Origin of the sequence: Sphingomonas oligophenolica (assembly GCF_039522915.1) — a bacterium.
GTDB classification, from domain to species: domain Bacteria; phylum Pseudomonadota; class Alphaproteobacteria; order Sphingomonadales; family Sphingomonadaceae; genus Sphingomonas; species Sphingomonas oligophenolica.
Map to the genome: position 1 here is coordinate 1 of NZ_BAAAEH010000028.1, position 115,343 is coordinate 115,343.

The 115,343-nt window shown below is 65.8% G+C and carries 96 protein-coding genes and 2 tRNA genes (1 of these 98 running past the window's edge); 58 read left to right on the plus strand and 40 right to left on the minus strand.

Annotation, left to right across the window (positions count from 1 at the left end; translation table 11 throughout):
• The 4 genes from bamA to rpmE all read left to right on the plus strand — a co-directional run.
• A partial coding sequence (gene bamA / locus ABD050_RS13730; RefSeq protein ID WP_343889952.1) for an outer membrane protein assembly factor BamA occupies nt 1–1,946 on the plus strand: 1,946 nt, incomplete at its 5' end.
• Nucleotides 1,946–2,680: an OmpH/Skp family outer membrane protein gene (locus ABD050_RS13735; RefSeq protein WP_343889953.1), complete on the plus strand. Its 735-nt coding sequence runs from the start codon at nt 1,946–1,948 to the stop codon at nt 2,678–2,680. The genes bamA and ABD050_RS13735, both read left to right, overlap by 1 nt.
• Entirely contained in the window at nt 2,677–3,153 is a 477-nt protein-coding gene (fabZ, locus tag ABD050_RS13740) for a 3-hydroxyacyl-ACP dehydratase FabZ (RefSeq protein ID WP_343889954.1), read from the plus strand. The genes ABD050_RS13735 and fabZ overlap by 4 nt, the downstream gene beginning before the upstream one ends.
• Nucleotides 3,154–3,237: 84 nt before the next feature.
• Nucleotides 3,238–3,468, plus strand: a complete 231-nt coding sequence (gene rpmE / locus ABD050_RS13745) for a 50S ribosomal protein L31 (protein WP_343889955.1) — start codon at nt 3,238–3,240, stop codon at nt 3,466–3,468.
• Between the two features lie 87 nt (nt 3,469–3,555).
• Here the strand turns inward: rpmE and ABD050_RS13750 are convergent, their stop codons facing one another.
• Complete coding sequence (locus ABD050_RS13750; protein ID WP_343889958.1) at nt 3,556–3,858, minus strand: plasmid stabilization protein; 303 nt, start codon at nt 3,856–3,858, stop codon at nt 3,556–3,558.
• A 143-nt stretch (nt 3,859–4,001) separates the two neighbouring features.
• On the opposite strand from ABD050_RS13750, the gene ABD050_RS13755 reads away from it, so the two are divergent.
• On the plus strand, nt 4,002–4,490 hold the full coding sequence (locus tag ABD050_RS13755) for a hypothetical protein (protein ID WP_343889959.1): 489 nt from the start codon (nt 4,002–4,004) through the stop codon (nt 4,488–4,490).
• An 8-nt stretch (nt 4,491–4,498) separates the two neighbouring features.
• Here ABD050_RS13755 and ABD050_RS13760 read toward each other — a convergent pair whose 3' ends face one another.
• On the minus strand, nt 4,499–5,233 hold the full coding sequence (locus ABD050_RS13760) for a hypothetical protein (RefSeq protein ID WP_343889960.1): 735 nt from the start codon (nt 5,231–5,233) through the stop codon (nt 4,499–4,501).
• A gap of 209 nt (nt 5,234–5,442) precedes the next feature.
• Nucleotides 5,443–5,532, minus strand: a tRNA-Ser gene (locus ABD050_RS13765).
• 93 nt (nt 5,533–5,625) lie between these two features.
• Between ABD050_RS13765 and ABD050_RS13770 the strand changes: the two genes are divergently transcribed.
• The 6 genes from ABD050_RS13770 (at nt 5,626) to ABD050_RS13795 (ending at nt 13,141) form a co-directional block, all read left to right on the plus strand.
• Entirely contained in the window at nt 5,626–6,672 is a 1,047-nt protein-coding gene (locus tag ABD050_RS13770) for a lytic murein transglycosylase (protein ID WP_343889961.1), read from the plus strand.
• Nucleotides 6,656–7,600 carry an SPOR domain-containing protein gene (locus ABD050_RS13775; protein ID WP_343889963.1) on the plus strand — a complete coding sequence of 315 codons (945 nt, stop codon included), beginning with the start codon at nt 6,656–6,658 and terminating at the stop codon, nt 7,598–7,600. Before ABD050_RS13770 ends, ABD050_RS13775 begins: the two co-directional genes overlap by 17 nt.
• A 24-nt stretch (nt 7,601–7,624) precedes the next feature.
• Complete coding sequence (locus tag ABD050_RS13780) at nt 7,625–8,794, plus strand: D-alanyl-D-alanine carboxypeptidase family protein (protein ID WP_343889964.1); 1,170 nt, start codon at nt 7,625–7,627, stop codon at nt 8,792–8,794.
• Nucleotides 8,791–9,417, plus strand: a complete 627-nt coding sequence (gene tmk / locus ABD050_RS13785; RefSeq protein WP_343889966.1) for a dTMP kinase — start codon at nt 8,791–8,793, stop codon at nt 9,415–9,417. The genes ABD050_RS13780 and tmk overlap by 4 nt, the downstream gene beginning before the upstream one ends.
• Nucleotides 9,414–10,406 (plus strand): DNA polymerase III subunit delta', encoded by a 993-nt coding sequence (locus tag ABD050_RS13790; RefSeq protein ID WP_343889967.1) that lies wholly within the window; start codon nt 9,414–9,416, stop codon nt 10,404–10,406. Before tmk ends, ABD050_RS13790 begins: the two co-directional genes overlap by 4 nt.
• Nucleotides 10,407–10,732: 326 nt before the next feature.
• Nucleotides 10,733–13,141 carry a TonB-dependent receptor gene (locus tag ABD050_RS13795; protein ID WP_343889968.1) on the plus strand — a complete coding sequence of 803 codons (2,409 nt, stop codon included), beginning with the start codon at nt 10,733–10,735 and terminating at the stop codon, nt 13,139–13,141.
• Nucleotides 13,142–13,539: 398 nt separating this feature from the next.
• Here ABD050_RS13795 and ABD050_RS13800 read toward each other — a convergent pair whose 3' ends face one another.
• Together ABD050_RS13800 and ABD050_RS13805 are read right to left on the minus strand one after the other, a co-directional pair.
• The gene (locus ABD050_RS13800; protein ID WP_343889969.1) at nt 13,540–15,030 is read right to left on the minus strand and encodes an ABC transporter permease; all 1,491 of its coding nucleotides are present in this window, start codon (nt 15,028–15,030) and stop codon (nt 13,540–13,542) included.
• Nucleotides 15,027–15,944 carry an ABC transporter ATP-binding protein gene (locus tag ABD050_RS13805; protein ID WP_343889970.1) on the minus strand — a complete coding sequence of 306 codons (918 nt, stop codon included), beginning with the start codon at nt 15,942–15,944 and terminating at the stop codon, nt 15,027–15,029. The genes ABD050_RS13800 and ABD050_RS13805 overlap by 4 nt, the downstream gene beginning before the upstream one ends.
• 235 nt (nt 15,945–16,179) lie before the next feature.
• Here ABD050_RS13805 and ABD050_RS13810 point away from each other — a divergent pair, with 235 nt between their 5' ends.
• The 8 genes from ABD050_RS13810 to ABD050_RS13845 all read left to right on the plus strand — a co-directional run bounded on the left by ABD050_RS13810 (nt 16,180) and on the right by ABD050_RS13845 (nt 26,010).
• Nucleotides 16,180–17,226 carry an efflux RND transporter periplasmic adaptor subunit gene (locus ABD050_RS13810; protein WP_343889971.1) on the plus strand — a complete coding sequence of 349 codons (1,047 nt, stop codon included), beginning with the start codon at nt 16,180–16,182 and terminating at the stop codon, nt 17,224–17,226.
• Nucleotides 17,223–18,473, plus strand: a complete 1,251-nt coding sequence (locus ABD050_RS13815; protein WP_343889972.1) for an ABC transporter permease — start codon at nt 17,223–17,225, stop codon at nt 18,471–18,473. Before ABD050_RS13810 ends, ABD050_RS13815 begins: the two co-directional genes overlap by 4 nt.
• On the plus strand, nt 18,470–19,183 hold the full coding sequence (locus ABD050_RS13820; protein ID WP_343889973.1) for an ABC transporter ATP-binding protein: 714 nt from the start codon (nt 18,470–18,472) through the stop codon (nt 19,181–19,183). Before ABD050_RS13815 ends, ABD050_RS13820 begins: the two co-directional genes overlap by 4 nt.
• A 95-nt stretch (nt 19,184–19,278) precedes the next feature.
• Nucleotides 19,279–20,004: a DUF6629 family protein gene (locus ABD050_RS13825; RefSeq protein WP_343889974.1), complete on the plus strand. Its 726-nt coding sequence runs from the start codon at nt 19,279–19,281 to the stop codon at nt 20,002–20,004.
• A 174-nt stretch (nt 20,005–20,178) separates the two neighbouring features.
• Entirely contained in the window at nt 20,179–21,351 is a 1,173-nt protein-coding gene (locus ABD050_RS13830) for an FAS1-like dehydratase domain-containing protein (protein WP_343889975.1), read from the plus strand.
• 241 nt (nt 21,352–21,592) lie between these two features.
• Nucleotides 21,593–22,261, plus strand: coding sequence for a hypothetical protein (locus ABD050_RS13835; protein WP_343889976.1), 669 nt, complete (start codon nt 21,593–21,595; stop codon nt 22,259–22,261).
• 123 nt (nt 22,262–22,384) lie between these two features.
• Entirely contained in the window at nt 22,385–23,869 is a 1,485-nt protein-coding gene (locus ABD050_RS13840) for a DUF4403 family protein (RefSeq protein WP_343889977.1), read from the plus strand.
• Between the two features lie 188 nt (nt 23,870–24,057).
• Nucleotides 24,058–26,010 (plus strand): sialate O-acetylesterase, encoded by a 1,953-nt coding sequence (locus ABD050_RS13845; protein WP_343889978.1) that lies wholly within the window; start codon nt 24,058–24,060, stop codon nt 26,008–26,010.
• Nucleotides 26,011–26,263: 253 nt separating this feature from the next.
• On the opposite strand, the gene ABD050_RS13850 is transcribed toward ABD050_RS13845, so the two are convergent.
• A complete protein-coding gene (locus ABD050_RS13850; RefSeq protein ID WP_343889979.1) occupies nt 26,264–26,482 on the minus strand; it encodes a hypothetical protein in 219 nt (72 codons plus the stop codon).
• Nucleotides 26,483–26,677: 195 nt separating this feature from the next.
• Here ABD050_RS13850 and ABD050_RS13855 point away from each other — a divergent pair, with 195 nt between their 5' ends.
• The 4 genes from ABD050_RS13855 (at nt 26,678) to ABD050_RS13870 (ending at nt 31,139) form a co-directional block, all read left to right on the plus strand.
• Entirely contained in the window at nt 26,678–27,784 is a 1,107-nt protein-coding gene (locus ABD050_RS13855; protein WP_343889980.1) for an AI-2E family transporter, read from the plus strand.
• Nucleotides 27,781–28,830: an oxidoreductase gene (locus ABD050_RS13860; protein WP_343889981.1), complete on the plus strand. Its 1,050-nt coding sequence runs from the start codon at nt 27,781–27,783 to the stop codon at nt 28,828–28,830. Before ABD050_RS13855 ends, ABD050_RS13860 begins: the two co-directional genes overlap by 4 nt.
• A 183-nt stretch (nt 28,831–29,013) precedes the next feature.
• On the plus strand, nt 29,014–30,714 hold the full coding sequence (locus ABD050_RS13865) for an ankyrin repeat domain-containing protein (protein WP_343889983.1): 1,701 nt from the start codon (nt 29,014–29,016) through the stop codon (nt 30,712–30,714).
• On the plus strand, nt 30,711–31,139 hold the full coding sequence (locus ABD050_RS13870) for a DUF5990 family protein (RefSeq protein ID WP_343889984.1): 429 nt from the start codon (nt 30,711–30,713) through the stop codon (nt 31,137–31,139). Before ABD050_RS13865 ends, ABD050_RS13870 begins: the two co-directional genes overlap by 4 nt.
• 12 nt (nt 31,140–31,151) lie before the next feature.
• On the opposite strand, the gene ABD050_RS13875 is transcribed toward ABD050_RS13870, so the two are convergent.
• Nucleotides 31,152–31,751, minus strand: a complete 600-nt coding sequence (locus ABD050_RS13875) for an MEKHLA domain-containing protein (protein WP_343889985.1) — start codon at nt 31,749–31,751, stop codon at nt 31,152–31,154.
• A gap of 83 nt (nt 31,752–31,834) precedes the next feature.
• Entirely contained in the window at nt 31,835–32,566 is a 732-nt protein-coding gene (locus tag ABD050_RS13880) for a carbonic anhydrase (protein ID WP_343889986.1), read from the minus strand.
• Nucleotides 32,567–32,744: 178 nt separating this feature from the next.
• Here ABD050_RS13880 and ABD050_RS13885 point away from each other — a divergent pair, with 178 nt between their 5' ends.
• Nucleotides 32,745–33,116 (plus strand): hypothetical protein, encoded by a 372-nt coding sequence (locus ABD050_RS13885; RefSeq protein ID WP_343889987.1) that lies wholly within the window; start codon nt 32,745–32,747, stop codon nt 33,114–33,116.
• A gap of 317 nt (nt 33,117–33,433) precedes the next feature.
• Nucleotides 33,434–34,510 carry an alcohol dehydrogenase AdhP gene (gene adhP, locus ABD050_RS13890; protein ID WP_343889989.1) on the plus strand — a complete coding sequence of 359 codons (1,077 nt, stop codon included), beginning with the start codon at nt 33,434–33,436 and terminating at the stop codon, nt 34,508–34,510.
• Nucleotides 34,511–34,613: 103 nt separating this feature from the next.
• Here the strand turns inward: adhP and ABD050_RS13895 are convergent, their stop codons facing one another.
• Genes ABD050_RS13895 through ABD050_RS13905 form a run of 3 tightly spaced genes read right to left on the minus strand, consistent with a single transcriptional unit; the run spans nt 34,614 to nt 38,747 of the window.
• Nucleotides 34,614–36,833, minus strand: a complete 2,220-nt coding sequence (locus tag ABD050_RS13895) for a glycoside hydrolase family 3 protein (RefSeq protein WP_343889990.1) — start codon at nt 36,831–36,833, stop codon at nt 34,614–34,616.
• A 34-nt stretch (nt 36,834–36,867) separates the two neighbouring features.
• A complete protein-coding gene (locus ABD050_RS13900) occupies nt 36,868–37,476 on the minus strand; it encodes a hypothetical protein (RefSeq protein ID WP_343889991.1) in 609 nt (202 codons plus the stop codon).
• A gap of 56 nt (nt 37,477–37,532) precedes the next feature.
• The gene (locus ABD050_RS13905; RefSeq protein WP_343889992.1) at nt 37,533–38,747 is read right to left on the minus strand and encodes an endo-1,4-beta-xylanase; all 1,215 of its coding nucleotides are present in this window, start codon (nt 38,745–38,747) and stop codon (nt 37,533–37,535) included.
• A gap of 272 nt (nt 38,748–39,019) precedes the next feature.
• On the opposite strand from ABD050_RS13905, the gene ABD050_RS13910 reads away from it, so the two are divergent.
• Complete coding sequence (locus ABD050_RS13910) at nt 39,020–40,099, plus strand: LacI family DNA-binding transcriptional regulator (protein ID WP_343889993.1); 1,080 nt, start codon at nt 39,020–39,022, stop codon at nt 40,097–40,099.
• 38 nt (nt 40,100–40,137) lie between these two features.
• Entirely contained in the window at nt 40,138–41,175 is a 1,038-nt protein-coding gene (locus ABD050_RS13915; protein ID WP_343889994.1) for a cupin-like domain-containing protein, read from the plus strand.
• A 7-nt stretch (nt 41,176–41,182) separates the two neighbouring features.
• Here the strand turns inward: ABD050_RS13915 and ABD050_RS13920 are convergent, their stop codons facing one another.
• From ABD050_RS13920 to ABD050_RS13940, 5 genes are read right to left on the minus strand one after another with little or no spacing between them, the layout of a single operon-like run.
• Nucleotides 41,183–43,012, minus strand: coding sequence for a glycoside hydrolase family 9 protein (locus ABD050_RS13920; protein ID WP_343889995.1), 1,830 nt, complete (start codon nt 43,010–43,012; stop codon nt 41,183–41,185).
• 23 nt (nt 43,013–43,035) lie between these two features.
• Nucleotides 43,036–44,544, minus strand: a complete 1,509-nt coding sequence (locus ABD050_RS13925; protein ID WP_343889996.1) for a tryptophan halogenase family protein — start codon at nt 44,542–44,544, stop codon at nt 43,036–43,038.
• On the minus strand, nt 44,541–46,079 hold the full coding sequence (locus ABD050_RS13930; protein WP_343889997.1) for a tryptophan halogenase family protein: 1,539 nt from the start codon (nt 46,077–46,079) through the stop codon (nt 44,541–44,543). The genes ABD050_RS13925 and ABD050_RS13930 overlap by 4 nt, the downstream gene beginning before the upstream one ends.
• Nucleotides 46,076–47,596, minus strand: coding sequence for a tryptophan halogenase family protein (locus ABD050_RS13935; protein WP_343889998.1), 1,521 nt, complete (start codon nt 47,594–47,596; stop codon nt 46,076–46,078). Before ABD050_RS13935 ends, ABD050_RS13930 begins: the two co-directional genes overlap by 4 nt.
• Nucleotides 47,593–49,128, minus strand: coding sequence for a tryptophan halogenase family protein (locus ABD050_RS13940; protein ID WP_343889999.1), 1,536 nt, complete (start codon nt 49,126–49,128; stop codon nt 47,593–47,595). The genes ABD050_RS13935 and ABD050_RS13940 overlap by 4 nt, the downstream gene beginning before the upstream one ends.
• 219 nt (nt 49,129–49,347) lie before the next feature.
• Here ABD050_RS13940 and ABD050_RS13945 point away from each other — a divergent pair, with 219 nt between their 5' ends.
• From ABD050_RS13945 to ABD050_RS13955, 3 genes are all read left to right on the plus strand, one after another.
• Nucleotides 49,348–52,605 carry a TonB-dependent receptor gene (locus tag ABD050_RS13945; protein ID WP_343890000.1) on the plus strand — a complete coding sequence of 1,086 codons (3,258 nt, stop codon included), beginning with the start codon at nt 49,348–49,350 and terminating at the stop codon, nt 52,603–52,605.
• Nucleotides 52,606–52,746: 141 nt separating this feature from the next.
• Nucleotides 52,747–53,481, plus strand: a complete 735-nt coding sequence (locus tag ABD050_RS13950; RefSeq protein ID WP_343890001.1) for a DUF6445 family protein — start codon at nt 52,747–52,749, stop codon at nt 53,479–53,481.
• 1 nt (nt 53,482) lies between these two features.
• Nucleotides 53,483–54,976 (plus strand): tryptophan halogenase family protein, encoded by a 1,494-nt coding sequence (locus ABD050_RS13955; protein WP_343890002.1) that lies wholly within the window; start codon nt 53,483–53,485, stop codon nt 54,974–54,976.
• Here the strand turns inward: ABD050_RS13955 and ABD050_RS13960 are convergent.
• A complete protein-coding gene (locus ABD050_RS13960) occupies nt 54,946–56,106 on the minus strand; it encodes an aldose epimerase family protein (protein WP_343890003.1) in 1,161 nt (386 codons plus the stop codon). The genes ABD050_RS13955 and ABD050_RS13960 overlap by 31 nt on opposite strands.
• A gap of 142 nt (nt 56,107–56,248) precedes the next feature.
• Between ABD050_RS13960 and ABD050_RS13965 the strand changes: the two genes are divergently transcribed.
• Together ABD050_RS13965 and mgrA are read left to right on the plus strand one after the other, a co-directional pair.
• Nucleotides 56,249–58,141: a glycoside hydrolase family 2 protein gene (locus ABD050_RS13965; RefSeq protein WP_343890004.1), complete on the plus strand. Its 1,893-nt coding sequence runs from the start codon at nt 56,249–56,251 to the stop codon at nt 58,139–58,141.
• A gap of 36 nt (nt 58,142–58,177) precedes the next feature.
• Nucleotides 58,178–59,239, plus strand: a complete 1,062-nt coding sequence (gene mgrA, locus ABD050_RS13970) for an L-glyceraldehyde 3-phosphate reductase (protein ID WP_343890005.1) — start codon at nt 58,178–58,180, stop codon at nt 59,237–59,239.
• A 250-nt stretch (nt 59,240–59,489) separates the two neighbouring features.
• Here the strand turns inward: mgrA and ABD050_RS13975 are convergent, their stop codons facing one another.
• On the minus strand, nt 59,490–59,741 hold the full coding sequence (locus ABD050_RS13975) for a hypothetical protein (RefSeq protein WP_343890006.1): 252 nt from the start codon (nt 59,739–59,741) through the stop codon (nt 59,490–59,492).
• Nucleotides 59,742–59,871: 130 nt separating this feature from the next.
• Nucleotides 59,872–61,257: a M20/M25/M40 family metallo-hydrolase gene (locus ABD050_RS13980; RefSeq protein ID WP_343890007.1), complete on the minus strand. Its 1,386-nt coding sequence runs from the start codon at nt 61,255–61,257 to the stop codon at nt 59,872–59,874.
• Between the two features lie 106 nt (nt 61,258–61,363).
• On the opposite strand from ABD050_RS13980, the gene ettA reads away from it, so the two are divergent.
• A complete protein-coding gene (gene ettA / locus ABD050_RS13985) occupies nt 61,364–63,043 on the plus strand; it encodes an energy-dependent translational throttle protein EttA (RefSeq protein ID WP_343890008.1) in 1,680 nt (559 codons plus the stop codon).
• Between the two features lie 381 nt (nt 63,044–63,424).
• Here ettA and ABD050_RS13990 read toward each other — a convergent pair whose 3' ends face one another.
• Entirely contained in the window at nt 63,425–63,997 is a 573-nt protein-coding gene (locus ABD050_RS13990; protein ID WP_343890009.1) for a Uma2 family endonuclease, read from the minus strand.
• Between the two features lie 13 nt (nt 63,998–64,010).
• Entirely contained in the window at nt 64,011–66,101 is a 2,091-nt protein-coding gene (locus ABD050_RS13995; protein ID WP_343890010.1) for an acyltransferase family protein, read from the minus strand.
• 101 nt (nt 66,102–66,202) lie between these two features.
• Here ABD050_RS13995 and ABD050_RS14000 point away from each other — a divergent pair, with 101 nt between their 5' ends.
• On the plus strand, nt 66,203–66,649 hold the full coding sequence (locus tag ABD050_RS14000) for a nucleoside deaminase (RefSeq protein ID WP_343890011.1): 447 nt from the start codon (nt 66,203–66,205) through the stop codon (nt 66,647–66,649).
• Nucleotides 66,650–66,736: 87 nt separating this feature from the next.
• Here the strand turns inward: ABD050_RS14000 and ABD050_RS14005 are convergent, their stop codons facing one another.
• The 5 genes from ABD050_RS14005 to ABD050_RS14025 all read right to left on the minus strand — a co-directional run bounded on the left by ABD050_RS14005 (nt 66,737) and on the right by ABD050_RS14025 (nt 70,865).
• Entirely contained in the window at nt 66,737–67,063 is a 327-nt protein-coding gene (locus tag ABD050_RS14005) for an acylphosphatase (protein WP_343890012.1), read from the minus strand.
• A 158-nt stretch (nt 67,064–67,221) separates the two neighbouring features.
• Nucleotides 67,222–67,947, minus strand: a complete 726-nt coding sequence (locus tag ABD050_RS14010; RefSeq protein ID WP_343890014.1) for an NYN domain-containing protein — start codon at nt 67,945–67,947, stop codon at nt 67,222–67,224.
• 83 nt (nt 67,948–68,030) lie between these two features.
• A complete protein-coding gene (locus ABD050_RS14015) occupies nt 68,031–68,258 on the minus strand; it encodes a hypothetical protein (RefSeq protein ID WP_343890015.1) in 228 nt (75 codons plus the stop codon).
• Nucleotides 68,259–68,296: 38 nt separating this feature from the next.
• Nucleotides 68,297–68,791, minus strand: a complete 495-nt coding sequence (locus ABD050_RS14020) for a GreA/GreB family elongation factor (protein WP_343890017.1) — start codon at nt 68,789–68,791, stop codon at nt 68,297–68,299.
• Nucleotides 68,792–68,873: 82 nt separating this feature from the next.
• Complete coding sequence (locus ABD050_RS14025; protein ID WP_343890018.1) at nt 68,874–70,865, minus strand: lytic transglycosylase domain-containing protein; 1,992 nt, start codon at nt 70,863–70,865, stop codon at nt 68,874–68,876.
• An 88-nt stretch (nt 70,866–70,953) separates the two neighbouring features.
• On the opposite strand from ABD050_RS14025, the gene dapA reads away from it, so the two are divergent.
• The 7 genes from dapA (at nt 70,954) to ABD050_RS14060 (ending at nt 80,126) form a co-directional block, all read left to right on the plus strand.
• The gene (dapA, locus tag ABD050_RS14030) at nt 70,954–71,835 is read left to right on the plus strand and encodes a 4-hydroxy-tetrahydrodipicolinate synthase (RefSeq protein ID WP_343890019.1); all 882 of its coding nucleotides are present in this window, start codon (nt 70,954–70,956) and stop codon (nt 71,833–71,835) included.
• A 50-nt stretch (nt 71,836–71,885) separates the two neighbouring features.
• Nucleotides 71,886–72,368 (plus strand): SsrA-binding protein SmpB, encoded by a 483-nt coding sequence (gene smpB / locus ABD050_RS14035; protein ID WP_343890020.1) that lies wholly within the window; start codon nt 71,886–71,888, stop codon nt 72,366–72,368.
• Nucleotides 72,355–72,921: a DUF2062 domain-containing protein gene (locus ABD050_RS14040; RefSeq protein ID WP_343890021.1), complete on the plus strand. Its 567-nt coding sequence runs from the start codon at nt 72,355–72,357 to the stop codon at nt 72,919–72,921. Before smpB ends, ABD050_RS14040 begins: the two co-directional genes overlap by 14 nt.
• Nucleotides 72,922–72,984: 63 nt before the next feature.
• Entirely contained in the window at nt 72,985–75,024 is a 2,040-nt protein-coding gene (locus ABD050_RS14045) for a M13 family metallopeptidase (RefSeq protein ID WP_343890022.1), read from the plus strand.
• Nucleotides 75,025–75,154: 130 nt separating this feature from the next.
• A complete protein-coding gene (locus ABD050_RS14050; RefSeq protein ID WP_343890023.1) occupies nt 75,155–77,215 on the plus strand; it encodes a M13 family metallopeptidase in 2,061 nt (686 codons plus the stop codon).
• A 96-nt stretch (nt 77,216–77,311) separates the two neighbouring features.
• A complete protein-coding gene (locus ABD050_RS14055; RefSeq protein WP_343890024.1) occupies nt 77,312–79,726 on the plus strand; it encodes a hybrid sensor histidine kinase/response regulator in 2,415 nt (804 codons plus the stop codon).
• A 37-nt stretch (nt 79,727–79,763) separates the two neighbouring features.
• Nucleotides 79,764–80,126 (plus strand): response regulator, encoded by a 363-nt coding sequence (locus ABD050_RS14060; RefSeq protein ID WP_343890025.1) that lies wholly within the window; start codon nt 79,764–79,766, stop codon nt 80,124–80,126.
• 18 nt (nt 80,127–80,144) lie between these two features.
• Here ABD050_RS14060 and ABD050_RS14065 read toward each other — a convergent pair whose 3' ends face one another.
• Nucleotides 80,145–80,660 (minus strand): phosphoribosyltransferase, encoded by a 516-nt coding sequence (locus ABD050_RS14065; RefSeq protein WP_343890026.1) that lies wholly within the window; start codon nt 80,658–80,660, stop codon nt 80,145–80,147.
• Nucleotides 80,657–81,670, minus strand: a complete 1,014-nt coding sequence (locus tag ABD050_RS14070; RefSeq protein WP_343890027.1) for an adenosine deaminase — start codon at nt 81,668–81,670, stop codon at nt 80,657–80,659. The genes ABD050_RS14065 and ABD050_RS14070 overlap by 4 nt, the downstream gene beginning before the upstream one ends.
• 112 nt (nt 81,671–81,782) lie before the next feature.
• Between ABD050_RS14070 and ABD050_RS14075 the strand changes: the two genes are divergently transcribed.
• From ABD050_RS14075 to ABD050_RS14090, 4 genes are all read left to right on the plus strand, one after another.
• Nucleotides 81,783–82,847, plus strand: coding sequence for a hypothetical protein (locus tag ABD050_RS14075; RefSeq protein ID WP_343890028.1), 1,065 nt, complete (start codon nt 81,783–81,785; stop codon nt 82,845–82,847).
• 117 nt (nt 82,848–82,964) lie between these two features.
• On the plus strand, nt 82,965–84,071 hold the full coding sequence (gene recA, locus ABD050_RS14080) for a recombinase RecA (protein WP_425542459.1): 1,107 nt from the start codon (nt 82,965–82,967) through the stop codon (nt 84,069–84,071).
• A 211-nt stretch (nt 84,072–84,282) separates the two neighbouring features.
• Nucleotides 84,283–85,134 carry a class I SAM-dependent methyltransferase gene (locus ABD050_RS14085; protein WP_343890029.1) on the plus strand — a complete coding sequence of 284 codons (852 nt, stop codon included), beginning with the start codon at nt 84,283–84,285 and terminating at the stop codon, nt 85,132–85,134.
• On the plus strand, nt 85,131–85,757 hold the full coding sequence (locus tag ABD050_RS14090; protein ID WP_343890030.1) for a glutathione S-transferase family protein: 627 nt from the start codon (nt 85,131–85,133) through the stop codon (nt 85,755–85,757). The genes ABD050_RS14085 and ABD050_RS14090 overlap by 4 nt, the downstream gene beginning before the upstream one ends.
• On the opposite strand, the gene ABD050_RS14095 is transcribed toward ABD050_RS14090, so the two are convergent.
• Nucleotides 85,748–87,049: a dicarboxylate/amino acid:cation symporter gene (locus ABD050_RS14095; protein ID WP_343890031.1), complete on the minus strand. Its 1,302-nt coding sequence runs from the start codon at nt 87,047–87,049 to the stop codon at nt 85,748–85,750. The genes ABD050_RS14090 and ABD050_RS14095 overlap by 10 nt on opposite strands.
• Before the next feature lie 185 nt (nt 87,050–87,234).
• Here ABD050_RS14095 and ABD050_RS14100 point away from each other — a divergent pair, with 185 nt between their 5' ends.
• Together ABD050_RS14100 and ABD050_RS14105 are read left to right on the plus strand one after the other, a co-directional pair.
• On the plus strand, nt 87,235–88,449 hold the full coding sequence (locus ABD050_RS14100) for a M24 family metallopeptidase (protein ID WP_343890095.1): 1,215 nt from the start codon (nt 87,235–87,237) through the stop codon (nt 88,447–88,449).
• The gene (locus tag ABD050_RS14105; protein WP_343890032.1) at nt 88,446–89,330 is read left to right on the plus strand and encodes a diacylglycerol/lipid kinase family protein; all 885 of its coding nucleotides are present in this window, start codon (nt 88,446–88,448) and stop codon (nt 89,328–89,330) included. Before ABD050_RS14100 ends, ABD050_RS14105 begins: the two co-directional genes overlap by 4 nt.
• Here ABD050_RS14105 and ABD050_RS14110 read toward each other — a convergent pair whose 3' ends face one another.
• Entirely contained in the window at nt 89,331–91,007 is a 1,677-nt protein-coding gene (locus tag ABD050_RS14110; RefSeq protein WP_343890033.1) for a hypothetical protein, read from the minus strand.
• Between the two features lie 102 nt (nt 91,008–91,109).
• On the opposite strand from ABD050_RS14110, the gene alaS reads away from it, so the two are divergent.
• Complete coding sequence (gene alaS, locus ABD050_RS14115) at nt 91,110–93,767, plus strand: alanine--tRNA ligase (protein WP_343890034.1); 2,658 nt, start codon at nt 91,110–91,112, stop codon at nt 93,765–93,767.
• A gap of 54 nt (nt 93,768–93,821) precedes the next feature.
• On the opposite strand, the gene ABD050_RS14120 is transcribed toward alaS, so the two are convergent.
• Both ABD050_RS14120 and ABD050_RS14125 read right to left on the minus strand, forming a co-directional pair.
• Nucleotides 93,822–95,810: a sialate O-acetylesterase gene (locus ABD050_RS14120; protein ID WP_343890035.1), complete on the minus strand. Its 1,989-nt coding sequence runs from the start codon at nt 95,808–95,810 to the stop codon at nt 93,822–93,824.
• 83 nt (nt 95,811–95,893) lie between these two features.
• Nucleotides 95,894–96,736, minus strand: a complete 843-nt coding sequence (locus tag ABD050_RS14125; RefSeq protein WP_343890036.1) for a LytTR family DNA-binding domain-containing protein — start codon at nt 96,734–96,736, stop codon at nt 95,894–95,896.
• A gap of 485 nt (nt 96,737–97,221) precedes the next feature.
• Here ABD050_RS14125 and ABD050_RS14130 point away from each other — a divergent pair, with 485 nt between their 5' ends.
• Nucleotides 97,222–97,500: a hypothetical protein gene (locus ABD050_RS14130; protein WP_343890037.1), complete on the plus strand. Its 279-nt coding sequence runs from the start codon at nt 97,222–97,224 to the stop codon at nt 97,498–97,500.
• Nucleotides 97,501–97,599: 99 nt separating this feature from the next.
• Nucleotides 97,600–100,335 (plus strand): preprotein translocase subunit SecA, encoded by a 2,736-nt coding sequence (secA, locus tag ABD050_RS14135; RefSeq protein ID WP_343890038.1) that lies wholly within the window; start codon nt 97,600–97,602, stop codon nt 100,333–100,335.
• A 44-nt stretch (nt 100,336–100,379) separates the two neighbouring features.
• On the opposite strand, the gene ABD050_RS14140 is transcribed toward secA, so the two are convergent.
• The 4 genes from ABD050_RS14140 to moaA form a co-directional block, all read right to left on the minus strand.
• Nucleotides 100,380–100,961 carry a CC0125/CC1285 family lipoprotein gene (locus ABD050_RS14140; RefSeq protein ID WP_343890039.1) on the minus strand — a complete coding sequence of 194 codons (582 nt, stop codon included), beginning with the start codon at nt 100,959–100,961 and terminating at the stop codon, nt 100,380–100,382.
• 139 nt (nt 100,962–101,100) lie between these two features.
• A tRNA-Asn gene (locus ABD050_RS14145) sits at nt 101,101–101,175 on the minus strand.
• Between the two features lie 52 nt (nt 101,176–101,227).
• Nucleotides 101,228–102,022, minus strand: a complete 795-nt coding sequence (locus ABD050_RS14150; protein WP_343890040.1) for an NAD kinase — start codon at nt 102,020–102,022, stop codon at nt 101,228–101,230.
• Nucleotides 102,019–103,014 (minus strand): GTP 3',8-cyclase MoaA, encoded by a 996-nt coding sequence (moaA, locus tag ABD050_RS14155; RefSeq protein ID WP_343890041.1) that lies wholly within the window; start codon nt 103,012–103,014, stop codon nt 102,019–102,021. The genes ABD050_RS14150 and moaA overlap by 4 nt, the downstream gene beginning before the upstream one ends.
• 318 nt (nt 103,015–103,332) lie before the next feature.
• Here moaA and ABD050_RS14160 point away from each other — a divergent pair, with 318 nt between their 5' ends.
• From ABD050_RS14160 to yegS, 6 genes are all read left to right on the plus strand, one after another.
• Entirely contained in the window at nt 103,333–105,309 is a 1,977-nt protein-coding gene (locus ABD050_RS14160) for a putative bifunctional diguanylate cyclase/phosphodiesterase (RefSeq protein ID WP_343890042.1), read from the plus strand.
• Nucleotides 105,306–105,704 carry a hypothetical protein gene (locus ABD050_RS14165; RefSeq protein WP_343890044.1) on the plus strand — a complete coding sequence of 133 codons (399 nt, stop codon included), beginning with the start codon at nt 105,306–105,308 and terminating at the stop codon, nt 105,702–105,704. Before ABD050_RS14160 ends, ABD050_RS14165 begins: the two co-directional genes overlap by 4 nt.
• A 30-nt stretch (nt 105,705–105,734) precedes the next feature.
• On the plus strand, nt 105,735–106,205 hold the full coding sequence (locus ABD050_RS14170; RefSeq protein ID WP_343890046.1) for a YybH family protein: 471 nt from the start codon (nt 105,735–105,737) through the stop codon (nt 106,203–106,205).
• Nucleotides 106,206–106,479: 274 nt separating this feature from the next.
• Entirely contained in the window at nt 106,480–107,001 is a 522-nt protein-coding gene (locus tag ABD050_RS14175; protein WP_343890048.1) for a DUF5681 domain-containing protein, read from the plus strand.
• A 151-nt stretch (nt 107,002–107,152) separates the two neighbouring features.
• Nucleotides 107,153–107,560 (plus strand): DUF2147 domain-containing protein, encoded by a 408-nt coding sequence (locus tag ABD050_RS14180; RefSeq protein ID WP_343890049.1) that lies wholly within the window; start codon nt 107,153–107,155, stop codon nt 107,558–107,560.
• Between the two features lie 39 nt (nt 107,561–107,599).
• The gene (gene yegS / locus ABD050_RS14185; RefSeq protein WP_343890050.1) at nt 107,600–108,538 is read left to right on the plus strand and encodes a lipid kinase YegS; all 939 of its coding nucleotides are present in this window, start codon (nt 107,600–107,602) and stop codon (nt 108,536–108,538) included.
• 287 nt (nt 108,539–108,825) lie between these two features.
• On the opposite strand, the gene ABD050_RS14190 is transcribed toward yegS, so the two are convergent.
• A complete protein-coding gene (locus tag ABD050_RS14190) occupies nt 108,826–109,509 on the minus strand; it encodes a transposase (RefSeq protein ID WP_343890051.1) in 684 nt (227 codons plus the stop codon).
• A gap of 86 nt (nt 109,510–109,595) precedes the next feature.
• Between ABD050_RS14190 and ABD050_RS14195 the strand changes: the two genes are divergently transcribed.
• Together ABD050_RS14195 and ABD050_RS14200 are read left to right on the plus strand one after the other, a co-directional pair.
• Nucleotides 109,596–109,940, plus strand: a complete 345-nt coding sequence (locus ABD050_RS14195) for a hypothetical protein (RefSeq protein WP_343890052.1) — start codon at nt 109,596–109,598, stop codon at nt 109,938–109,940.
• A 179-nt stretch (nt 109,941–110,119) separates the two neighbouring features.
• Entirely contained in the window at nt 110,120–110,335 is a 216-nt protein-coding gene (locus tag ABD050_RS14200) for a DUF5818 domain-containing protein (RefSeq protein WP_343890054.1), read from the plus strand.
• A gap of 110 nt (nt 110,336–110,445) precedes the next feature.
• Here ABD050_RS14200 and ABD050_RS14205 read toward each other — a convergent pair whose 3' ends face one another.
• The 3 genes from ABD050_RS14205 to mfd form a co-directional block, all read right to left on the minus strand.
• Nucleotides 110,446–112,368 (minus strand): TonB-dependent siderophore receptor, encoded by a 1,923-nt coding sequence (locus ABD050_RS14205; RefSeq protein ID WP_343890055.1) that lies wholly within the window; start codon nt 112,366–112,368, stop codon nt 110,446–110,448.
• 108 nt (nt 112,369–112,476) lie between these two features.
• Complete coding sequence (locus tag ABD050_RS14210; RefSeq protein WP_343890056.1) at nt 112,477–113,067, minus strand: carboxypeptidase-like regulatory domain-containing protein; 591 nt, start codon at nt 113,065–113,067, stop codon at nt 112,477–112,479.
• A gap of 95 nt (nt 113,068–113,162) precedes the next feature.
• Nucleotides 113,163–115,343, minus strand: the 3' portion of a protein-coding gene (mfd, locus tag ABD050_RS14215) for a transcription-repair coupling factor (protein WP_343890057.1). It continues 1,275 nt past the right edge of the window; the window shows 2,181 of its 3,456 coding nt (coding positions 1,276–3,456); the start codon falls outside the window, past its right edge — the gene reads right to left on this strand; it ends in the stop codon at nt 113,163–113,165.

Below are 115,343 nucleotides of genomic sequence, written 5' to 3' on the forward strand. Positions count from 1 at the left end.
CCGACAAGAAGGACTTCATCATCACTTATGTGGTGGAGGAAGGCCCGCGCTACAAATTCGGCGACGTCACCGTCGACAGCGACATCCGCGATTTCGACAACAAGCGCCTCGCCGCCACGCTGCCGATGCACAAGGGCGACTGGTACAATGCCAAGCAGGTCGAGGATTCGGTCGACTCGCTGAGCGAATCGACCGGGCTGTTCGGCTATGCCTTCACTGACGTGAATCCCGAATTCGACCGCGACAAGGACAAGCTGACGATGGGGATTAATTTCCACATCGCCCAGGCCCAGCGCACCTATGTCGAGCGGGTCGAGATCAACGGCAACACCCAGACCCAGGACAAGGTGATCCGCCGCGAGATCCGCCTGTCCGAGGGCGATGCGTTCAACAGCTTCCAGGTCAAGCGCTCGCAGGACCGGATCAACTCGCTCGGCTTCTTCCAGGAGAAGTTCGAGATCAAGAAGAACCAGGGCTCGGCGCCCGACCGGGTCGTGCTGACCGCCGACCTCGAAGAGAAGTCGACCGGCGAGCTCTCGCTGTCCGCCGGCTATTCGAGCCTCGAGAAGTTCATCATCCAGGCCTCGATCAAGCAGCGCAATTTCCGCGGCAAGGGCCAGGAGCTGCGCGCAAGCGTCAACTGGTCGAGCTATTCGAAATCGATCGAGCTCGGCTTTACCGAGCCCTATCTGTTCGACAAGAACATCGCGATTGGCGGCGACATCTTCCGCCGCGATTACAACGCGTTCAACTATATCGGCGACCAGCGCAACACGACCTATACCCAGGTGTCGACCGGATTCCAGATTCGCACGGGCGTGCCGCTGACTGAATATTGGTCGCTCTCGGGTCGTTACGGCTTGTCTTATGACGAGGTCGGGCTCGACAAGGCTACCTATTTCAATCAAGTCACCAACACCTGCGATCCGAATATCGCTGGCCGTTATCTGTGCGACGCGATCGGCAATCGCTGGACCTCGTCGGTCGGCTATTCGCTTGTCTATGACAGCCTCAACAACCGCCTGCGCCCGACGGGCGGGCACCGCTTCGCGTTCAGCCAGGATTTCGCCGGGCTTGGCGGCGATGTGCGCTATGTCCGTACCCGCTTCGAGGGCGCCAAATATTGGGGCCTTGGCCATAGCGGCTTCGTCCTGTCGGCGAATGCCGAGGGTGGTTTTATCAAGTCGCTCGAGAAGAGCCGCGGCGCCGGGGTCGACAACGTCCGCATCACTGATCGCTTCTATCTGGGCGAGCCCGACTTCCGCGGCTTCGATATTCGCGGCATCGGTCCCCGCGTCACGCGTATTCCGTACACGACTGACTCCGCGGGTAACCAGATCCTTCAAACCGATCGAACCCAGTATCTTGCTGATGATGCGCTGGGTGGCCGCGCTTATTATCTCGGGCGGCTCGAGCTCGAAATCCCGCTCGGCGCCGGCATACGCGAGCTGGGGCTGAGGCCATCGATCTACCTTCAGGCTGGTGCGCTGTTCGGCATTACGCGTCCGCTCATAAACACCACTCCGTTCCCGGTTCATGAGGATCCGGTCACGCACAAGATCACGATAGCGGCCTACACCACCCAGGCTTTGAGCACAGGCGGCCTCCCGCTCTACTCCACGCCCGCGACGGATGCGCTCACCGTCGCAAATAACGGTGTTCCGCTGGTGACCACCTGCTCGACCGGGTATTCGGCCACGATCGGCGCGGTCGTCGGCGCTGGCTGTTCGGGTACTTCGACCAACGACAAATATCTCACCCAACCGGTTCAGCCGTACAAGGAGTTCTTCGGCGGCAATTCGGCCAAGCCGCGGCTTTCGGTCGGTGCCGGCTTCAACTGGAATTCGCCCTTCGGGCCACTTCGCATCGATGTCGCCTATGCGCTGCTGAAGGACCCGAGCGACGATACGAAGCTTGTTACATTCAACGTAGGGACACAGTTCTGATGAAGACGTTCACGAAGATTCTACTCGCCTCGGCGCTGGTTGCGCCGGCGTTTCTTGCGGCGGGACCTGCCAATGCGCAGGTCGGCGGCATCGCCGTGGCTGACCCCGAGGCGGCAATCCTGAGCGCGAAGGCGCTCGACACAGCCAATAGCTCGATCAGCACGACCTACAAGGCCCAGCTCGATCAGGCGCGGGCGCGCCAGATGTCGCTCCAGGCCGAACTCGCAACGCTGATCGTTCCGATCGACACCGATCACGACAAGAAGCTTTCGGACGCCGAGATCATCGCCGCCCAGAATGCGAAGAGCCCGGTGCTCGAGAAGATCAAGACGGCGCAGACCAATGCGCAGAACGATATCGCGCGCGCCAACCAGCCGGCTACCCGGGCCCAGGCCTATGCGATCGAGCAGATCACCCAGAAGTACACCGCTGCGGTGAACGCAGTGGTCGCTGCAAAGAATATCAGCCTGTTGCTGTCGGCGAACACGGTTCAGTTCGCAAAGCCTGCCGTCGATGTCACGGATGACATCAAGAACGAGCTCGATCGCGCCCTGCCGACCGTGAGCATCGCGCCGCCGGCCGACTGGCAGCCTGCACAGCAGACGCTGCAGCTCCAGCAGCAATATCAGCAGATCATGTACGCACAGGCAGTACAGCGCGCCCAGGCTGGCCAGGGCGCTGCTCCGGCACCAGGCACTCCTGCCGCGCCGACGAAGAAGCCGACCGGTCGGTGAACGACACGGTAACGACGGGGTCGCTCGGCCCGCTCGATATCGGGCGGGTCATGGCGGCGCTCCCGCATCGTTACCCGATGTTGCTGGTCGACCGGGTCGAGGAGTTGATCCTCGACCGGTCGATCGCGGCCATCAAGGCGGTGACGATCAACGAGAATTTCTTCCAGGGGCATTTCCCGGGAAGGCCGATCATGCCCGGCGTGCTGATCGTCGAGGCGATGGCGCAGGCAGCGGGGATCCTCGCGGTCGAATCGCTCGGCCTCGCTGGCTCGGGCAAGCTCGTCTATTTCATGGCGATAGATGGTGCGAAGTTCCGCAAGCCGGTCGAGCCCGGCGTGCTGCTCCGCCTCGAGGTCGAGTTCGTTCAGAAGCGCTCGAGCGTCTGCAAATTCGCCGGTCGTGCGACGATCGACGGCCAGCTTGCCGCCGAGGCGAATTTCACCGCGATGATCGCCGATCCGCCGAAAGGTTGAACTACTTGCTCAATCGTGATGCGGCGTGTAGTGCGCCGCGCTTGTCCCGGCTGGTCGGAAACCAGCCAATGACGGAGTTTTGACGTGAAAAAAGACATTCATCCCGACTATCACACCATTAAGGTGCAGATGACCGACGGCACCCAGTTCGAGACTCGCTCGACCTGGGGCAAGGAAGGCGATCTGATGACGCTCGACATCGATCCACTCGCGCATCCGGCGTGGACCGGCGGCCGCGGCCAGATGCTCGATTCGGGCGGCCAGGTCGCGCGCTTCAACAAGCGTTTCGGCGGGTTGACCCTCAACAAGAAGTAAGGCGCGTGCCGCATTGGCGGCGCGTCAACCGCGGGCAGGCAAACGACACCGTCGCGGCTTTCGCCTGGCGGTGTCGTTTGGCGCGCGTCACGCGTGGCGCCGCCGCCGCGTCTCCCAGCCTTTCTTTGCCGCGGCCGAGCGATCAGCCGCGCTCCGGCTCGCCGAAGCGGCGCCGCCCTTGCGGCCGCCTTTGCGTGACGGTGCGTGGTTTTCCGGCCTGCCACGACCCGAGCCCGATTTCTTGCCGCCGCCGGTCTCCTTGTTGACGGTCGCCCAGGCGCGCCGTTCGGCCTCCTTTTCGGGCACGCCGCGATCCTCATAACCCTCTTCGATATGCTCGGCCTGACGCTTCTGCTTGTCGGTATAGCTGCTCTTGTCGCCGCGGGGCATGGATACTCTCCCAACATGGTGTGACCGACGCAATAACGATCGAGCGCGAGCCAGGTTCAGCGCGAGAGCTGCCCGGATCAGCCATGAATTGCCTTTGCCTCGAATAGCAGGCACCTTTCCGGGGTTCATTGGGGGCGATGATCATGGGGTGGATTGCGCGCGCAACGGGATTCCTGTTTCTGCTGAGCGCATCGCAGGCCGATGCCGGTGGCCGGATCGCCTATCCGTCGCCCGGCCAAATGTATGCGCTGCTTGCCATCGATGTTCAGGTGACTTTCAATACCGCAGTGCCGCCCGCGCATAGCTTCAGGGCGCGATCGCCTCTGTTCGAGTTGGCGCAGATGCGGAGGAGTTTCGTCCGGACCGTCAGCTTAGAGCCAAGCGTCAGGCGCTACGACATGCCGGTATCGGCTCGTTTGCCGATGATGGTGGATGTGGGGGCCGAAAGCTTCAGGCAGGATCTGTTCCCCGAGCAGCAACGCGCGCGCATGGTCTCGCCGATTGACGCAAGGCTCACCTTTTCGATCGGGGGATCCTACGGACCGAACGGCACCCTTTGCCTCGACGGCGGGGTGGCCGGCGCGCTATGGCGCATGAGCCACCCCCTGACGGTTACGTCCGCCGACCCCTGAACCCACCGTCAATAATGATGGTGGTGATAGCCGCCCGGATAAGGGCGGGGGCCTCGGCCGTAGCCATGGCGATAGCCGTAGTCGTAGCCATAGCCGCGATGGCCGTAATACCAGGTATGATAGGGATAGGGCCGGTAGGTCCAGCGGCCCTCATAGAAGATCCAGGGCCGGTACCAGACCGGCGCGGCGTAATAATAGGGATCGCCATAGCCCTGATAATAAAAGGGCGGCGCATCGTTGCGCACGACAAAGCCAGGCGGACAGCCGGGGCTGGTGTCGTTGCTGCTGGTGCTGCCGATCGCCGCGCCGCCGGCCGCGCCGGCGACGCCGCCGACGAACGCCCCGGCGCCGCGATCATGGCGCCCGGCGATGCTCGAGCCGAGCAGCGCGCCGAACAGGCCGCCGATTATCGCGCCGGCGCCGGCATTGCTCCGCGCCTTGACGCAGTAACGCTGTGCCCAATCCTCGGCATAGGCCTCGTAGCGCTGGTCCTCCGCCTGTTGCGCCGCATAGGCCTGATCGGGCTGGTAGCCCGGCGGGGGCGGAGGCGGCTGCGAACCGTCATAGCCCGGGGGCGGGGCATCGTAATCGCCTTGCTGGGGGTCGCCTTGATATGCCGATTGCGGCCCATCCTGATAATTGGGGGAAGGCGGCTGGTAGCCCTGCTGCGGTGGCGGCGGGTAGTCCTGGGCCGACGCGATCGATGCGGACAGCGGGGAGAGCGTGGTCGCCAGAGCAACCATGGCGCAGGAAACGCGACGAATTGACCGGGACATCAAGGCTTCCTTTCAACGCTGCCGCACAGGCGGTGCGCCATCATCCCTGAATGTTGCCTGACCGGACTCGAAACGATCGCCCCATATCGCGGTTTCCCGGCCGTGCCGCCGCTCCTCGCCAAGCAAGCCTGGCCTTGACGGTGCGAAAATGCGGCGGCCCCACGCTGGGTGCGGGATGGCGGAGAGGGTGGGATTCGAACCCACGGTGAGCGTGAACCCACGGCGGTTTTCAAGACCGCTGCCTTAAACCACTCGGCCACCTCTCCGCGCGCCTTGCGCTTAGAACGCGCACGATCATTTGTGCAAGCGTTGCGACTATTGGGGTTCATGTCGCCGGGGGCCTGTGCCAATGTCCCGTGATGCGAGCATCTTGGACAGCTTCTCTTCGAAAGACCGGCCTTGGCCTGGCGGTGGCCGCGTGCCTCGCGCTCGGCACTTCGGCGGGCGCGCAGGACGAGGCAGGCTTCCAATCCTATCTCGCGACGCTGCGCATGCAGGCCGAGGCGCGCGGCGTCTCGCGCACGACTCTCGATGCGGTAATGCCGACGCTCACGCTCAACACGCGCGTGATCGAGCTTGACCGCGCCCAGCCCGGCGCCGACCCCAACGCCCCGCCGCCGCCCTTCGCGCCGTATCGCATCGATCATGTCGACGCGGCGCGGATCAGCCGCGGGCGGCAGGCCTATCAGGCGCAGCGTTGGCGGCTGCAGACGATCGAGCGGCAGACCGGCGTGCCTGAATCGATCATGGTCGCGATCTGGGGCAACGAGACCAATTACGGCAAGGTCATGGGCGGCTTCGACCTGCCGCGCGCGCTGGCGACGCTTGCCTATGAGGGGCGGCGGCGCGATCTGTTCGCCGACGAGTTCATCGCCTCGCTCAAGATGATGGACCGCGGCGTTTCGAGGTCGCAACTGGTCGGCAGCTGGGCCGGCGCGACAGGCGGCCCGCAATTCCTGCCCTCCATCTACCTGCGTCTCGCGCGGGACGGCGATGGCGACGGCCGGGCCGATATCTGGTCGAGCGAGGCTGATACGCTTGCTTCGATCGGTGCCTATTTCGCCAATGCCGGCTGGCGGCCGGGCCAGCCCTGGGGGCTGGCGGTGAGCGTGCCGCCAGGATTCGACCGCAGCCAGATCGCCAATCGCACGCTCTCGCCGCGGTGCCCCAGGGTGTTCGCGCGGCACAGCGGCTGGAAGACGATGGCTGAGTGGCGTGCGCTGGGCCTGGCGCCGCAGTCGCGCGGCTGGCCCGGCGACTCAGTCCTCGCAACCCTGCTCGAGCCCGACGGCCCGGGCAGAACCGCCTATCTGCTGACCGGTAATTACCGGGTGATCCTCGATTATAATTGCTCCAATTTCTACGCGCTTTCCGTGGGATTGCTCGCTGATGCCGTTGAACAATAAGGTGTTGACGCTCGCTCTGCTCCTTGCCGGATGCGGCGGCGGCGATGGCCGGGAAGGCGCGCCCTATATCGCGGCGCCGCCAATGGACGGCCAGCCGGCTCAGTCGCACCCCGGGCCGATGGCGCCGAGGCATGAATCGCCGCGCGCGGAAATGCCGGTCTCCTCGATCGACCAGCCAGCGCCGGCCGATCTGCCGCAGGGACCCGGCCCGCGCGGCACCTCGGGCGAGCAACGCTACGATACGGTCGGCTATGCCGGTCTCCATGACGGCGCGGGCTCAGGCCCCTATTCGGCCGCGACGATCACCGTCGCGCAGAACACGCTGCCGGTCGGTTCCTATGTAGAGGTGACCGCGCTCGACAGCGGGCGGACGATCATCGCCCTTATCGTCGACCGCGCCTCGAGCGGGCGGATCGTCGAGCTCTCGCGTGGCGCGGCGCAATTGCTCGGCGTCGGGGATGGCGCCGCGGTGCGGGTGCGGCTCACCACCCCGTCATCGCCCGATCAGATGGCGCTGCGATCGGGCCGCGCCGCCTCGCCGCGGATCGACGCGCCCGAAGGCCTGCTCAAGGCGCTGCGCCGGCAATTGCCGGCCGGGATCGCCCCGTCGCCGCCGGTCCGCCGCGCGCCGCCGCCCGCGGCCCGGCCCGGCGCTCGCTATAACCAGCCCGCACCTGCGCCCACCCGCGCCCCGCCGCCGGCGGCGACGGCCGCGACGCGGGGCGGCTTCATCGTCCAGGTCGCCGCCTTTTCGACGCGTGACCGGGCGCAGATCGCGGCGCGGCAGGTCGGCGGCAGGATCGTGGTTGCGGGCACTGTCTTCCGCGTCCAGATCGGTCCTTTCGCAGATAGCACGAGCGCCAAGCGGGCACGTGACGAGGTCGCCCGGCATGGCTATGGCGATGCCCGCGTGGTGCATATCGAGTAACCCTTAAGCGTACGGACAAGTGACATGAAGAAACTGCTGACCGCCTCAGTCCTCGCGATCGTCTCGTCCTGGCCGGCCGTCGCCGCCGCGCCCGATTTCCAGACGAACGCCCCGATCGCCTATATGGTCGACATGTCCTCGGGCGCGGTGCTCTATTCGAAGGACCCCGATCGCCGCATCCCGCCGGCATCGCTGGCCAAGATGATGACGGTCTATGTCGCGTTCGGACTGCTCAAGAGCGGACAGATCAAGGCCGACCAGCTGTTCGACGTCCGCCCCGAGACCTGGCAGCAATGGCACGGCCCGAAGGCGGGTTCGACCATGTTCCTCTCGACCGGCGAGCGCGTCAGCGTCGACAATCTGCTCAAGGGCATCGTGACGCTGTCCGGCAACGACGCCTGTGTCGTGCTGGCCGAGGGCGTCTCCGGCACCGAGCAGGCCTTTACCAGCCTGATGAACCAGCAGGCAGCAAAGCTCGGGCTCACCAACAGCCATTTCGGCACCTCTAACGGATGGCCCGACAATGGCGTTACCTATGTGACGGCGCGCGACCTCGCCAAGCTCGCTGCGGCGACGATCCGTGACTATCCGGATCTCTACAAGCGCTATTACTCACTGCCCAATTTTACCTGGGGCAAGACGCTGGGCGCCGGCGCCGACATCACCCAGGCCAATCGCGATCCGATCCTCGGCCGCGTTGCCGGCGCCGACGGGCTCAAGACCGGCCATACCGACGAATCCGGCTACAGCTTCACTGGCTCGGCGATCCAGAATGGCCGCCGGCTCGTGATGGTGATGTCCGGCATGAAGAGCTTCAACGAGCGGATCGACGAGTCGGTCAAGTTCATGAACTGGGGCTTCCGCGCCTGGCAGGCCAAGCCGATCGTCTCCAAGGGCCGCAAGGTGGAGACGGCCGAAGTCCAGCTCGGCAGCGCCAACAAGGTCGGGCTGGTCGCGCCGAGCGACCTGACCGCGACCCTGCCCGCCGGCGCGGCGCCCGACATCCAGCTTCGCGTGGTCTATGACGGGCCGATCAAGGCGCCGATCAAGGCAGGCCAGCATATCGCCGATCTCGAGGTGATCAGCCCGGACATGCCCAAGCAGATCCTGCCGCTCGTCGCCGAAACCGACGTGGCCGAGGCCGGCTTCTTCGGCCGCGCCTGGGCCGGGCTCAAGGGCCTGTTCGGCGGGTGACAGGGCGCTTCATCTCGCTCGAGGGCGGGGAAGGGGCCGGCAAATCGACTCAGGCGGCCCGGCTTGCGGCGGCGCTTGCCGCGCGCGGGATCGATGCGCTGGTGACGCGCGAGCCGGGTGGCAGCGAGGGCGCCGAAGCGATCCGCGCGCTGCTCATGCAAGGGTCGGTCACACGCTGGAGCCCGCATAGCGAGGCGTTGCTGTTCGCCGCCGCCCGCGCCGACCATGTCGAGAAGCGAATCCGCCCGGCGATCGGCGCGGGGACCTGGGTGATCTGCGACCGCTTCATCGACTCGAGCCGCGCCTATCAGGGCGTGGCGGGCGGGATAGACGACGCCGCGGTGCTTGCACTGCACGCCTTCGGCTCGCGCGGACTGCTGCCTGACCGGACCTTCGTGCTCGAAGTCCCCGCCGATCAGGGGCGCGCCCGGGCCGAGGTGCGGGACGGCGCGGCTGCCGACCGGTTCGCGGCCCGGGGCGACGCTTTCCACGCCGATGTCGCGGCCGCCTTCCGCCGCTTCGCCGCGCAGGAGCCGGAGCGGGTGCGCCTGATCGATGCTTCGGGCACGCCCGACGCAGTGACTGCGGCGCTGCTCTTTGAATTGAGCGACCTGCTGCCGTGACACTGCCGGTCGGCAATGAAGCGGCGCATGCTGCGTTCGCCTCGGCGATGGAGAGCGGCGCTCTCCACCATGCGTGGCTGTTCGCCGGCCCCGAGGGCGTGGGGAAGGCGAGCTTCGCGCGCGCCGCAGCGCTCAGGCTGCTGGCCGAGGGCGCTTCGCCGGGCACTTTGCCGCGGGTCGACGGCGTCGGGGGCTTCGATGTGCCCGAGGGCGACCGCACGAGATCGCTGATCGCGGCCGGCTCCCATCCCGATTACCGGGAGCTGACCCGCCAGCCCAAGGATGCCGACAAGCCAGGGGTGGACCTCGCCCGCAGCATCCCGATCGCCCAGGTCCGCGCGCTCCAGCCCCTGTTCGCGACGACGCCCTCCATGTCCTCGCGGCGCGTCGTGCTGATCGACGCGATCGACGATCTCGAACGCGGCGGCGCCAATGCGCTGCTCAAGAATCTCGAAGAGCCGCCAGCAGGAACGATTTTCCTGCTGATCAGCCATGCACCCGGCCGCCTGCTGCCGACGATCCGCTCGCGCTGCCGCCTGCTTCGCTTCGAGCCGCTTGACGACAAGGCGATGGCCGGCGTGCTGCGCGATCGGCTGCCGGAATGCGACGATGCCGAGATCGCGGCCTTGGTGAAGGCCGGGCAGGGCGCCCCCGGCCGCGCGCTCGGCTTTGCCGGGCTCGAACTCGCCAAGCTCGATGAAGCGATGGCCGCGATCGCGCGCGATGGCGACCCCGGCAACGCGCGCCGTGCGAGGCTCGCCAAGCTGCTCGCGCCCAAGGCTGCCCAGCCGCGCTACGAGGCATTTCTCGACCGCGCACCCGCCTTCATCGCTGCGTCGGCACCGGGCCGGGGTGGCGAGCGGTTGCGAACGGCGCTCGACAGCTATGATGCGGCACGCGCGCTGGCGGCGAGCGCGCGCGGGCTGTCGCTCGATGCTCAGGCGACGGTGTATGAGATGGCCGGGCTGGTGGCGAAGTTGGGCGAGTAGGGTCCGATCAACGGCTGCGCGTCAGCTGGCAGTCGACCCGATATCGAAGAGATCGAGCACCGAGTCCATTGGCGAGCGCGTCGAGGAGATATCCACTCACCCACCGCTTGGTCGTGGCTGGCCATCATGATCGGGAGCGTAGGAGGAAGGCCATCCAGTCCGTCGCGCGATATTTCGAGGTCCGTGACGCGCAGGCCGTGCGACTCCCTCCCAGTCGTTCCGCAATGCCTCCCCAGACATTCTTCGGTCCTCGAAATCCGCGCATGACGTCGGTGAAATGAAGCGCCGGCCGGGACAGCGAGACCATGCGCTCGAGGGAGGGATGAATGACCGGATCAGCCTCAGCCATTGGACGTCGTGCGCGCCTGACGATTGGCCTCTCGTCGATTGCGCTTGTCGGCGCTCTCGCGGCCGCCCCGGCGCGCGCCCAGGAGGCTCCTGCCGCGCCGACGACGGCTGCGCCCGGGGCGGGGTCGGGCGGGGATATCATCGTCACCGCCCGGCGCCGCGACGAGGGCCTGTCGAAGGTGCCGATCGCCATCACCGCAATCGGCAGCGAGGATCTGGTCAAGCGCGCGGTCACGTCTGACGCCGATCTGCAGCGCACCGTCCCCGGGCTCACCATCCGCCAGACCCAGGGCAACAACTCGCTGACCTATTCGCTGCGCGGCCAGAGCGCTGATATCTTCAGCGGATCGCCCTCGGCCGTCGTCACCTATTTCAACGAAGTGCCGATCCCGGTCAGCGGCGCGTCGAGCTTCTTCGATCTCCAGTCGATCCAGGTGCTGAAAGGGCCGCAGGGTACCTTGTTCGGCCGCAACGCCACCGGCGGCGCGGTGCTGTTCACATCGGCCAAGCCGACCGACAGCCTCGAGGGCTTCGGCCGCCTCCGCTACGGCAATTTCAACCGCGTCGAAGGGGAGGGCGCGCTCAACATCCCGATCGTCGACGATGCGGTGCTGCTGCGCGTCGCCTTCAACATCACCCATGACGACGGCTTCATCCACAATCTCTACACCGGCGATACGCTTGGCCGGATCAACCGCGAGGGCGGGCGCCTGTCGCTGACGCTCAAACCGACTGACGCCATCACCAACACGACGATGCTGCAATATGCGAAGAGCACCGGCACCAATACCGGCGCGTCCTACACTTTCAGCGTCTATGCCCCCGGCGAGACCAATAACGGCCATGTCCTGTCCTCGGGCGCCGGATTCCTGTTCGGCCCGACGCTCGATCTCGCCTTCGGTCCGGGCGCCTGGGCTGCTTATCTCGCCGCTCATCCCAAGGCCTATGCGCCGGGCCTGCTCGCCTATGTCGACGAGCAGAGGCGGCTCGGGCCCTATGTCACCAACCATCCCGGCGGCGACCGGCACTTTGGCGAGAGCTGGACGCTGACCAACACAACCGAGATGGCGCTCGGCGCCAATCTCAAGCTGCGCAACATCTTCGGCCTGGTCGACAGCTATACCCAATCGGATCAGCCGCAGCTTGGCGCGCCCTATGCCACCATCCTGACCGAGAATGCGCCCAAGGGGCAGCTCGGCAATGTCGATGATCTGCGCTCCTATACCGAGGAACTCCAGCTTCAGGGCCAGACCGGCGCGCTGGACTTCATCATCGGCGCTTATTTCCAGCGGCAGCGGGTGAATACGCTGTATCCGCAGACGTATTTCGATCTCTCGCCCAACCCGGGTTTTCCCTCCTATGCGACGAACTATTTCCGCATCAAGAATTACACTGACGCGATCTACGCGCAGGGGATGTACGATCTGTCGTCCATCGGTGCCGAGGGCTTCAAGCTGACTGCGGGTCTGCGCTACACGCGCGAGCGGGTTTTCGGCTTTCAGCTGCCCGGATCGGACAATTTCGGCGCACCCGAGCAGGAACGGACCTATCGGGCGCCGAGCTGGGAAGCCGGCCTGCAATATCAGGCGAGCCCAAATGTGCTGCTCTATCTGAAGACACGCGGCAGCTTCCGCGCCGGAGGCTATAACGGGACGCTCAACCCGGTCAGCATCGCCGCGCTGGGCGCCAGCCCGTTCTTCAATTCGGAGACGACCCAGGACATTGAAGGCGGCGTCAAGTTCAACGGCAATGCGTTCGGCCGCCGCGCGACCCTCAACCTCGCTTTGTTCAATCAGTGGATCCAGCATGTGCAGCGCGTCGAGTTCCCGGATCCGGACGGCGCCGGGCCGATCGCCTCGATTGCCTTCACCACCAATGTGCCGGCCGAACGAGTGCGCGGGCTCGAGCTGGAGGGCTCGATCAATCCGGCGGACTGGCTGCGCGTGGGTGGCCAGCTCGCGCTCACCGATGCGAAGTTCACGAAGAATACGGTCGTGCTGTTCGGCAACAGCTTCAGCTACGGCCCGGTCGGCGATACGCCGAAATCCTCGGGAACCCTATGGGCCGAGATCACCTCACCGATCGACCCCGCCGTCGGCCAGCTGGCACTGCGCGGCGAAGTCTATGCGCAGAGCGGCCAATATTTCTCCAACGCGGCGGACACGATCGCGCCGCGCACCCGCCTGCCGGGCTATGCACTGGTCAATGGCCGGCTGAGCCTGAACGATATCGGTGGATCGAAACTCTCGGCGGCGGTGTTCGGCGAGAATTTGCTCGACAAGCAATATTTCGTCGGCGGCATGCAACTCGCGGTGGCGCTCGGCCAGAATGGCGCTGTGGTCGGCAAGCCTCGGACTTATGGCGTGGAGCTTTCGGTCAAATTCTGACGGTCCGGGAAATCAGCACTTTGTAACAAGCGTTGCTGGTCATGGGGCTGGAAGCACTCCACACGGACGGCTCACCTTTGGCCGAAAGACCCCTTTTCGGCCACCGCAAGCTTCGCCGCCGTCGCTTCTGTTCGCCTCGGTGAGCGCGCTGCTCTCGATGCGCTCGAAGTCAGCTTTGATGTCGGTGAGGCAGCGTGAATCCTGGTGCGCGGCGAGGGGCCCGGACGCGCCGTGCGCGTGCAGGGCTCGATCGATGAAGGGCTGCTCGCGCGGATCGATCGCGTGGCATCGAGCCGGTCGTGCTTTCTGGCCGATGCGGCGCGCGCTGCGTTCGCCGCGGGCGGTTGACCGATCCGGAGGGCGGGCGGCTTCCCGCCGGTGGCAGTAGCGTCGGCCGCTCAGCCCGGGCTGCGCACGTGTCGCGCGAGTTCGGCAAGGCTCGGCCTGCCGCCGCCCGACAACAGGCTGGCACGGAAGATCCGCCCTAGCGCGACGATCTCGAGGACGATGAAGGCAAGCAACGTCGCCGCCGAGCCGATCATCTCCCAGGCCGGAATCCCCGAACCGAGCCGTGCCAGCACCGCGAACGGCGTGTAGAGCGGAATCCAGGTGAGCGCCTCGATGATCGGCCCACCGGTATCGCGCAGCACGGCCTGGATGAGCAAGGTCACCGGCAGCATGATCACCAGCAGCACCGGCGTCAGGAAGCCCTGTGCGTCGCGCATCGAATCGCTCATCGCGCCGATCACCAGGAAAATCATCGAGACCATCAGATAGCCGGCAACGAAGAAGAACAGGATCGCCGCGATGCTGCCGGGGGTGGACACCGGCTCGAGCGCTGGCCGGATCAGATCGGCGATGGCGCCGTGCGTTGCAAAGGCTGCGAACAGCCCGCAGGCAACCCAGGTCGCGACCATCGACAGGCCGATCGCGACAGTGCCGACCAGCTTTCCATACATCAGCTCGTTCGGGGTGATACAGGCAAGCACCGTCTCGATGAGCTTGTTGCTGCGCTCCTCGATGGCGCCCTGCAGCATCCAGCTCCCCGAGAGGACCAGCGACATCAGCAGGATATAGGCACTGGCCAATGGCAGGATCGAGCGGATCACCACGCGCTCGCGCCCGCTGCCTTCGGGTGGTGTCGTCACGCCGATCGCGGGGGCAAGCGACGCGGCCACCGCCGCGGTCGGCCCGGCCACGCCATTGGCCAGGAGATAGCGCGTACGGAGCTGGCTGGTCAGCACGCCTTGCAAGGTCGCGACGAAGGAGGCGCGCGGCACGCCGTTCGCCCATAGCCGCACCACCGGCGACGCGCCGAAGTCGCGTGGGATCAGGACCACATAGTCGATCGGCTTTCGGCCTGATTTGTCGGCTGGACGAAGCCATGGCGCGAGCAGCCCGTCAATCGACCTCGCCGGTGCGGTAGCGATCGCCGTCGGAGTCGGGACGATCCGATAGTCGGCGTCCGGCGTCTCGAAGGCATCCGCGTCGCGCTTCGAGACCAGGGCGATCCTGGCGATCGCTGCCTTTTGTCCGCCCGCGGCGATAAAAGCCTCCACATCCGTATCGCTGTACCAGCGCCCCTTGTGCGCCCAGAGCGCGTCGGGCGCGGCACGCTCCAGCCCATGGCGATCGACATAGTGCGACAAGGCATCCATCACCCGCCGCTGGTAATCGATCTCGATCAGATGGCCGATCGCCGAGGCGACCTGGCCGCCGGACTGATCCACCAGCATCACGGTTTCGGTATGCGGCTTGTCGACGAAGCGCGACAGCAGCGGCCCGGCGGCCAGGGCGAGCGGAATGATCATCAGGGTCAGCCAGAAGCTGCGGGTGCTGGCGATCTGACGATATTCGCGCGCGGCGACGAGCAGGATGTGCTGGATCATGACCGTGCCTCCGCCCCGCCGACAATGTGCAGGAAAACATCGTGCATGCTCGCCCGGCGCTGTTCGAAACGGCGCAGCGGAAAGCCGGTCGAGGTGCATCGCTCGAGCAGATCGCCGGGGTCCTGGCCGGGCTGCAGCTGAACCTCCCAATCGAACCAGCCATGGTCGCGGGGGGCGAGTTCGCGCGCCTCCGCGACGCCTTCAAGGCTCGCCGGGGATCGGTTCGAGGTCAGCGTCAGCTGGATGGGCAGGGCAGCGCGTGCCTCGTCCTGCGTGCCCTCGAACTGCTTTCGGCCATGGGCCAGGAACAGCAGGCGGTCGCACAGCCGCTCGGCATGCTGCATGACATGAGTCGAGAAGACCACCGCCGCGCCGTCGCGCGCCGCGCCGAGGATGACCTCTTCGAGCAATCCCTGATTCACTGGATCGAGCCCGGAAAAGGGTTCGTCGAGCAGCAGCAGCCTGGGCTTGTTGACGATCGCGGTCGCGAGCTGGACCTTCTGCGCCATGCCCTTGGAGAGCTTCTCGACCGAGGTGCGCGCGAATTCGGCAAGGCCGAAGCGCTCGAGCAGCGCCATTCCCTCGCGTCGGGCGGCGCCGGCGGTCATGCCCTTGAGGCGCCCGAGATAGATGATGGTGTCGATCGCGGTCATCGATCGATACAGGCCGCGCTCCTCGGGCAGGAAGCCGAGGTCCGGGCTCGCCGAGCGCCCCGGCGGATGGCCCATGACCGAGATCGTGCCGGCATCGGGCCGCAGGATATCGAGCACCATGCGCAGCGACGTCGTCTTGCCGGCGCCGTTCCCGCCCAGAAAGCCGAACACCTCACCCGGTGCGACGGCGAAGCTCAGATCGTCAACTGCCGTAAAATCGCCGAAGCGTTTGACGACTCCTTCGAGCTCAAGGGCTTCCACGCCGATTCCCCCTTTTGATGCAGTGACATGTAGCTGAACGCGGTGCGGTTCGACAACAGCACGAACCCTTTACGGTCGCCCCGATGACGCCGATACTTGCCGCGCGGCACAGCGGTCTTGTCGTCAAGGCCAATGGCGTGTCGAAATGCCGTCTACAGCCAGACGAGGGAGCCGGTAATCGTCTACGTAGCATCCCCAAGCGCCGCACTTTCCTTCCCCAGCTAGTGCCGACCGCATGAAAAGGGCCCGATTCTGGCTGATCGCTCTGCTCGTCCTTGCGGCGGCGGCCGGTGGCTATTTCTTCTGGCGCGGCCAGCCCCGTGCCGTCACCACCGCGGCGGCGCGGATCGGGCCTGCGGTTCAGCTCGTCTACGCGACCGGCTTCGTCGAGGCCGAGCAGCCCGTCTCGGTTTCGGCGCGACTCACTGCTCCCGTGGCGCAGGTGCTCGTGAGGGAGGGGGACCGGGTCCGGCGCGGCGAGGCTTTGGTGCTGCTCGACGACGAGGACCAGCGCAGCCTGCTCGCCCAGGCCGCCGCGCAGAGCCTTGGCGCAAGGCTCGCCGAGCAGCGCACGCTCGCGCTCTACGCGAAGGGCTGGGTGACCCGCGCCGCGCGCGACAGCGCGGTCGCTACCGCCGATGCAGCCCGCGCGGCAGAGGCGACGGCCCGTGCCCATGTCGGCCAGGCGGTGGTCCGCGCCGGGATCGACGGCGTGGTGCTGCGCCGCGATGTCGAGAATGGCGATCTCGCTGTCCCGAGCCGCGTGCTGATGCTGCTCGGCGACCCGGCCCGAGTCCGCGTCACCGCGACGGTAGACGAGCGCGACGTGCCCGGCGTCCATGTCGGCCAGACGGCCCTGCTGTCGAGCGACGCCTGGCCCGGCCGCATCCTCCGCGGCCATGTCAGCGTGCTGACCCCGGGCGGAGACCCCAACCAGCGCGCTTTTCGCGCCCGGCTGCTGCTCGATGACGCGCCCACCATGCCGGTCGGGATGACGCTCGAGGTCAACATCGTCACCCGCCGGGTCGACCATGCCGTGCTCGTCCCGGCGACCGCGCTCGCCGGCGACCATGTCTGGGTGCTCGACCAGGGCAGGGCGGTCAGCCGCCGGGTGCGGACCGGAATCGTCGGCACTGAGGAGGCACAGATCGAAACCGGCGTGCGGGCCGGCGAAACGCTAATCGTCACCCCGCCCGCCGATCTCCGCGCCGGCGAGCGCGTGGCGCCGGGCCCACCCGTCGCGGCGGCGCCGCGCGGGCCCCCGGCGATGGGCGCGAAATGATCGAGGGGCGGCTCGCGCTGCTGCTCGGCATCGCGGTCAAGCATCTCTCGCGCCGCCGCCGCCAGACCCTGGTCGCGGTCAGCGGGGTTGCGGTCGGGGTCGGCTTTTTCCTCGCCGTCTCGGCGCTGATGATCGGCAGTCAGGCCGATTTCATCGAGCGGCTGATCAACGCGGCGCCGCACATCATCGTATCGGACGAGCTGCGCAGCCCCGCCCCCCAGGCCGGGCCGCGCGCCTTTCCCGGCGCGGCGGTGAGCCTGCACGGCTACAAGGTGCGCAACGAGGTGCGCGGGCTGAAGGGCTGGCCGGCGATCCTCGCCGCGGCCGACGCCGTGCCCGGGGCGATCGCCTCGCCGAGCCTGACCGGCGCCGTCACGCTGCGCCTCGGCGGGCGCGAGGAGGCGCTGGGCATCATCGGCATCGAGCCCGATATCGAGACGAAAGTCAGCACGATCGAAACCAATCTGCGCACCGGCCGGCTGCACGATCTCCAGACGGTGCAGGGCGGGGTGATCATCGGCGAGGAGCTCGCGCGGCGGCTCGGTGTCGGGATGGGCGATATCGTCGCCGCCACTTCCTCCGGCGGCACGCGCTCGCTGCGCATCGTCGGGCTGTTCAAGCGCGGCCAGAGCCAGCTGGGTGCGTCCTCGGGCTATGTGCTGCTGCGCGAGGCGCAGTCGATGCTCGGCCGCCCCTTCATCATCAACCGTATCGGCATTCGCGTGGCCGATCCTTACCAGGCTCAGGCGGTGGCGGCGCAGCTCGAAGCGCGGTTCGGCTACAAGGCCGAAAGCTGGCAGGAGCGCTCGGCCGACCTGCTCTCGCTGATCCTGGTGCGCGACGTCATCATGTACACCGTCGTCTCGGCGATCCTGCTGGTTGCGAGCTTCGGCATCTACACCGTCGTCTCGAACAGCGTTGCCGACAAGCGCCGCGACATCGCGATCATGCGCTCGATCGGTTTCTCGCAGCTCGACCTGCAGCTCGTCTTCGTCGCCGAGGGCATCATCCTCTCGCTGGCCGGGGTGCTGCTCGGCTGGATGCTCGGCTATGGGCTGATGGGTATCCTCGGCACGCTCAACTTTCCGGTCAACGGCGACGACTACCGGATCCCGCTCGATCGCGGCGCGCGGCAATATGCGCTCGCCGCCGCCGCCTCCCTGTTCGCCGGCGTGGTCGCTGCGTGGCTGCCGGCGCGCAAGGCGGCGATGGTCGATCCGGTCGATATTCTCAGGGGCGCGGCATGAGCCTGCTCGAAGCGCGCGATCTTGGCCGGGTGCTGCCCGGCGATCCGCCGGCGACGCTGGTGACGGGGGCGAACCTCGCGATCGAGCCGGGCAGCTTCACGACGATTGTCGGGCCATCGGGCTGCGGCAAATCGTCAATGCTCTATCTGCTCGGGCTGATCGACCGGCCGACCAGCGGCGCCGTGCTTCTCGACGGAGAGGATGTCGGCCGACTCGACGGCGATGCCCGCGCGCGAATCAGGCTCGAGCGCTTCGGCTTCGTCTTCCAGTTCCACTTCCTGCTGCCCGAATTCTCGGCGCTCGAGAATGTCATGCTGCCGATGCGCCGGCTGGGCCGTCTGGGCATCGCCGCCGCCGAGGCGCGCGGGCGGGCGCTGCTCGCCGATGCCGGGCTCGCCGGCAAGGAGGACAAGACGCCCGACCGGCTCTCGGGCGGCGAGCGGCAGCGCGTCGCGATCGCGCGCGCGCTGGCCAATGATCCGGCGCTGATCCTCGGCGACGAGCCGACCGGCAATCTCGACAGCCACAACAGCGTCCGCGTCGTCGAGACCTTCCGCGCGCTGGCGCACGACCAGGGCAGGGCAGTGGTGTGCGTCACCCACGACCTGTCGATCGCTGCGGCCGCCGATGTCCGCATCTCGATGCTCGACGGCCGGGTGGTCGGGGTCGAGCAGGGCGGGTCGCGGATGGCTGATCCGACGCGTCCCTGAAGGCCCGAAAGACCGGCGCTTTGCAGCAAGGCTGCTGGCTATCCGGCAGGAAGCACTGCACAAGGCATTTCCCTCCTTGGCCGAAAGACCGTTCCATGTGCTTTTCGGCCACTGCAAGCTTCGTCGCCGCCGGCGTTCTCGGAACGATCGGCGTGGCGACGCTTCGCCATGTCCGCGAGCCTCGCTCGTTGCTGTTCGCCTCGGTCCCGATGCTGTTCGCCTTCCACCAATTCTCCGAAGGCATGGTCTGGCTCGGCCTGGATGGACGGATCGGCAAGATCGCGCTTGATCATGTCGCCTTCCTGTTCACGCTCTACGCCCAGGGGATCCTGCCCTTTCTGATGCCGCTCGCGGTGCTGCTGATGGAACCGCCCGGCTGGCGCCGCGGCGCCATCCTCGGCCTGACCGGCATCGGCGCCCTGGTGTGCCTGTGGGATGTCACCGGACTGATCTTCTATCCGAGCCAGGCCTTTATCGAGCATCATTCGATCGCCTACCGAAATCCGCTGACCAGCAGCTTCGCGGTATCCTTGCTCTATATCCTCGCGACCTGCGGCGCGCTGATCCTGTCGACGCACCGCGTGGTCAGGACCTATGGCGTGCTCAACATCGTCGCACTGTCGATCGTCGAGCTCGTCAAGGGATATGCCTTTGCCTCGGTCTGGTGCTTCTACGCCGCGGTCATGAGCGCCATGATCTACTGGCAGTTCAGCAGCCGGAATATCGATGTCGCGACACCCAATGGTGCGTCCCCGATCCGCAGGCCGCATCTGCTTCCCTGGCTGCGTTGGCATCGGGAGCGCATCGGGAACCGGGCCTGACGTTCCCTGCGGTGTTCAGCGCTTCGATGCGGATCTCCCTTGTCCAAATCGGTCAAGCAATTCGGCCGCGGACTCTCTAGCGCTTGCCTCGGATCGCCTCGCAGCGATGCGCACCCTTTCCGCGCGAACTGCCTGCAAAAGGCGGTCGCGCCGGGAATTCGAGAGGAATCATCCGTGTCCAAGCCAATCCTCGACTGTTCCGATCTCGATCGCTTCATGGGCGTGCCGATTGATCCCGGCCGGATGGTCGAGCCGATCGCCAACAATGATATACGCCGCTGGGTTCAGGCGATGCACTATCCCAATCGGATCCATTACGATGCCGGCTTCGCCGCGCAGAGCCGCTGGGGCCAGCTGATCGCGCCGCAGAGTTTTGCCGTGACGATGGACTGCGCGCACGGCTCGGCGCCCTCCTGCATCGGCGGCATCCCCAATTCTCACATGCTGTTCGGCGGCGACGAATGGTGGTTCTACGGCCCGCGCATGAAGGCGGGCGATCGCATCCTCAACGAGCGCATCCCGTTCGATTACACGATCAAGGAAACCAAGTTCGCGGGCCCGACCTGCTTCCAGCGCGGCGACAATTTCTATTACAACCAGGATGGCGAACTGATCGCCAAGCAGCGCTCGACCTCGATCCGCTACAGCCAGGAAGCCGGCAAGGACAATGTGCCGACCGAGGGCTTCGAGGATCCGATCTGGACCGACGACGAGCTGGAGGCGCTCGAGGAGCGCAAGATGCAGTGGATCCAGATGCTGCATGATCTCGGCCACAATCGCCGCTGGTGGGATGACGTTGTGGTCGGCGCGGCGCTGCCCGAGCGTGTGTTCGGCCCGCACTCGATCGTTTCGTTCACCACTGAATGGCGGGCCTATACCTTCACGCAATGGGGCGGCACGCATCGCCGGGGCGACCTCGACATGGAGGCGCTCGGCTTCGTCAAGGAAATGGCCGGGCACGAAAATGATCCGGTGATGGAGGCTATCAACCCCGAATTGACTGACGGCGCCTATATCGGCCCGTCGCGCGGGCATTTGTTTCCGCGCTGGGCGCGTTTCATCGGCATGCCGCGCGGTTACGGCTATGGTGCGTCGATGGGGGCGTGGATCACCGATTATTTCGCCGGCTGGGCAGGGGAGTGGGGCATGGTCCGCCATTCCGCCGCCAATTATCGCAGCCCGGCGCTGACCGGCGACATCACCATCACCACCGGCAGCATCCTCGACAAGTTCATCGATGAGAATGGCCGGCACATGGTGCAGGTCGAATGCAGGATGGCGAACCAGCTCGGTGCAGTGCTCGCAACGGCGAAGGGCGAGATCGAATTGCCGAAACGACCCGACTGAGGGACACTCAACCCATGATCGCCTGCAATCCTGTGGCGGGCGCAGCCTTGCTTCCCGGCGCCGCGCAAGGAGAAAACGCCTGCGCCCCGGGTCGATTCCGACTGAAACCTACAATTAAGCCGCTCCGGCATAAGATCATTTAAGCCGCTCCGGCATAAGATCATTGCGACCTCCGGGCACGATGCCTGCCCGATTGTCGCGTGCGCTGGACAGGCAAGGGAATTTCCCGAAGGATTTCAGAGTGGCTGACCTGCCCGTGGACCATCAATCTGCCGATCCCCCGCTCGGGGCCGAAATGCGGCCGCGCGCGCCCAGGAAGAACCTCCTGCTGTCCGCGAGCATCGAAGCCTGCGGTCTCAAGGCTCCCGTGCGAATCCGCAACCTGTCGGAAGGCGGCGCGATGATCGACGGCACGGTTCTTCCAGGAGTCGGAACGCCGCTGATCCTGCGCCGCATGGAACTCGAGATCGGCGGGAAGACCGTCTGGCAAGCCGATGGGCGGTGCGGCATCAAGTTCGACGGGACGACCATGATCGACGAATGGGTCACGGGCGTCCGCCGCCCTCTCATGGGCCAGGCACGCGTCGATGCCATCCAGGCCGCCATTCGGAACGGGGACTCGTTGCCATTGCCCGACGGCCCCGCTGCCGGCGCACCGGTCGATGCCGGCGTGCTGGAGAGCCGGATAGCCGAAGAACTGGGCTATGTCGGGCGCCTGCTGGAGTCGGTCGGCGACGACCTGACCGACGATCCGATCATCCTTCAGCGGCACGATCGCGCGCTTCAGAAGTTCGACGCCGCGTGCCAGATCGTGGCGCATCTCGGCGCGATCATCGCTGCCGGGGACCGCGTCGCCGCCGTGAACGCAGTGACCATGGAAGAAATGCGGGCGCGGCTCCTTCGTAAATAACCCGCGCGGGCAATCAGGCGATCGAAGGCGGCATGATTGACCATCGGAAACGCGAGGCGGAAGCATAGCGGAACTTCGACGTCACCTTATGGTTGGTGCGGACCAATGAACCGGCGCCCCCCCTTGATCGATAAATCCGGGTCGTTGCGGGCGATCGCCTTCCTCGTCGGCACCCCGCTGCTCGCGTCCTGCAGCCATGATTCAGGCAATCCGGCGCCGCCGCGCGTCGAGACCGCGGCCGAGCTGCCGCGGCGCAGTTCGACGATCACTGTCCCCGTCTCGGCGCGGCTTGCCGATCTCGAAGACGGCATCAACCGGCGCACCCCCAGGATCCTGTGGCGGATCGATAAGCGCGCGCAGCTTTGCGTGCCGCCCAGGCGCGTGAAGCTGTTCCGCAAGCGACTGAAGGTCACGCCTGCCCTGCACTGCGACATCGCCGGCGAAGTGACGCGTGGCCGGATCACGCTGAGCGGCAGCGGCGCGACCCTGCTCGTCACCATGCCGATCAACGCGACGATCAGCGCTGCGCATATCGGCGGCATCATCAGCAAGGAAACCGCGACCGGCGCCGCAATCATCCGCGCCTCGGCCAGGCTCGCGGTCGACGGCAATTGGTCGCCCACCGCAAGGGTCGCCATCGCCTATGACTGGACCGATCCGCCGGGGATCGATTTCCTCGGCCAGCGTATCCGCTTTGCCGAAAAGGCCGACAGCAAGCTGCAGGGAGTCATTGCGCGGCTGCAGCGCGACCTGCCCAGGGAGCTCGACAGGCTTCGCCTGCACGACCAGCTCGATGGGCTGTGGCGTCAGGGTTTCACCTCGATCATGCTCAACCGCGAGCGGCCACCGGTCTGGATGCGGATCACGCCGCGCTCACTCGGCTTCGGCGGCTACCGGATCGCGGGAGGCCGGCTCGAAATGGACCTCGCCGCCGAGGCGTTGACCGAGACCTTCGTCGGCAACCGCCCGTCCGATCCGGTCCCGACGCCCTTGCCGCCGCCATCGCGGCAGCTCGGGGAGCGCGGCCTGCGTTTCTTCATTCCAGTGCTGGCCGATTATGCCGAGCTCGAGCCGGTGGTCGAGCGCACGTTGGCCAAGCTGGCGAAGAAGCAGATCGTGCTGGCCGGCATCGGGCCGGTCGATGCGACCTTCGGCAAGGTAACGATCTATGCGACCGAGCATGGCCGGCTGGCGGTCGGCATCCATGCGACGGTCAAGTCCCGCAATGTCTCGCTGGTCGCGGCCAAAGGCGAGGTCTGGCTGTCGGCCATCCCCTTCAACGGCCCCAATTCTCAGTTCGTCCAGGTCAGGGACCTGCAGATCGCGGCGCATACCGACAGCACCGGCGTCAACCTGCTCTTCTCGCTGTTCGAGAACGGCTCGGTGCGCGACGGAATCCGCGGCGCGCTCGCGCATGATTTCGTCGGCGATTACCAGAAGGTGCTGACCGCGGCGCGGGGCGCGATCTCGGTCAGGCGGCAAGGCGATTTCGTGCTTTCAGCCAATGTCGCGAGCGTCGAGCACGGACCGATCCAGGTGACCGGGAAGGGCCTGTTCATGCCCGTGGAAGCGCAGGGGGAGGCGCGGATTCAATATCGGCCGCGCTGAGCCGCCCCCTCGCCTGTGGTGAGCGCAACGCCGGCAGCGAGCGCGACGGCGCGCAAAAAACGCCATTGAGATGATGCTGTTCCGTCCCGCACGCCCGCGCTGCCTGCCTCCCTTTCTGGACAAACCGGGCAAAAGCTGCTCTCCATATATCCTATACGATCTGTTCGAAACGGACCGGGGGGATGAGCATGAAAAACGGGCTAGCCGCCATATTCTGTCTCGCCGCGTCGCTCTGCGCGATGCCGGCTTGCGCCGCTGAAGCCCCTTTGCTCCATCCGATGTTCCAGGATCATGCCGTCCTGCAGCGCGGCACGCCGATCCCCGTCTATGGCAGCGCGGCAGCGGGCACTGCCGTCACTGTGACGCTCGGCGATGCGCGCGTGACGGCCAAAGCGGACAAGGACGGTCATTGGCATGCGTCGCTTCCCGCCATGCCGGCGGGTGGGCCTTACATCCTCGAGGCGCACGCCCGATCCGGGTTTGATCAGCGGGTCGAGGATGTGCTGGTCGGCGATGTCTTCCTGTGCGCCGGTCAGTCCAACATGCAGCTCAGCGTTCGCGCCGCCGGCAATGCGCAGGTCGAGATGCGCGCCGCGACTGACGGGCAGATTCGCCAGCTTCTGGTCGCGACGAAGGAGAGCGTGACGCCGCTCGACAGCTTCGCGACGCCAGTCTCCTGGACGGTGGCGTCGCCCGACACGGTCGGGAATTTCTCCGCGAGCTGCTTCTACTTCGCCCGCGAGATCAGGAAGACCGCCGGCGTGCCGGTCGGCATGGTCGTCTCGGCCTGGGGCGGCAGCCGCGTGCGGGACTGGGTCAGCGAGCCGGGCCTCGGCGCGCTCGGCCTCTATGATGACGATCTCGCGATGCTCCGCCTTTTCCGCAGCGATCCGGATGCGGCGCAGCGCCGCTGGGACGGGACCTGGGAGGCGTGGTGGCGCGCGAATGGCGCGGCAAAGGCAAGAGGCAATCCGTGGGAGCCCGCCTATCCGGTCGCCGACTGGGCGACGGCGCCCGCTGGCCTCGGCGCCTGGGCGTTGTGGACGGGCGGATCGCCCGACGGCTTTGTCGGGCAGATGTGGCTGCGCACCAGCGTGACCTTGACCGCCACGCAGGCCGCGCAGGCCGCGATCCTCGATCTCGGCGCGGTCAATGAGGAGGATGAGAGCTGGATCAACGGCCACGGCGTCGGCGGCACCTCCTGGTCGAGACAGGCGCAGCACCGCGTGCCCGCCGGGGTGCTCCACGCCGGCGAGAATGTCATCATCACCAACATCTTCTGCAGCTGGCGCAATTGCGGGATGAGCGGCCCGGCAGACACCCGCGCCATCCGGCTGGCCGACGGCAGCGCGGTGCTGCTTGCCGGGCCGTGGCGGTACGCGCCCGTCGCCGACACGCTGATCGCGCCGCAACTCCCCTGGGGCCCGACTCACGGCGTCGCGATGACCTATAACGGCATGATCGCGCCGATCGGCCCTTACGCCTTCAAGGCCGCCATCTGGTACCAGGGCGAATCCGACATGTATTTCAGCGGCCGCTACCAGGCGACGATGGCGGCGCTGATGGCTGACTGGCGCCGCGTGTTCGGCGCCGGCCTGCCGTTCCTGATCGTCGAGCTTCCCGACTATGGTTCACGCCCGACCGCGCCGGCTGAATCGCTCTGGTCGAACATACGCGAGGCGCAGCGCCGCGCCGCGCTCGCCGATCCGCACGCCGCCTATATCGTGACGGTCGATATCGGCGATCCCGGCAACCTGCACCCAAGCAACAAGCAGGAGGTCGGCCGCCGCCTCGCGATCGCCGCGCGGCGGGTCGTCTATGGCGGCACCGATCCGGCCGCGGGCGCGGTGCCGGGCACGGCGCGGCGCGCCCCATCCGGCATTGTCGTGTCCTTTGCCGGCGTCACCGGAGCGCTTGCTGCCTATAATGGCGATCCCAACGCCTTCGAGCTGTGCGGCCCGGCCGATGGATCGTGCCGCTACGCCGCCGCGCGGATCGACGGGGATAATGTGCTCGTCACCGGCCCTGATGCAGCCGGCGCGAGCCGGGTCCGCTTCTGCTGGGGCGACAGCCCGCTGTGCACACTGACCGACGCCTCGGGGCTGCCGGTGACGCCGTTCGAGCTGCCGATCGGCGGTTGAACGCGCAAAGGCGCGGCACCGCCATCAGGTGACGGCGCGCGGATGGCCGGGGGAGAGAGGGGTGATTACCTTGCTGCCTGGATCCGTCACGCCGCCCCCAGTCCTCATGCGGACGACGTAGGCGCCACCAAGGACAAACAGCAAGGCGAGGATCAGCAACGCCCATCGGTAGAGAGGAGACATGGTTCATTCTCGGGTTTCAGGAACGGGGCCGGGTCCCCGGCCGGGGTTAAAAGCGGATTTTGCCTCCGATTCAAGCCTTCGCGACGAGCGCGTCGGGAGCGGGCACATGCGGGGGCAAGGATCGGGGCGATCCCGTCAGGCTGCTGATCGGGCCGCTGCCGGGCAGGTGCTTGGAGCTCCCGGGCGTCTTGGTGAAGACGCCGCTTTGCGGGTTGTCCGGTTCGTCGCCCCCGGATTTCAGGGAGGCGGCATATCCGCCCGCCAGCACGAACAGGAGCGCCGCGATCAATATCGTCCATCGAAAAAAAGGGCGCATGCTTCACCGTGGCTGGGTTCAGGGACAGAAGCTTTCTTACCGGGCGCGACGCTTGAGGTCCAACCCTTGCGGAAGATCGGGGAGAAGAGAAATCGCGGAAACAGGATGCGGGTTGATCGGGCCCGCAACTCGGCTGGCAAACGCCGCCGGCCCTGCTAGACCCCCGATATGAACCTGCCACAGACCCAGCCCGACCCGGCATCTCCGCCTGAGAAAGGCCAAAGCATCGCCCGGATCATCCTCGCCTCTGCGCTCGGCCTGCTCGGATTGTGGGTCATCCTCAGCTTCCTGCCGGCGCTTGTCTGGGCGGTGATCATCGCGATCGCGCTCGATCCGCTCTATTTGCGTCTGCGGGCAGGGTATCCGGGCCGCACCGGCCGGATGCTGGTGCCGCTCGCCATCACCCTGCTCGTGGCGCTGGTGGTGCTGATTCCGATCGCCATCGGCATCGCCCAGGCCGCGCGCGAAGCGCATGAAGTGGCGTCATGGATTGCCGCCGCGCGCGCCAATGGCGTCGCGCCGCCCGCCTGGCTCGATCACCTGCCGATCGCCAGCGAAACCATGAAGCATTGGTGGCAGGAAAATCTCGCCACGCCGGAAAGCGCGACCCGGCAGATCAGCCATCTCAGCGGCGCCGCCTGGAACGATCGCTCGAGGCTGATCGGCAGCGGCGTCATCCACCGCGTGGTGATCTTCAGCTTCACCCTGATCACGCTGTTCTTCCTGCTGCGCGACCGCGACACGATCGTCGCCCAGGCCCAGCGCGCCGGCGATCGGATGTTCGGCCCGGCAGGGGAGCGGATCGGCGTCCAGGCGATCCGTTCGGTGCGCGGCACGATCGACGGGCTGGTGCTGGTCGGCATCGGCGAGGGTGCAGTGATGGCGGTAGTCTATGTCATGCTCGGCGTGCCGCATCCGCTGCTGCTCGGCGCGCTGACCGCGGTGGCGGCCATGATCCCGTTCGGTGCCGCCCTTCTGTTCGCGGTCGCCGCCCTGCTGCTGCTCGGCCAGGATGCGGTCGGCAGTGCCATTGCCGTGGTGGCGATCGGCCTTGCAGTGGTCGGCATCGCCGATCATTTCATCCGTCCGGTGCTGATCGGCGGCGCGACCCGGCTGCCCTTTATCTGGGTGCTGATCGGCATTTTGGGCGGGGTCGAAACGCTTGGCCTGCTCGGCCTGTTCGTCGGTCCGGCGACGATGGCGGTGCTCATCATGATGTGGCGCGAATATGTCGACCATGGCGACGGCGCCGACATGATCGCGGCCGAGCCATGACGGCCGCGGCGAGCCCGATCAACACAGGGGTGATCGGCTATGGCCTGGCCGGCGCGAGCTTCCACGCGCCGCTGATCGCCGCGGTCGACCGGCTCGAGCTGGCGGCAATCGTCACCTCGCGCGCAGACGAGGTCGCGCGGGATCATCCGGGTGTCGCGGTGGTGGCCAGTGCCGAGGCGCTGATCGCCGATCCGTCGATCGGCCTGGTGGTGATCGCAACGCCGAACCATCTCCACGTGCCGCTCGCCCGCGCGGCGCTCGAGGCGGGCAAGCATGTCGTGGTCGACAAGCCCTTCGCGGTCGACCCGACCGATGGCGAGGCGCTGATCGCCCTGGCGCGGACGCGCGGCCTGATGCTGTCGGTTTTCCACAACCGGCGCTGGGACAGCGATTTCCTGACCGTGCGCGGCGTACTGGACAGCGGCGCGCTGGGCGAGGTGATGCTCGCCGAGCTGCGCTGGGACCGTTTCCGCCCCGCGATCAAGGGGGGTTGGCGCGAGGCGAGCGTCGAGGAGGGCGGCGGCATGCTTGCCGATCTCGGCCCGCATCTGATCGATCAGGCGCTGGCCCTGTTCGGCAAACCCGAAGCGCTCTCCGCCGATCTCGCAGCCCAACGCCCGGGTGTCATGGTCGACGATTATTTCGAGCTTACCCTGTTCTACGGCGCGCGCCGGGTGATCCTCTCGGGCTCGACCCTGGTCGCGTCGGCGCGCCCGCGTTTCGCGCTGCACGGCGCTGCGGGCAGCTTCGTCAAATATGGCCTCGACCCCCAGGAATCCTTTCTCCGCGCCGGCGCCAATGCCGGCGATACCGGCTATGGCGAGGAACCGATCGAGACCTTCGGCACGCTCACCTTCGGCGACGGCCGGACGGAAGGGATCGTCTCGGCGCGGGGCGACTGGCGCCTTTATTATGAGGGCATGGCTGACGCCATCCTCGACGGCGCGCCGCCGCCGGTCGAACCCGCCGACGCGCTCGCCGGCCTCGAATTGATCGCGCTGGCCCGCAGGAGCGCCGCCGAGGGGCGGAGGATGGCGATCGACTGAGAGCGGCCGCGCGGCCGATTGACAGAAACAGGCACATTTGAGAGATGTCGGCCTAGTGCGCTCTGGGGCGCCACCCGTCCGCGGCAAGGGGGATTGCCCCCACCCATCCGGTATCGGATACCATCCGTCACCTTCTTCCGGCCTGTCTAAGCGGACGCCAGGCGAACCACGGAAGGAAGGACTATGCGCCGCACGGTCGCTCGAGGCACCAATATCGATACCCTGCGCAAGGATGCGAAGCGCTGGCTCAAGGCGATTCGCGGCGGCGATGCCGCGGCGCTCGCCAGGCTGCGCGATGCGTGGCCGAAGGCGCCCGCCGCGCCTGCGCTGCGCGACATTCAGCATGCCATCGCTCTTGAATTCGGCCTGACTGGGTGGATGTCGCTCAAACAGGCGATCGCCGATCGCGATGATGCAGCACGCAGCCCCGATGATCTCGCCGGCGTGCTGCTGCGCGCCGCCTGGGATGGCGGCGACCCATCCGCCGCCGCGCGCATCGCGCTCCGCCATCCGGAACTCGCGCGCCACAGCCTCCACAACGCTGTCGTCTATGGCGATCTCGCCGAGGCACGGCGGCGGCTCGCGGCCGATCCCGGTGCCGCCACCGCGAAGCGTGGGTCGCTCGACTGGGAACCGCTGCAGTATCTTGCCTATAGCCGGCTGCCGCTGCCCGCAGTCGCCGACACGGCGCGCGACCTTGCCGGCCTGTTGCTCGATCACGGCGCTGATCCGAACGCTGCGTTCGATGACGGCTGGGGCAATATGTTCTCGGTGCTGACCGGGGTGATCGGCCTCGGCGAGGGAATTCGCCCGCCGCACCCGCGCGCACCCGACCTCGCCGCCCTTCTCGTCGATCGCGGCGCCGACCCGTTTGACCCCCAGGCGCTCTACAATGATTCGATCGTCGGCGACGACACGCGCTGGCTTGATTTCCTGTGGCGACGCTCGGTCGAGCGCGGCGCCGAAGGGCGCTGGACCAGCCTCGAGGAGAAATCGCTCGGCGGCGGGCGAATGAGCGCGGTCGACTATCTGCTCGGCAACGCAGTGAGCCACGACCATCTCGCCCGTGCCGAATGGCTGTTGCGGCACGGCGGCAACCCTGGCGGGCGCAACAGCTACAGCAAGCAGCCGCATCATGTGATCGCACAGCTCCATGGGTTCACCGAAATGGCGAGCCTGCTTGAGCGCCACGGCGCCGATCCAGCCCGGCTGACCGGTCAACCCGCCTTTCTCGCTGCCTGCATGCAGCGGGACGAAGCCGGGGCGCGGCGGCTTGCCGCGGCCAATCCCGGCTGTCTCGATGACCCGGCCCCGCTCCTGCTCGGTGCCGCGCGCGACCGGCCTGATATCATCCACCTTGCCCTGGATCTCGGCATGCCGGTCGATCTTGAGGGGCCTAACGGGCAACGGGCGCTGCACAGTGCCGCCCATGCCGGTGCGCTCGCCGCGGCAGCAGCCCTGATCGCTGCCGGCGCCGATATCGATCGGCGCGGCGGCAACTACAACGCGACCCCGCTTGGTCACGGCGTCTTCTGGAAGAACCAGGCGATGATCGATCTCATTGCGCCACTCAGCCGGGATGTTCACGGCCTGACGGCCTCTGCCCGGCTCGATCGGTTGGGCGCGGTGCTCGCCGTCGAGCCCGCTCTGGCCAATGCGCTCGACCCGGCCGGCCGCACGCCCCTGCTCATGCTCCCCGACGACGAGGATGCAGCAGCGGACGCAGTGGCGATTCTGCTGGAACAGGGCGCCGATCCGCTGATCGCCGCGCCCGATGGCGAGACGCCCGAACAGGCGGCCAGCAGGCGCGGGCTGGACGAAGCCGCCGAGCTGATCAAGGAAGCGGTCGCATCGCAGCTGCAGCGCGAAAGGGGATTGTCATGACCGATCCAGGCACGGTGCGGCTCAGGCTGTTGCGCGACGACCCCCAGCCGCCGAGTCCGGACGGGAGTGCCTTCCGCTTCGGCCTCCAGGACAGGAACGGCCAGCTCCACGACGGCATACGCCGCGCCGACGGCATGATCGTCTTCGATCTTGATCTGCGCGTGGCGGAAGGCACCGATCCTGCCCGTCCGGTCTTCAGCGGGCCCTTTGCAAGCGGCGGTCGCGACGACCGCTTCATCTACCTTTCCTGGCAGCGGGTTGACGGCCGGAGCTATATCAACCGCATCAAGGTCCGGTTGGCCGATCTCGACTGGAGCCTGATCCATGCCGCCCGGGCGGGCGGCGGGGTGATCGAAGCCGATATGAGCGGCAGGGCGGCCGGCGGGGGACGGCGTCCGGTCGAGTGGCGCGTCGTCCACGCTTGACGAGTGACTGGCCTACACGCCTCCCGCCTCCGGCAGATCGATGGTGCGATCGAATGCCGCCGCCTGGCCGTGGATCGCCCCGCCTTCGTCGATCAGGTTCCAGACCGTCGCCCGCTCGATGCGAAAGCGGCGCCCGGTGGCGGAGATGCGGATACCGCTATAGTCGTCGATAAAGCGGTCCCGCGTTACCCGGTCGAGCAGTGCCTGGCGCTCCTCGCGCAGCATCGGTTCGGCCGACAGGCGCGACGGCATTTTAGTGAACGCCTCGAGCGTCATCTCGAAGCGTTCGAGCGCGAAGCGGTTGCCGAAGAAGAAGATCGGATCGGGCTCGATTCCATGCGCGATGATCGCGCGAGGTGCAGCCCAGAGCGCCTGGACCGGATCGCGGGCCGGCGGCACGAGCGGGCGTCCGGTCAGGCGCCGGTGGCTCGCGGCGATCAGCGCGAGCCGCGCTCGCATCGAAAGGGTGGTCAAGGACGAGGGCAGGGTGGTGGCCGACATGCGCCACGTCATAGCGGGGACGGGGCCGGCTGACCAACGGGCGGGCCCGATGCCGGCCCAGGCCGCCGGTACTTCCTTGGTCGCGGCATGATCGGCGCTGGTTCCGATCATTGGCAGCGCAATCCGCTTGTGCCGCGATGCCGCCCATCAGGTGGAAGTCGACCCGGAGAAAGGCGCGCCCTGGTATTTTCGCGTCAGTGGGGCCGAGCGGATGCATCCACCGGCAAATGTATGTCGGATGGTATGTCGACATAATGGACCGTGCCGGATCCGATATCATAGACCCCGCCAATGACCGCAAGCAGATGGTCCCGCTGCGGCGGGTACAGGATCGGCTGCTCGGGCGAGCGCAGCCGCGCCGTCACACTGCGGACATTCTGCACGATCGCATTGTCGAGCGGCTGGCCGCGCACGGCGTTCGCCGCGGGCAGGATCGGTTCGACCATCGGGCCGATGCTGCCGGGATAAGCGGTGTTGCTGTCGATAATGCTCTTCGCCGCCCTGACTGCCCCGCAATCGCTATGGCCCAGCACGACGATCAGCGGCACCCTGAGCACGGCGACCGAATATTCGATGCTGCCGAGCGACTGGCTCGACGCAGCGGTATTTCCCGCGTTGCGCACCACGAACAGCTCGCCGAAGCCGGTGCGGAAGATCAGTTCGGGCGGAACCCGGCTGTCCGAGCAGCAGACGATCGTCGCCCAGGGGTGCTGGTCGGCGGCGAGCTTGCCCAGCCCGGCGACATTCAAGGCGGGCGCCGTCGCGCCGGCGGCGAACTTGCGATTGCCCTCGACCAATGAAGCGAGTGCCTGCTCAGTCGTGACGTTGGTTCCGGGCGTGTCGTCCGCCCAGGCGCGCAACGGCAGCAATGTCGACAAGGCGAGCCCGGCCGAGGCCTGGATCAGCGACCTTCTGGTGATCTCCATGATTGCCTCCCGGTTTCGATGCGGCTCCGCAATAAACCCGTTTCGCCAGGTTCGCGGCGGAGATGGGACAAATCTGGTGGCAATAATCGGCAGCGCGCGACGGCCGGCCCGCGAAACTTGTTCTTCAGATGTGCGCCGGAATCCGGCAGGGTGAAGGGATCATCCTGGAGTCCGGCCGATGAAGAATCCTGCCCTTGCAATGATCCTGCTACCCTTTCTGCTCGCGGGATGCGACCGCGCGGCGCCCCAGAACGACACTGCGGCCCAGGTGCCCGAGGGCAATTATCTCGCACAGATCGAGGCGTTGCCGGGCGGCCAGCGCGACATGGTGTTCATGCGCGCCATTCAGGATTCCAACGTCCCCTGCCAGCACGTTGCCGGATCGACCGTCCATGCGAAGGTTAGGGGCCGCCCGACATGGGTCGCGCATTGCGATGACGGCCGCGACTGGATCGTCATGCTCGAGCCGGGTGGGATGATCCATGTCGTGAACCCGGGCCAGATCGGCGAACCGGACGCGGCGCCGACCGGGAACGCAATGGGTCGCTAGGCGGCGATCACGGGTTACGCCGTTTCGGCACGAATTCCGGTTAGTGCCTGGCGGCCGGGCTGATCCGGCCGGGTATGATCCTCCGGCGGGATCGGTTTGCTGCTCCGGCAGCCAATGTCAGCGTGCGGGATCGAGCTAAGTAACTTTCCGCATAGGGGAAGATCCGCCGCGGGGCCATCGATGTCGGCAAGGTGGCGTTGCGTCGTGGCGCGGCACGGAGGCTAACCACAAGTTGATCGGCGTTGTCGACACCGACGCGCCTTTCTGACGGGCGGTCGGCCAAGTCATCTCACTATCCCAACGTACGAGGCATGATTATGGAAAAGACAATGAAGGCCGCCGTGGTCCGTGAATTCGGCAAGCCGCTCGTCATCGAGGAAGTGGCGGTGCGCATGCCCGGCCCAGGCCAGATTCTCGTCAAGATCGCGGCGACAGGCGTTTGCCATACTGACCTGCACGCTGCGGAGGGCGATTGGCCGGTCAAGCCCAGTCCGCCCTTCATCCCCGGCCATGAGGGCGTGGGGCATGTCGTCGCGGTCGGTGCCGGCGTCACTTATGTGAAGGAAGGCGACCGGGTCGGTGTTCCCTGGCTCTATACCGCCTGCGGTCATTGCGGGCATTGCCTGGGTGGGTGGGAGACGCTGTGCGAAGAGCAGCAGAACACCGGCTATTCAGTCAATGGCAGCTTTGCCGAATATGTGATCGCCGATCCGAATTATGTCGGCCATCTTCCCGCCAATGTCGGCTTTGTCGAGATCGCGCCGGTGCTGTGCGCGGGCGTCACGGTCTATAAGGGCCTCAAGGTCACCGATACCAAGCCGGGTGACTGGGTTGCGATCTCGGGGATCGGCGGGCTGGGCCATATGGCGGTGCAATATGCCAAGGCGATGGGCCTCAACGTGGTCGCCGTCGACATTGACGATGCAAAGCTCAAGCTGGCGACCGAGCTGGGTGCAGCACTCACCGTCAATGCGCTCGAGACCGACCCCGCAGCCTTCATCAAGAAAGAGATCGGCGGCGCCCAAGGTGTGCTGGTCACCGCAGTCAGCCCCAAGGCCTTCCAGCAGGCGATCGGCATGGTGCGGCGCGGCGGCACGGTGTCGCTCAACGGCCTGCCGCCGGGCGACTTCCCGCTCTCGATTTTCGATACCGTGCTGAATGGCATCACCGTGCGCGGTTCGATCGTCGGCACCCGGCTCGACCTGCAGGAGGCGCTCGACTTCGCCGCCGACGGCAAGGTGCACGCGACCGTCGCCACGGACAGGCTGGAAAATATCAACGATATCTTCGGCCGCATGCATCGCGGCGAGATCGAGGGCCGGATCGTCATCGATTTCGAGGCTGATTCAGCGGCCGGAACAGCACGGAAGTCTTCCGCTCTCGCCGGGGTCTGATGTAGGGACGGAGCAGGCGAGGGGACGCCGCAAGCCTTATCGGGCCTTGCTCAGCGCCCCCTCTGCTATCTGTGCGATAGCGCGATCCAAAACACCTTGCTCGTTACCTCGTTACCTCGTTACGCGCCGGCGCCCACCCAACCGGTAGCGTTCGCGCGTCGACATGCACCGTCACGGTCTGCTTGATGTCGCGTGAGGAGGCGCCGAGCATCACCTCATAGGTGCCGCCCGCGATCCGCCACTGATGCCCCGCCGCATCCCAGGTCGCGAGCAGCCGCGGATCGACCGTCACCGTCACCTGCCTGGAGGCGCCCGGCGCCAGCGCGACCTTGGCAAAGCCACCGAGGCGCTTCGGGGCTTCCCAGCCATCGCCCGCGACATAGATTTGCGGCACTGCCTTGCCCGCCACCTTGCCGGTGTTGCGCACGGTGAATCGCACATTCAGCCCGGCGCCGGCCGGGCTCGCGGTCAATCCGCCATAGCTGAAGCTGGTATAGCTGAGCCCATGGCCGAACGCGAATTGCGGCTCCAGCCCCTTCATGTCGAACCATTTATAGCCGACCGTCGCCCCTTCGGCATAGGTCGTGTCGCCGGCATTCGGGGCACTCGGGCGCGGTAATTGGTCGACGCTTTTCGGGAAGGTCGCCGGCAGATGCCCCGACGGGTTGACCTTGCCGAACAGCAGGTTGGCGATCGCGGCACCGCCCTGGGTGCCCGGATACCATGCCTCGATCGCGCCGCCGACCTGATCGATCCACGGCGTCAGCACCGGCCCGCCGGTCTCGAGCACCACCACTGTCTTCGGGTTCGCGGCAGCGACCGCGCCGATCAGCGCGTCCTGATTGTCAGTGAGGCCAAGCGGCACGTCGAAGGATTCGCCCGCCCACTGCGTTGCGAAGACGATGACGACGTCGCTGTCCTTCGCGAGCGCGGCAGCCTCGACCGGATCGGCGCCGCTCGCGAAGCGGACCTGCGCGCCGGGCGCCTGCCTGGCGATCTCGGCCAGCGGCGCGGAAGGGTAGTACATGATCGGTCCCGGCCAGCTCGTCGGGACGATCCCGGGCACGGCATTGCCGCCGATCGGATAGACCAGCGACGATCCGCCGCCCGCCAGCACGCCCTTGTCGGCGTGCCCGCCGATCACCGCGATCCGCTTGACGCCGTGCGACAGCGGCAGGATCGCGCCAGCATTCTTGAGCAGCACCGCGCCTTCCTCGGCATCCTGGCGGGTCACAACGGCATGGGCCGCATAGTCGATCGGCGCTTCGGCGACCGGATGGTCGAGCAGGCCGTGCGCCGCCATCGAGCGCAGGATCCGGCTCGCCATCGTGTCGAGCTGCGCTTCGCTCACCGCGCCGCTCGCAATCGCATCCTTGAGCGGCGCGCCGAACCAGGGCTGGTCGTCGAAGGGAAAGCCCGATTCCTGGTCGAGCCCGGCATTGGCTGCCTTGGCTGCGCTGTGCGTCGCGCCCCAGTCGGACATCACATAGCCCGGCCATTTCCAGTCCTTGCGCAGCACCTGGTTGAGCAGGAAATCATTCTCGCAGGCAAAATCGCCATTAACCCGGTTGTACGAGCACATCACCGACCCGGGATTGGAGCGCTCGATCGCGAACTGGAAGGCAAGCAGGTCGGACGTCCGGAGCGCCGCCTCGGTGGCGATCGAGTTGCCCGCGTTGCGATCCGTCTCCTGGTCGTTGACCGCATAATGTTTCACGGTCGAGATGATGTGGTTGGACTGGATGCCGGCGATCTGCGCGCCGACCATCGTGCCGGCAAGCAGGGGATCCTCGCCGCCATATTCGAAATTCCGGCCGTTGCGCGGCTCGCGCATCAGGTCGACGCCGCCCGCGAGCATCACGTTGAAGCCCGATCGGCGCGCTTCGTTGCCGATCATCGCGCCGCCGGCAAAGCCGATCGCCGGGTTCCAGCTCGCCGTGGTGGCGAGGCCGGAGGGGAGGGCGGTGCGCTCGCGTTTCTTGAGCGCACCACCCTGGGTTGCGACGCCGACGCCGGCATCGGTCTGCCACTGCGCCGGAATGCCGAGCCGCGGGATGCCGGGCACATAGCCGGCCGAACCGGGCAACGCCCCTTTCGGCGTGAGATATTTCTTCGACGGAAAGTCAGTGCCGAAATAGCCGAACACGAGGCTCAGTTTTTCGTCGCGTGTCATCTTCGCGATCAGCGCGACGGCGCGGGCGTCGGGCGAGACGACTGCCTTGGCGGGTTTTACCGGCGCCTTGCGCGGCGCCGCCGCAATCGGCCCGGTGCTGCCGGCCAGAAGGGCTGCGGTCAGCGCGGCCGCCCAGATGCTCTTGGTCAAAATTCACTCTCCCGGTTCGAGCCCGCCCCGCCTGTTACGGGGTGTTGTTGTCGGGCAATTTCTTGGCGTAGTTCTGGCCGAAATCGAGCACGAAGACGGGCCCGAGATCGATCACATGCTTGTCCGAGGCGAGATGAACGGTCGCGTTCACCGTTCCACCGGCGAAATCCCTGGTTGCCTTGCCCGAGGCGTAATAGAGTTTCCACGCCTTGCCGACCGTTACATTGGCGCTGACCAGCCCGTCATAAGGGGGCGCCGCGCCGTTCGCCCCGATATAGGGGAGCGGCATCGTCTCGTCGTCCTTGAGCTCGGGCGCGCGCAGCCAGATGGCGACCAGGATGGTGTCGCCCGCCGCGATCGGCTTCTGGATCGGCGAGTTCGCGCCGATGTCCCACGCATTGGCGCCCTTCGCCGTGATGGTCGCGCGGAAGAACTGATTGCCGGGCACACCCGGCTCGTTCATCAGCTTGGTTTTCTGGTTGGCGCCGTACACCGTCCAGTTGGCGCCTGGCTTGTTGATCGCCTTGTCGAGGATATTGTCCGAGGCCGCCGGTGCCGGGCCGGGCGCCGCTGTCTGCGCCTGGGCCAGGCCCGGCATTGTCCAGAGTGCCGCGGCGACAACGATCGTCATTACATGCCGCATTCTTTCCCCTCCTCTTCGTGCCGCCTTTCGCGGCTTGTGCCTCGACTTCCCCCGGTTCAGCGGCCTCCCGCAGCGGCGAAGGCGTCAGCGATCGCGGCGCGCATCGGCTTGGCGTTGAAATTCGCGTCATAGGGGCAAGGGCGGCGCTTGGCGCCATCGCTGCGCGGCTCGAACCCCTCGATCCAGCTGTACCGATCGCACATGCCCCACACGAGCACATCGGCGAGCTGCGGATAGGCGAACATCACGTCGAGATAGGCGCGGGAATAGTCAGCCACCGCCTTGTCTCGCACCGTGATGTCGGCGGGCAGGCCATTGTCACGCACATCGAACTCGGTGATCAGCAGCTTGTAGCCCATCGCCACTACCTGATCGAGGAAGCGCTTCCAGGCCGCCTGCTGCGCCGACACGCTCCCGGCGATATCGGTCCCTTGCGTGATGAGGTGCGATTGCACGCCGAGCGCATCGACCGGCGTGCCGCGCGTCCTGAAGCCCTCGAGCAGCTTGAGCACGCCGGCGCGGTGCTGATCATTGCCCGGCTCCCAGCTCATATAGTCGTTATAGACGAGCTGGGCCTGTGGCGCGCTGTCGCGCGCGGTGTGGAAGGCGAGATCGAGCGTTGCCTCCGCGCCGCCCATCGCCCGCGACAGCGCTGTCTGGTAAAGGCTCTGGTCGGACGGGTTCACTGCCTCGTTGACGACGTCATAGCCCTTGATCCTCGTGCCGTAGCGCGTGGTAACGGTGCGGATATGCTCGGTCAGCAGCCGCGCCGCTTCAGTCGCCGGGTTGGCGCCGAAATCATAGCTTTCCTCCCATGCAGGCATCCATTTCGGTTGGTGCCAGAGCAGGTTATGGCCCCGCACCGCCAGCTTCCTGCTTTCGGCATAAGCAAGCATCGCGTCGAAACGGGCGAAGTCGAAGCTTGTCGGGCTCGGGCGGATCGACTGCCATTTCAGCTCATTCTCGGGGACGAGCAGCCCGCATTCCCCTTCGAGCAGCGCCGCATAGGAAGGGTTGGCGAACGAGCCGCGATCGGCACCCGGGTCGCTCCAGGCGAAGGTCGAGCCGAACCGCATCCCCTTGGCCATCGCGGCCGCGTTCAGCGACAGCCCCGAGGGAGTGGGTGAAGGCATTGGTGTCGGCGTAGGGGAGGGTGCCGGAGTCGGCCCCGGCGCTGCGCCGCTTGCCGAGGAAGAGCCGCCGCCTGCACAGGCGGTCAGCACCATGCCGGCTGCCATCATCAGACTTTCGCGGCGCGATATTCCTGCCATCGACCCATCCTCTCGCGGGGCGGAAGCCCCGGCCTTTGCGGCCTTATCTGATACCGGTACCATGATGGCGCATGACCAACCTTGTCAATAGGATTGCCCATTGCCGGAACGTGCCGAATTTTCGCTCTCGAAAATGGTGCCGGGGAACGGCCAGCCGCCCCGCCGGTGCCTTCTCTCCATCGGGCACGCTCAGGAAGGAAAGAACTGAACTGGCAGAGATGGTGTCAAACCGAAATAATGCGCTATTAGCGATGCGGAGGAGCGGAGACACAGTGAACGAGAAGACCACCCGCCGCCGGCGATCCGCCCCGACGATACGCGATGTTGCGCGCATGGCGAACGTGTCGTCGATGACGGTATCCCGCGTGATCAACGGCGAAGCCAATGTCCGCCCGTCGACGCGCGAGGCAGTCAATGCGGCGATCTCGGCGCTCAGCTATTCGCCCAATTCGGCGGCGCGAAGCCTGGCGGGAGCGGGGCAGGACCGGATCGGCCTGCTCTACAGCAACCCGAGCGCTGCCTATCTCAGCGAATTCCTGGTCGGCAGCCTCGATCAGGCAAGCCGAAGCGACGTCCAGCTCATCATCGAGAAATGCGATCTCGGCGATCATGAGGTGGAGGTCGCGAAGCATCTGATCGAAAGCGGGATCGGCGGGCTCATCCTTCCGTCGCCCTTGTGCGATTCGGCCAAACTGATCGAGACGATCGTTGCAGAAGGCGTGCCCGCGGTGCTGGTCGGCAGCGGCCGGCCCGACAAAAGCCTGTTCGCCGTCAGCATCGACGAATTCGCCGCGGCTTATTCAATGACGCGGCACATCGTGGCGCTTGGCCACCATCGCATCGGCTTTATCGTCGGCAACCCGGCGCAGACCGCGAGCGAGGAACGCCTGCGCGGCTATCGCCAGGCGCTCGCCGACGCGCATATGCCGGCCGACGATGCGCTGATCGCGCGCGGCCTGTTCACCTACAGGTCAGGGCTCGATGCCGCCGAGGCGCTGCTCGATGTCGCCAATCCGCCTACCGCCATCTTCGCGAGCAATGACGACATGGCCGCCGCGACGGTCGCGGTCGCGCATCGGCGCGGGCTCGACGTGCCGGGCGACCTCACTGTGTGCGGCTTCGACGATACGACGCTCGCGACCGCGATCTGGCCCGAGCTGACCACGATCCATCAGCCGATCGCCGACATGTCGCGTGCCGCGGTGGAAATGCTGGTCTCGACGATTCGCCGCCGCGGCGCGCCGAGCAGCGACGCGCCTCAGCATGTGCTGCTCGATTTCACTCTGGTTCGCCGCCAGTCCGACGCAGCCCCGCGCCGCCGCCCGCCCTCGCGGACGACGATCCCGGCCTGAGGATGGCGGACGGCGCCCGTTAACGGTAACAAAGCAGCATGATCGTTGATCTGCCCGCCGCAACCGAAACCCGCGTCGCCGAGCGCGGTGCGGTCGATGCCGACACCTTCGCGCGCGAAGTCGCCGGCCACTATGCGCCGATCGTGCTGCGCGGACAGGTCGCCGATTGGCCGGCGGTCGCCGCAGAAAAGGCAGGGAAGCGGGCGCTCGCCGGCTATGTCGCCGGATTCGCGGGCAGCAAGCCACTCGAGGTGATGATCGGCGCGCCCGAGATCGCCGGACGCTTCTTCTACAACGACGACATGAGCGGCTTCAATTTCCAGCGCCAGAAAGTGCCGCTCCAGGCGCTGATCGGCGAGCTTCTCCGTCTCGCCGAGAGTGAAACGGCCAATCCGCCAGCGATCTATGCCGATGCCGCCACCGCCGCGGATCATCTGCCGGGCTGGGCCGCGGCGAACCGGCTCGACCTGCCGACGACCGGCGCGATGCCGCGTGTGTGGATCGGCAATGCAATGCGGGTCGCGACCCATTATGACGCTTCGACCAATCTCGCTGCAGTGGTGGCAGGCAGGCGGCGCTTCACCCTGTTTCCGCCCGAGCAGGTCGCCAACCTCTATGTCGGCCCGCTCGACCGCACGCTTGCAGGCCCGCCGGTGTCGATGGTCGATCCCGACGAGCCCGATCTCGAACGCTATCCGCGCTTCGTCGAGGCGCTGAAGCACGCCCAGGTCGCCGATCTCGGCCCGGGCGACGCGCTGCTCATCCCGGCGATCTGGTGGCACCATGTCCGCGCGTTCGATACCTTCAATGTGCTGGTCAATTACTGGTGGGACTATGATACCGCCGCCTCGCCCTTCGTCGCGATGGTCCATGCGATGATGAGCGTGCGCGATCTGCCGCTTGCCGAGAAACGGGCGTGGCGGGCATGGTTCGATCACCTGGTGTTCGACGAGGGCGCGGCGGGGGCGGGCGCCCATCTCCCCGAGGAGGTGCGTGGCGTGCTCGGAGCCGCCAGTCCCGGCCGCACCGAGCGTATCCGCGCTTATCTGCTCGGTTCGCTTTCCAGGCGGAAATAGGCACGCGTCAGCGCGGCTCGTCCAGATAGGCCGTCACCCAGAACAGGGGCGCGTTCCAGTTGATCGCGACCTCGTTCATCGAAAAGGCATAGGCCTTGTCGGTCCAGCATCGCTGAGGCGCGCATTTGCCCTTCATGGTGCTGGCGATGGTGTCGACCATCGCGGTCGAATTGGGCCCGCCCGACAGCACGCCCGGTGGTGGTGGCGGCATCCTCGGGTCGAGCGAATGCGCCCAGAAGCGGTGGTGCGGATTGTGGACCGGGTTGGCGCCGAAGCCGGCGACATAGCTCTGGTCGAGCGGATTGCGGCCGAGGACATAATCCATCACGTCGACCACGGCTTCGCGGTAACGCGCTTCGCCGGTCAGTCGCTCAGCCAAAGCGAGGATCATCGCGCGGTTGAGGAGTGAGCCGTTCGATCCCCAGACATAGGCGGTGCCCGCGAAGGGGATTCGGTAGCCGCTCTGCTTTTCCTCGGCGAGGAAATGGTCAGCCGCCGCGACGATCAACGCGCGTTGGGCAGCGACCTCTTCCGGAGCCAGTGTGTTCGGTATCGTGGCCAGCGCGATCGTGCCGAGCGCAGCGGTGCTCGACCAGCTCGGCTCGCTCAGCGGTGCGATAAACTGCGCCATATGAGTCACCGCGTCGCGATAGGCGGACGCGCCCGTCGTCACGAACAGCTCGGCCGCGGCCCAGTAGAATTCGTCGGCAAGATGGGTGTCGCCATAGCCGCCGCTGCCGGTGAAGCTGTTCGGGGCATAGACTTCGGGGTTACGCAGCGCCGCCTTGAACGCCCGCTCGCTCGCCGCCAGGCAGCGCGCCGCGAACGGCGGATCAATCGCACGCCAGATCCGCGCGCATTGCGCAGCGGTGGCCGCGAGGTTGAGGGTCGCTGCAGTGCTCGGCGGATAAAGCAGGCGCGGCTGCGGATCGGCGGCGGGGGCGGTCGGCAGCGGCGTCCAGGCGCGATCGGCGACCTTGTGATGCGCCATGCCCGAAGCATCCACATCGGTCAGGACAAGCGGTGCGCCCCATTTCTGCAGGCCGACCGGGACTTTGATATGCTTGCCCTCGGGGACCTGCATGGCGAGCAGGAAATTCATCTCCCAGCGCGCCTCGTCGAGCAGGTCGTTGCGGCCGTTGCCGGCCTCGGGGATCTTCACCTTTCCGTCGGCGAAGGGGGAGGGGGCGCTGCCCGCCGCCTCGCGTTCATAGAGATTCTGCAGCGTCCACAAGGCGATGCCGCCATTGACGACATATTTGCCCTGGTCGCCGGCGTCATACCAGCCGCCGGTCACATCGAGCGCATAGTCGCAACCCGGCCAGTCATTGCCGCGATCGTCCCTGCCTGAAAAGCAGGGCGCGACCTCTTTCGGGTGCCCGGCCGGGCGCGCCCAAGTCGCGCCACCAGCATAGCGCGCCTCGATCGCGATGCCGGCGCGGGTTTGGTAGAAATAGTTGAGCGCAGCATATTGAAGCGGTTTGTAGATACCGGGCGCGACCGGGAAGGGGCGACTCTCCGAGGTCCCGACCTGGAGCCGGTAAATGCCTTGGGTCGCTACCTGCGAGAAATCGATCTGGTGAGCATGGTCGCCGGAAGCCGCGTCGTCGCCGATCACTTTGGTCACGCCTTGGGCGATGGTCGCGCCCTCCGCGTCGAGCAGCCGCCAGGGCAAGGGGGTCGTCGCCGGATCGTTGACGATCGCGCGCTTGACAGATGCGGGCTCGAAGCCGAGCTGGTTCACATGGACCGTCGCGGGCACATCGGCGGCAATGATCGGGCGCCCGGCGACAAACGCCAGCGTGCCAAGGATCGCGGCGGCGGAGCGGATCGGCATGAGGAGCTCCCGGGCTTTCGCGGTCACGTCGCGGCACAATTCTTGTCGATAAAGACCCGGTGACTCGGCATGTAGCCGACCGAAGCGGCGATCGTTTCGCGGATATTGACCAGCCGCGCCTGGAGTAGATCCGGGCTGAGCACATCGGCGACCGGATCATGGGTGGCGGGCTTCATGCACTGGCCGTTCATCACCGCGAACCAGCTCGTCTCGTTGAACAGTTCGTCATCGTCGCGGAAGGTGCGGCCATATTCCTCGAAGCAGCGCATCTTCTCGCTCAGCCGCTCGGGGATCGCCATCGTCCGGCAATAGTCCCAGAAGGGGGAATCGTCGCGTTCGGTCGCGTGATAATGCAGGATGATGAAATCGCGGATCTGGCAATATTCATTGAGCAGGATGCGGTTGTAGCGCTCGATCGTGCCCGGCGCGAAGCTGCGATCGGGGAACATTCCCATCAGGCGGGCGAGTCCGCTCTGCACCAGCCAGATGCTGGTCGATTCGAGCGGCTCCATGAAGCCCGACGCGAGCCCGAGCGCAACGCAGTTCTTGATCCACATCCGCTTGCGATGCCCGCTCTTGAACGGGACAGTGCGCGGTTCCGCCAGCGCTTCGCCATCGAGATTGGCGAGCAGGATCGCGGTCGCCTCATCCTCGCTCATATAGTCGGTCGAGAAGACATGGCCGTTACCGATCCGGTGCTGGAGCGGGATGCGCCATTGCCAGCCGGCGCTGTGGGCGGTCGAGCGCGTGTAGGGGCTGAAATGGCTGCCATGCGCGCAAGGGACGGCGACCGCGCGGTTGCAGGGCAGCCAGTGCGACCAGTCGTCATAACCGCCACCGAGCGCCTGCTCGATCAGCAGCCCACGGAAACCCGAGCAATCGATGAACAGCTCGCCGTCGATTCGGGTGCCATTCTCGAGCGTGACCGCCTCAATGAAACCATCCGTGCCGCGCAGCGCGACATCGACGATCTTGCCTTCCCGCCGGACGACACCGCGCGCTTCTGAATAGCGCCGAAGATAGGGGCCGTAGAGCGACGTATCGAAATGATAGGCATAGGCGATCTCGGACAAGGGCGAATTCTTGCCATTGTCGATCGAGCGCATGAACTTCGCCTGCTCGCCGGCCAGCGCCTGGAGCGAATATTCCTCGATTGGCCTTGGGTCGCCGGCGAGATGAGCGCGCAGCCAGTGCGCGTGGAACGACACGCCCGCCATGTCGACACCGAACTTGCCGAACGGGTGGAAATATTTGCGGCCCAGCCGGCCCCAGTCGACGAATTCGATGCCGAGCTTGAAGCTGCCCTGGGTCTCGCGAAGGAATTCGTCCTCGTCGATCCCGAGCATCCGGTTGAAGATCGCCATTTGCGGAATCGTCGCCTCGCCGACGCCGATGATACCGATCTGGTCGGACTCTATCAGGGTGATCTCGGTATAGTCGGTGGAGAGCAGTTTGGCGAAGGTGGCGGCTGCCATCCAGCCGGCGGTGCCGCCGCCGACGATGACGATCTTGCGGATTCGGTTGTCGGTCATGCGGTCTTTCTCATGGGCATGTCGGGTGTCTGCGCCGGGCAATTGCGGGCGATCCAGTCTTCGAGCCGCGGCATCGCCTCCGCGGCGCGCCGGTAAACCTCGCGGATGCGATCGAGCCGCTGGCGGACCAGGGCGGGGTCGACCGCGTCGGCCAGCGGATCCCAGCCACTCGGCATGATGTTCTGGCCAAGCAGAACCGCGACCCAGCTCGACTCCGCGAACAGTTCGTCGTCATGGCGGAAGAAGCGGCCGCGGTTGCGAAACAGCGCGATCTTGCGCGCCAGCGCCTCGGGAACCGGCATCTCGCGCACCCGGCGCCACAGCTCACCCTCGCGGCGCTCATTGGCATGATAATGGAGGATGACGAAATCGCGCACCTGCTCCATCTGGAGCTGGCTCTGGCGGTTATATTCGTCGCGTTCCACCGGGGAAAAACCGCGATCGGGGAACAGCGCCAGCAGCTTGGAGACACCGGTCTGGATCATGTGGATGCTGGTCGATTCGAGCGGTTCGACAAAGCCCGAGGCGAGCCCGAGCGCGACCACGTTGCGGTTCCACGCCAGCTTGCGTCGCCCCGCCTCGAAGTGGAGCAGAAGCGGATCGCGCAAGGGTACGCCGTCGACATTGGCGATGAGCGTCGCGGTCGCCTCGTCATCGCTGATATCGTCGCTGCAATAGACATGGCCATTGCCGACCCGGTGCTGGAGCGGGATCCGCCATTGCCAGCCGGCGCGGTGCGCGGTCGCCTGGGTGAAGGGCGTGATGGCGCGGCTGGTGCTCGCCGTCGGCACCGCGACCGCGCGATCGCATTGCAGCCAGTGCCTCCAGGATTCGAAACCGGTGCCGAGCGCCCCTTCGATCAACAGCGCGCGAAAGCCGGTGCAGTCGACGAACAGCTCGCCCTCTATCCGGCGATCGCCCTCGAGCGTGATCGCTTCGACATGGCCGTCCTCGCCCCGCAAATTGACCGCGTCGACCTTGCCCTCGATCCGCACTACTCCGCCCGCCTCGGCATAGGCGCGCAGATAGGCGGCATAGAGCGAGGCATCGAAATGATAGGCGTAATTGAGCCGCGACAGCACCGAGTTCGGATCGGGGACGGGCGGCGTGAAACGGCCGAGCTTTTGCGCGGTGGCGCAGAGATTATAATCCTCGATCCAGCTCGCCTGGCCGGCGGCATAGAGCTTGCGCCAGAACTGGTGGAACTTCACGCCCTCGATATCCAGGCCGAACTCGCCGAACGGATGGGTGTAGCGGTGCCCCTCGCGCGTCCAGCCGATAAAATCGATGCCGAGCTTGATCGAGCCTTGGGTCTTGCTCAGAAAATCATTCTCGTCGAGCCCGAGCAGCCCGTTGAAGTTGCGGATCGGCGGGATCGTCGCCTCGCCGACGCCGATGGTGGCGATCGCGTCGGATTCCACCAGCGTCACCTTCACCCCGGTGCGCACCAGCCGCGCCAGGGCCGCCGCCGCCATCCAACCCGCGGTACCGCCGCCGACGATGATGACGCTGCTAATCGGCTCCGGCGCGCTCATGCCGCGGCTCCGCGGGCCGTCGCGGCATGAGCGCGCCGGAGATAGTCGCCATGCCGCGGCATCGTCTTCACAGCCGCGATAATCGCCTCGCGGAGCCGGGCGAGATGCTGCTCGATCCGTTCGATCGGCACCGCGCCCGAAAGGGCATTGTGGCGCCGCGGATGAAGGCCTTGCGCGTCGAGCAGCGCGATCCAGTCCTCCTCCTCGAACATCTCGTCGTCGAACATCGGCATCCGGCCGGCACTCGCGAACATCTGCAGCTTGTAGAGTACCCTCTCCGGCGGGGTCGAGGTGAGCACGGCATCCCAGAACGGATCGCCTGCCCGGCGATTCGTGGCATAATGCGCGATCAGGAAATCGCGCGTGCGTTCGAGTTCGTTGATCGTCATGCGATTATATTCGGCCGCCTCGACCGGCGCATGCGCCGACGCGGGAAACAGCGTCACGAGACGGGCAAGCGCGCTCTGCACGAGATGAAGCGCAACCGGATGGAGCGGCTCGATCACACAGGCGGCCGCGCCGATCGCGACGACATTGCGATGCCAGGGCAGGGCGCGCCGGCCATTTTCGAACGCGACCATATGTGGATCGGGCCCATCGGCGACGCCCAGCGCGGTGCGCGCGGTATCGGCATCCCCGAACGCGCTGCTCCAGCACACCAGCCGTCCCACTTCGCCGGCGAGCGGCGTCGTGCCGTGCCAGCCGGTTGCCATGGCTTCTACGTGGCTGAAGGGAAGGGGGTCGCCAGGATCGGCGACCCGCAGCGCGGCGCTTTGGTCGCAGGGCAGCCAGTGCCGCCAGCTTTCGAACCCGCCACCGATCGCCACCCCGCTCAGTAGGGCAGGGGCGCCGGTCGCGTCGATGGCGAGCATCACCGGCACGATCTCGCCATCGGCGAGCTCGATGCCCGCCACATCGCCATTCTCGCCGATCAGCGCGCGCCCGAACGGCGCGGCGGCGGCGCGGGCGCCATGCGCTTCCGCGGTGGCGCGCAGGGCTGCGAGATAACCCCAGGCATCGAGATGCAGGCCATAGGAGAACTGCGAAAGCGTCGATCCCTGGTCGGCGCTCGGCCGCGTGAAGCGGCCTGCCTGGGCGGCGATCGCGGCGATCGAATAGTCGGCGGCGCGCACGTCGCGGCCCTGCTGGCGAAGCCTGGTCAGCAACTGGTGAAAAGCCACCGGTCCGATCGGCGCCCCGATCGCGCCGAATGGGAGGAAACAGGCCGAATCCCGCGTCGCCATGCCGGAAAAGGCGACGCCCAGCGCGAAGCTGCCGCGCGTCGCGCGCAGCAACAAAGATTCGTCGATCCCGAGCGATTCGTGAAACGGCTTGATCGAGGGCAGGCTCGTCAATGTCGTGCCGAAATCGCCCAGCCCGTCGCCGTCCTGCGCGGTCTCGATCAGGATGACGCGGTAGCGCTGGCGCGGCAGCCGGCGGGCGAGGGTCGCCGCCGCCATCCATCCCGCGACGCTGCCGCCCAGGATCGCGACTGTCTCGATGCCGGGCATGCTCATGCCGCCACGCCCTGTGCGCGGAGATAATCGGCGTGCATCGGCATCGCCGCGGCCGCCCTGGCGAAGGCGGCGCCCATCGCCGCGACGCGCGCGGCGACATCCTCGACCGGTAGCGCCTCGACCAGGGGACTGACCTGTTCGGGCAGGACGCGCTGGCCATAATAGACCGCGAGCCAGCTCGGTTCGAGGAAGAAGCCTTCGCTATATTTGACGACCGTGCCGCGCTCCTTGAACACCGCCATCTTGTAGAGCAGCGAATCGGGCAGCGTCATCGTCCGGCAATGGTTCCAGAATTCGGTGTCGCTGCGCTCGGTCGCGCAATAATGCAGGATCAGGAAATCGCGGACGCGCTCATATTCGATCTCCATCGACCGATTGAACTCGATTGCGTCGAGCTCATCCCAGCCATCAGCGGGGAGCAGGTCGATCAGCTTGGTGATCGCGAGCTGAATCAGGTGGATGCTCGTCGATTCGAGCGGCTCCAGAAAGCCCGCCGAAAGCCCGATCGCGACGACATTGCCGACCCATTGCTTCTTGCGCTTGCCGGTCACGAAGCGGAGCAGCTTCGGTTCGGCCAGCGCCTCGCCCTCGAGATTGGCCATCAGCACGTCGCGCGCCGAATCGACATCGGTGAAGGCGGTCGAAAAGACATGGCCATTGCCGACCCGGTGCTGGAGCGGAATCCGCCATTGCCAGCCCGCGTCACGCGCGGTCGCACGGGTATAGGGAGAGAGTGGCCCGCCATGCGCGCACGGCACGGCGAGCGCGCGGTCGCAAGGCAGCCAGTGAGTCCACTCCTCGTAGCCCGTCTGAAGCGCGCGCTCGATCAATAGTCCGCTGAAGCCGGAACAGTCGACAAACAGATCCGCCTCGAGCTCGGCGCCGCTTTCCAGCCGCACCGCCTCGACCAGACCAGTCTCGCCATCGCGATCGACCGTTGTGATCTTTCCTTCGACGCGCCGTACCCCGCGCGCCTCGGCATAGTCCCGCAGATAGGCGGCATAGAGCGTCGCATCGAACTGATAGGCATAGGAAAAAGTCGATTCGATCGCCGCCGGGTCCGGCGACGGCGGCGCGAAGCGGTCGGCGCGAGCTGCGAGAATCGGCAGCGAGAAGGCCTCTAGGCTGGCCACACGCCCGGCGCGCGCGAGTCGCAACCAGTGCTGATGGAAAGGGAGGCCCGCAATGTCGCGGCCGAAATCGCCGAACGGGTGAATATAACTATCGCCGATCCGTGCCCAGTCGCGGAACTCGATGCCCAGCTTGAAGGTGGCATTGGTGCGCCGCATGAAATCGGCTTCGTCAATGCCGAGCCGCTGGTTGAAGAATCGGATGTGAGGCACCGTCGCTTCGCCGACCCCGACAGTTCCGATCTCATCCGATTCGACAACCACGATTTCGATCGGCAACGCTGACAAGGCCCAGCCGAGCGACGCCGCTGTCATCCAACCCGCCGTACCGCCGCCGACGACGAGAATTCGACGCAGCCCAGTGATTGATCCGGTCGCGTCAGCGCGATGTTCAACGGTCAATTCGATCCCCTCCGGCACCTTTCGGGCCTGTTATGCCGGGCGTGTGTTTCCGATCACACTGCCGGTGCAAAAACCCTCAATCTTGTCCGACGTGGGACTTTCTTGCGGTGGGTACTTGCAATTTATGTCCGATACGGCATCATGGCCATCCAAGCGGTGATAGCCAAGAATAAAAACGCGCCCGAAAGTGGTAGCGGTAACATGGGAGGGGCAGACCTGATGAGCGACTTTTCGTGCGCGCTGCGCATTGGTGAATCAGCATATAATGAGAGCTTTGGGCTTGCGCTGAGGGGCGGCGTTTCGCTGCTTGCGCTTTGTGCCGTATCGGCCGCTGCACCCGCATGGGCACTCGGCGCGCAGGCCGGAGCCGGAGTCCGGGCCGGCGATTCAGCGTTCGCGACGGCTACGTCGGAGGGGCAGGCTACGCCGACCCCAAGCCAGGCGTCCGATGTCCCAAGTGAGGCGGATGTCGTCGTTACAGGCATTCGCCAGAGCCTCAAGACCGCTCAGGCCCTGAAGCAGAATGCCGAAGTCGTCAGCGACTCGATTTCAGCCGAGGACATCGGCGCCCTTCCCGATCGTTCAGTCACCGAGGCTTTGCAGCGCGTTCCCGGCGTCGCGATCAGCCGTTTCGCGGCTGGCGTCGATCCCGACCATTTCTCGGTCGAGGGTTCCGGCGTCGTTGTGCGCGGCCTGACCTACACTCGCTCGGAACTGAACGGTCGCGACACCTTCACCGCCAATAACGGGCGGGGGCTGAGCTTTGCCGATGTACCCTCGGAACTGCTCGCTGGGGTCGACGTGTTCAAGAGCCCGAGCGCGGACATGGTCGAAGGCGGCATTGCAGGGACGGTCAACCTGCGAACGCGTGTGCCCTTCGATTCCAAGGGTTTGCTGATCGCGGGTACGCTTGAAATGAATTATGGCGATTTTGTCCATGATTCCTCGCCGACGGTTTCGGTTCTGGCGAGCGATCGCTGGCAAACCGGCATCGGCGAATTCGGCCTTATGGGCAGCTTCGTCCGTTCCGAGCTGCGCTCGCGCTCGGACGGTCTGCAGATTTCGAACTGGGGGGAGCGGACTCGCCATGCCAATGGCAGTTTTGGAGAGCCCCCGGCCGGTGCGGGCGACACGATCGTTTATATCCCGCGCGGCGCGGCGATACGCTCTCAGGTGACCGATCGCGTCCGCTACGGCTATTCGGCGGCCGCACAGTGGCGCAGTACCGACGAATCGATGACGGCGACCTTCCAGTTCCTTCGCTCGGATTCGCGCGAGACCTGGACCGAGCATGCGGTGGAGATCGCCACTGACAATGTGACCAGCAACGGCGATTCCCAGCCGTTGCCCGGCACGTCCTTTAATTTCGATAATGAAGGCATCTTTACCGACGGCACCATCACGGCACCGAACGGTTACCGCGCGGATCAATGGGGCGATGCATCCAACATTCGGACTCCGATCAATGGGCTGCAAAGCAACAATATCACGCGCCATGTCGATCAGCGCTTTCTGACCGACGACTATGGTGCAAACTTCAAGTGGAAGGTCACGGACCGACTTGGTGTAAATCTTGATTATCAGCACACCAAGTCGCGGGTTACGAACACGGATTTCGGAATCTGGACCTCCACGTTCCAGAACGTCAACATCAAGATGAACGGGGACAACCCGGCTTATGTGAACTTCCTGCCGCTCACCAACGCTGGCGCAACGCTGTTCATGAACCCGGCGCATCCAAGCTATCTCGACCCCTATAACAGCTATTATCGCTCCGCGATGGATCATATCGAGGATAGCGACGGCTACGAGAATGCTGCTCGAATCGATCTGGATTATTCCTTTCCCGAAGATAGCTGGCTGAGCTCGATCCGCGCTGGCTACCGCTTCTCCGATCGCCACAACACTGCGCGCTTCTCGACGTATAACTGGGGTGTGCTGAGTGAAATCTGGGGCGGCACGGGACCGGTCTGGCTCGATGAGGGAGTCAACGGCAATCCCAACGCGGCCGGCGGTTCGCCAGGGCCCAGCCAGCCATTCTCCTTCGGGAACTTTTTCCGGAGTTCGGTCAATCTGCCGACGGGGCAAGGGCGGCTTTTCTTCCCCGACGACCTGATCACGAACTACACCGGCGCATCCAATGCGGCGCTCGCGATCGGCGACGAGTGGCGCGACCGACTGGCCAATGGCTGCCCCCAAAACTGGGTGCCGCTCGCCCAGCGCTGCGGCGTGGTCGCCGGTACGCCGTTCCTGCCGGGCGAGATCAATCCAGTGCAGGAGCGCAACAACGCCGTTTATGGCGAAATCCGGTTCGGCAATCCGCTTGGCAATGGCTGGAATCTGAGCGGGAATGTCGGCCTGCGCTATTCAACGACAAGTCGCATGGCGAGTGGCTATTATTCCTTTCCTCGAACGACCTTTACCTGCGATCCGCCGCAGAATGGCCAGCCGCCTACGCCGTTCTGCGCACTCGGGCCGACGGTGGTCGCGAACGCAAACGCGTTCGCGAACGGGGCACTGACCCCAATCTCGACCAAGGTGGATTATCATTATTTTCTGCCCAGCCTGAACCTAACGCTCAAGGTCGGTGGTGGTCTTCAATTCCGCGCCGCCTTCAACCAGGGGATTGCGCCACCGGATTTCGGCCTGACCCGCGCATTCTACAACGTCACGCTGAATACACTCGACGCGACGATCAATACCAATGGCGCGCCTTCCACTATCTTCAATGTCGGCAACCCATATTTGAAGCCCATTCGGTCGAACAATTACGATCTGACGGCCGAGTGGTATTTCTCGAGCGTTGGCCAGTTGACATTGTCGCTGTTCAAGAAGGACCTTTACGGAGTCCTGACCAACGGCACGCAACGTCTGTCGTTCACCAACAACGGCGCCACTTTCAGCGGACCGGTCACGACGCCGCTCAACTCGACGGACGTCGGTCGCGTAAAGGGATTTGAGGTCGGTTATTCTCAGACCTTCACCTTCCTGCCCGGTTTCCTGAGCGGGTTCGGCTTCAACGGCAACTTTACATATGTCGACTCCAAGGGAGTGCGGCAAAGCACCCTGTCGGCCACTGATCCCGACGTCGCCGCTGGACGCGTTGCCAATATCGACACCAGCAGGCTTCCCCTCCAGGGGCTGTCGAAATACACGTTCAACATCGAGCCCTTCTATCAGGCCCATGGGTTCGAGATCCGCGCTGCTTATTCGTGGCGATCGCGCTACCTGCTGACGGTGCGCGACGTGATCGTGCCCTATGCCCCGGTTTTCAATGAATCGACCGGCCAGCTCGATGCCTCGATCTTCTACAATGTGACGCCGCACATCAAGATGGGCTTCCAAGGCACCAATCTGTTGAACGAAGTGATCGAGACAACCCAGGTGATCGACAACAATCTCGATCGGCGGCCACGCTCCTGGTTCATGAACGATCGGCGGATCATCTTTTCGATCCGCGCCAAATTCGGCGGCTAGGGGGGCGGTCCGCAGCGGCGTGTCGTCACGCAGCTGCGGCCGCTCAAGCGACGAAAAGGCTCCCGTCCGAACGGACTGGAGCCTTTCCCGTCTGATCGGCGCCCCGGGTATCGATGATCGCGCGTCGGGGAGAGCGGAACAATGGCGAGCGCTTCGGCAATATCCTACGACCTCAGCGTCAATCCGCGACCGAGGGTTGTGCTTGGGCATGTCGGCAACGAACGGGAGCCGGTATTGATCGTCGACGATCTGCTCAATCACCCGGCAGCGTTGATCGACTATGCGACCTGGGAAGTGGCTTTCACGCCAGCTGGCAACCCTGATGGCGGTTACCCCGGAGTTCGCGCGGCAGCGCCCCTGAACTATGTCGAAGCAGTCGTTCGGGCGCTCAGTCCGATCGTCGAGCAGGCGTTCAAGCTGCGGAATGTAGCGCTGTCCAACGCCGAGTGCAGTTTGTCGATCACCACGACCCCGCCGGAACAGCTCACCGTCCAACAGCGCACGCCGCATATCGACACAGTCTATCCGCTTCAGTTCGCCCTGCTTCACTATCTGTGCGCGCCTGATTTCGGTGGGACCTCTTTCTACCGACACCGCGCCACCGGCTACGAGACACTCGATGAAGCGCGCGCAGCGGCTTATGATGCTGCGCGCGCGCGCGAGCTCGTCGAAGACGTGCCGCCGCAACGCTATGTCGGCGGCGATAGCCTTCATTATGTCCGGATCGGCGGCTGTGATGCCCGGTTCAACCGCATGGCGATCTATCGCAGCTGTCTGCTTCATTCGGGGCATATCAGCGAAGACAAGCCGCTCGTTCCCAGCCCATGCGAGGGCCGGCTGACCGCCAATATCTTCGTCAACTATCGGCAATGCTGAGATGACCACGCCGGCGCGTTTGCGCAGCATCGTGATTGTCGGCGGCGGCAGTGCTGGCTGGATCGCGGCTGCGGCACTGGCACGGCTCACGCCGATGGGTATCGGCATCACCGTCATTGACAGCGCCGTCGAAGAGCCGCCCGTTCAAACAGTCTTGCCCGCCCACAAGGTTTTCCACGCCCTGATCGGCATTGACGAGCATGAGATGCTCGCCGCTGCGCACGGTACGATGCGTCTTGGCACAACCTTCGACGATCAACGGGTGCAGGGGCCGAACTATCACCACGCCTTTGGCGATTTCGGCCTCGAGATCGGCGGCGTCGAATTCTATCAGGTCTGGTTGCGCGCGCGCGCCGCTGGCCGGGCGATCGATCTCGACAATTACAACCTTGCTGCGATCGCCGCGACGATGGGGCGTTTTGCCAGACCCACCGCCGACAAGCGCGCGATGATGGACTATGGTTATCACCTCGATACAAGGCGTTACACTGCCTTGCTGAAAATCGGTGCGACAGGAAAGAATGTCGCATGCCTTGTCGGCGATCCGGCCGGCGCCGAGATCGACCGCGGGAATGGCGCGATCGCGGCGATCATCCTGCGGGACGGGCGGCGTGTCGAGGGCGACTTGTTCGTCGATTGCTCGGGCGCGTCGTCGGTCCTCGCCGAACAGGTGCCGGGCACTGGATTCGACGATTGGAATACGCTGTTTCCCCGTGATCGGGCTGTCTCGGTCGATGGCGCTGCGCTCGCTGACCTTCCGCCCCGGACCCGGGCATCGTGGCGCGCGCGGGGATGGTGGCAGCAGATTCCGCTTCAGCACTGCACCCACTATGGGCTGGCGTTCGCCTCCGGCATGACCGAGCCTCAGGTGGCGCTGGCCGAGGTGACGGCATCGGCCGGCACTCCTTGCGGCGATCCCCACTTCATCACTCGCCGCATGGGGCGTCGCCGGCGTTTCTGGGTGCGCAACCTCGTCGCCCTTGGTAGCGCCGCCGCGAGAATCGAATCGATCGAGACCAGCGAACTGGATTGGGCGCGCATCGGAATCACGGCGCTGCTGTCGCTGATCCCGGATCGCGGCGCTGCCACGGCCGAAGCCGATCAGTTCGAGCGCTTGATGTCGGCCGAACTCGAGGAGTGTCGCGATCTCGCATTGCTGCACGAGGTGACCATGGAAGGCGAGCCGGTCCTGCGCATCGGCGGGGAGAAGATCGCGCTGCCCGACAGCCTGGCGCACCGTATCGCGCTGTTCGGGGGCAGGGGGCGCCTCTTGCCCGATGCCGGGCCATGGCGGCGATCCGACTGGCTCGCTGTAATGCTCGGGCGCGGGATTGTCCCAACCTCCTGGGACCCGCTCGCAGACGATATCGAGCCGGTGCGCGCGCAGCAGAATTTCCTGCGCCTCGCAGGGCTGTTCCGCCAGTCGGCGGAGACGATGCCGCGCCACGCTGACTATATCGCCCATCATTGCCCGGCGGTAACGCGGCGCCCGTGAATCTCAGCGCCCGCCATCAGCCCGAAATGCCACAGCGTCGTCGACCGCCAGGTCTCGCCCGGCCTCAGCAGGGTCGAGGGGAAGGTCGGGTGATGAGGGCTGTCCGACAGATGCTGGGTCTCGAGCGCGATTCCATCACGTGGATGGATCGTCCGGCCCCTGGCATCCTTGTCCTGCCCGTCGATATAGTCGCCGGTATAGGCCTGGAGCGAGGGCTCGCTGGTCTCGATCCGGAGCAGGCGGCCCGATGCCGGGTCGCTCAGCGTCGCCGCCCTTGCCGGCACATGGCGGTTCGCGCGCGCCAGCAGCCAGGCATGGTTGTATCCGCCACGCGACGCCATCATCGGCTGTTTCGCATCGATCCGTTCGCCGATCGGCCGCGACATCCGGAAATCGAGCGGCGTGCCCGCCACTGCTGGAAAGCGGCCGGTGGGAATGCCGGCCTGGTCGGTCTCCACCCAGCGTGAAGCGTCGATCTCGAGAGTCTGCTTCTCGACCGAGCCACTCCCCGCGCCGGCCAGGTTGAAATAGCTGTGGTTGGTGAGGTTCAGCACCGTCGGCCGCGTGGTGCGCGCGCTATAGTCGATGCGCAGATTATTGTCGGCTGAAAGCCGGTAGGTGACGGTCACCGTCAGCGCCCCGGGAAAGCCCTGGTCGCCATCGGGGCTGGTGACGGTGAGCCTTGCGCCGACCGCGCCCTTCTCGTGAAACTCCTTCACCTGCCAGATCCTGCTGTCGAGTCCGGGCTTGCCGCCGCCGTGCAGGGCATTGGGCCCGTCATTGGGCGTGAGCCGCGAGACGACGCCGCCGATGCTGAACGTCGCGCCGGCGATCCGTCCGGCATAGCGGCCGACCACTGCGCCGAAGCGGTTCTTCTCGTTCTTCGCGCGATAGTCGGCGGCCGAGCCATAGCCGAGCACGACATTGTCGAAATGACCGGCGCGATCGGGCACCTCGATCGACGTGATGGTCGCGCCATAGTCAAGGAAGCGGACGGTCATGCCGGAGGCGTTGCGGAGGGTATATTCGTGGATCTGCGGATCGTCCTTCACGATCTGCGCGCTCGCGCCGGGTGCGGCGCACCAGCCAAGCGCCATGCCCAGCGGCAGGATGTGCCCGAGCTTTTTCATCCATTCTCCCCTTTTTCGTCTTTATCGCCCTGTCGAACGTTTGACAAAGAAGCATGTTAGCGGTCTCATATCCAACGATAAACGATAAGTTGGCCCTTGTCGCACATGGGAAGACGGGCCCGGCGCCGCGGGAGAGGGTGAAATGATGCGTCTCTGGAAAGCTTTCAGTCTCGCCGCGCTGCGGGTCCTCATGGTCGTCGCGGCAGCCCTTGTCGCGATGACCGCGCTGGAAGCGCAGCCCGCCCGGCCGCGGCCGCTGCTGGCGGCCGCTGACCTGCGCCCGAGCACGAGCCTCGACGGTCAGTGGAATTATTCGATCGATCCTTATCGGGATGGCATGGGCGGCTTTCACGGCGGCTCGGCGGGCACTGGGCACCGCCGCTATGACGATGTCGATGTCTCGGCAGTGACGGCAGCCGACCCGTTGGCGCTCTACGAATATGATCTCGATCATTCGCCGGTGGCGACCTTGCCTTCCTCCTGGCTGACGCACGATCCGACGATGCGCCATTATGAAGGGCTGGTCTGGTATCAGCGCCGCTTTGCGGCAGCGCCGATCGCCGGCATGCGGCAATTTCTCCGCTTCGGCGCGGTCAATTACAGCGCCGATGTCTATCTCAACGGCAGGAAGCTCGGCCATCACGAGGGCGGCTTCACGCCGTTCGCGTTCGAAGTGACCGGGCTTGTCCGCAAGGGCGACAACCGGCTCGTGGTCGGGGTGGATTCCGAGCGCAATCCGGCCAGCGTGCCGCCGCTGGTCACTGATTGGGAGAGCTATGGCGGCATCACCCGCAGCGTGAGCCTGATCGAGACGCCCGCTACCTATGTCGACGATGCCTGGATCCGGCTCGGCCGCGACGGTCGCATCGCGGTCGACGTCACGCTCGATGGGGCAGGGGCGGCTGGGCAGGCAGTCCGTTTCGCGATTCCGGCGCTTGGCCTGAAGCTCGACGGCCATACCGATGGTGCCGGCCGCTGGACCGCCCATATTCCCGCGCCGCGCGCACTTCATCGCTGGTCGCCCGACAGCCCGTCTCTGTACGACGTGACGGTCGAGGCCGGCGCCGATCATTGGCGCGACCGTGTCGGCTTCCGCACGGTGGAGGTGCGCGGCGCACGGATCCTGCTGAACGGCAGGCCGATCTTCCTGCGCGGCATCTGCATGCACGAGGAGGAGCTTGGTTCCGACCCGACCCGGGCCATCACCCCCGCTGCGGCCCGCGCCCTGCTGACCGAGGTGAAGACCGGGCTCCACGGCAATTTCGTCCGCCTCGCGCATTATCCGCACAGCGAGGTGACGACCCGGATGGCCGACGAAATCGGGCTGCTGCTCTGGAGCGAGGTGCCGGTCTATTGGCTGATCGCCTGGGATAATCCGGAGACGCTCGCCCGCGCCCGGGCGATGGTCGCCGAGAATATCCTGCGCGATCGAAACCGCGCGTCGATCATTCTGTGGAGCGTCGGCAACGAAACCCCGATCGGCGATGCCCGCAACGCCTTTCTCGGCACGCTCGCCGACGATGTGCGCACGCTCGATCCCGACCGGCTGGTGACTGCGGCTTTGCTGACCGGGCGCAAGGAACAGGACGGTCACGCGGTGATGGTGATGGCCGATCCACTGGTCGCAAAGCTCGATGTGATGGCGATCAACACCTATAATGGCTGGTACACGGGCGATGCCCTGGCCGATCTGCCGAAGATCGGCTGGCAAACCCCCGCCGACAAGCCGCTGATCTTCTCCGAGCTCGGCGCCGATGCGCTGGCCGGTTTTCACGATCCGGCGACGAAGCGGAAATTCTCCGAGGAATTCCAGGCTGATTATTACCGGCAGACGCTGGCGATGGCGGCGAAGATTCCGAATCTGGTGGGCATGTCGCCCTGGATCCTCAAGGATTTCCGGTCGCCGCGGCGCCAGCATCCGGTCTATCAACAGGGCTGGAACCGCAAGGGGCTGATCTCGGAAACCGGGCGCCGCAAACAGGCATTCGATATACTTGCGGCCTGGTATGCCGAGCGGGCAAAGGCCTTGCCCTGAAACCACCTGTCTCGCGCTTCATTCAGAGGATTTCCGATGCCCTATCCGATGCCCTATGTCGCTGACGGCGCGCGCTATGACGGCCGCATGCCCTATCGCCGCTGCGGAAGGAGCGGCCTCGATCTGCCGGCGATTTCGCTTGGCCTCTGGCAGAATTTCGGCGGCGAGGACGTGTTCGAGACAGGCCGGGCGATGCTGCGCCGCGCCTTTGATCGCGGCGTCACCCATTTCGATCTGGCGAACAATTATGGCCCTCCCTACGGCTCGGCGGAGGAGAATTTCGGCCGCGTCATGGCGGCCGATTTCGCAGGCCACCGCGACGAGCTGATCGTCTCGACCAAGGCGGGTTGGGACATGTGGCCCGGCCCTTACGGCGATGTCGGTGGCAGCCGCAAATATCTGATCGCGAGTTGCGACCAGAGCCTCAAGCGGATGGGGCTCGATTATGTCGATATCTTCTATTCGCACCGGGTCGACCCGAAGACGCCGCTCGAGGAGACGATGGGGGCGCTCGCCCATCTCCACCGGCAGGGCAAGGCGCTCTATGTCGGCATCTCCTCCTATTCGCCCGAACTGACCCGCCAGGCGGCGGCGATCCTCAAGGAAGAGCGGGTGCCGCTGCTGATCCATCAGCCGAGCTACTCGATGCTCAATCGATGGGTCGAAGACGGTCTGCTCGATACGCTGGAGGAGCTCGGCACCGGCTGCATCGCCTTTTCGCCGCTCGCCCAGGGGATGCTGACCAGCAAATATCTTGGTGGAGTGAGCGAGGACAGTCGTGCTGCAAAGTCAGGCTCGCTTTCGCGGCGGATGCTCTCGGATGACAATCTCGCGCGAATCAGAGCCCTGAACGCAATCGCCGGAAGGCGCGGTCAGACATTGGCACAGATGGCGATCGCCTGGGTGCTGCGCGATCCCCGGGTCACCTCGGCGCTGATCGGCGCGCGCACCGTCGAGCAACTCGACGATTCGCTCGATGCGGTGAAGCGGCTGGATTTCGATTCGGCTGAGTTTCGCGAGATCGATCAATATGCAGGCGAGGGCAGTATCGATCTGTGGAAGGTCTCGTCGACCCTGGGGACAGGGGAGGCGGCGTAGGATATTTTCCGCGAAGGCGCGAAGGCGCGAAGACGAGACGCGGCACGAAGCAATGTGTCGGTGCCGCGGCCGGCCAAAACGCTGCGCTCCTGCTATGCGGCACGTTTGCCGACGCACGCTTTTCGCAGCATTGCGTCACCATCACGACGCCGACGCTTCGACCGCATCGTGGCGACAAAAAGAAAAGGGCGCCCCCCGGAAGGGGCGCCCTCTTTCTCGTAATCCGTCCGGGCCGAAACCCGAAGGGAAATTACTGGCCGTTCTTCGCAGCAGCCGTCAGATTGTCCGACGCGGCGCTCATCGAGGCCGAGGCGTTCTCCATGGCGTTCGCGGCGGCCTCGTTGGTCGTCGCAGCGGCCATGTCGTCGATGTTGCTGGCGGTGTTGTCCAGCGTCGCAGCCATATCCGCCTCGTTGTTGGTGGCGGCAGTGTCGGCAGGCTTGTGGCAGGCGGCGAGCGACATCAGGCCGGCGGCGACGAGAACAAAGGCGATCTTCTTCATGCGGATGCTCCCAAGCATAGCAAAATTCGCGGCCAGCCCGATTGCTTACCACGAGGGGCTTTCCATAACGCAAGCGCGTCGCGCGTCAATCGCAATTCATCTGCTGGAAAGGTTAGGCCGCGGTTTTCCGTCATTTTTGGATCGAAACCGGCCCTAAATCCTCTGGTGCATCTGCGAAAACAGCCAGCATTGCCGTCCATGCGGCGACATTCTGGCGCAGCTGTTCGGGGTCGATCCGGTCGAGCGTATCCTCCGGCGTGTGGTGCCAGTCGAAGTAGCGCAGGCCGCTCTGGTTGAGGTTGATCGACGCCACACCGGTGGCGATTGTCGGCTCGACATCAGTGCCGTCGCCAGGTGCCGGGGCACCACGAATCACGCCGATCGGGTCGAGCGCGGCCGCGAGGCGATCGGCGATGCCCTTGGCATTGTCCGGCAAATTGGTCTGGAATCGCCACACCCGGTCGGCGCCGAAATCGGATTCCGCCGCAAGCGCATGGTGTTCGCCGGCATGTGCCTTGGCATAGGCAGCGCCGCCGAAGCCCCCGGTTTCCTCGTCGCCGAACCACACGACGCGGATCGTGCGCTTGTGCTTGCCCGATTCCATCAGCAGCTTGGCGGCCGCGGTGGTGATCGCGACGCCGGCCCCGTCGTCGATCGCGCCGGTGCCGAGATCCCAGCTGTCGAGATGGCCGCCGATCAGGATCACGCCCGCCAAAGGGTCGGTGCCGGGCACCTCGGCCACGACATTGCCCGAATCGCGCAGGCCGACCTGTTGCGGGGTAAGCAGCAGGTGAAGCGTCACCGGCTTGCCGCGCTTGACCATCCGCTCGAGATTCTCGGCATCGGCGACGGAGAGTGCCGCCGCCGGAATCGCCGTCACGCCGGGCTCGAACATCGTGACGCCGGCATGCGGCCCGCGGCCATGATCAGTGCCGATCGAACGGATGACGATCGCGCTCGCGCCCTTCTTTGCGGCGATGTTCGGCCCCGCGCGGCGCGCCTGGCCCTGGCTGCCATAGCTCGATCCGTCCATCGTCGGCTGCATCGAGTTGGAAACAAAGGCGATCTTGCCGGTCAGGCTGCCATCGGGCGCAGCGCGCAGATCGTCGAGGCTCGGGAAGAAGACAACCGGCAAGGTCAGCCCCTCGGGCGGCGTCGCGCCCGAATTGCCGAGCGCGGTCAGCCGCAACGGCTGCGGATAGGGTGACACCACTTCGCCGCTTTCCTGGCCGCGCACCCAGGTGTTCAATTGATAGGGTTCGATATGGACGTTCCTGAAGCCGAGGCTCTTGAGCTTCGCGACGGCCCAGTCACGCGCGCGCGCTTCCTGCGGCGAGCCGTCGGGGCGCGGGCCGATCTCGGTCGTGAGGCCTTCGACGACATCCCAGGCGACGCTGTCGGTCAGCGCTGCGTCGCGGAGCTTCGCCACCGGGTCGGCCGGTGCCGGGCGCTGGGCAAAGGCGGGCATGGCGAGGGCGGAGGCGGCAAGCGCCGCGAGAATTGGTTTTTTGATCATGGGAGGGCTGCGTAATCGGCAGCCGACGGTTTGCCAATCCGCGTTGCCATCGCTACATGCCCGCTCGAAATTCCCCGCATTCAAGCAAGACGGAGCTCGCGCAGCAATGGCCGTGCAGTACAGCTATGTGATGAAAGGTCTCACCAAGACCTTCCCCGGTGCCGCAAAGCCGGTGCTCAACAACATCCACCTCCAGTTCCTCGGCGACGCGAAGATCGCGATCATCGGTCCGAACGGCTCCGGCAAGTCGACCCTGATGAAGATCATGGCCGGCATCGATCCCGATTTCGTCGGCGAGGCCTGGGCCGCGGAGGGGATCAAGGTCGGCTATCTGGCGCAGGAGCCGCAGCTCGACCCCAGCAAGAACGTCATCGACAACGTCAAGGACGGGGTTCGCCCGATCGCCGACCTGGTCGATCGCTTCAATGCGATCTCGGCCGAGATGGGTGACCCCAAGGACGATACCGATTTCGACGCGCTGATGGAGGAGATGGGCGATCTCCAGGCCAAGATCGACGCGGTCGACGGCTGGAGCCTCGACAACCAGCTCGAGATCGCCATGGAGGCGCTGCGCTGCCCGCCCGGCGATTCGCCCGTCACCAACCTGTCGGGCGGCGAGAAGCGCCGTGTGGCGTTGTGCAAGCTGCTGCTCGAAAAGCCCAATATCCTGCTGCTCGACGAGCCGACCAACCATCTCGACGCGGAGAGCGTCCAGTGGCTCGAAAATTACCTCAAGGAATATACCGGCAACGTCATCCTGGTGACGCATGACCGCTACTTCCTCGACAATGTCGTCAACTGGGTGCTCGAGCTCGATCGCGGCCGCTATTACACCTATGAGAGCAACTATTCGGGCTATCTCGAAAAGAAGGTCAAGCGGCTCGAGCAGGAGGAGCGCGAGGAGCAGGGCAAGGCCAAGGCGATCGCCGACGAGCTCGCCTGGATGCGCCAGACCCCCAAGGCCCGCCAGACCAAGTCCAAGGCGCGTATCCGCGCGTTCGATGAGCTGATGGAGAAGCAGGAGAATCGTTCGGTCGGCAAGGCGCAGATCCTCATCCAGCTGCCCGAGCGCCTCGGCGGCAAGGTGATCGAGGCCAAGGGCCTGACCAAGGCCTATGGCGACAAGTTGCTGTTCGAGAATCTCGATTTCGTGCTGCCGCCGGGCGGCATCGTCGGCGTCATCGGTCCGAACGGCGCGGGCAAGTCCACCCTGTTCAAGCTGATCACCGGCCAGGAACAGCCCGACAGCGGCACGATCGAGGTCGGCCAGACGGTCAAGCTCGGTTATGTCGACCAGAGCCGCGACGACCTCAACCCGAACAACAATGTGTGGGAAGAGATTTCAGACAAGCTCGAAGTGTTCCGCTTCGGCAAGCAGGAACTCGGCACGCGTGCCTATGTCGGCGCGTTCAACTTCAAGGGCCAGGACCAGCAGAAGAAGGTCGGCCAGCTGTCGGGCGGTGAGCGCAACCGGGTCCATCTCGCCAAGATGCTGAAGGAGGGCGGCAACGTCCTCCTGCTCGACGAGCCGACCAACGATCTCGATGTCGAGACGCTGCGTGCGCTCGAAGAGGCTCTGGAGAGCTTCGCTGGCTGCGCCGTGGTCATCAGCCATGACCGCTTCTTCCTCGATCGCCTCGCAACCCACATCCTCGCCTTCGAGGGCGACAGCCATGTCGAATGGTTCGAAGGCAATTTCGAGAGCTATGAGGCTGACAAAAGGCGCCGGCTCGGCGATGCGGCCGACCGGCCGACGCGGTTGGCATACAAGAAGCTGACCCGATAATTCGGCTGATCGTCGATTCAACCATGGCCGGGATTGAGGAACGGTAGCGGCGGACTGGCGGTGTGTCGGTCCGCCGCTCTTTCGCATTGTCGGACAATGGTTTTCCCACGGTCGTGGCAGCGGTCCCGCTGTTCCGCCGCTGTTCCCCGCTGTTATGCCGGGCCGGCCCGCTGTTAATCCCCGCTGTTCCGCCGCTGTTTTTTGCTGTTCTTCGATAACAGCGGGAATAGCGGCAAGCCATTGAGAACAGAAGCCGATTTGGGCCGCAAATTCCCACATAACAGCGGCGAAAAATAAAAATCGGCGGGAACAGCAAAGAACAGCGAGAAGGCCGGACTCTGCCGGAAGCACGCGCGGCTCGAGGCAGGCCGGTTCACGCCGTCAAAGCGACGTCGTGCCGATGCTCAATCCCGTGATCGTCGCCGCATCGATCGGTTCGCCGAAGGCGATTTCCCGCCGCTCGGCATAGGCCTCGTCCGCTGGCGCCCACATCTGATGGATCAGCTTCGTGTTCACATCGGCCACCCAATATTCGGGAACCCCGGCGCGAGCGTAGATCACCGCCTTGCGCTTCAGGTCGCTGCTCACTGTCGTGTCGGAAATCTCGACAACCAGTGCGACGGATCCGACCGGGATCAGCCCTTCACCTCTCGGCTCGTTGGTCAGTACGATGTCCGGCTCGGGCGCATCATGGGCCGACAGGGCTATGCTCGCCTCGGTCAATGGCCGTAACACGGAACTCATGGCGCGTAGTGAGTCCCGCAGCGCGTCATAGAGTTCGGCTTTGGCAAGCGCATGCGGCCGATGTTGGGCGTTCACGAAATAGACCTCCCCCTCGATCAGCTCGGTCTTGCGATACGGCTCGAACGCACCCGATTCATCGAGCAGCAGATAATCCTCGACCCGCAGCTTCACCGGGAGCGGGGAGGTGTTGAGGGGCAGAAGCTCCGTCATGGTCGAGAGGATATCACGGCTGCCTTGATTTGCCACCATAGGGTGGCGTGACGCGCCAGAGAATGTCGTCGAGCGCGCCGACGACATAGCCGGCGCCCGGTCGTGATAAATGTTCGGGGTCGATATAATAGGGAATTCGCCCCTCACTGAACCGGCAGCGAGAGGGCGTACAGAGAATGTGCGAGACCGAGGCAAAAATGGCCCCCCGCACATCCTCGACAGCTTGCGGCACGATCAGCGCCCCGGTGTCGTCGATCGGCTCCACAAAGCGCAGGTCCACCTGGCCATCGGCGGGCGCGAAATCCGGGCTGAGCAACGCCTCGGCGGCGCGGCGGGCGGGCAGGAAGCTTGCCATGGCATGGCGCGCCGGGTTGAAGCGCAGATAGGGCACGTCGCCGAGGACGATCACCTTCTTGCCGGCAGCCGAGAGCCGGCGGATGGTGCGGCCGAGCGCGAGCCTCAGTTCGTCCTCGCTCGATCGGCCCGCCGCGCTGCCATCCCCTTCGACATAGGCGTCGCCCGCGGCGATCGCACTGGCGCCGAACGGGACCTGCCAGAATCCTGCGATCACCACGGTGCGAACCTGCGGGTCGCGCGCCACCGCGTCGATCGCGGCCTGGTTGTAGCGCGTGCATTCGCCGACATGGCCGGGGTGGTTCGGCATCGCGCGACTTGCGCCGAGCAAGGGCGGGCAGGAGGATTTGGTGAGCTGCTCGAAACCAAGCCCGTGGCGCTCCGCCGCTGTGCGAAGCGCGCCGCCCAGCGCCGCCGCGTGGCTGTCGCCGAGCAGCGCGAGACGAGGGCGGCGATCAAGCGTGACGCACGCGCCCGACAGGTTGGGCCGGTCCGCCCCATAGGGCGCGAGGCACGGGCCACCGCGGCTTTCCGCAAGGATCGACTCGATCCGGCGGGCATCGGGGTCCATCCGGCCCGACACGCCGTGCGTGGCATGGACAAGGGCAAGGGCGACCATTCCGACGCCGATCGCGGCACCATAGCGCCGGAGCTGGGCCCGATCCGAAAGGTGCCGGGTGCCGTGACGAAAGGGGCGCTCCACAAATCGCCAGGAGAGCCAGGCCGGCACCAGTGACAGCAGCGCAACGCTGGTCATTACCCCGACCGTGGGCGCCTCGGCCGCGCAGATCCGCACAAAGGCAAGCAGCGGCCAGTGCCAGAGATACCAGGAATAGGAGATGAGCCCGATTCCGACAAAGGGCCGTGAAGACAATAGCCGCCGATTGATGGTGCTGCGCTCGCTCAGGATCAGCGCCGCCGCACCCAGTGTCGGCAGCAGGGCGGCGATGCCCGGATAGGCGAGGCGCTGATCGAACAGCGCGATCGACGCGATCACCGCGGCCAGGCCGGCCCAGCCGAGTCCCTCCTGAAGCCGCTGCGCTATCGGCCGCACGCGGCTGGCCGCGAACAGCGCGAGCAGCACGCCGATCCCCAGCTCCCAGGCGCGTGCCGGCAGGAGATAGAAGGCTTCGCTCGGGAAGTGACTCGTGAGAAGGATCGAGAGCAGCAGCGAAACCAGGGTAATCCCAGCGATCGCCGGGCGCGTCGCGCGGGGGCTTATCCGGTCGAGCAGCAGGAGCAGCGGCGGCAGGAACAGGTAGAATTGCTCCTCGATGCCCAGCGACCAGGTCATCAGGAAGGGCTCGCCCCGGGCATCGGGCGAGAAATAGCCCGCGGTTGCCCAGAACCACAGGTTCGAGACGCCGGTCAGCGCGGCCGCCACGCTCGCTGCCAGCCGTCGCATCTCGGCGGGCCCGAGCAGGGCGAGGCCCAGCGCCACGGTCGCCGCCGCGACGGCGATCAGCGCCGGCAGGATGCGGCGGGCGCGCCGCGCGTAGAACGCAGCGAAGCTGAACCGCCCCGCGCTGATCTCCCGATCGACGATGCCGCCGATGAGGAAGCCCGAGATGACGAAGAAGATATCGACCCCGACAAAGCCGCCGCCGACCGTCGCGAGCCCGGTATGGAACAGGACGACCGAGGCGACGGCGATGGCACGCAACCCGTCTATGTCGGCGCGGTAGCGGGCGCCGGGCATGACGTCGCCTACCGCGACCGCAGGATTGAGCTTGCCGATCTCGATGTCCATTATCGCGCCTTAGACCCGCTTTGCTGGACAAATTGTTGACGTCAGCGGGTTTGGGAAACATTCGAGATGAGATCGCCAGCGGCCGAGCAGGATGACGTGCAATGACTGACCAGGATGCCCCGTTCGTCACCCGTTGCTACGAACTCGCGCTCGAGAGCTATACCGAAGGCGGCCTGCCGATCGGCTCGGTCCTCGTGCGCGACGGCCGGATCCTCGGCGAAGGCCATAACCGCCGCGTCCAGCAGGGCGATCCGATCGCGCATGGCGAGATGGATGCGTTGCGCAACGCCGGGCGCCTGCCGCACTATCGCGGCACGACCCTCTATACCTCGCTCAGCCCCTGCATGATGTGCGCCGGGACGATCGTTCAGTTCGGCATCCCGCGCGTCGTGGTCGCCGAGAACCGTAATTTCGGCGGCAATGAGGATTTCCTGCGCGAGCGCGGGGTGCGGGTCGATGTCGTTGACGATGCACGGTGCACCGCGCTGATGGCGCGTTTCATCGCCGAGCAGCCGGCCTTGTGGAACGAGGATATCGCCGAGGCGTGAGGATGCGCCCCGGCGCGTCGGCTGCTGCGTGCTCGCGCGGAAGATCGACGAGACGCCGCGGCCCGCGAAGATGGGCGCCTGCCCGGGTCAGGCCATTGCCCGACCTGACCCTGGCGAACTATGGACCGTGCCCGGCACCGAAGCCGTAAAGCGCTTGGTGAATCCCTTGGGCGGCTTTTCCTCGTCGGGCAGCGCCTCGACATGGTCGACGCGCGAATGCGGCGAGCCCTGGCGACACGCCTCGACCAGTGCGTTGGCCGCCTCGTCGTCGCCGGCGACAAGCACCTCGACCCGGCCGTCGGTCAAATTCCGGACCCAGCCGGTCACGCCCAAATCCCGCGCCTTGCACATCACCCAGTTGCGAAACCCGATATTCTGCACCTTGCCGCTTATGAAGATACGTTGCGTCGTCATTCAACTCACTCATTTCACGCGATCAAAGTCCCCCTCGGACCCTGTATCGCGGTCAGCCTAGCATGGGCTTGGGCGGTGGCACGGGGAGCGCACCGGATTCCGTCGCATTCAATGCAGCCTTTACCGTGAACTGCCCCGCTAACGGGATGAAAATCCGGCTATTTCATGCGGCGGACGAGCGCGCCGCCGTCGCGCCGGTCGACGACGAAGCCCGGCACTGCCTCGAACAGGTCGGACAGGCGCGAAAAGCCGTAGTTGCGCGCATCGAAGCTCGATCGGTTGCTGGCCCGCAGGCCGACTTCGCCGAGCGAGGCATAGCCGTCGGCGTCGCGCTTCGAGGCTTCATAGGCATCGACCAGCATCTTCACGACTTCGGGTTCGATGATGCCGCGGCTGTTGCGCCGCGGGGTCGGCGCTGGCGGCACGGGCGTGGGGGCCCTTTCGATCAGCGTGTCGACGTCGATGAAGCGGTTGCACGCCTCGCGAAAGCCCTCGGGCGTATTCGCGCGGCCGAAACCATAGACCTTGAGCCCGTCCTGTCGGATGCGGGTGGCAAGCGGCATGAAATCGCTGTCCGACGACATGATGCCGAAGCCGGTGATGCGACCGCTGGCGAGCAGGTCCATCGCGTCGATCGTCATCTTCATGTCGGTGGCGTTCTTCCCCTTGGTCAGGTCGAACTGCTGCTGCGGCTCGAGCGCGTAGCGCAAGGCGACCGTTTCCCAGCCTTTCAGCGTGGGCTTGGTCCAGTTGCCATAGACGCGCCGGACATTGACGGTGCCGAGATCGGAGAGTGCGGTCAGCACCGGGTCGATCGCGGTGTGCGAGGCATTGTCGGCGTCGATCAGCAGCGCGACATTGCCGGTGGGAAGGGGGTCTGACATCAGCGCAGCCTATACCGGCTTTACATCCCGCGATAGTCGATCACGATGCCGATGGGCGTCCCCCCCAACCGGGCCATGGGACCTCAGCGCGCGCGCGGTTTCCTGAGCGCGGCGTCGTTGTCGATGCTTTCCTGCTTTTCGACGCGCATATGGCCTTCCGGCTCAGCAACCGCCTGCTCCTCGGCGCGCGACCCGACATCGCGAGCGAGGTTGCCGCCGCTTGAGCCCGAGCCCGAAGGTGCGCGCTCAAGCCCTTCGATCAGCGCTTTGTCGTCGTGCTTGCGTGCCGCGGTAGTACGGGAGTTCTCCATCAGCCCTCTCCTCGCCCCGTAAACAGTCGAAACGTGCATCAGTTCCCCGACGCCGCAGGATAGTCGATGTCGAGCACCTCATATTCCTTTTCGCCGGCAGGGAGTGTGACGCGGCGGACATCGCCGACCGCCGCGCCGCGCAGCGCCCGGGAAAGCGGCGCGCTCCAGCCGATCCGCCCGGCGCCGGCATCAGTCTCGTCGTCGCCGACTAGGGTCAGCACGCGCTCGACATCATTCTCGTCGGCGATGGTGACGGTTGCGCCGAACCAGACCCGGCTGCGATCGGGCTGCGCCGCGGGATCGATCACCACCGCTGCCTTCATCCGCTTCGCCAGCCAGCCGAGCCGCCGGTCGATCTCGCGCAGCCGCTTGCGGCCATAGATATAGTCGCCATTCTCGGAGCGGTCGCCATTGCCCGCCGCCCAGGAGATCACCTCGACCAGCTTCGGCCGCTCGTCACCGAGCAGTGCGCCATATTCGCGGCTGAGCGCTGAATAGCCGGCAGGGGTGATGTAGTTGGGGTGGTCCATCATCCGCTACGTAACGGTGCGAGCCGGGGCCGTCATCCCAACAAAGGCGGGGTCTGGTAACCGGGCAGGCAAGAGGCCGTAAAGCTCAGCCCGGCTTGTTCTTCCCCAGATACCAGCTGAGACGGTTCGCCCCCTGCGAGCGAGAATGCTGCGGGTTCATCAGGTCGTAGACCACCGCATTCTCCAGTACGCGCTGCACATAGTTCTTGGTCTCGTAGATCGGGATCGCCTCGATCCAGTCGACGATGTCGACCCCCGGCGTGCGCGGATCGCCGTTCGCCCTGATCCACTTGTTCACATTGCCCGGCCCGGCATTGTACGCGGCCACCGCCAGCGGCCAGCTGTAATAGATGTTGTAGATATGCTGGAAATAGGTCGAGCCGACCATGATGTTGTAGTCGGTGTCGGTGGTCAGCGCGCCGGGATTGTAGCCGAGCCCCATCTTGGTCGAGACGTCGCGCGCGGTGCCCGGCATCAGCTGCATCAGCCCGCGCGCGCCGGCGTGGCTGACCGCGGCGCGGTTGAACTGGCTTTCCTGGCGCGCGATCGCGTGGATGATCGTCCAGCTGTCGTTGCTCGTGGCGGGCACGCGGACATTGGGGAAACCGACCGTGCTATATTCGCTGAGCCCGTTCTGCAGCGCGCTGCGCCCGACCATCACGCCGAGATCCGGACGGCCGAGGCTGCGCGAGAGCTCGGTCGCGAGCACATGATCGCTGTCGGTCTTGGCGTCGATCGCGATCTGGCGGACGAACGCGGTCTGGTCCTCCCAGTCGCCGGCGGTGCCGAGATATTGCGCGGCGCGCACCGTCTCGCGATTGTAGAAGGCAGTGCGCACGACGGGATCGACCGGCTTCATCAGCGGATCGCCCGGCGGGATCAGCGGCTCGCCGAGCCGCTCCATCGCGAGCTGGCCGTAGAACAGGTCGGGGAAGCCGGCGGCGCGGGCGTAATAGCCGTTCGCCTCATCGCGCCGCCCGGCTGCCTCGGCGGCGCGTCCGGCCCAGTACAGGCCCTTCGACTGGGTCGTCGGCGTCTTCGATCCGCCGGCATAGCGCAGGAACATGCCCGTCGCGTCCGAGGGCCGGCCGAGCTGCTTGAGTGCGGTCTGCCCGGCAAGCCACATCAGGCTCGTATAATTGTCGCGTTCGCCAAAGGGCTGACCCGATACGTCGGTGCCCGCCGGATAGGCGTCATCGACCTGGCGGGCGATATCGAAAGCAGTCGAATATTGCGCATCGGCGGCGGCACCGCGCGCATTGGTCAGCAGTACCTCGAACCAGTCCTCGACATCGCCGGGCCGCGAGGTGAGCGCCTGGCGGCGTGCAAGCAGGCTCCGCGCGCTCGGCGTGGCGCCATTGTTGCGGAACCACGTGGCACGATCGGCGAGATAGCCGGCATCGCCGGCACCCATCGCTTCGGTCGCTGCGGCCAGGTCGGCTGCGTTGGCCGCGTTGGTGCGAAAGGCGAGCCGCGCCTCGAACAACGGCCGTTTGCTCGGGCTGACGAGAGCGAGCTGGCGCTGGGCCGACTGGATCGAGCCCTGCCACAACAGCATGTCCATGCGCGCGTCGTGATCGGCCAGAGTCAGCGCGCTCGAGAAATTGCCGATCATCCGCGTCTCGTCGGATGGGCTGAGCGTGCCTGAAACCCAGGCCTTTTCAGCGGCGAGCCTCGCCTCCGCCTGTGCGCCGCTGGCCCAGAGCGCATCAGCGAAGCGAACCTTGCCGGCGGCGGTCAGGGGCGGAAAGCGCCGGAAATAGGCGACGGCGGTCGAGGTCGACCAGCTGCCACCCGTCAGCGCATTCTCAGCGTTGCGCCGCAGGCTCATTTCGTTCGGCCAACCCGGATGTGCGAGCAGGAAGCGCGCATAGGTGTCGAACGGATAGGCCGAGCCGCCCTGGAGCGACTTCCACTGAGCGATCGTCGACGAAAGCGCGCTGTTGGCGGCCGCCGATCCTTCAAGCGCTTGTTGTGCCCGGCCCCAGCCGAGCTGATCCTGCGCTACGTTCGACGTTACGGCGAGGCCGGAAACGCCGGCAAGCAGGAGCCCCGATTTGATCAAGGACGGTATCATATGGACAGGATATGCCAGCCGCTTCTATCTGTCTCGGTCAAAATAACAAAAAACGACGGGATTTGCGTCCCGCAGGAGCATATTAGCCATGTTTTCGGGATCGATCCCGGCGCTCGTCACGCCGTTCGCTGAGGACGGCGCTTTCGTCGAAAGCGCCTATCGCGATTTCATCGAGTGGCAGATCGCCGAAGGCTCGACCGGCCTGGTGCCGGTCGGCACCACCGGCGAAGCCGCGACGCTCAGCGCCGAGGAGCATTTCCATGCAGTGCGCGTCTGTGTCGACCAGACGAAGGGCCGGGTGCCGGTGATCGCCGGCGCCGGATCGAACGACACGCGGGTCGCGATCCAGAACATCAGGGCCTCGAAGGATGCGGGTGCGGACGCGGCGTTGATGGTGCCGCCTTATTACAACCGTCCCAACCAGGAGGGCATCTTCCGTCATTTCGAGGCGGTGGCGAACAGCTGCGACCTGCCGATCGTCCTCTACAATGTGCCCGGCCGCACCGTGACGGATATCCATGTCGAGACGATGGGGCAGCTGGCCAAGGCCTTTCCGAGCATCGTCGGCGTCAAGGATGCGACCGGCGTGATCCAGCGCGTCTCGGCGCAGCGCGCCGCGTGCGGCAAGGATTTCTGCCAGATCTCGGGCAATGACGACATGGCGCTTGCGTTCAACGCGACCGGGGGCAGGGGGTGCATCTCGGTAACCGCCAATGTCGCGCCGCGGCTGTGCGCCGAATTCCAGGCAGCGTGTCTTGCCGGCGATTATGCCAGGGCGCTCGACTATCAGGACCGCCTGTTCCCGCTGCACATGGCGCTGTTCACGGATGCCTCGCCGGGCCCGATCAAATATGCGCTGAGCCGGGTAAGGAAGGATTTTCCCAGGGCGCTCCGCCTGCCGATGACCTGGCCCGGCGAAGCGAGCCAGCGTGCGGTGGATGCGGCGCTTGAGGTGGCGGGACTTCTTTAGCTCCGCCGAGCTTCCCTTCCGCGCCCCTCGCGCCTACATCGCCCGGTCTTATGGCTCGTCCCAAACCGCCCATCTTCGAGAAAACCAAGATCGTCGCCGAGAACCGGCGCGCGAAGTTCGATTATGCGATCGACACCGTCTATGAGGCGGGCATCGCGCTCACCGGCACCGAGGTGAAGTCGCTCCGCGCCGGCCAGGGCTCGATCGCCGAAAGCTATGCCGAGGTGAAGGACGGCCAGGTCTGGCTGATCAATTCGAACCTGCCGGAATTCAGCCATGGCAACCGCTTCAACCATGAGCCGAAGCGGCCGCGCAAATTGCTGCTGCACGAGCGCGAGATCAACCGGATGCACGGCGCCGTCGCGCGCGACGGGATGACGCTCGTGCCGCTGATGATCTACTTCAACTCCAAGGGCCGCGCCAAGGTCGAGATCGCGCTCGCCAAGGGCAAGAAGGCGCATGACAAGCGCGAATCGATCAAGGAGCGCGACTGGCAGCGCGACAAGGCGAGGTTGATGCGTGACCGCGGCTGACTCAGCGAAACCGACCGGACCATTCGCCCGCGCCTCGGACTGGGCGCGCGGACACGTGCCGACGCGCGAAACGATCGAGGCCAACCGTTTCCTGCGCCCCGTGGCGCACCGGATTCTCGTGCCGGCGCTGTGGCGCTTCCACCGCCGTTCGGTGCCGCGGGGCGTCGCGCTCGGCATCCTTGCCGGCATCTTGTTCCCGTTCGCGCACATGGCGCTGGCGGCGGTGCTTGCGCTGCCGCTGCGTGCGAACGTGCCGACCGCGGTCGGCACCACGCTGATCAACAATCCGGTCACCTTCGTGCCGATCCTCGCTACGGCCTACAGGCTCGGTCATTGGGTGCTGCGGCTCGACCATCAGGTGCCCGGTCATCCGCTCGTGACCAACGTCAAGGCAAATTCGGGCTGGCTCCACTGGGTGGTGGCGCAGGGCGGGCCGGCAACGATCGTCGGGCTGGTGCTGATCGCGGTGACTCTGTCGATCATCGGCTATGGCGTGACCAGCCTGATCTGGCGGCTGAGGATCGCTCGCAAATGGCGCAATCGTCGCAGCTGATACCAGTTTGACTAGGCGTCTTACCGGCGTAGAACACGCGGCACCACGAAGCCGGAGTCGCCCATGAAACGCTCGCTCGCCGCCTTGTTGCTGTCCGCCACGATCCTGACCAGCTATGCCGGTTACGCCGCCTCGCAAGCCGGAGCGCAGGTTTCTTCGCCCGCCAAGCCCACATTTGGCGATTTCGGCGTCGACGAAGCCGGCATGGACAAGAGCATCGCGCCCGGCGACGACTTCTACGGCTATGTGAACGGCACCTGGTCGAAGAACACCCCGATCCCCGCCGACAAGGCCAATTATGGCGCGTTCGACGCGCTCCAGGACCTCTCGCGCGAACGCACCCACGGCATCCTCGAAGCGCAGCGCGCTGATCCCAATTCGAAGATCGGCGCCGCCTATGCCGCTTTTCTCGATACCGCGGCGATCGAGGCAAAGGGGCTCGCGCCGATCAAGCCCTGGCTTGCTCGCATCAAGAGCGTCAACTCAAAGGCCGATTATGCCGCCCTGGTCGCCGAGGCGGATCGCATGGGGGTGGCCGTGCCGTTCGGCGCCGGCATTAGCCAGGACGCCAAGGACCCGGAGCACTATGCGTTGCAGATGCGCCAGGCGGGCCTCGGCCTTCCCGACCGCGATTATTATCTCGGCGTGAACCCCAAGCTGACAGAGGCAAAGGTCGCCTACCAGGCGCATCTCGCGCGGATGCTCACGCTCGCTGGCGAGCCTGACGCGGAAGCACGCGCCCGGGCGATCGTCGATTTCGAGACCGAGATTGCCAAGGCGAGCTGGACCAACATTCAGAACCGCGATGCCGACAAGACCTATAACAAGATGGCGGTCGCCGATCTCGCCCGGACTGCGCCCGGCTTCGATTTCGTTACCTATTTCAAGCTGATCGGTACGCCGGTCGACACAGTGATCGTCGCGCAACCGAGTGCGGTGACGGCTATCGCCGGCCTGATCGGCGGCGCGCCGATCGCCGTGCTGCGCGACCAGCTCCTGGTCCGCTCGCTCGACGGCTTTGCGCAGGTGCTGCCTGCGGCGTTCGACACCGAGCATTTCGCCATGTTCGGCACCGTCATCTCCGGCACGCCGCAGCAGGAGGACCGGTGGAAGCGCTCGGTGGATTACACCAGCCGCATCCTCACCGACGATGTCAGCAAGCTCTATGTCGCCAAATATTTCCCCCCCGAAACCAAGGCGGCTGCCGACGCGCTGGTGAAGAACATCATCGCGGCGATGAACGCGCGGATCGACAAGCTCGACTGGATGAGCCCGGAAACCAAGATCAAGGCGCACGCCAAGCTCGCCGCCTTCACGCCGCGGATCGGTTATTCCACCCAGTGGCGGGATTATTCGGCACTGCAGATCGTGCCCGGCGACGCCTTCGGCAATGCGGTGCGCGCCAACCTATGGGCGCATAATTACAATATCGGCAAGCTCGGCAAACCGATCTACCGGTGGGAATGGGGAATGACCCCGATGACGGTGAACGCCCAGGCCAATCCGACATTGGTCGCGATCACGTTCCCGGCGGCGATCCTGCAGCCGCCCTTTTTCGATCCCAAGGCCGATCCCGCGGTCAATTACGGCGGCATCGGCGCGGTGATCGGGCATGAGATGAGCCATCATTTCGACGACCAGGGCGCCAAGTTCGATCTCCATGGCCAGCTCACCGACTGGTGGACGCCAGCTGATGTCGCGAACTTCAAGAAGCGTACCGACGCGCTGGTGGCCGAATATGACGCCTATGAGCCGCTACCCGGCATGCATTTGAAGGGCGCGCTGACGCTCGGCGAAAATACCGCCGATCTCGCCGGACTGAGTGCCGCCTATGATGCCTATCATGCCTCGCTGGGCGGCAAGCGCGCGCCGGTAATCGACGGTTATACCGGCGACCAGCGTTTCTATCTCGGCTGGGCGCAGGTCTGGCGGCGCAGCTACCGCGAGGCTGACATGCGCAACCGGCTGCTCACCGACCCGCATGCGCCTTCGCAGCAGCGCGCCTGGATCGTGCGCAATCTCGATCCCTGGTACGCCGCGTTCAAGCCCAGGCCGACCGACAAATTGTACCTCGCGCCGGCGCAGCGGGTGCGGATCTGGTAAGGTACTCCCGCCCATGGGCGCCCCATGTCGCGAAGACGCGGGGCGCCGGCCCAGATCGTCACTTTCGATACTAAATTGACTGAGCGCGTGAGCCAGGTACAACGCTCCGATCTCCCCAGAAGGATATTTTATGCGTCGTTCGATTCTCGTTCTGTCGTTGCTTGCCACCGCCGCCTTTGCCGGCGTTTCCCATGCCGGGAAGGCGCCCGCAAAATCCGCGGTGAAACCTGCAGCGCAGGCGCCGGCCGCGAAACCCCAGATCGGCACCTTCGGCCTCGACGAGACCGGCTTCGATCGCACGATCAAGCCTGGCGACGATTTTGCCGCCTTTGCCGGCGGCGATTGGGTGAAGCGCACCGAGATTCCCGCGGATCGCGCGTCCTACGGGATGTTTCATGTTCTCCAGGATCTCTCGCTGGAAAGGACGCGCACGATCCTCGAAGCCGCATCGGCAACGCCAGGCGACAAGATCGGCGATTTCTATGCGAGCTTCATGGATGAGAAGGCCGCTGATGCGAAGGGCATTACCCCGGTGCAGCCATGGCTTGGGGAGATCAAGGCTGCCGGCGACCGAACGGCCATCGCAGTGGAAATGGCCAAGCTGCAGCGTCGCGGTGTCGGCGGGCTGTTTGGCCTGAACGTCGGCCAGGACGACAAGGCGCCGGACCAGTATATCGTCAATGTCTATCAAGGCGGGCTTGGTCTGCCCGATCGCGACTATTACCTGAAGGATGACGCCAAGCTGGCGCAGATCCGCACGCAATATCAGGCCTATCTCGCGCAGATGCTGACGCTGATAGGCGAGGCCAATGCCGAGGCGCGTGCGGCCGCGATCTTCAACATGGAAAAGAACCTCGCGACGGCGCATTGGACCCGCATCGAATCGCGCGATGCCGACAAGACCTACAACAAATGGAGCTTTGCCGATTTCGAGGGCAAGGCCCCGGGCTTTCCCTGGGCTGCCTATGCCGGTGCGGCCGGCGTTTCCGGCCAGGCCAGTTATCTTGTCGGCATGCCCAGCGCGGTCACCGGGGAAGCGAAGGTCTTCGCCGATACGCCGATCGCTGTGCTGCAGGATTATATGATGGTTCGGGTCCTGCGCTCCTATGCGGGATATCTCTCGAAGCCGATCAATGACGCGAACTTCGCCTTTTACGGAACGATCCTGACCGGCGCGCCGCAGCAGCCGTTGCGCTGGAAGCGCGCGGTCGGGACGGTCGGGCAGGGTCTCGGGGAGGCGGTCGGCGAGCAATATGTCGCGCGCTATTTTCCGCCGGAATCCAAGGCTGCGGCGGATAGCCTCGTCAAGAACATCATCGCCGCGATGGGCGCCCGCCTCGACAAGCTCGAGTGGATGGCGCCGGAAACCAAGGTGAAGGCGCATGCGAAGCTCGCCGCCTTCACGCCGAAAATCGGCTATCCCGCGAAATGGCGCGACTACAGCAGCTTGACCATCAGTCGCGACGATCTGGTCGGCAACGTCGCCGCCGCCAATGCGTTCGAATATCAGCGAGGCCTCAACAAGCTCGGCAAGCCGATTGACCGGGGCGAGTGGGGAATGACCCCGATGACGATCAACGCCTATGCCAATCCGGTGATGAACGAGATCGTGTTCCCGGCCGCTATCCTGCAGCCGCCCTTTTTCGATGCAAAGGCGGATCCGGCGATCAACTATGGCGGGATCGGCGTCGTCATCGGTCATGAGCTGAGCCATCACTTCGACGACCAGGGACGGAAATACGACGCGACCGGCAAGCTCACTGAATGGTGGACACCGGAGGACGTGAAGCGCTTCACCGCGCTCACCGACAAGCTGGTAAAGCAATATGACGCCTATGAACCGATTCCCGGCCAGCATATTCAGGGCGGGCTGACCCTGGGCGAGAACATGGCTGATCTCGCTGGTCTCGCGGTTGCCTATGATGCGTATCACCGGTCCCTGCATGGCAAGCCTGCGCCCATCATCGATGGGCTGACCGGCGATCAGCGCTTCTACCTCGGCTATGCTCAGGTCTGGCGGATCAAATTCCGGGAGCCGGCGCTGCGGTCGCAGCTTCTGACGGATCCGCATTCGCCGGGAGCTTTCCGCACCGCTGAGGTGCGCAACATCGATGCCTGGTACGCAGCGTTTGGCGCCAAGCCGGGTGACGCGATGTATCTCGCGCCGGCCGACCGAGTCAGGGTCTGGTAATTGCCGCGTTGAGTCGCGGGGCGATGCGGGGCAGGTGATTCACCTGACAGTGCGCTAACCCCTTGACGCCTCCGGCACATCGCCCAAAGCAAGGCGATGGCCAGCTTGCCCGTTTCCAGCGCCTCGACGCTCTCGCCCGCACGCGGCGCCGCGCTGATCGCCGGCGCGTGCGGGCTCGGTGCCGCACTGGTGATCCTAGCCGCGACGCGCAGCCCAGCCATCGCCGGCGGCTTCCTGGCGAGCGGCCTGCTGATCGTCGGCGGGCTGCTGCTGTTCCGCCGGCTGTTCCCGCCCGGCCGCGCGGAAGCCGCCGAGCCTGACTGGAGCGTGGCTCGGACACTGGCTGCGAGCAGCCCGGAAGCGGTCGCGATCACTGATCGCGCCGGCCGCCTCGTCTGCGCCAATGATCGTTACGAGGCGCTGTTCGCCGGTTTCCCAACCCCACCCGGCCTGCCGATCGACGAGACCGGGGTCGCCAGGCTCAGCGCCGCTGGCCGCACTGCCTGGCGTGACGGCGCTGCCTCGATCGACCGGCTGCTTGCGCGCGGCACGTCGCTCGAGGCCAAGATCGAGCGGGCCGGGGCAGATGACGACCTGCTCGTCTGGCGCTTCCGCGGTGCCGAGGGGCTCGATCTCGGCGCCACCGTCGAAGCCGTGATTGCCGGCCCGACCGGAGACCGCCTCGCCGCCGCTGGCATCATGGCAGCGCTGATTGCCCCGGACGGCCGCATCCGTGCGGCCAATCGGGTGCTTCGCGCTCGGGCAATGGGACATGAGGAGGGGGCGGTGCAGGGCCGCGACTTCGCCCGCTTCCTGATCACCGACAGCCATGGTCTGGTCCGCTTCGAGCGTGAGGGACTGACCGGGGCGCCCCTGCGCGTCCTCCAGATCCCGTTCCTCGACGGCGAGGACGCGCCGATGCTCGTCGTCCTGCTCGACGAGGAAGGTGGCGCGAGCGAGCCGGCGATCGGCGCGAGCGCGGCGGCGCATGTCCGCAGCCTTGTTTCGCTGATGCCCTTCGGCATGGCGCTGGTCGATCGCGACGGCCGTTTCCTGCAGATGAACGACGCGTTCGCGCGCGCCGCCCAGGTCGATGTGGCGTCGCCGCCGCTCTATCCCGGCGACCTGCTGGTGAAGGAGGATAAGGGCGTGGTTGCCGACGCAATCCGCCGCTTCGCCAATGGCGCGACTCATTCGACTGATCTCGCTGTCCGCCTCAAGGATCATCCCGATGAACCGGTCGCCCTTTCGATCGCCGGCGCGCGGGGGCTGGGCGATGCCGCGGTGCTGCTCAGCCTGAAGGACAATAGCGAGGAGACACGCCTCAAGCGTGAGGTCGCGCAGGCGACCAAGATGCAGGCGGTCGGCCAGCTGGCCGGCGGCGTCGCGCATGATTTCAACAACATATTGACCGCGATCATCGGGCATTGCGACCTGATGCTGATGCGCCATTCGCCCGGCGACAGCGATTATGACGACATCCAGCAGATCCGTGCCAATTCGAATCGCGCCGCGAGCCTGACCCGCCAGCTGCTCGCTTTCTCGCGCCAGCAGACCCTGGTGCCGCAGATCCTACAGCTGCCCGACGTCATCTCCGAGGTCTCGACTCTGCTCAAGCGCCTGCTCGGCGAGACGGTGACGCTGACCGTCAAGCATGGCCGCAATCTCGGGCCGGTCCGTGCCGATCCCGGCCAGCTCGAGCAGGTCGTCGTCAACCTCGCGGTCAATGCCCGCGACGCGATGCTGGCGAAGGACCCGCGCGGCGGCGGCACGCTGTCGATCCAGACCATGGCGGTCACCTCGACCGATGTGCGCAAGATGGGATCGGACATCCTGCCGATCGCCGACTATGTCGCGCTGGAAATCGCCGACACCGGCGGCGGCATCCCGCCGGAGATCATCGGCAAGATTTTCGAGCCCTTCTTCACCACCAAGGAAGTCGGCAAGGGCACCGGCCTCGGCCTCTCCACCGTCTATGGCATCGTCAAGCAGTCGGGTGGCTATATCTTTGCCGACAATCACGATCAGGGGGGACGTGATCAGGGCGCCGTCTTCAGCATCTATCTGCCGGTCCACGCAACGCCCCAACCCGCAAAAAAGGGGTCGATGCCGGCGCTGACCCGGGACAAACCTACTGATCTCTGGGGCACCGGCACGATCCTGCTCGTCGAGGATGAAGACATGGTCCGCGCCGTCGCCGAGCGCGCGCTGACCCGCCAGGGCTATACCGTGCTCACCGCCGAGAATGGCGAGGTCGCGCTTGATCTGCTGGCGCGGAACGACCGGCCTGACTTGCTAATCTCCGATGTCGTCATGCCGGTAATGGACGGGCCGACCATGGTCCGCCAGGTGCGGGCGCGCTATCCCGATCTGCCGATCCTGTTCATGTCGGGCTATGCCGAGGAGCATCTGCGCCGCTCGATCGATCTCGACAATGTCTCTTTCCTCGCCAAGCCCTTTTCAGTCCAGCAGCTTGCCGAGGCGGCGCGCGGCGCATTGAATGCGAAATGACTTGGCGCTACGGCGGCGCTGAGACTAAGGGGCCGGAATGACCGCGCCGAACCGAATCCTCATTGTCGAGGACGAACCGCTGATCGCCATGATGCTCGAAGATTTCATCGAGATGCTCGGCAAGCAGATGGCCGGCACTGCCGACACTGCCGACACTGTCGCTGATGCGCTTGCCCTGGTCGAGGCGGGCGGCATCGATGCAGCGATCCTCGACGTGAACCTGCGCGGCGGCGAGAAAAGCTGGCCGATCGCCGAAGCGCTCGCCGCGCGGGGCGTGCCGTTCGTGCTCGCGACCGGCGGCTCGCACGACAGCATCGTCGAAGCCTATCGCGGCCGCCCGACCCTGCCCAAGCCGTTCACGATGGACGCAGTCGCCAAGGTGCTTGAGTCGCTGGCCTGAATTTCCGGCCCGGCACCGTCAGGCGATCCGCTCCGGAACCGCCGCCGCATCCTCGACCAGCGATTGAGCCGGCGCCACCGCTTCCCAAGGGAAGACGAACCAGTCCTTGTTGACTCTCCGGTCGATCGTCCGGGCACGATAGTCGACCTGTTCCGCCGAGCTGACATTGTCGATCAGCGTCGCGAAGCGGATGCTGCCCGGCATCGCCTCGGCCGTGCGCAGCGCCCCGCGGAGATGGGCGATCGTCCTGCCCGAATCATTGATGTCGTCGAGGAACAGCAGTCGCTCGCCGGCCTGAGTCCGCCGCGCCAGCTTGACCAGCGGTTCGTCGGCGAAATCCTTCACCTGGCTCGAATAATCGACTGACAGCATCGGCAGCCCGGTCGCGTGGCTGAGATAGACCGCCGGCGAAAGCCCGCCGCGGCCGATGCCGATGATGAAATCCGGTTTCCACGCATCGTCCGCGAGCTGCAGCGCGAGCGCGCGGACGGTCGCGACGAATTCCTCATGCGTGATGTCGGCGAACACGGTCATGCATTGGCTCCCACATAGGTATCGAGTGTCGCGAGATGCTTTGCCACCACGTCGTCGGGCAGGAACGAGCCAAGGAACGAATTGCGTGCCAGCAAGGCGAGATCGTTGCGGTCGAGCCCGCGCGCCATTGCCACAGCCCGGTAATTGTCGGCGATATAGCCGCCGAAATAGGCCGGATCATCCGAATTGATCGTCGCGCGCAGGCCGGCCTTGAGCATCCGGTCGATCGGATGCTCGGCCATGTCGCGCACCACGCAGAGCTTCAGGTTCGACAGCGGGCACACCGTCAGCGTCATGCCGATGCGGGCGAGCCGTGCGGTCAGCACCGGATCCTCCAGGCTTCGATTGCCGTGGTCGAGCCGGTCGATATCGAGCAGGTCGAGCGCCTGCCGGACATAATCGGGCGGCCCTTCCTCGCCGGCGTGCGCGACGAGGCGCAGGCCCTTGCCGCGCGCCGCCGCGAACACCCGCGCGAATTTCTCCGGCGGATGGCCAAGCTCCGATGAATCGAGCCCGACTGCGTCGATCCGGTCGAGCCAGGGTTCGGCCGCCGCCAGCGTGGCGAAAGCGGCCTCCTCGTCGAGATGGCGCAGGAAGCTCATGATCAGCTTCGACGTCATGCTGTGCCGTGTCTCGGCGTCCGCCATGCCGGCGAGCAGGCCGGCGATTACCGTGCCAAAGGCAATGCCGCGATCGGTATGAGTCTGCGGATCGAACATGATTTCGGCATGGACGACGCCGTCCGCCGCCGCGCGATCGAAATAGGCCACTGCCAGGTCGCGGAAATCCTGCTCGGTCTGCAGCACATTCGCGCCGGCATAATAGATGTCGAGGAAATCCTGCAGGTTGGAGAAATCATAGGCGGCGCGCACCGCCTCGACAGTCGCGAACGGGATCGTGATCCTGTTGCGCTCCGCCAGCGCGAACATCAGCTCGGGTTCGAGGCTGCCCTCGATATGGAGGTGGAGCTCGGCCTTGGGCAGCCCGGTGATGAAATCATGGTCCGTCATGCCGCATTCATCGCGCGGGGCGGGCAGGGGAGCAAGCCGGAATCCCGTCGCCCTGGCTGACCATGTGCGGGTGGTTTGCGGATAGGCGTCGATCGATTACGGTCCCGCAACGATGACCGACCGGACTCGCCTCTCCACGCCGCTTCGCGTCATCGCCTGGATCTATCTGATCCTGGGCGTGCTCGGGCTGGCGATCGGGACTGCGCTCTGCATCGGCCTCGGGCTCGAATCCGATCCGCGCGGCCCCGAAGCACTTGCCTGGATCGGCTTCTTCTTCGCCATCGCCGCGATCTTCTATCTGTTACCGGCGACGATCGGCGGGCTTGGTCTGTTGCTCGGCAAGCCATGGGCGCGAATACCGGTCGCGATCGTATCGGTGTTGCTGCTCTTCGGCTTCCCGATCGGCACAATGCTCGGCGGCTATGCCTTATGGGCCGTCGTCAGCACCTCGGTCCGGGCGGGCGGAGCGCCGGGCATCGCCGGCCCGCCCGTGCCGCGCATGCGGGAGCCCGGTCCGCTGTTTGGCCTGCTGGTGGCGATGGCGGGGATAGGCGCAGGTTTCGTGGTTGTGCTCTGGGCCGGGTTCACGCTTCATCGTGATGCGATGCCGCTGGTAATCGAGCAGTATCACCTGCCCGCGATCCTTATCGTCGCGGCCGCGATCACCTATGGCCTGTACCATGTCGGGCGGGGCGTAGCCCGACATGACCGGCGCTCCGGTGCGCGGCGCGACGCGCGCTCGAAGCATGCGGACTGGCGTGAAGCGCAACGGCTGCGCCTGATCGAAATGCGGGGCGATCCGATCCTCAGCGCCTATGCCGACCGGATTGAACGCGGCGAGAGCTGGTCCGACGCCCAGATCGCCTATGATCTCGCGCCGGATATGTCCGCCACCTGCGCGCATCTCGCCCCGGTCGAGCTGGCGATGCGCCGCGCCGGGATTATCGTGAAGCTTCAGTTCGGCCAAATCGTCCACGCCGCCTGCGTGATCGATGAACCGGCGCTGCGTGCGCGTTTCGCGGTCGCTTTGCCCGCCTGGTACGGGATCATCCCTGACTACGACCGGTCCTATGAGGATCCGCCCGCGGCCGCGCTCGGCTGTACGGAACATGGCGCGCTGATTTATGTGATCGAGCCCGGCCAGGCGCCGCCCGGCAGCCCGGTTTTCCCGGCTTGAGGAACAGCGGAACAAAAAAAGATCGTTCCCCACTTGTTCTTCTGGAACAAACCATATACGAAGCTTCCAACACGCATTGAACAGATGGCGTGATCAGTCTAGCGACGGAGGCTCCCAGTGGCGGCATCTTTGAAGGTCATCGACAACAAAATGGCAGTCTCCAACGACAAGGCAAACGAGAAAGCTTCCGGCGAGCGCGCCAAGGCACTCGAGGCAGCACTCGCGCAGATCGATCGCGCCTTCGGCAAGGGCAGCGCGATGCGGCTCGGATCGAAGGAGACGATGCAGGTCGAATCGATTTCGACCGGTTCGCTCGGCCTCGATATCGCGCTCGGCGTCGGCGGTCTGCCGCGCGGCCGGGTGATCGAAATCTATGGTCCGGAAAGCTCGGGCAAGACGACGCTTGCGCTTCACGTGATCGCCGAAGCGCAGAAGGGCGGCGGCACAGCGGCGTTCGTCGATGCCGAGCATGCGCTCGATCCGGTCTATGCCAAGAAGCTCGGCGTCAATATCGACGAACTGATCGTCTCCCAGCCCGACACCGGCGAGCAGGCGCTCGAGATCGTCGATACGCTGGTTCGCTCCAACGCGATCGACGTGCTGGTGGTCGATTCGGTCGCGGCGCTCGTGCCCCGCGCCGAGATCGAGGGCGAAATGGGTGACAGCCATGTCGGCCTGCAGGCGCGGCTGATGTCGCAATCGCTGCGCAAGCTGACCGGTTCGATCAGCCGCTCGCGCTGCATGGTGATCTTCATCAACCAGCTGCGCATGAAGATCGGCGTGATGTACGGCAACCCCGAGACGACGACGGGCGGCAACGCGCTGAAATTCTATGCCTCGGTCCGTCTCGACATCCGCCGCACCGGCCAGATCAAGGATCGCGAGGAAATCATCGGCAACACCACCCGGGTGAAGGTCGTCAAGAACAAGGTCGCACCGCCGTTCAAGCAGGTCGAGTTCGACATCATGTATGGCCAGGGCGTCTCCAAGATCGGCGAGATCCTCGACCTCGGCGTCAAGGCCGGGCTGGTCGAGAAATCGGGCGCGTGGTTTTCTTACGACAGCGTCCGGATTGGCCAGGGCCGCGAGAATTCCAAGACCTTCCTCAAGGAAAATCCGGAAATGGCCGACCGCCTCGAAAAGGCGATCCGGGCCCGTACCGACAAGGTCGCCGAAGAGATGATGGCCGGCCCCGACGCCGATGGCGAGGACGACGACCTCTGATCTTCTTCTCTCCCAAGCGGGGAGGGGGCGGATGCTCGACAATCAAGTTTAGCGCGGCGTTTCTCCCGTCGCAAAACCCGGAAAGGCCCGCCCACGACGGCGGGCCTTTCATATTTCATGGGGCGATTGGCTCTTCGCCAGGGCGGACGAAAGCAGCTACACCACCGACGCGCCGGATCTTTGCGGGATCGGCCCTCATCGGGAAGGAAGCATGATGGATGCAAGCGAATGGAGCGGCCCGGTCGGCGATGTCTGGGCCACTGAATGGCAGCGTACCGATCGCAGCTTTGCCGGTCTCGCGCCGCGTCTCAACGCAGCGGCGATCGCTGCGGTAGCGGGGATCGATGCCCCGGCGATTGTGGATATTGGCTGTGGCGCCGGGGCGACCAGCCTTGCTCTTGCAGCGGCGCTGCCCGCCGCACGCATCTGTGGCATCGACATTTCCCCGGGCCTCACCGCGATTGCGGCGACACGGGCTGCCGATCTCCCGAATCTGCGCTTCGCGACGGGCCCGGTCGAGGCACTTGTTGGCGATCAGGCGCCGGTCGACCTGTTCGTTTCGCGGCACGGCGTGATGTTCTTCGCTGATCCCATAGCTGCTTTCGCCGCGATCCGCGGCGCTGCGGCGCCGGCCGGCCGCCTCGTCTTTTCCTGTTTTCGGGACGCTGCGCTCAACCCCTGGGCATCCGAGCTTCTGGCCGCGGTTCTGGGTGGACCCCAGCCAGTGCCCGCCGGCTATGCGCCTGGCCCCTTTGCCTTTGCCGATCCTGACTTCGTCACGCCCTTGCTCGAGGCTGCAGGCTGGTGTGACGTCCGCGCCATATCGGTCGATTACAATTATTGCGCCGGTGAGGGTGCCGATCCGATCGCCGACGCGCTCGATCTCTTCAGCCGGATCGGGCCGACCGCACGGGCGATCAAGGCTGCCGATCCGGCCGAGCGCGGTGCGATGCTCGATCGCATGGCCGACGTGCTCCATCGCCACCGATCGGGCGACACAGTGGATTTCCCCGCTGCGGCATGGCTATGGTCGGCGCAAGCAGCGGCAGGAGAGGCACAATGACGATCATCGTCCACCATCTCGAGAATTCGCGCTCGCAGCGCATCCTGTGGATGCTCGAGGAGCTCGGCATGCCCTATGAGGTCAAGCGCTACGAGCGGAACAAGCAGACAATGCTCGCCCCGCCCGAATTGAAACGCGTCCACCCGCTCGGCAAGTCGCCGGTGATCGAGGATGACGGCGTCGTGGTCGCCGAAACCGGCGCGATCATCGAATATCTCGTTGAAAAGGCCGACGGGCGGCTCGGCCCGCTCGCCCATCGCGAGTCAGTGCTGCGCTACCGCATGTTTCTGCATTATGCCGAAGGGTCGCTGATGCCGCCCCTGCTCGTGCTGCTTGTCCTCAACCGGATTCCGATCTTCGGCAAGTCGGCGATCAAGCGGATACAGCCCATGATCGATGTCCATCTTGATTATGTCGAATCCGAGCTGGCCGCCCGCCCTTGGTTCGCGGGCGACGAGATGACCGCCGCCGACATCATGATGAGTTTTCCGCTCGAAGCGGCACGCGGACGCGCCGGGCTCGGCGCCTCGCGCCCGCACACCATTGCCTGGCTCGACAAGATCCACGCACGTCCCGCCTATCAGGCAGCGCTCGCGCGGGGTGGCCCCTATGCCTATGCCTGACCGCTGAGGCCGTGGCTCGGCGCGTGCGGCGGCTCGATCTCTGCCGGCATCGGCGGTTCGAACCCACCCTCCCAGCGCGCAACCACACTCGCGGCGATTGCATTGCCGACGACATTGGTGGCCGACCGCCCCATGTCGAGGAAATGGTCGATCGCGAGGACGAGCAGGATGCCCGCCTCGGGGATGTTGAACTGAGAAAGCGTCACCGTGATCACCACCAGGCTCGCGCGCGGCACGCCGGCAATGCCCTTCGAGGTCACCATGAGCGTCAGCAGCATCGCGATCTGGGTGCCGAGCGACAGATGGATGGCATAAGCCTGGGCAATGAACAGCGACGCGAAGGTCATGTACATCATCGAGCCGTCGAGATTGAACGAATAGCCGAGCGGCAGCACGAAGCTCGAGATCCGCTTCGGCACGCCGAACCGGTCGAGCGCTTCGAGCGTGCGGGGAAAGGCGGCCTCGGACGAGGCGGTCGAGAAGGCCAGCAGGATCGGCTCGCGGATATAGCGCAAGAGCAGCCTGGTTCGCTTGCCGATGGCGAGGAAGGCGGCGCCAATCAGCAGCGCCCAGAGCAAGGCGAGCCCGAGATAGACGCTGCCCATGAAATAGGCGAGCTTGCCGATCACGCTCGGTCCCTGCTCGGCGAGCGCCGCGGTGACCGCCGCGAACACGGCGACCGGCGCGAAGCGCATCACATAGTCAGTCACCTGCAGCATCACCGCGACCAGCCCTTCGGCCGCACGGACGATCGGCGCTGCCTTTTCGCCGATCGCAGTGAGCGCGACGCCGAAGAACACCGAGAAGACAACGATCGGCAGGATCTCGTTGGTCGCCATCACGCCGATGATCGAGGCCGGGAAGATATGCTTCACGAAGTCGTTGGGATCGAACACCGGCTTGGCGAGCCCGGTCGCGGCCGTCACCGGCGGCAGCGGCAAATTGAGCCCGACCCCGGGCTGGAGCAGATGGACGAGGCAGAGGCCGAGGGTCAGCGAGACGAGGCTCGCGCAGATGAACCACAGCAACGCCTTGGCGCCGACCCGGCCAAGCGCGCCGGTATCGCCCATATGCGCAATGCCGGTCACCAGGGTGGCGAATACCAGGGGGGCGATGATCATCTTGATCAGCTGCAGGAAGATCGTCGTCACCACCGAGATCCAGGAGCCGATGAGCTTGAGCTGTGCCGCCGCCGCGGGCGTTCCGTCATCGACCCCGGCATTGATCGACCAGCCGACAGCAAGCCCGAGCACAAGCCCGATCAAGATAAAAAGCGTCAGGCGTTTCGCCATGAAAAACTCCCCGGAATCAAGCGGGCAGGGAAGGGGATTGCCGCGGCGCGGTCAAGCGCCTTATGTCAGCTCATGCCCGAATTGACATTGTCGCTGCGCGACACTTCGCATCCTGACCGTATCGCAGGAAAGGGAAACGCCTCGTGCTGCTGACCCGTCGCCAGACGCTCGCCAGTGCAGCGGCCATGCTGCCATTGCTCACCATACCGTCGATCCTGCGCGCCGCCGAGCCGGACCTCAGCGCGCTGAGCGATATCACCACCGCCACGGCGCCGATCGGCGAGGCCGAGCGCCGCGCTCGGATTGCCCGTGCCCAGCGGCTGATGAAGGCGAATGGAATCGGCGCTGTGCTGATCGAGGCCGGCTCGTCCCTGATCTATTTCACGGGAGTGCGCTGGGGCCGTAGCGAGCGGCTGACTGCTGCGGTGCTGCCGGTCGAGGGCGATCCCTGCATCGTCACGCCCTTTTTCGAGGAGCCCTCGGTCCGCCAGACTCTCGGCGTACCCGCCGATGTGCGCGTATGGCAGGAAGACGAGGACCCGCTCGCTGTCGTCGCCGGCTTCCTGAAGGACCGCAAGCTCGCGGGTGGCGCGATCGGCATCGAGGAGACGGTGCGCTATTTCGCCGTTAACGGCCTCGCCCGGGTGTTGCCCGAGGCAAGGCTCGTCTCGGCGAATCCGGTGGTGCGCGGCTGCCGGATGATCAAGACCGCGCCCGAAATCGCGCTGATGCAGACCGCGACCGATGTGACGATTGCCGCCTATCGCTGGACCTGGCCGCGCATCGAGAAAGGGATGACCCCCTCCGATATCGGCGCGCTGATGAACGCCGCGACCCGCAAGCTCGGTGGCGATCCCGAATTCGCGCTGATCCTGATCGGCGAGGCAGCCGCCTATCCGCATGGCAGCCGCGCGCCGCAAAGGGTCGCTGATGGGCAGATCGTGTTGATGGATTGCGGCTGCACCGTTCAGGGTTACCAGTCAGACGTCTCGCGTACCTTCGTGTTCGGCGCCGCCAGCGCTGAGCAGCGCAAGGTGTGGAAGGACGTTCATGACGGGCAGGCGGCCGGGTTTGCCGCCGCGCGGATCGGGGTGCCCGCGGGGTCGGTCGACGACGCGGTCCGCCGCCATTACGAGGCGCTCGGCTACGGCCCGCGCTACCGGTTGCCGGGGCTGTCGCACCGCACCGGCCATGGCATCGGCCTCGACGGGCATGAGCCGGTCAACCTCGTGCACGGCGAGCAGACACTGCTTGCGCCCGGCATGTGCTTCTCCGACGAACCGGGCCTGTATCTGCCGGGCAAGTTCGGCGTTCGGATCGAGGATTGCTTTCATATGACCGAGACCGGACCGAAATGGTTCTCCCAACCGCCGGCCTCGCTCGACGCGCCGTTCGGATGAGCGATCGCGTCCCGGTTCTGGTCAATCGCAGCGGTGGAACGGCCTCGTCGAAGGGCGACAAGCTCGGCCCCGAACTCGAGGCGGCATTCGCTCAGGCAGGGGTCGCGATCGACCTTCAGCTTGTCGAGGGAGACGAGCTCGAAGCGGCGCTGAGCAAGGTTGCCGATCGACCGCTGGTCGTCGTCGGTGGCGGTGACGGGACGCTCGGGCACATGGCTGGGATCCTAGCCGACAAGGGGTCGACCCTCGGCATCCTGCCGCTCGGCACCCGCAACCATCTCGCGCGCGAGCTCGGCGTTCCGCTCGATATCCCGGGCGCGGCTGCGCTGATCGCGAGCGGCGCGACACGGAAGATCGACCTTGCCCGGGTCAACGGCCATGCCTTTGTCAACAATGCCTCGATCGGTCTCTACCCGCAGCTCGTCCGGGAGCGGGAGCAGCACGATGCGCCGAAATGGCTGGCCGCCTTGCCCTCGGCGATCGCTGCGCTGCGCCGGGTGAAGCATCACCGGCTGCATCTCGCCATGCCGGGTGCGCCGAGCGACATCGTCACGCCGATGCTGTTCGTCGGCAACAACCGGTACACGCTGGCGGCCGGGCAGCTCGGCACGCGGGAGGCGCTCGACGGCGGGGTGCTGTCGGTCTTCGCTGTCGCCTCGCGGCGGCGATGGGCGCTGGTCGGCTTCGCGATCCGCACCCTGTTCGGCCGCGCCGACCGTGACAAGGATTTCGCCGCGATCGGCGCTGCGCCTGCGTTCGACGTCAGCGGGCGTTCCGACGATATCGACATCGCGCTCGACGGCGAGGTGATGAGGCTCGACATGCCGCTGCGCTTCGAGTGCCAGGCGGGTGCGCTCACCGTTGTTGCGCCGCCCGGCTGATCAGATCGCCGCCAGCTCGAACGCTGCCTTGTCTCCCCGCCAGCCCTCGGTCGCGAGCGCGCGGTCCCTTGTCGCGCCGTCGGTTTGGCCGAGCGCCTTCTCGGCATCGGCGCGGACCGACAAGGTGAGCGGATCGTGCAGCCGGCGCGCCAGCACCGTGTCGGTTGCGCTGAGCGCCTCCTGCGGCTTGCCCGCCGCGAGCAGCGCGGCGGCGTAGCTGCGGCGGACCGGGTACCACCAAATCGGCGGGTCGCTGAAGCTGGCGACGGTCTTCGCTTCCTCGATCTTCGCGCCGCTGGCGAAGAATTTCGCTGCCTCGAGCGGATGTCCCTCGATCATCGCGGCGCGGCCTTGCAGGACATAACGGGCGATCAGCATCAGCCGGGTCGCGTGTTCGGTGAAGTCCGCCTTATTCGACGGGCCCACGCTCTCCGGGATCAGGGCCAGCTCAGCGCGCACACCGGCGGCATTGCCCAACCGCGCCTGGGCCTCGCCCCGCGCATAATGGCGATAGGCCTGGGCGAAGGCGAACTTTGCGCCAGGATCCGGCAGGGCAAGAACGTCAGCCGGCACCGCGAAGCGCGCCTCGGCAGCATAGGCAGTGCCCATCGCCATCTGCAGGAAGGGATTGGGCCCCTTGGGTGAATGCACCGCAGCGGCGAGCATCGGGCCGCTGAGATCGAGCGCGTCCTTCGCGTCACCCGACATCAGCGCGCCGCCGACGCCATATTGGACATTATGCCCGTGATAGGGGAGCAGCCACTCGCCACCCGGCTGGGGCAACCCTTGGCGTTTCGCATTCTCGATTCCCATCGCGACCGCGCGAACATTGGTATCGGCCGCGTCCTGGTAGCGCCCGATCTGGTAGAAAGTGTGCGACGGCATATGGACAAGATGGCTGGCATGCGGTGCGAGCGCCGGCAGCCGGTCGGCATAAGGCTCGGCGCGGGCGGGGAAACCGCTCATCTCGGTGGCGTGGATGTAGAAATGAATCGCCGGCGTATAATCCGGATGACGTTTGAGCACGCCTTCGAGCAGTTCCACCGCGCGCGGCAGGTTCCTGGTGCCGCTGCTCTGCGCGGTCGGGATCATCCAGGCGTCGGCGGCGATCGTCGCGATCTCGTCGTCATCGGGATATTTCACCGCGAGTGAGTCCATCGCTTTCGCGAAGGCGCGATCGCCCGAACCCGTGCCGCCGCCATGGTCGTAGCGCAGTTTCAGCGCCGCGATCAGTTCCCGCTCCTTTGTCGGGGAGGCGGGCGTCAACAGCTTCTCCGCCGCTGCGACCTTCCCGGCGGCAGTCTTCTGCTCGGCCGGATCGATGGTGAAGTTGATCGTCGGCCCGTCGGTCCAGGCAGCGCCCCACAGGCACATCGCGCAGGTCTGGTCGAGTTGCACCGCGCGCGCCATCGCCGCGGTCGCCGCCTTGTGGGCAAAGGCGTGGGCGAGCTGCATGCCGTTGTCGAAAAAGGCCTGCGCCTCGGGATTGACGGTGGTGATCGTGAAGCCGCCGCTGCCATAGCCGGGCAGGATCTCCGGAACCGCTGAAACCGGCGCGTCGCCGCCGCCGCAGACAGCGACATCTGCGAGCAAGAAGGACAAGGGCGCCGTCATCGCGCCGTCGCTCACGGTTGCCGGCAACAATGCCAACAGGGGCAGCAGCATCCATGTGCGCATCTCACTTCCCCCTTGGTCGACAGAGCTGGTATAAAGGAACGCTATCCGGCCTGCCACAGCGATCCGCTTGAGAACCGCGCGGCCCTCGCCTAAGTCGCCAGCATGACATCGACCAACGACATCCGCCGCAGCTTTCTCGACTATTTCGAACGCGAAGGGCATGCCCGCGTGCCGTCCGCGCCGCTGGTGCCGCATAACGACCCGACATTGATGTTCGTCAATGCCGGCATGGTGCCGTTCAAGAACGTCTTTACCGGCCTCGAATCGCGGCCTTATTCGACCGCGACCTCCTCGCAGAAATGCGTGCGCGCCGGGGGCAAGCACAACGACCTCGACAATGTCGGTTATACCGCGCGCCACCATACTTTCTTCGAAATGCTCGGCAATTTCTCGTTCGGCGATTATTTCAAGGAGCGGGCGATCACGCTCGCCTGGAATCTGCTGACCAGGGAATGGGGCATTCCCGCCGACAAGCTGACCGTCACCGTCTATCATACCGATGACGAAGCGTTCGACCTGTGGAAGAAGATCGCCGGCCTGCCGGAAGAGCGCATCATCCGTATCGCCACCAGCGACAATTTCTGGTCGATGGGCGACACCGGGCCGTGCGGTCCCTGCTCGGAGATCTTCTACGATCATGGCGACCACATTCCCGGCGGCCCGCCCGGAAGCCCCGAGGAGGATGGCGACCGTTTCGTCGAGATCTGGAATCTCGTCTTCATGCAGTTCGACCAGTCGGCTGACGGCGAGCGAACCAGCCTGCCGCGCCCCTCGATCGACACCGGCATGGGGCTCGAGCGCGTCGCCGCGGTGCTGCAGGGCGTGCACGACAACTACGATACCGATACCTTCAAGGCGCTGATCGCCGAATCGAGCGCGCTGACCCGCACCCCGAGCACCGGCGAAACCCAGGCGAGCCACCGTGTGATCGCCGATCACCTGCGCGCCTCGGGCTTCCTGATCGCCGATGGCGTGTTCCCGGCCAATGAAGGGCGCGGCTATGTGCTGCGCCGGATCATGCGCCGCGCGATGCGCCATGCGCATCTGCTCGGCGCGAAGGATCCGCTGATGCACCGGCTGGTGCCGGCCCTGGTCGCCGAGATGGGCGCTGCCTATCCCGAACTGGTCCGCGCCCAGGCTTCGATCGAGGCGACGCTGCTGCAGGAGGAAACCCAGTTCCGCCGCACGCTGACCAACGGCCTGCGCCTGCTCGACGAGGCGACTTCGGTGATGACGCCGGGTGCGGTGCTGCCGGGTGAGACCGCGTTCAAGCTCTACGACACGTTCGGCTTTCCCTATGACCTGACCGAGGACGCGCTGCGCGCCAAGGGCTTCGGCGTCGATCGCGCCGGCTTCGATTCGGCGATGGCAGAACAGAAGCGCGCCGCGCGTGCCGCATGGAAGGGATCGGGCGACCGTGCCTCGGACGATGTCTGGTTCGACATTGCCGAGGAAGCGGGCGGCACCGAGTTTCTCGGCTATTCGGCCGAGGATGGCGAGGGCCGCGTGGTCGCGATCGTCAGGGACGGCGCGCGGGTAACCAAGGCGAGCGCGGGCGAGACAGTCGAGATCGTCACCAACCAGACGCCTTTCTACGCTGAGAGCGGCGGGCAGGTCGGCGATACCGGGCTGCTGTCGAACGGCGCTGTCTTGGCCAGGGTCGACAATACCCAGAAATATCTTGGCCGGATCTTCGCGCACCGTGCGACGATCGAAGGGGGCGATATCGCGGTCGGCGACACGCTGACCATGGCGGTCGATCATGATCGCCGCGGCGCGATCCGCGCCAATCATAGCGCGACCCACCTCCTCCACGAGGCGCTCCGCCAGCGGCTTGGCAAGCATGTCGCGCAAAAGGGCAGCCTGGTCGCGCCCGATCGGCTGCGCTTCGATTTCTCGCAACCGAGCGCGATCGAGCCGGCCCGGATTGCCGAAGTCGAGGCTGACGTGAACCGCCATATCCGCGAGAATGGCGAGGTCTCGACCCGGCTGATGACGCCCGACGAGGCGATCAAGGAAGGCGCGATGGCGCTGTTCGGCGAGAAATATGGCGACGAGGTCCGCGTCGTGTCGATGGGGCGCGAGGGAGACGGCATCTACTCGCTCGAACTCTGCGGCGGCACGCATGTGAAGCAGCTCGGCGATATCGGGTTGTTCAAGATCATCGGCGAGGGCGCCGTATCGAGCGGCATCCGCCGCGTCGAGGCGCTGACCGGCGAGGCCGCACGCGCCTGGTTCACCGGCCGCGACGAGAAGCTGCGCGAAGCGGCTGCTGTGCTGAAGGCGACGCCCGACGAAGTGCCGGCGCGGGTCGCGGCGCTCGTCGAGGACCGCCGTCGGCTTGAGCGGGAGCTCGCCGAGGCGAAGAAGGCGCTCGCGCTTGGCGGCGGCGGCGGCGCTGCACCCGCGGGTCCGGAGCAGGTCGGCGGGGTCAATTTCGTCGGCCAGGTGATTGATGGCTTCGATGCCAAGGGCCTGCGCGGCGCGGTCGACGAAACCAAGCAGCGGATCGGCTCGGGCGTCGCGGTGATCGTCGCGGTCAATGACGGCCGGGCGTCGATTGCGGTTGGCGTCACCGAGGATCTGGTCGCGACCTATAATGCAGTCGATCTGCTACGTGCGGCGGTCGCCGTTCTGGGCGGACAGGGCGGCGGCGGCCGGCCCGATATGGCGCAGGGCGGCGGGCCCGATGGGGCCAGGGGCACCGAGGCGATCGAGGCGATCAAGGCTGCGCTCGAGGCGCGGCACGAGGTGGCTTGAGAGCCGGGCAACCAACGAAGATGTGGATTCCGAGATATCTGGATCTCGAATCCCCTAAGATCCCTGGGGCACCGGCAGTTCGAACGGCGCAGCGGGCAGGTCGTCAGCGCTGTACAGATTGACAAAAGGCGCGTCGGCCCAGGCATAGCGGACGCGGGTAACCTCGGGACGATTGGCGCCGCCAAGTACCACGCTGTCGCTCTGAATCGTGCCGGGCACGTAGCTGCAGCGATCCGCGATACAGGCCTCGAAGCCGATCGCGACATTGGCGCTATAGGTCCTCAGGCCGCCATTGATGTTCTTGAAGCGCACCACCAGATCATTGCCCGAACGCACCACGCCGACCGCTTCGGGCCCGCCCGGCGTCACCGGCTCGCCATAAGCGACGGCGCGCGCGGCGCGGGCAAGGCGTTCGCCGACGACGGCCTTCTGGCTCGGGTGGATGTCGGTGCGGTCGCCGACATCGATCGTCACCACCAGCCCGGCATGAGGATCGGCGGCGACCGACTGCGCCTGGGCTTCGCGGAGCGCCGCCCAATCCGACTTGCCGGGGCTGGCCGCGACCGCGCCATAGGAGGTGAGCTGGACGACCAGGAAGGGCAGGTAGGGCTGGGCGAAGTTCTTGCGCCAGTCGCGCATCAGCAGCGGCAGGAGCGTGCGATATTCGGCCGCCTTGTCGGCATTCGCCTCGCCCTGATACCAGGCGGCGAGCTTGAAGCCGTAACCTGCGAGTGGTGCGATCATGCCATTGTAGAGCGTCGTCAGGCTGGTCGGCACAGCCCATGGCGATGACGCGATCGAGAGGCCGCGCGCGCGCATCCCCATTTTGTAGCGCCAGGGGCTCGCGATCGGGATGAACTGGCCGTCGGCCGTGCCGATGCCGCGAACCTTTGGCTGACCCGTCAGCCCGCCGCCCTGACCGCCGCTCAATACCCTGAGGACGATCACATTGGGCCCGGCCCGGAAGGCGCCGGCCGGCACCTCATAATCGCGCCAGACCCAGGCGATACTGCCGCTGCCAACGCGGACGCCGTTTACCCAGGCGGTGTCATAGGTGTCGATCGGGCCGAGCGCGAGCCGGTTGGCGGCTTTTGCCTGCGCCTCGGTAAGCGTTACAGTGGTGCGGAACCAGGCCACGCCGTCGAAATCGGCAAGGGCCGGGATGCCGGCTTCCTTCCACGATCCCGCGGGCACCATGCTCGACCAGGCGCTGTCGTCATAGCCCGGCGCGATCCAGGCGCGCTGCGCGGCTGCGTCCGGGTCATGGGCATCCCACCACGCCTCCCGCTTCTGTCCTTCGCGGGCCATTGCTTCGGCCGGGTTGGACGCCATCAGCGATACCGCGGCGACGCCCTGCTCGAACGGCTTGTAGCTGCGCAGCGACGCGGCGCCGATCCAGCTCTGGATCGTCGTCCCGCCCCAGCTCGAATGGATGAAGCCGATCGGCACCTTCTCGGTCTTCTGGAGCGATCGGGCCATATAATAGCAGACCGCCGAGGCGTCGCCGACCGTGTCGGGCGCGACGATCTGCCAGGCGGCGGGGTGCTTCAGATCGTCGAGCGGCGCCGGCTCGCTGTCATGTGCGATGGTGAGGAAGCGCATATCGTCATTGGGCGCAGCGACGATCCCGTTCCAGGAACCGGTCGAGAGCCGGGCAGGGAACTCCATGTTTGACTGGCCGCCGCACAGATAGACATCGCCGAGCTTGATATCGGCGAGCGTGGTTGTTCCGCCGGCGCCGCTGACAGTCAGCGTGTAGGGGCCGCCGGCTGCCATTGCGGGCAGGCGTGTGCGCCAATGGCCGGTTTTGTCCGCACGCAGAGCGACCGTGCTATTGCCGAGGGTGACGCTGAGCTGTTGCGCCGGGTCGGCCGAACCCCAGACGGTGATCGGGCGATCGCGCTGGAGCACGGCATGGTCGCTGAAGACCCGGGCGAAAACTGGCCTCCCGGCCGGGTCGCTCGCGGCGGCGGCCGGCGCGGCGGCGCAGGCCGTCAGCAAGGTGAGCGCTCCCATGACGTTCTTTCCGGTCAAGCCAGGCACCCGCTTCTCCCTCGATTTTTGAGGGAAGCCTAGACCGGTTGGGTGGTTTCTTCCACCGCTGGATGGTTCGGTCGGTCTCCGTCTTATGCTGGCAGGAACTGCGATCGTGTCAGCCGCTCGATCGAATCCCGCGCCACCGGCGCGCGTTTGCCGTTGACCAGCTCGATCTCGCGGTTGCGGCCGGTGCCGACCACCTGCGCAACGGCGCCGCGCGCCACCCACCAGCTGCGATGAGTCTGTTCGCCGGGCTCCTCGTCCATCTCGGCGATGGCGTCGCGCAGCCGCAGCAGCAAGAGCTCGCTATGGTGCATGCCGTGCACGCGGACATAATGGTCCTCGCTTTCGAGCGCGAGGATCGGGCCTTCGAAGCGGGGGGTGAGCCGGGCATAGAGGCGCGGGCGAGGCTGGCCTGGCCCCGGTTCCGGAGTGGGCAGGGGCGGGTTTTCGGCAGGCGCGGGCAGGTTTCCGGACCAATAGGGAGTGGTCTGCTCGACCTTGGGATCTGCGTCGAGCGCGGCATAGTAGAGCAGCAGATGCGCATCGGCGCGCCCCGCCCACCAGGCTACCGCCATGATCGCGAGCGAGCACAGCAAGGTGAAGGGCAGCACGCCGGAATAGCCGCCCAACAGCTTCATCTCGTCGCGCCCGGCCCATTGCCAGAGAAACGCCATCGGAAAAGAGCACAGGATCACGCCCCAGAAAACCATCGATCCGCGCGGCAGGCTGGTTGCTTCGGCGATCCAGCGCCACAGGATCATGATCGGGCGAACCAGCACGTAAGCCCCGAGCAGCAAGATCAGCCAGCGGCCGAATCGGGAGATGAAATCGCCCGCCAGATAGGTTCCGAACGGCCCGAGGAACCCGACGACGCCAGCCATGAACAGCATCGCCCAGAATTCCAGCAGCGCTCGTCGGAGCCATTTCACGTAGATTGGTTTCCCGTTGGCGAAGCGCCAATCGCAGCTTTGGCGGTTTTCTGCGGCTTTTCAAGTCGCGATACTGCGTTACGCATTCCCGCTTGCCGGCGATTCGCGACCGTCCATCTCCGCTGCCAGTCGACACCTCTTCGTTGACGCAAAGGAGATGACCATGACCCGCTACCTCACCACCACCGAATATCTGTTCGCGCTTGCCTGCACCTTCATCGCGCATGCCGCCGTGCTCGCCTTCGTGCTTCACTGATCAGCCTGGCGTCGTGCGCAGCCTCCGGGCCGAAGTTCGAAGCTGATTTCGAAAGGCCGACGGCGCGGACGACTGCGGCAGCTCCCCCGCCCCGCCCAGCCCGTCGCTGCCTGCAGCAGGCGCTGATTCTCCGGCGCGCTCCCTTTGACGATCTCGTTGGAATGGCGTTCGCGACATCGACCAATCCAGGTAGACTAGCGGCGTAGCGCGCACTACATGCGCCGGAACGATGGAACTGCTGCTTTTCCTCTCCGCTCTCCTGAGCGCGCTGACCGGCGCGATCTCGGGCGTGCGCGCGCCGGAAATGCAGGTCCATCAGGCGTGCGGCTCAGTCACAGCCACGCAGACGGTCGCGGTGGCACAAGCTGCCTCGATCCGCCCGGTTCGCAGCTGGCTTGCGCTGGCCGGCGGCTGGCAGTCGCCTGCTTCCCATCTTTTCAGCGCTGTCACGACCGGCCCGGCACTTTTCGCGGTCATCCCGCGTTATCTGGACAAGCCGCGCGAGTGATGCGGTCGGCGCGTTCGCGCGCCTGACGTCCTCCTTTTCAACTCCCTTCGCGCCGCGGACCCGATTCCGCCGCGACCCTATCATCCACAGGAATTCTGCATGCTTGGTGGCCTCGCCAAAACCATTTTCGGGTCGTCGAACGACCGGTACGTCAAGTCGCTTGCGGGCATTGTCGCCAAGATCGCCGGGTTTGAATCGACCGTTTCGGCGATGACCGATGCCGAGCTCGCCAACCAGACGGTGATCTTCCGCGAGCGGCTGGCGAGCGGCACCAAGCTCGATGACCTGCTGCCCGAAGCTTTCGCCACGGTGCGCGAGGCGGCGAAGCGGACGCTTGGCCAGCGGCACTACGACGTGCAGATGGTCGGCGGTATCGTCCTCCACCGTGGCGAGATCGCCGAGATGCGCACCGGCGAGGGCAAGACTTTGGTCGCGACGCTCGCAACCTATCTGAACGCGCTGCCGGGCACCGGCGTCCATGTCGTCACCGTCAACGACTATCTCGCGGCGCGCGATGCCGACTGGATGGGGCAGATCTACCGCTTTCTCGGCCTGACCGTCGGCGTGATCGTGCCGAACCTGACTGACGAGCAGCGCCGCGCCGCTTATCATTCGGACATCACCTACGGCACGAACAACGAGTTCGGCTTCGATTATCTGCGCGACAACATGAAGTATGAGCGCAGCTCGATGGTGCAGCGCCCGTTCAACTTCGCGATCGTCGACGAGGTCGATTCGATCCTGATCGACGAGGCCCGCACCCCGCTGATCATCTCCGGGCCGACCGACGACAAGTCGGACCTGTATCGCAGCGTCGATCTCGTCGTGAAGGAGCTTGCCGAAGAGGATTACGAGAAGGACGAGAAGCAGAAGTCGATCGTGCTGACCGAGGACGGCACCGAGAAGGTCGAGCGGATGCTCGAGGCCGCCGGACTGCTCGAGGGCGCGAACCTCTATGATTTCGTGAACACCCAGGTGGTCCATCATTTGAACCAGGCGCTACGCGCGAACATGATGTTCAAGCGCGACACCGACTATATCGTCAAGGACGGCAAGGTCATCATCATCGACGAGTTCACCGGCCGCATGATGGACGGGCGGCGCTGGTCGGACGGGCTGCACCAGGCGGTGGAGGCCAAGGAGGGCGTCACGATCGAGCCCGAGAACCAGACCATGGCTTCGATCACCTTCCAGAATTATTTCCGCATGTATCCCAAGCTCTCGGGGATGACCGGCACCGCGGCGACCGAGGCGGCCGAATTCTTCGACATCTACAAGATGAACGTCGTGACCATCCCGACCAATGTGCCGGTACAGCGCGTCGACGAGGAGGACGAGTTCTACAAGGACACCGCCGACAAGTTCCAGGCGATCGCCAAGAAGATCCGCCTCCATGCCGAGCAGGGCCAGCCCGTGCTGGTCGGCACCGTCTCGATCGAGAAGTCCGAGCTGCTCTCCGACTTCCTCGTCAAGGAAGGCGTGAAGCACGAGGTGCTCAACGCGCGCCAGCATGAGCGCGAGGCGCATATCGTTGCGCAGGCAGGCCGCAAGAGCGTGGTGACGATCGCGACCAACATGGCGGGGCGCGGCACCGACATCCAGCTCGGCGGCAATCTCGAGTTCCGGGTGAACGACGAGCTCTCCGAAATGCCGGAAGGGCCCGAGCGCGAAGCGGCGATCGCCAGGATCAAGGCCGAGATCGCGGCCGAGAAGGCCGAGGTGCTCGCGGCTGGCGGGCTGTTCGTGCTCGGCACCGAGCGGCACGAGAGCCGACGCATCGACAACCAGCTGCGCGGCCGGTCGGGCCGTCAGGGCGATCCTGGCCTCAGCCGCTTCTACCTGAGCCTCGACGACGATCTGCTGCGCATCTTCGGGCCCGACACGCTGTTCGCGCGGATGATGCGCTCGAACATCGGCGATGGCGAGGCGATCGGATCGAAGTGGCTCTCCAAGGCGATCGAGACAGCGCAGAAGAAGGTCGAGGCGCGCAACTACGACATCCGCAAGCAGGTCGTCGAATATGACGACGTGATGAACGACCAGCGCAAGGTGATCTACGAGCAACGCGCTGACATCATGGATGCCGACACCGTCGGCGATGTAGTGACCGACATGCGCGACGAGCTGGTCAACGCCATCGTCGGCGATGCCTGCCCGCACGGCACCTATCCCGAGCAATGGGATGTCGAGGGGATGCGCGAGAAGCTCGCCGAGACGCTTGGTCTGACCCCGCCGATCGACGCGTGGATGAAGGAAGAGGCGATCGACCCCGAAGTGGTCGAGGAGCGGGTGCGCGAGGCAGCGACGGCGATGGTCGCCGAAAAGGCGGCGCAACTCGATCCCGAGACCTGGATCCAGGTCGAGAAGTCGATCCTGCTTCAGAATCTCGACCATCACTGGAAGGAGCATCTGGCGACGCTGGATGCGCTGCGCCAGGTCGTCCACCTGCGTGCCTATGCCCAGAAGACGCCGCTCAACGAGTATAAGCAGGAAGCCTTCCAGCTGTTCGAGCGGATGCTGGGCGCGATCCGCGAGGACGTGACCAAGACGATCGCGCACGCCGAGTTCCAGGTCCAGGCGCCACCGCCGCTGCCTGACCTGCCCGACTTCATCACCAGCCATTTCGACCCGTTCTCGGGCGATGACGACAGCAATGATGTGGACGGCGCCACGCGCGGGCTGATCACCACCCGGATCGCGCCGCTATCGATCCCCCAGCCCGACGGCAGCAACATGGGCGAGGACCCGGCCGAGTGGGAGGGCAAGGTCAGCCGCAACGCGCCATGCCCGTGCGGATCGGGCCGCAAGTACAAGCACTGCCACGGCGCGGTTTGACTCCATGACTGCTCCCCCGCCCGTGCGGCGGGGGAGCGGCGGCCCTATTTGGGCATGACGATCGACGGGCCGAGATTGCTCATCACCTGACGGGCGTCGAAGGCGCGGACATTGTCCGTCGGCTTGGGCCCGTGACCCATGACGATTTCGGCGCTGGCCTCATATTTGTCGACGGTGTTGATGTCGACGCTGCGATCCCAGAAGGGGTCGCCGAAATAGGGGTCCCAGTACCGCCAGCCAAAGCCGCGGCCGCGGTAGCGCCAGGTCGGGCCCCAATAGCCATAGCCATAGGGACCAGGCTCGAAGGTCGGCGTGGCGTAGGTGCGGGTGCGCTTGTCGGTGTTGCGATCGACCAGGATGAAATAGTCGAAGCCCTGCTGCACCGTCAGCTCAGCCGCGCGATAGAGAAGATAGCGTTCGACCGTGTCGCGCGAGGTGTAGCTGTTGCCGGCGAAGCTCACCGAAAAGCGATTCGGCTCGATCATCCGGTCGCTGTAACCGGAGCGCTCGAACCCCCGGCCCGTCGCCGGGCCATAAGTGGATTCAGTCGCGCAGCCGGCCATGACCAACAGCCCCGTGCTCAACAACGCAGCCGCGGCGACCCGGCGAAGATTTTTGTAACGCATTTCTTCCTCCATCCCAGACGCGCGGCAAAACGGTCCGCAAACGCCATCGGTCGTGGAACGATCGACAAGGCGCTTGTGTCCCGAAACCGAGCCGGGTTGAATTAGGGATTTTACGAAGCGCCTGCGAGGCTGCGAAAGGTGGCTCCCTGAGTTGGATTCGAACCAACGGCCGCTCGATTAACAGTCGAGAGCTCTACCGCTGAGCTATCAGGGAATACCGTGCTGTGGGCGGCTCTATAACTCGCTGAACCGGCGATGCAAGGCCTTCACGCGATGAATTGCTCCATGGTTATGCGGTCGTCGAGCGCATGCTCGGGATCGAACAGCAGGCAGAGCTCGCGGGCGCGGTCGATGACCACGTCGACGCGGGCGACCTCGCGGATCTCGCGCTGGTCGGCGACGGCGCTGACCGGGCGCTTGGCCGGATCGAGCACGCGAAGACCAATCCGCGCCTTGTCGGGCAGGATCGCCCCACGCCAGCGCCGCGGGCGGAACGGGCTGATCGGGGTGAGCGCGAGCATCCCCGAGCCGAGCGGGAGGATCGGGCCCTGAGCGGAGAGGTTGTAGGCAGTCGAGCCAGCGGGGGTGGCGATCAGGATGCCGTCACAGGCGAGCTCGTCGAGGACGACGCGATCGTTGACCGTCACCTCGAGCTTCGCTGTCTGGCGGGTTTCGCGGAGCAGCGAGACCTCGTTGATGGCGGGGAGCTTGTAGACCTCGCCATGCACCGTCTCCGCCGTCATGCCGAGAGGAACCACCTTGAACATCTTGGTGCGCGAGAGGCGGTCCTCGAGGCCGTGGGGGCGCCATTCGTTCATCAGGAAGCCGACGGTGCCGAGGTTCATGCCGAACACGGGGACGACGGGCTTGCGGCGCTCGAGCATGGCGTGGAGGGTCTGGAGCATGAAGCCGTCGCCGCCCAAGGCGACGATCATCTCGGCTTCCTCGACCGGCACCCAGTCATAGGCGTCGGCGAGCTCGGCCGCAGCGGCCTGAGCCGGCGGGGTGGGGGAGGCGACCAGCGCGCGGCGCAGCTCGCTCAACCGCGGATCGTCGCTCATCCGCCGGTGACGCTCATGTGACGGGCGACCGCGGGCGCCGCGGCGGCGATGTCGAACTCGTGGCGGGCCGGCTTGGTGGCCATTGCCGAGTCGAGCGCCGCATCGAGGCCGGCGATGCCGCCTTCGCGCAGCGCGCGCTTCAGGTCGACCTGATCGTCATGGCCGAGACAGGTGTAGAGAATCCCCTCGGTGGTGAGGCGGACCCGGTTGCAGGTGTCGCAAAAATTGGCGGTGAGCGGCGAGATGAGGCCAAGCCGCGTGCCGGTGCCCTCGACCCGCCAGTAGCGCGCCGGGCCGCCGCTGCGGTGTGCGTCGCGGCTGAGAGCGAAGCGCGCCGAGAGATCGTCGAACACCCTGGTGAGGGGCAGGAAGCGATCGGTACGATCCTCGTCGATCGCGCCGAGCGGCATCGTCTCGATCAGGGACAGGTCGAAGCCTTGTTCAACGCACCAGGCAAGCATCGGCGCGATCTCGGCATGGTTGAGGCCGTTCAGCGCGACCATGTTGATCTTGACCGCGAGCCCGGCGCTTCGCGCGGCCATGATGCCGGCGACGACCCGGTCAACATCGCCGTAGCGGGTGATGTAGCGGAAAATCCCGGGATCGCGGCTGTCGAGGCTGACATTGATGCGGCGGATGCCGGCGGCGGCCATATCCCCGGCATGCTCGACGAGGTGGTTGCCATTGGTGGTCATGGTCAGCTCGTCGAGACCGGTGCCGACATGAGCGCCGAGGCGCCTCACGAGATCGCCGACGTCGCGGCGGACGAGGGGTTCGCCGCCGGTGAGGCGGATCTTGGTGATGCCGCGGGTGATGAAGCGCTCGGCGATGATCGCGATTTCGTCAAGGCTGAGCAGCGCCGAGCGGGGCAGGAAGCTCATCTGCTCGGCCATGCAATAGCGGCAGCGCAGGTCGCAGCGATCCGTGACCGAAATCCGTAAATAGCTGATCGTGCGGCCGTGGCGGTCGATCAGGGCGGGTGCGCTTGGCATGAGTGAGGAGCTAAGCCTTAAGGAGGGCGGGAACAAGGGCGATTGGGGATTTGAGTTTCCCGCGCGACCCTTGCCTCTCCTCATGCCGGACCCTTCGACCAGGCTCAGGACAGGCTTGTTCCGGCATCCACGGGCCCTCAGGGATCGCATGCGTGATGTACGCGGCACGGTGGACCCCGGAACAAGTCCGGGGTGACGGAGGGAGGGTGGCGATCGACGGTTCAGAATTGTCGAAGCCTTGTTCTTCTCTTCCAAACCTTGGAAGGAGAGAAGGGGGCTCTCGCGATGGGGGCGGGGTGAAGGGAAGATGGGGAGATTGTGACCGACATCGCCACCCACCCACCGCCCGTGTTCATCCTGTCGTTCCGGCAGCGGGACGAGCTTGCCGAGCTGGCCGCCAGCGCCGGCTGGCAGGTGGTGGCGGCGCGGCGGGCGGCCGGGGCCGAGCGGCGGTTCCTGACCAGCGGGGCGGCGATCGCGGTGATCGATGCGCGCGGCGCGCTTGCCGAAGGGCGCGCGGCTGCAGCGGCGATCGGCGGGGCGATTGCAGCGAATGGCGGGGCACTGCTCGCGCTCGTCTCGCGCGGCGACACGACGGCGATCGCCGATTTCTACGATGCGGGGGCGACCCATTTCCTCGCCAGCCCGTTCACCGAGGCCGAATTCCTCCAGGCGCTGCGCTATGCCGGGCGCCATGCCGAGCGGATGGCGGGAGACTGGCGGGGGAGCGGATCGACCGAACCGCTTGGCTGGCGGCTCGACGTGCACAGCCGGTCGCTGCTGTTGACGCCTGCGTTCGCGCGGTTGCTCGGCGTCGACGAGCAGCCGCGGCCGATCGCCTTGTGGCGGCGGATCGACCCGGCCGATCGGCGCGCGGGGATGGCGGCGCTGCGCCGGCTTTCCGCCGCACACGGCGCGACCGCGTTCGCGCATGACCTGCCGGGGCTCGGCCGGATCGTCCAGCATCTCCAATATGATGCCAAGACAGGACGGATCGATGCGCTGGTCGAGACGATGGGCAGCGCGCCCGAGCCGGCATCGGTGCTGCGCGACGCGCTGATCGGATCGCAGGACGCGGCGGGCGCGCGGCGCTGGATCGACCGGCGGCTTGCCGATGCCGACGGCCGGCCGCTCTCGGCGATGTTGATCGCGCTCAACCGCTTCGACATCATCAACACAGCCTATGGCCGGGCGGTAGGCGACGACCTGCTGCGCGCCGCTTTCAAGCGGATCGAGGAAGCAGCCGGCGGTGCGCTCGCGGTACGGCTGGGCGGTTCCGAGTTCCTGGTCGCGATCGAGGATTCGGGCGTGCGCGTCGCGCTCGTCGCCGAGCGGATCGCGGGCGAGCTGGCGCGGCCGTTCGTGACCGGCGAGACGATCGCCGTGCTCGGCTGCCGGATCGGCATCGCGGGGCGCGAGCCGGGCGATACCGCGGTGAGCCTGTTGCGGCGCGCGAGCGAGGCGCTGGCCGATGCCCGCGCCTCGGACAGCGCGACGGTGCGCACCGCCGATGCGGGGGGCGAGGAAGCCTCGATCGATGCGCTTGCGGTCGAGCTTCACCATGCGATCGAGCGCGGCGAGATCGACATCCTGTTCCAGCCCCAGGTCTCGGTGACCACCGGCGCGATCGTCGGCGTCGAGGCACTGGCGCGGTGGGACCATCCGACGCTCGGCACGATCGGTGCCGACATGCTGTTCGCGGCGGCGGCGCGCGCCGATCTCGAGATCGGGCTTTCCGACCATATCCAGCGGATCGTGCTCGAGCGCGCGGCGGCCTGGCCGGCCGCGCTCAGGAGCCTGCGGCTCGCGCTGAACCTGACGGCGGCCGACATCGCCAGGCCGGGCTTTGCCGACCTCTTCCTCGACCGGGTCGACAGCAGCGGCTTTCCGCGCGGGCGGCTGACGGTCGAGATCGTCGAGGGCGGGCTGATCGAGGATCTCGGCATCGCGGCGGGGCTGCTCGCGACGCTCAGGGGCGCCGGGCTCCGCGTGGCGATCGACGATTTCGGGACCGGCTATTCGAGCCTCGCCTATCTCAAATCGCTGCCACTCGACTATCTCAAGATCGACAAGAAGCTGGCGCAGGACATCACGGGCACGACGCGCGACCGGGTGGTGGTGCGCGGGGTGATCGACATGGCGCGCTCGCTCGGCCTCGTCGTGATTGCCGAGGGAGTCGAGACGCAGGAGCAGCTCGAGCTGCTCGCGAAAGAAGGCTGCCAGATTTATCAAGGATTTCTTCGTTCCGAGCCAGTATCAGTCGAGTCGTTGGTTGCGATGATGGGGGCATCATGAACGACACACTCGATGTAAGTGGCGTCTGGTACGGGCGCTGGAATGCCGATAACCGCATTGTTCGACCAAATCGCTTCATCGCGCATCTTGTCGAGGGCGGCGGTCAATTTGCGGGAACGACCAGCGAGCCCGATCTCAGCCAGCGGGCCGGAATCATCCTCGCCTTTGTCGAGGGCGCGCGGGCGGGCGCCGAGATACGCTTCGTCAAGCAATATGACGGGACGGGGCGCCTGTCGCATTCGGTGCTCTATTCGGGGCGGATCAACGGCGCCGGCACCGAGATCCATGGTACATGGCGTTTCTCCTCTTATTCGGGCAGTTTCAGGATGGAGCGCGAGCGCTTCGCGGCCGGGGAGCTCGAGATCGTCGAGGAAGTGAGCGAGCAGGTGCCGTGAGCTGCTCGCCGGGGCAATAGGAGCAAGGCGATGCGGCGTTGTTTTCACGGACTGATGGCCCTGGGGCTGATGCTGGCTGCGCCCGCTATTGCCGGCGCGCAATCGGGCAAGCCGACCGCGGCGATGGCCACGATGATGCAGAACGGCGTTGCCGCCGCGCTCAAGGACAGTGCGGCCGGCTGGAATGCCGGCAATCTCGACCGGTTCGTCGCGATCTATGCACCCGATGCGACCTTCGTGACGCCGGGCGGGCTCGTGCAGGGCCGCGCGGCGATCGCCGAGCATTACCGGCCGAGCTTCACGGGCGGCACCAACAAGCGCGGCACGCTCAGCTTCGAGACGCTGGGCAGCCGGGTGATCAGCCCGGCGCATCTGCTGCTCTGGGCGCGCTGGACGCTGACGCCGGCCGACCCGGCCGCCAAGGCGGAGACCGGCATGACGACCCTGTTGTTCGAGCATCGGCCCGAGGGATGGCGGATCATTTCGGATCACAGCAGCTAGGGCGTGTCGGGCCGGGCAGCGGCGGAAAAGCTGGCTGTTCCTGGCTGTTCTTCGGGATTTATTTTTTCGCTGGCTGTTATGTTGGATTTCGCTCGCTGAATCCCGGTTGTGATTCAATGCGTTGCGCGGAGGCTGGCTGTTCCTTGATAACAGCCAGCTATCAGCCAGCATATCAGCCAGCTTTTTCGCCCGAACAGCCAGGAACAGCCAGCTAACAGCCAGCGGCCGATTCAACCGCAGCGAAAAATGGGTTTTGAGGGCGGCGGGACGATTCATGATCGAGGCCGTTGGCATGAATGACGAAGAGTTAGAATCGGCGGAAGCCGGAACGTCGCGCGAGCGCGGCGTCGGGAGCGGGCCCAAGCGCGGATCGGGCCGGCCTTTCATCAAGGGGCAATCGGGCAATCCGGCGGGGCGGCCGATCAGGCGCGCGACGGGCGCGCCGGGCGACCGGCTGCCCGGCGCGGACCAGCCGACGCGCGCGGTGATCCTGAACGAGGCCTATTCGCTGGTGACGGTCGGGGAGGGCGACGAGGCGGTCGAGATGCCGGCGAATGTCGCCGTCTTCAGGGCGCTGACCAGGGCGGCGCTGAAGGGGAGCCAGATCGCGCAGCGGCGGTGGACCAGGATGGTGCGCGAGGCCGAGCTCGAGCAGAAGGAGGATCAGGTGGCGATCTTCAACACGCTGGAGCGGGCGTCGGTGCTCGATTACGAGCCGTCTTATGAGGACGATATTCTGGTCGACAAGTTTTCGAGGGGGGTGATCGTTCGGAGGATGGATGGGGAGGGGGAGTGAGGCTGTGGGAATTACGAGACGGGCTGTCGGTTTTACTTAGCAGAAAGCCGTCCGCGACCCCGGTCGCCAATTCAGCAGAATTGTGGCATCAAAAGCAGGATACATTGTCCTGACGCCCGGCTTGCGGCGCGTGCCCCGGAGGTTTTCAAACATGAGACGGCAGGCGTTCATCCTTGTGGCGGTGGCGGCGATGACGTCGCCCTCTCTCGCCTGGGCGGCCGATCCTTCTTTCGGAATCTGGACGAACCCGAAGAGCAGCGTTCATGTCCGGTCTGAGCGCTGCGGCGAGCGCATGTGCGGCGTTGTTGTCTGGGCCAGCGAAAAGGCAAAGGCCGACGCGCGCAAAGGCAGTGCCGGTCCCCTGATCGGATCCCGGCTCTTTCAGGATTTTACGCTGGAGACGCCCGGCGTCTGGCGCGGCAAGGTTTTTGTGCCCGATATCGGCAAGACGTTTTCGGGGACCATCCGCGTGATAGATAACGACACCATCGTTGGAAGTGGCTGCCTGATCGGGCGGATGGGGTGCAAGTCACAGCAGTGGACGCGCCTGAAGAACTGATCGTTGGCCAGCGACAAGCCTTCAAGCACTGCGGGCCCGATGGCGAGCGTGTTCCTCATCCTTCACGGAAAGGCCGCGCAGGACCCGCGGGTAAGAGAGGCGGTTCAGCTCGTTCGCGACGACGGTCATGAGGTCGAGGTTCGCGTCACATGGGAAAGTGGCGACGCCGCGCGCTTTGCGATCGAGGCCGTCATGAGCGCGCGGCAGGGCCGCGTGGATCGTATCGTCGCCGGTGGCGGCGACGGCACTGTGAACGAGGTCTTCGCCGCCGCCTTTCGAGCGGGCTCGTTCGAGCATTGTTCGTTCGGCATCCTGCCGCTTGGCACGGCCAATGATTTCGCACGTTCGACGGGCATCCCCATCGACGACATGACGGCTGCGTTGCGCCTGGCCCTTGCCGCACCGGTGCGCTGGATCGACATGGGCGTTCTGGACGACAGCCCCTTCGTCAATCTGGTGACGGGCGGATTCGGGTCGCGCGTCACGGCTGAAACCGATCCGGCGCTGAAACGGGCGCTCGGCGGCTTCGCCTATGTCCTGACCGGCCTGAGCCGCGCAAGGCAACTTACCGCGTGCAGAGGCCGCTTCACGGCGAGGGACTTTTCGTGGGAGGGATCGTTTCTGGCATTGGCCATCGGCAACGGCAGACAGGCCGGCGGTGGCATCCCGCTATGCACCGAAGCATTGCTGAACGATGGCGAACTCGACCTGATGATCGTGCCGGAATTGAACCGGGACGCGAGACTCGATGCCCTTGGCCGTTTCCTGCAGACGGGAGCGGGGGGCGTGGACGATCTCAAGATTGCCGTGCGGAGTCCGTGGATCGCGTTCGAAGCCGATGAGGATATCTTTATCAACCTCGATGGAGAATCCCGGTCGGTTCGCCGCTTCCACGTGGCGTGCCACAAAGCCGCAATGCCGGTGCACCTTGGCGATACGCCGCTGCTGGGGAAAGAAGCCCCAACCGATGACGGCTGATGCGATGATTCAGGGTTCCGGGAAAAGCACGGAGCTCGCCCCGCACTATCCGCCGAGGGTGTCGCACGTCAAAATAGACGCCGCCGTCAAAATGGACCAAAACGTGCCCGCAGGCGCCCGCACCACTCGCTCCTCAAAAATGGCTCTGACCTCTTTTTGCTTCTGACCGTGCATCCCAACAGTCCGCTTGCAGTAATGGCTTGTTCGTGCACACTGAAGCGAAGTCGTTCGATTTAGGCGCGTTCGGGCTGCCGCGGCGAAATTTCAGAAATTTCAGGGACACCATACTAGAAAACTATCGTCTTCGCCCTCGGCCCGCGCTTGCGCGGTTTCAGTCCGCGCCCGGTGGCCGCCTCCAGCATCTCGACAAAGGCTTCGTCGCCGAGCGGCCTGCCGGTGCGGATGCGCGCCTCGATCGCCGCCTCCTCCTCAGCCGGGACATCGCCAGCCTCGAGCCCGTGGCGCAGCATGGCGCGCCAGTTGCGGTACAGCCCGGCCGTGCCGGCAAGATCGGTCAGGCCGTCCGCCTTGCCCGTCAGGTGCGCCGCCGCGCTCGACCAGCGCCAGTCCTCGGCGTGCCCGACGAGCTTCGCCTTGACCGGATTCAGCTCGACATAGCGGATCGCGGTCAGCAGATGCGCGTCGTCCATCGGGTAGCTGGCGAACCGGCCCTGCCAGAGATAGCCGGTCCAGCCATGCGCTGCGTTGATGCCACGCGAATAGCGGCGATGCGCCTCGGCCAGGGCGGCGCGCAGGCCGTCGGGATCGGACGGCACCAGGATCAGGTGAACATGGTTGGGCATCAGGCACCAGGCGAGGCACCGGACGCCGTTGGCCGCGCAGGCCGTCGTCACGAGGGTGCGATAGGCATCATAGTCGCCGTCACTGAAGAACACGGGCTGCCGCCGGTTGCCACGTTGCGTGACATGGTGGGCGACATCGGGAACGACAATGCGAGCGAGGCGAGCCATCGGCGTTGCTTAGCAGGATGCCGTGCGCGACACAATTAAGTATAGTGTCCCCAAAATTATGTTGAAGTATAGTGTCCCCAAAATTATTGCGCGTCGTCCATCGGGTAGCTGGCGAATCGAGCCAGGGCAGCGCGCAGGCCGTCGGGATCGGACGGCACCAGATGCACCTGTCAACATGGCCCGGACGCGCCTATCTCCTGCGCACCGGCCAGGCCATCAACCAAAAGGGAGACTGCATCTTGTCAGACACCAATGCGACGCTCGCCGAACTCGACAAGCGAATTGCCATTATCGAGGATAATTTGCGGGACCTGGTTGAACAGGCGGCCGCCTATTCAGGCAGCAACCACGAAGAGCGTTCCTCAGACCGTATCGCCGAGCAGCAACAGGAACTCGACAGCTTGAAGAAGCAACGTGACGCGCTGAGCTGAGGAGGCGCCAGCTACAGCCCTCGATCGTGACGCAGACGGGGTGCAATCAGTGGACTGTCGCCGTGATTCCTGACGGGAGTCACCTGTGCACCCAGGACCGCTGCCCGGCACTTGCATGCCGGATCGATCGGCGTAGGATCGGCGCAGGAGGGGATGGCTGACCGCTTGGGAGCTGTCCGATGCGCAACGCGATACACGCCAGTCCAACGCCGTGCCACGAGATCGGGACGCTCGTCGGCAAAGGGGAGTGCTATGCGCTCCGCTGCGCCGATGGCGCCGAGACATGGCTCGAGCTCGACCGGATCCCGATGCACCTGATCGATCAGCGGGTGCGGATTACCGGGCTCAGATATAGTCTCGATTTTATTTCGGTCGAGGGGATCGGGCCGGTTTGAGGGGACACTTATTGGTTTGGCGTTGCCGAGCCTCATTCCCCCTCATCCTTCCGTCGCTTCGCTCCTCCCTCCTTCTCCCGCCAGGGGAGAAGGATTTCTGCCGCGACCCCTCACACGTCGATCGCCAGATAACCCTGGAAGTACCGCCCGCTGTTGGCTGAATAGATGCCGGGGCCGGCACTGCCGAAGCCCTGGTCGTCGAAGATGTTGACTGCCTGGAGGCGGAAGGTGGCCGGGTGGCCGGAGAGCTTGAAGCCGTAGCGGCCGCCGAGATTGAGCTGGGTGCGGGAGGGCAGGATCACGCTGTTGTCAGTGGTCGCGGCGATGGTGCCGCGCTGGAAGACGGCGGCGTCGAGCGACAGGCCGTCGAGGAGCGGCGTGCGCCAGTTGAGGTTCAGGTTGAACAAATGGCTCGGCAGGCCGACCGGCCGGGGGCCGATCACGCCGACCGCGGCTGCGTCGCGCTCGACGCGGGGGTGAAGCATATAGCCGCCGGCGACGAGGTTCAGACGTTTGGTGAGATCGCCCGCGAGCGAGAATTCAGCGCCCTGGCTCCGCGTCGTGCCGGTCTGGGTGAAATTGCCGGCGCTATCGAGGCTGAAATAGGGGCGGCGCAGGTCGAACGCGCCCGCCACCGCCTTGATGGTGCCGGTGACGAGCCAGCGCAGCCCGGCATCCTTCTGCTCGGTGAGGATGGTCGGCAGCGGCTGGTTGCGGTTGGCTGCGTTGGGCGGGGCGAGGCCGCTCTCCTCGAGACCGCGCGAATAGCCGGCATAGAGGCTGAGCGGCTTTGCGACGGTGAGCGCGAGGGTGCCGTTGTAGAGCCAGGGGTGCGAGCGCGCGATGACGGGCGCGAGGCCGGGTAGCACGGTCGTCTTGGTGTAGTCGGCGCGGGAGAGGCCGAAGCTCAGCTCGCCGACATCCTTCCAGCGACCGTCATAGGCAAGGCCATAGGTCGCCTGGCGGACCCGGTCATGGCCTTGCCGGGTGAAGACGAAGGCGGGCTCGGGCGTGGTGACGGGGTCGCCGAGGTGGGTCGGGCCGAGATCGACCGAGTCCGAGCCGCCGAATTCGCGGCGGGCGTCGCGCTCGCGCACGCTCAGATGGATCACGTGGAGGCGCGGGCCGTCCGCGATGCTGTGCGTGATGCGGAGTTCGCCGCTGAGCGACGTGTTTTTCGCGCGGGGATCGGCGATGACGACTCGATCGCCGGTGCCGTCGGGATGGAGATTCAGGAGGAGGTTGGTGAAGCTCGTCTTCTGGTCGAACACCGACCTGAAGGCGCCGACGCGGATGATCCAGTCCTTTGCCGGCGCGTAGGAGGCGAGGACGCCGTGATTGGCGCCGGTGTAGCGGAAATCGGCCCAGCCGGGGCCGTCGAAGCGGCGGGCGTGCGGCTGGGGCGGGATGTAGTGGCCGGCCGGGATGTAATAGGTGCCGGCCTCGTCGTTGTAATCGTTGGAGAGAGTCCAGAAGGGGACGATCTCGACGCCGGGGGCCGGGCGCCAGCGCAGGATCAGGCCTTGCGCATGGTTGAAATTATTGGTGCCGTCGGGAAATTCGACATGGTTGCCGGTGATGCCGTAGCCGAGCGAAAGCGTGTGGCCGAGCGGAAGCGAGCCGTCGATCTCGATGCCGTAGCTGCCATAGCTGTCGCCATTGAGGATGATCGAGGCGGCGGCTCGGGACTCCGGCCGGCGCAGGCTGTAATCGACGATGCCGCTCGGCGCGGCGTAGGGATAGCCCTGCGCCGAGAGGCCGACCTTGATGCTCGACGACTCCGAGACGATGCTGGTGAGGGCATATTGCGGATCGAAATAGAGGCCGTCGATGCGGACATTGCCCGCCGCGGTGGGCGAGAAGCCGCGGGCGCTGCTGGCGGTGTAGATGCCGATCGTCTCGCGGCCGACGCTGTAGCCGAAGGCGTCCTCGGCCTGGGTGACGGCGTTTTCGCCGCTGCGATCCTGGGCGAAGGCGGGGAGGGCGGTGCCGCACAGGGACGCGGCGACCGCTAGCGATATTCCCCGGACCATATACTCTCCCGCACGCGTGTTGTTGTGTTAGGGCGGTAGAGCAGAGGCCCGGGGCTGCCAACAATATTTGCTGTGAATGGCCCGCAGGATGTCGCGAACGGTGCGGGACTATCGCGGCGGTGACGCCACGATACCGGTGGTGTGCATGATCGGCATCGCCGGATCATAGCTGTCGCGGCGCACCACCCGATTGGCGCGGACCGCGACCTTGTCGATCGACCATTTGCGGTGATCGGCTGACGAAAAGACCAGCGTGTAGGTCCCCGGGGGGAGATGATCGAAGCGATACACGCCCGCGTCGTTGGCGGTTGTCGAGCGGCGGACGCCGGCGGCAAGTGCAGTGACTCGGACCGGCGCGATGTCGGGCGACCTGACCGATCCGGCAATCGCACCGGTTTCCGGGCCCGCGGTTGCGCTTGCCGCGGCCAGCATCAGCGCGGGCGTGCCGATCGCGGCCATGAGGAAGCGGCCGCGGCGGCCGGGCAGGGTGGCGACACGACCGTCCGGCAGGATGGTCACGCGCAGGCAGGCGGGTGTCTCGCCACTCAGGAGCAGGCGTTCGGCTTCCTCGGGCGTGTAGGTGGCGAGATCATGGACCTTTTTGTCGCATGCAGCACAATGCCTGCCGCGTTCGTCGGGCCGCATTGCCTCCCAATCCTCGTGACAGGGTTCGGGAAACAGGATTTCGGTGTTTGCCATGCTGCACCTTCGACGTCGAGGATGCGGGGACGGCGAGGCTGCGTCAAGTAAAAAGATATGTTATCACATTTCACCACATTGGGTTGCGGCGGGAATTACCCCGCCGCCTTGGCCAGCCCCTTTGCCAGTTGCAACGCGCCGTTGAGGCGGGCCTTGGGATCGCCCCAGCTTCGAGTGACGACGAGCTTGCCGTCGGGACGGAGCTTGGCGACGCCGTCGAGGCGGGTGACCCAGGCGAGCAGGCCGTCGATGTTCGGCGGCTTGTCGTCGTGAAAGGCAACCAGCGCGCCGCGCGGGCCGACATCGATCTTCGACACACAGGCCCTTTTGGCGTTGAGCTTGATCTCCATGAGCCGGATGAGATTCTCGGTCGGATCGGGGAGCGGGCCGAAACGGTCGATCAACTCGGCGGCGAAGGCCTCGACCGCCTGGCTCTCGTCGAGCTCGTTGAGGCGGCGATAGAGGCCCATGCGCAGATCGAGATCGGGGACATAATCCTCGGGGATGAGGATCGGCGCGTCGACGGTGATCTGCGGCGAGAAGTCCTTGGGGCGGCGGGCCATGCCGCCGGCGCGGGCGTCCATGATCGCCTCTTCGAGCATCGACTGATAGAGCTCGTAGCCGACCTCCTTGATATGCCCCGATTGCTCGTCGCCGAGCAGATTGCCGGCACCGCGGATATCGAGATCATGGCTGGCGAGTTGGAAGCCGGCGCCGAGGCTGTCGAGATCGGAGAGGACCTTGAGGCGCTTCTCCGCCGTCTCGGTGACGATCCGGTCGGGCGGCGTGGTGAGATAGGCATAGGCGCGGGTCTTGGCCCGGCCGACCCGGCCGCGCAGCTGATAGAGCTGGGCGAGGCCGAAGCGATCGGCGCGATGGATGATCATCGTGTTGGCGCTCGGGATATCGAGCCCGGATTCGACGATGGTGGTCGATATCAGCACCTCGAACTTCTTGTCGTAAAAGGCGGACATGCGCTCTTCGACCTCAGTCGGGGACATTTGCCCGTGAGCGGTGACGGCGCGGACCTCGGGGACATGCTCGCGCATGAACTGCTCGATATCGGGCACGTCGGCGACGCGTGGGGTGACGAAGAAGCTCTGGCCGCCGCGATAATGCTCGCGCAGCAGCGCCTCGCGCAGCACGACCGGATCCCAGGGCATGATGTAGGTGCGCACCGCGAGGCGATCGACCGGCGGGGTCTGGATCACCGACAATTCTCGCAGGCCGGACATCGCCATCTGCAGGGTGCGGGGGATCGGGGTGGCGGTGAGGGTGAGGACATGGACGTCGGTCTTGAGCGCCTTCAACCGTTCCTTGTGGGTGACGCCGAAGCGCTGCTCCTCGTCGACGATGACGAGGCCGAGGCGCTTGAAGCCGACCGACTTGGCGAGGATGGCGTGGGTGCCGATGATGACGTCGATCGTGCCGTTTTCGAGGCCCTCTCGGGTCGCCTTCGCCTCGGCGGCGGGGACGAGGCGGGAGAGGCGGCCGACATTGAGCGGGAAGCCTTCGAAGCGGGCGGTGAAATTCTGGAAATGCTGGCGGGCGAGCAAGGTGGTCGGGCAGACGACGGCGACCTGGAGGCCCGACATGGCGGCGGCGAAGGCGGCGCGGAGCGCGACCTCGGTCTTGCCGAAGCCGACATCGCCGACGATGAGGCGGTCCATCGGGGTGCCCGAGGCGAGATCGGCAAGGACGTCGTTGATCGCGCGGTCCTGGTCGTCAGTCTCCTCATAGGGGAAGCGATCGACGAAGCTGGCATAGCCGCCCTGGTCGGGCTCGATGACGTCGGCCGGGCGGAGCGCGCGTTCGGCGGCGGTCGCGATGAGCTCGCCGGCGATCTCGCGGATTCGCTCCTTCATCCGGCTCTTGCGGCGCTGCCAGGCCTCGCCGCCGAGCTTGTCGAGGCTCGCGCCCTCGCTGTCCGAGCCGTAGCGCGACAGGACTTCGAGATTCTCGACGGGGACGAACAGCTTGTCGCCGCCGGCATAAGTCAGCGCGACGCAGTCGTGCGGGCTCTGGCCGACGGGAATCGAGGTCAGGCCTTCGTAGCGCCCGATGCCGTGATCGACATGGACGACGAGATCGCCCGGGGTGAGCATCGCAAGCTCGGCGAGGAAGGCGTCGGCCGATTTCTTGCGCTTGGCGCGGCGGACGAGGCGGTCGCCGAGCATGTCCTGCTCGGTGAGGAGCGCGACGTCGGGGGTGGTGAAGCCGTGGTCGAGGGGCAGGACGATGAGGGCGACGCTCTTGTCGGCGATGCCGAGCGCTTC

Bases quoted from the DNA above. Each gene is read 5' to 3' on its own strand.
- ABD050_RS13735 (WP_343889953.1), top strand. From the start codon at position 1,946: ATGAAGACGTTCACGAAGATTCTACTCGCCTCGGCGCTGGTTGCGCCG.
- ABD050_RS13750 (WP_343889958.1), bottom strand. From the start codon at position 3,858: ATGCCCCGCGGCGACAAGAGCAGCTATACCGACAAGCAGAAGCGTCAG.
- ABD050_RS13755 (WP_343889959.1), top strand. From the start codon at position 4,002: ATGGGGTGGATTGCGCGCGCAACGGGATTCCTGTTTCTGCTGAGCGCA.
- ABD050_RS13760 (WP_343889960.1), bottom strand. From the start codon at position 5,233: ATGGTTGCTCTGGCGACCACGCTCTCCCCGCTGTCCGCATCGATCGCG.
- ABD050_RS13770 (WP_343889961.1), top strand. From the start codon at position 5,626: ATGCGAGCATCTTGGACAGCTTCTCTTCGAAAGACCGGCCTTGGCCTG.
- ABD050_RS13775 (WP_343889963.1), top strand. From the start codon at position 6,656: ATGCCGTTGAACAATAAGGTGTTGACGCTCGCTCTGCTCCTTGCCGGA.
- ABD050_RS13780 (WP_343889964.1), top strand. From the start codon at position 7,625: ATGAAGAAACTGCTGACCGCCTCAGTCCTCGCGATCGTCTCGTCCTGG.
- ABD050_RS13795 (WP_343889968.1), top strand. From the start codon at position 10,733: ATGACCGGATCAGCCTCAGCCATTGGACGTCGTGCGCGCCTGACGATT.
- ABD050_RS13800 (WP_343889969.1), bottom strand. From the start codon at position 15,030: ATGATCCAGCACATCCTGCTCGTCGCCGCGCGCGAATATCGTCAGATC.
- ABD050_RS13810 (WP_343889971.1), top strand. From the start codon at position 16,180: ATGAAAAGGGCCCGATTCTGGCTGATCGCTCTGCTCGTCCTTGCGGCG.
- ABD050_RS13815 (WP_343889972.1), top strand. From the start codon at position 17,223: ATGATCGAGGGGCGGCTCGCGCTGCTGCTCGGCATCGCGGTCAAGCAT.
- ABD050_RS13820 (WP_343889973.1), top strand. From the start codon at position 18,470: ATGAGCCTGCTCGAAGCGCGCGATCTTGGCCGGGTGCTGCCCGGCGAT.
- ABD050_RS13825 (WP_343889974.1), top strand. From the start codon at position 19,279: ATGTGCTTTTCGGCCACTGCAAGCTTCGTCGCCGCCGGCGTTCTCGGA.
- ABD050_RS13845 (WP_343889978.1), top strand. From the start codon at position 24,058: ATGAAAAACGGGCTAGCCGCCATATTCTGTCTCGCCGCGTCGCTCTGC.
- ABD050_RS13855 (WP_343889980.1), top strand. From the start codon at position 26,678: ATGAACCTGCCACAGACCCAGCCCGACCCGGCATCTCCGCCTGAGAAA.
- ABD050_RS13860 (WP_343889981.1), top strand. From the start codon at position 27,781: ATGACGGCCGCGGCGAGCCCGATCAACACAGGGGTGATCGGCTATGGC.
- ABD050_RS13865 (WP_343889983.1), top strand. From the start codon at position 29,014: ATGCGCCGCACGGTCGCTCGAGGCACCAATATCGATACCCTGCGCAAG.
- ABD050_RS13870 (WP_343889984.1), top strand. From the start codon at position 30,711: ATGACCGATCCAGGCACGGTGCGGCTCAGGCTGTTGCGCGACGACCCC.
- ABD050_RS13875 (WP_343889985.1), bottom strand. From the start codon at position 31,751: ATGATCGGAACCAGCGCCGATCATGCCGCGACCAAGGAAGTACCGGCG.
- ABD050_RS13880 (WP_343889986.1), bottom strand. From the start codon at position 32,566: ATGGAGATCACCAGAAGGTCGCTGATCCAGGCCTCGGCCGGGCTCGCC.
- ABD050_RS13885 (WP_343889987.1), top strand. From the start codon at position 32,745: ATGAAGAATCCTGCCCTTGCAATGATCCTGCTACCCTTTCTGCTCGCG.
- adhP (WP_343889989.1), top strand. From the start codon at position 33,434: ATGGAAAAGACAATGAAGGCCGCCGTGGTCCGTGAATTCGGCAAGCCG.
- ABD050_RS13900 (WP_343889991.1), bottom strand. From the start codon at position 37,476: ATGCGGCATGTAATGACGATCGTTGTCGCCGCGGCACTCTGGACAATG.
- ABD050_RS13905 (WP_343889992.1), bottom strand. From the start codon at position 38,747: ATGGCAGGAATATCGCGCCGCGAAAGTCTGATGATGGCAGCCGGCATG.
- ABD050_RS13915 (WP_343889994.1), top strand. From the start codon at position 40,138: ATGATCGTTGATCTGCCCGCCGCAACCGAAACCCGCGTCGCCGAGCGC.
- ABD050_RS13920 (WP_343889995.1), bottom strand. From the start codon at position 43,012: ATGCCGATCCGCTCCGCCGCCGCGATCCTTGGCACGCTGGCGTTTGTC.
- ABD050_RS13925 (WP_343889996.1), bottom strand. From the start codon at position 44,544: ATGACCGACAACCGAATCCGCAAGATCGTCATCGTCGGCGGCGGCACC.
- ABD050_RS13930 (WP_343889997.1), bottom strand. From the start codon at position 46,079: ATGAGCGCGCCGGAGCCGATTAGCAGCGTCATCATCGTCGGCGGCGGT.
- ABD050_RS13935 (WP_343889998.1), bottom strand. From the start codon at position 47,596: ATGAGCATGCCCGGCATCGAGACAGTCGCGATCCTGGGCGGCAGCGTC.
- ABD050_RS13945 (WP_343890000.1), top strand. From the start codon at position 49,348: ATGAGCGACTTTTCGTGCGCGCTGCGCATTGGTGAATCAGCATATAAT.
- ABD050_RS13950 (WP_343890001.1), top strand. From the start codon at position 52,747: ATGGCGAGCGCTTCGGCAATATCCTACGACCTCAGCGTCAATCCGCGA.
- ABD050_RS13955 (WP_343890002.1), top strand. From the start codon at position 53,483: ATGACCACGCCGGCGCGTTTGCGCAGCATCGTGATTGTCGGCGGCGGC.
- ABD050_RS13960 (WP_343890003.1), bottom strand. From the start codon at position 56,106: ATGAAAAAGCTCGGGCACATCCTGCCGCTGGGCATGGCGCTTGGCTGG.
- ABD050_RS13965 (WP_343890004.1), top strand. From the start codon at position 56,249: ATGATGCGTCTCTGGAAAGCTTTCAGTCTCGCCGCGCTGCGGGTCCTC.
- mgrA (WP_343890005.1), top strand. From the start codon at position 58,178: ATGCCCTATCCGATGCCCTATGTCGCTGACGGCGCGCGCTATGACGGC.
- ABD050_RS13975 (WP_343890006.1), bottom strand. From the start codon at position 59,741: ATGAAGAAGATCGCCTTTGTTCTCGTCGCCGCCGGCCTGATGTCGCTC.
- ABD050_RS13980 (WP_343890007.1), bottom strand. From the start codon at position 61,257: ATGATCAAAAAACCAATTCTCGCGGCGCTTGCCGCCTCCGCCCTCGCC.
- ettA (WP_343890008.1), top strand. From the start codon at position 61,364: ATGGCCGTGCAGTACAGCTATGTGATGAAAGGTCTCACCAAGACCTTC.
- ABD050_RS13990 (WP_343890009.1), bottom strand. From the start codon at position 63,997: ATGACGGAGCTTCTGCCCCTCAACACCTCCCCGCTCCCGGTGAAGCTG.
- ABD050_RS13995 (WP_343890010.1), bottom strand. From the start codon at position 66,101: ATGGACATCGAGATCGGCAAGCTCAATCCTGCGGTCGCGGTAGGCGAC.
- ABD050_RS14000 (WP_343890011.1), top strand. From the start codon at position 66,203: ATGACTGACCAGGATGCCCCGTTCGTCACCCGTTGCTACGAACTCGCG.
- ABD050_RS14005 (WP_343890012.1), bottom strand. From the start codon at position 67,063: ATGACGACGCAACGTATCTTCATAAGCGGCAAGGTGCAGAATATCGGG.
- ABD050_RS14010 (WP_343890014.1), bottom strand. From the start codon at position 67,947: ATGTCAGACCCCCTTCCCACCGGCAATGTCGCGCTGCTGATCGACGCC.
- ABD050_RS14015 (WP_343890015.1), bottom strand. From the start codon at position 68,258: ATGGAGAACTCCCGTACTACCGCGGCACGCAAGCACGACGACAAAGCG.
- ABD050_RS14020 (WP_343890017.1), bottom strand. From the start codon at position 68,791: ATGATGGACCACCCCAACTACATCACCCCTGCCGGCTATTCAGCGCTC.
- ABD050_RS14025 (WP_343890018.1), bottom strand. From the start codon at position 70,865: ATGATACCGTCCTTGATCAAATCGGGGCTCCTGCTTGCCGGCGTTTCC.
- dapA (WP_343890019.1), top strand. From the start codon at position 70,954: ATGTTTTCGGGATCGATCCCGGCGCTCGTCACGCCGTTCGCTGAGGAC.
- smpB (WP_343890020.1), top strand. From the start codon at position 71,886: ATGGCTCGTCCCAAACCGCCCATCTTCGAGAAAACCAAGATCGTCGCC.
- ABD050_RS14045 (WP_343890022.1), top strand. From the start codon at position 72,985: ATGAAACGCTCGCTCGCCGCCTTGTTGCTGTCCGCCACGATCCTGACC.
- ABD050_RS14050 (WP_343890023.1), top strand. From the start codon at position 75,155: ATGCGTCGTTCGATTCTCGTTCTGTCGTTGCTTGCCACCGCCGCCTTT.
- ABD050_RS14055 (WP_343890024.1), top strand. From the start codon at position 77,312: ATGGCCAGCTTGCCCGTTTCCAGCGCCTCGACGCTCTCGCCCGCACGC.
- ABD050_RS14060 (WP_343890025.1), top strand. From the start codon at position 79,764: ATGACCGCGCCGAACCGAATCCTCATTGTCGAGGACGAACCGCTGATC.
- ABD050_RS14065 (WP_343890026.1), bottom strand. From the start codon at position 80,660: ATGACCGTGTTCGCCGACATCACGCATGAGGAATTCGTCGCGACCGTC.
- ABD050_RS14070 (WP_343890027.1), bottom strand. From the start codon at position 81,670: ATGACGGACCATGATTTCATCACCGGGCTGCCCAAGGCCGAGCTCCAC.
- ABD050_RS14075 (WP_343890028.1), top strand. From the start codon at position 81,783: ATGACCGACCGGACTCGCCTCTCCACGCCGCTTCGCGTCATCGCCTGG.
- ABD050_RS14085 (WP_343890029.1), top strand. From the start codon at position 84,283: ATGATGGATGCAAGCGAATGGAGCGGCCCGGTCGGCGATGTCTGGGCC.
- ABD050_RS14090 (WP_343890030.1), top strand. From the start codon at position 85,131: ATGACGATCATCGTCCACCATCTCGAGAATTCGCGCTCGCAGCGCATC.
- ABD050_RS14095 (WP_343890031.1), bottom strand. From the start codon at position 87,049: ATGGCGAAACGCCTGACGCTTTTTATCTTGATCGGGCTTGTGCTCGGG.
- ABD050_RS14100 (WP_343890095.1), top strand. From the start codon at position 87,235: ATGCTGCCATTGCTCACCATACCGTCGATCCTGCGCGCCGCCGAGCCG.
- ABD050_RS14105 (WP_343890032.1), top strand. From the start codon at position 88,446: ATGAGCGATCGCGTCCCGGTTCTGGTCAATCGCAGCGGTGGAACGGCC.
- ABD050_RS14110 (WP_343890033.1), bottom strand. From the start codon at position 91,007: ATGCGCACATGGATGCTGCTGCCCCTGTTGGCATTGTTGCCGGCAACC.
- alaS (WP_343890034.1), top strand. From the start codon at position 91,110: ATGACATCGACCAACGACATCCGCCGCAGCTTTCTCGACTATTTCGAA.
- ABD050_RS14130 (WP_343890037.1), top strand. From the start codon at position 97,222: ATGGAACTGCTGCTTTTCCTCTCCGCTCTCCTGAGCGCGCTGACCGGC.
- secA (WP_343890038.1), top strand. From the start codon at position 97,600: ATGCTTGGTGGCCTCGCCAAAACCATTTTCGGGTCGTCGAACGACCGG.
- ABD050_RS14140 (WP_343890039.1), bottom strand. From the start codon at position 100,961: ATGCGTTACAAAAATCTTCGCCGGGTCGCCGCGGCTGCGTTGTTGAGC.
- ABD050_RS14150 (WP_343890040.1), bottom strand. From the start codon at position 102,022: ATGAGCGACGATCCGCGGTTGAGCGAGCTGCGCCGCGCGCTGGTCGCC.
- moaA (WP_343890041.1), bottom strand. From the start codon at position 103,014: ATGCCAAGCGCACCCGCCCTGATCGACCGCCACGGCCGCACGATCAGC.
- ABD050_RS14165 (WP_343890044.1), top strand. From the start codon at position 105,306: ATGAACGACACACTCGATGTAAGTGGCGTCTGGTACGGGCGCTGGAAT.
- ABD050_RS14170 (WP_343890046.1), top strand. From the start codon at position 105,735: ATGCGGCGTTGTTTTCACGGACTGATGGCCCTGGGGCTGATGCTGGCT.
- ABD050_RS14175 (WP_343890048.1), top strand. From the start codon at position 106,480: ATGATCGAGGCCGTTGGCATGAATGACGAAGAGTTAGAATCGGCGGAA.
- ABD050_RS14180 (WP_343890049.1), top strand. From the start codon at position 107,153: ATGAGACGGCAGGCGTTCATCCTTGTGGCGGTGGCGGCGATGACGTCG.
- yegS (WP_343890050.1), top strand. From the start codon at position 107,600: ATGGCGAGCGTGTTCCTCATCCTTCACGGAAAGGCCGCGCAGGACCCG.
- ABD050_RS14190 (WP_343890051.1), bottom strand. From the start codon at position 109,509: ATGGCTCGCCTCGCTCGCATTGTCGTTCCCGATGTCGCCCACCATGTC.
- ABD050_RS14200 (WP_343890054.1), top strand. From the start codon at position 110,120: ATGCGCAACGCGATACACGCCAGTCCAACGCCGTGCCACGAGATCGGG.
- ABD050_RS14205 (WP_343890055.1), bottom strand. From the start codon at position 112,368: ATGGTCCGGGGAATATCGCTAGCGGTCGCCGCGTCCCTGTGCGGCACC.
- ABD050_RS14210 (WP_343890056.1), bottom strand. From the start codon at position 113,067: ATGGCAAACACCGAAATCCTGTTTCCCGAACCCTGTCACGAGGATTGG.